This window comes from Sphingobacterium sp. UBA6320 (genome assembly GCF_002440335.1).
Taxonomy (GTDB): Bacteria; Bacteroidota; Bacteroidia; order Sphingobacteriales; family Sphingobacteriaceae; genus Sphingobacterium.
Window position 1 is genome coordinate 92,083 of sequence record NZ_DJTA01000014.1, and the last position, 111,006, is coordinate 203,088.

The 111,006-nt window shown below is 35.6% G+C and carries 117 protein-coding genes, 2 tRNA genes and 1 other RNA gene; 88 read left to right on the forward strand and 32 right to left on the reverse strand.

Annotation, left to right across the window (positions count from 1 at the left end; genetic code table 11):
- Positions 1-32 precede the first annotated feature (32 nt).
- Entirely contained in the window at positions 33-656 is a 624-nt protein-coding gene (locus tag B3P23_RS08660; protein WP_045754401.1) for a 7-carboxy-7-deazaguanine synthase QueE, read from the reverse strand.
- 434 nt (positions 657-1,090) lie between these two features.
- Between B3P23_RS08660 and thrS the strand changes: the two genes are divergently transcribed.
- From thrS to B3P23_RS08705, 9 genes are all read left to right on the forward strand, one after another.
- Positions 1,091-3,016, forward strand: a complete 1,926-nt coding sequence (gene thrS, locus B3P23_RS08665; RefSeq protein ID WP_293925382.1) for a threonine--tRNA ligase — start codon at positions 1,091-1,093, stop codon at positions 3,014-3,016.
- A 12-nt stretch (positions 3,017-3,028) separates the two neighbouring features.
- Entirely contained in the window at positions 3,029-3,592 is a 564-nt protein-coding gene (gene infC / locus B3P23_RS08670; protein WP_021191520.1) for a translation initiation factor IF-3, read from the forward strand.
- A 40-nt stretch (positions 3,593-3,632) separates the two neighbouring features.
- Positions 3,633-3,833 carry a 50S ribosomal protein L35 gene (rpmI, locus tag B3P23_RS08675; protein WP_021191519.1) on the forward strand — a complete coding sequence of 67 codons (201 nt, stop codon included), beginning with the start codon at positions 3,633-3,635 and terminating at the stop codon, positions 3,831-3,833.
- Positions 3,834-3,930: 97 nt separating this feature from the next.
- On the forward strand, positions 3,931-4,275 hold the full coding sequence (gene rplT, locus B3P23_RS08680) for a 50S ribosomal protein L20 (protein ID WP_021191518.1): 345 nt from the start codon (positions 3,931-3,933) through the stop codon (positions 4,273-4,275).
- A gap of 187 nt (positions 4,276-4,462) precedes the next feature.
- Positions 4,463-6,748 (forward strand): tetratricopeptide repeat protein, encoded by a 2,286-nt coding sequence (locus B3P23_RS08685; RefSeq protein WP_293925383.1) that lies wholly within the window; start codon positions 4,463-4,465, stop codon positions 6,746-6,748.
- 51 nt (positions 6,749-6,799) lie between these two features.
- On the forward strand, positions 6,800-7,246 hold the full coding sequence (locus B3P23_RS08690) for a DUF3060 domain-containing protein (RefSeq protein ID WP_293925384.1): 447 nt from the start codon (positions 6,800-6,802) through the stop codon (positions 7,244-7,246).
- Between the two features lie 478 nt (positions 7,247-7,724).
- Positions 7,725-8,900: a Na+/H+ antiporter NhaA gene (gene nhaA / locus B3P23_RS08695; RefSeq protein ID WP_248754293.1), complete on the forward strand. Its 1,176-nt coding sequence runs from the start codon at positions 7,725-7,727 to the stop codon at positions 8,898-8,900.
- A 530-nt stretch (positions 8,901-9,430) separates the two neighbouring features.
- The gene (locus B3P23_RS08700) at positions 9,431-12,709 is read left to right on the forward strand and encodes a SusC/RagA family TonB-linked outer membrane protein (protein ID WP_293925385.1); all 3,279 of its coding nucleotides are present in this window, start codon (positions 9,431-9,433) and stop codon (positions 12,707-12,709) included.
- 30 nt (positions 12,710-12,739) lie between these two features.
- Positions 12,740-14,467, forward strand: a complete 1,728-nt coding sequence (locus tag B3P23_RS08705; protein WP_293925386.1) for a RagB/SusD family nutrient uptake outer membrane protein — start codon at positions 12,740-12,742, stop codon at positions 14,465-14,467.
- Between the two features lie 91 nt (positions 14,468-14,558).
- Here B3P23_RS08705 and B3P23_RS08710 read toward each other — a convergent pair whose 3' ends face one another.
- Together B3P23_RS08710 and B3P23_RS08715 are read right to left on the reverse strand one after the other, a co-directional pair.
- Positions 14,559-15,584 carry a threonine aldolase family protein gene (locus B3P23_RS08710; protein ID WP_293925387.1) on the reverse strand — a complete coding sequence of 342 codons (1,026 nt, stop codon included), beginning with the start codon at positions 15,582-15,584 and terminating at the stop codon, positions 14,559-14,561.
- 209 nt (positions 15,585-15,793) lie between these two features.
- Positions 15,794-17,032: a DEAD/DEAH box helicase gene (locus B3P23_RS08715; protein WP_052627753.1), complete on the reverse strand. Its 1,239-nt coding sequence runs from the start codon at positions 17,030-17,032 to the stop codon at positions 15,794-15,796.
- Between the two features lie 227 nt (positions 17,033-17,259).
- Between B3P23_RS08715 and B3P23_RS08720 the strand changes: the two genes are divergently transcribed.
- The 3 genes from B3P23_RS08720 (at position 17,260) to B3P23_RS08730 (ending at position 25,115) form a co-directional block, all read left to right on the forward strand.
- Positions 17,260-17,865: a 2'-5' RNA ligase family protein gene (locus B3P23_RS08720; RefSeq protein WP_248754289.1), complete on the forward strand. Its 606-nt coding sequence runs from the start codon at positions 17,260-17,262 to the stop codon at positions 17,863-17,865.
- Between the two features lie 90 nt (positions 17,866-17,955).
- Positions 17,956-19,836, forward strand: a complete 1,881-nt coding sequence (locus B3P23_RS08725) for an Nramp family divalent metal transporter (RefSeq protein ID WP_293925388.1) — start codon at positions 17,956-17,958, stop codon at positions 19,834-19,836.
- 83 nt (positions 19,837-19,919) lie between these two features.
- A complete protein-coding gene (locus B3P23_RS08730) occupies positions 19,920-25,115 on the forward strand; it encodes a DUF4011 domain-containing protein (protein WP_293925389.1) in 5,196 nt (1,731 codons plus the stop codon).
- Between the two features lie 105 nt (positions 25,116-25,220).
- Here B3P23_RS08730 and B3P23_RS08735 read toward each other — a convergent pair whose 3' ends face one another.
- The gene (locus tag B3P23_RS08735; protein WP_045754293.1) at positions 25,221-25,784 is read right to left on the reverse strand and encodes a porin family protein; all 564 of its coding nucleotides are present in this window, start codon (positions 25,782-25,784) and stop codon (positions 25,221-25,223) included.
- A gap of 217 nt (positions 25,785-26,001) precedes the next feature.
- Between B3P23_RS08735 and B3P23_RS08740 the strand changes: the two genes are divergently transcribed.
- The 3 genes from B3P23_RS08740 to B3P23_RS08750 are packed head-to-tail and all read left to right on the forward strand — an operon-like array spanning position 26,002 to position 29,227.
- Entirely contained in the window at positions 26,002-26,535 is a 534-nt protein-coding gene (locus B3P23_RS08740) for an RNA polymerase sigma-70 factor (protein WP_045754294.1), read from the forward strand.
- Positions 26,532-27,500, forward strand: a complete 969-nt coding sequence (locus B3P23_RS08745; RefSeq protein WP_293925390.1) for a FecR domain-containing protein — start codon at positions 26,532-26,534, stop codon at positions 27,498-27,500. Before B3P23_RS08740 ends, B3P23_RS08745 begins: the two co-directional genes overlap by 4 nt.
- 2 nt (positions 27,501-27,502) lie before the next feature.
- Positions 27,503-29,227 (forward strand): hypothetical protein, encoded by a 1,725-nt coding sequence (locus tag B3P23_RS08750; RefSeq protein ID WP_293925391.1) that lies wholly within the window; start codon positions 27,503-27,505, stop codon positions 29,225-29,227.
- Positions 29,228-29,641: 414 nt separating this feature from the next.
- Here B3P23_RS08750 and rplI read toward each other — a convergent pair whose 3' ends face one another.
- From rplI to B3P23_RS08785, 7 genes are all read right to left on the reverse strand, one after another.
- Positions 29,642-30,085, reverse strand: a complete 444-nt coding sequence (gene rplI, locus B3P23_RS08755; protein ID WP_045754297.1) for a 50S ribosomal protein L9 — start codon at positions 30,083-30,085, stop codon at positions 29,642-29,644.
- Positions 30,086-30,100: 15 nt separating this feature from the next.
- Positions 30,101-30,364: a 30S ribosomal protein S18 gene (gene rpsR / locus B3P23_RS08760; protein WP_021191490.1), complete on the reverse strand. Its 264-nt coding sequence runs from the start codon at positions 30,362-30,364 to the stop codon at positions 30,101-30,103.
- Positions 30,364-30,732 (reverse strand): 30S ribosomal protein S6, encoded by a 369-nt coding sequence (gene rpsF / locus B3P23_RS08765; protein WP_045754298.1) that lies wholly within the window; start codon positions 30,730-30,732, stop codon positions 30,364-30,366. Before rpsF ends, rpsR begins: the two co-directional genes overlap by 1 nt.
- Positions 30,733-30,830: 98 nt before the next feature.
- A complete protein-coding gene (gene dapA, locus B3P23_RS08770) occupies positions 30,831-31,709 on the reverse strand; it encodes a 4-hydroxy-tetrahydrodipicolinate synthase (protein ID WP_293925392.1) in 879 nt (292 codons plus the stop codon).
- Positions 31,710-31,738: 29 nt separating this feature from the next.
- Positions 31,739-33,772 carry an NAD-dependent DNA ligase LigA gene (gene ligA, locus B3P23_RS08775; protein ID WP_293925393.1) on the reverse strand — a complete coding sequence of 678 codons (2,034 nt, stop codon included), beginning with the start codon at positions 33,770-33,772 and terminating at the stop codon, positions 31,739-31,741.
- Between the two features lie 120 nt (positions 33,773-33,892).
- A complete protein-coding gene (locus tag B3P23_RS08780) occupies positions 33,893-34,924 on the reverse strand; it encodes a glycosyltransferase family 2 protein (RefSeq protein WP_045756173.1) in 1,032 nt (343 codons plus the stop codon).
- Complete coding sequence (locus tag B3P23_RS08785; protein ID WP_094773550.1) at positions 34,921-35,787, reverse strand: lysophospholipid acyltransferase family protein; 867 nt, start codon at positions 35,785-35,787, stop codon at positions 34,921-34,923. The genes B3P23_RS08780 and B3P23_RS08785 overlap by 4 nt, the downstream gene beginning before the upstream one ends.
- Before the next feature lie 90 nt (positions 35,788-35,877).
- On the opposite strand from B3P23_RS08785, the gene B3P23_RS08790 reads away from it, so the two are divergent.
- Together B3P23_RS08790 and B3P23_RS08795 are read left to right on the forward strand one after the other, a co-directional pair.
- Positions 35,878-36,489: a WbqC family protein gene (locus B3P23_RS08790; protein ID WP_293925394.1), complete on the forward strand. Its 612-nt coding sequence runs from the start codon at positions 35,878-35,880 to the stop codon at positions 36,487-36,489.
- A 65-nt stretch (positions 36,490-36,554) separates the two neighbouring features.
- Positions 36,555-37,235: an outer membrane beta-barrel protein gene (locus B3P23_RS08795; protein ID WP_045756176.1), complete on the forward strand. Its 681-nt coding sequence runs from the start codon at positions 36,555-36,557 to the stop codon at positions 37,233-37,235.
- Positions 37,236-37,259: 24 nt separating this feature from the next.
- Here the strand turns inward: B3P23_RS08795 and ppk2 are convergent, their stop codons facing one another.
- Positions 37,260-38,069 (reverse strand): polyphosphate kinase 2, encoded by an 810-nt coding sequence (gene ppk2, locus B3P23_RS08800; RefSeq protein WP_293925395.1) that lies wholly within the window; start codon positions 38,067-38,069, stop codon positions 37,260-37,262.
- 421 nt (positions 38,070-38,490) lie between these two features.
- On the opposite strand from ppk2, the gene B3P23_RS08805 reads away from it, so the two are divergent.
- From B3P23_RS08805 to B3P23_RS08825, 5 genes are all read left to right on the forward strand, one after another.
- A complete protein-coding gene (locus B3P23_RS08805) occupies positions 38,491-39,255 on the forward strand; it encodes a DUF3050 domain-containing protein (protein WP_293925396.1) in 765 nt (254 codons plus the stop codon).
- A 127-nt stretch (positions 39,256-39,382) separates the two neighbouring features.
- Positions 39,383-40,255 carry an endonuclease/exonuclease/phosphatase family protein gene (locus B3P23_RS08810; protein WP_293925397.1) on the forward strand — a complete coding sequence of 291 codons (873 nt, stop codon included), beginning with the start codon at positions 39,383-39,385 and terminating at the stop codon, positions 40,253-40,255.
- A gap of 196 nt (positions 40,256-40,451) precedes the next feature.
- The gene (locus B3P23_RS08815) at positions 40,452-40,886 is read left to right on the forward strand and encodes an FKBP-type peptidyl-prolyl cis-trans isomerase (RefSeq protein WP_248754281.1); all 435 of its coding nucleotides are present in this window, start codon (positions 40,452-40,454) and stop codon (positions 40,884-40,886) included.
- A gap of 150 nt (positions 40,887-41,036) precedes the next feature.
- Complete coding sequence (gene folB / locus B3P23_RS08820) at positions 41,037-41,408, forward strand: dihydroneopterin aldolase (RefSeq protein ID WP_293925398.1); 372 nt, start codon at positions 41,037-41,039, stop codon at positions 41,406-41,408.
- A gap of 1,662 nt (positions 41,409-43,070) precedes the next feature.
- Positions 43,071-43,709, forward strand: coding sequence for a peptidylprolyl isomerase (locus B3P23_RS08825; protein WP_045752225.1), 639 nt, complete (start codon positions 43,071-43,073; stop codon positions 43,707-43,709).
- Positions 43,710-43,749: 40 nt separating this feature from the next.
- On the opposite strand, the gene B3P23_RS08830 is transcribed toward B3P23_RS08825, so the two are convergent.
- Entirely contained in the window at positions 43,750-44,496 is a 747-nt protein-coding gene (locus tag B3P23_RS08830) for a metallophosphoesterase family protein (RefSeq protein WP_293925399.1), read from the reverse strand.
- Positions 44,497-44,735: 239 nt separating this feature from the next.
- Here B3P23_RS08830 and B3P23_RS08835 point away from each other — a divergent pair, with 239 nt between their 5' ends.
- Positions 44,736-45,596: a DUF808 domain-containing protein gene (locus B3P23_RS08835; RefSeq protein ID WP_293925400.1), complete on the forward strand. Its 861-nt coding sequence runs from the start codon at positions 44,736-44,738 to the stop codon at positions 45,594-45,596.
- Positions 45,597-46,166: 570 nt separating this feature from the next.
- Here the strand turns inward: B3P23_RS08835 and B3P23_RS08840 are convergent.
- Complete coding sequence (locus B3P23_RS08840) at positions 46,167-46,385, reverse strand: hypothetical protein (RefSeq protein ID WP_045756062.1); 219 nt, start codon at positions 46,383-46,385, stop codon at positions 46,167-46,169.
- Positions 46,386-46,560: 175 nt separating this feature from the next.
- Entirely contained in the window at positions 46,561-47,364 is an 804-nt protein-coding gene (locus B3P23_RS08845) for an alpha/beta fold hydrolase (RefSeq protein ID WP_293925401.1), read from the reverse strand.
- Between the two features lie 377 nt (positions 47,365-47,741).
- On the opposite strand from B3P23_RS08845, the gene B3P23_RS08850 reads away from it, so the two are divergent.
- The gene (locus B3P23_RS08850; RefSeq protein WP_094773555.1) at positions 47,742-48,803 is read left to right on the forward strand and encodes a linear amide C-N hydrolase; all 1,062 of its coding nucleotides are present in this window, start codon (positions 47,742-47,744) and stop codon (positions 48,801-48,803) included.
- 456 nt (positions 48,804-49,259) lie between these two features.
- On the opposite strand, the gene B3P23_RS08855 is transcribed toward B3P23_RS08850, so the two are convergent.
- From B3P23_RS08855 to B3P23_RS08865, 3 genes are all read right to left on the reverse strand, one after another.
- Complete coding sequence (locus B3P23_RS08855) at positions 49,260-50,204, reverse strand: nucleotidyl transferase AbiEii/AbiGii toxin family protein (RefSeq protein WP_293925402.1); 945 nt, start codon at positions 50,202-50,204, stop codon at positions 49,260-49,262.
- Positions 50,205-50,208: 4 nt separating this feature from the next.
- Complete coding sequence (locus B3P23_RS08860; protein WP_293925403.1) at positions 50,209-50,778, reverse strand: DUF6088 family protein; 570 nt, start codon at positions 50,776-50,778, stop codon at positions 50,209-50,211.
- A gap of 454 nt (positions 50,779-51,232) precedes the next feature.
- The gene (locus tag B3P23_RS08865; RefSeq protein ID WP_293925404.1) at positions 51,233-51,652 is read right to left on the reverse strand and encodes a helix-turn-helix domain-containing protein; all 420 of its coding nucleotides are present in this window, start codon (positions 51,650-51,652) and stop codon (positions 51,233-51,235) included.
- 223 nt (positions 51,653-51,875) lie between these two features.
- Here B3P23_RS08865 and B3P23_RS08870 point away from each other — a divergent pair, with 223 nt between their 5' ends.
- Positions 51,876-53,099 (forward strand): hypothetical protein, encoded by a 1,224-nt coding sequence (locus B3P23_RS08870; RefSeq protein ID WP_293925405.1) that lies wholly within the window; start codon positions 51,876-51,878, stop codon positions 53,097-53,099.
- 361 nt (positions 53,100-53,460) lie between these two features.
- Here B3P23_RS08870 and B3P23_RS08875 read toward each other — a convergent pair whose 3' ends face one another.
- From B3P23_RS08875 to B3P23_RS08885, 3 genes are all read right to left on the reverse strand, one after another.
- On the reverse strand, positions 53,461-53,823 hold the full coding sequence (locus B3P23_RS08875) for a helix-turn-helix domain-containing protein (RefSeq protein WP_293925406.1): 363 nt from the start codon (positions 53,821-53,823) through the stop codon (positions 53,461-53,463).
- Between the two features lie 151 nt (positions 53,824-53,974).
- Positions 53,975-54,571, reverse strand: a complete 597-nt coding sequence (locus B3P23_RS08880; protein WP_293925407.1) for a hypothetical protein — start codon at positions 54,569-54,571, stop codon at positions 53,975-53,977.
- The gene (locus B3P23_RS08885; protein WP_293925408.1) at positions 54,568-55,356 is read right to left on the reverse strand and encodes an XRE family transcriptional regulator; all 789 of its coding nucleotides are present in this window, start codon (positions 55,354-55,356) and stop codon (positions 54,568-54,570) included. Before B3P23_RS08885 ends, B3P23_RS08880 begins: the two co-directional genes overlap by 4 nt.
- Before the next feature lie 110 nt (positions 55,357-55,466).
- On the opposite strand from B3P23_RS08885, the gene B3P23_RS08890 reads away from it, so the two are divergent.
- The 27 genes from B3P23_RS08890 to B3P23_RS09020 all read left to right on the forward strand — a co-directional run bounded on the left by B3P23_RS08890 (position 55,467) and on the right by B3P23_RS09020 (position 72,291).
- Positions 55,467-55,682: a hypothetical protein gene (locus B3P23_RS08890; RefSeq protein ID WP_293925409.1), complete on the forward strand. Its 216-nt coding sequence runs from the start codon at positions 55,467-55,469 to the stop codon at positions 55,680-55,682.
- Positions 55,683-55,739: 57 nt separating this feature from the next.
- Positions 55,740-56,045 carry a hypothetical protein gene (locus tag B3P23_RS08895; RefSeq protein WP_293925410.1) on the forward strand — a complete coding sequence of 102 codons (306 nt, stop codon included), beginning with the start codon at positions 55,740-55,742 and terminating at the stop codon, positions 56,043-56,045.
- 132 nt (positions 56,046-56,177) lie between these two features.
- A complete protein-coding gene (locus tag B3P23_RS08900) occupies positions 56,178-56,432 on the forward strand; it encodes a hypothetical protein (RefSeq protein WP_293925411.1) in 255 nt (84 codons plus the stop codon).
- Positions 56,433-56,444: 12 nt separating this feature from the next.
- Positions 56,445-57,434, forward strand: coding sequence for a recombinase RecT (locus B3P23_RS08905; RefSeq protein WP_293925412.1), 990 nt, complete (start codon positions 56,445-56,447; stop codon positions 57,432-57,434).
- A gap of 70 nt (positions 57,435-57,504) precedes the next feature.
- Positions 57,505-57,789, forward strand: a complete 285-nt coding sequence (locus tag B3P23_RS08910) for a hypothetical protein (RefSeq protein WP_293925413.1) — start codon at positions 57,505-57,507, stop codon at positions 57,787-57,789.
- Positions 57,789-59,000 carry a hypothetical protein gene (locus B3P23_RS08915; RefSeq protein ID WP_293925414.1) on the forward strand — a complete coding sequence of 404 codons (1,212 nt, stop codon included), beginning with the start codon at positions 57,789-57,791 and terminating at the stop codon, positions 58,998-59,000. The genes B3P23_RS08910 and B3P23_RS08915 overlap by 1 nt, the downstream gene beginning before the upstream one ends.
- Positions 59,001-59,045: 45 nt before the next feature.
- Entirely contained in the window at positions 59,046-59,273 is a 228-nt protein-coding gene (locus B3P23_RS08920; protein WP_293925415.1) for a hypothetical protein, read from the forward strand.
- 1 nt (position 59,274) lies between these two features.
- Positions 59,275-59,553 (forward strand): hypothetical protein, encoded by a 279-nt coding sequence (locus B3P23_RS08925; protein ID WP_293925416.1) that lies wholly within the window; start codon positions 59,275-59,277, stop codon positions 59,551-59,553.
- Between the two features lie 7 nt (positions 59,554-59,560).
- Positions 59,561-59,878, forward strand: coding sequence for a hypothetical protein (locus B3P23_RS08930; RefSeq protein WP_293925417.1), 318 nt, complete (start codon positions 59,561-59,563; stop codon positions 59,876-59,878).
- A gap of 2 nt (positions 59,879-59,880) precedes the next feature.
- Positions 59,881-60,540 (forward strand): hypothetical protein, encoded by a 660-nt coding sequence (locus tag B3P23_RS08935; RefSeq protein WP_293925418.1) that lies wholly within the window; start codon positions 59,881-59,883, stop codon positions 60,538-60,540.
- A 10-nt stretch (positions 60,541-60,550) separates the two neighbouring features.
- Positions 60,551-60,724, forward strand: a complete 174-nt coding sequence (locus B3P23_RS08940; RefSeq protein ID WP_293925419.1) for a hypothetical protein — start codon at positions 60,551-60,553, stop codon at positions 60,722-60,724.
- Positions 60,721-61,302 (forward strand): hypothetical protein, encoded by a 582-nt coding sequence (locus B3P23_RS08945; RefSeq protein ID WP_293925420.1) that lies wholly within the window; start codon positions 60,721-60,723, stop codon positions 61,300-61,302. Before B3P23_RS08940 ends, B3P23_RS08945 begins: the two co-directional genes overlap by 4 nt.
- Positions 61,303-61,414: 112 nt before the next feature.
- Positions 61,415-61,488: transfer RNA gene (locus tag B3P23_RS08950), tRNA-Ser, on the forward strand.
- Between the two features lie 46 nt (positions 61,489-61,534).
- The gene (locus B3P23_RS08955; protein WP_293925421.1) at positions 61,535-61,879 is read left to right on the forward strand and encodes a hypothetical protein; all 345 of its coding nucleotides are present in this window, start codon (positions 61,535-61,537) and stop codon (positions 61,877-61,879) included.
- The gene (locus tag B3P23_RS08960) at positions 61,879-62,190 is read left to right on the forward strand and encodes a KTSC domain-containing protein (RefSeq protein ID WP_293925422.1); all 312 of its coding nucleotides are present in this window, start codon (positions 61,879-61,881) and stop codon (positions 62,188-62,190) included. The genes B3P23_RS08955 and B3P23_RS08960 overlap by 1 nt, the downstream gene beginning before the upstream one ends.
- The gene (locus B3P23_RS08965) at positions 62,190-62,417 is read left to right on the forward strand and encodes a hypothetical protein (protein ID WP_293925423.1); all 228 of its coding nucleotides are present in this window, start codon (positions 62,190-62,192) and stop codon (positions 62,415-62,417) included. Before B3P23_RS08960 ends, B3P23_RS08965 begins: the two co-directional genes overlap by 1 nt.
- Positions 62,418-62,515: 98 nt before the next feature.
- The gene (locus B3P23_RS08970) at positions 62,516-64,153 is read left to right on the forward strand and encodes a DEAD/DEAH box helicase (RefSeq protein ID WP_293925424.1); all 1,638 of its coding nucleotides are present in this window, start codon (positions 62,516-62,518) and stop codon (positions 64,151-64,153) included.
- A gap of 39 nt (positions 64,154-64,192) precedes the next feature.
- A complete protein-coding gene (locus B3P23_RS08975) occupies positions 64,193-64,804 on the forward strand; it encodes a hypothetical protein (RefSeq protein ID WP_293925425.1) in 612 nt (203 codons plus the stop codon).
- 5 nt (positions 64,805-64,809) lie between these two features.
- A complete protein-coding gene (locus B3P23_RS08980) occupies positions 64,810-65,856 on the forward strand; it encodes a hypothetical protein (RefSeq protein WP_293925426.1) in 1,047 nt (348 codons plus the stop codon).
- A 34-nt stretch (positions 65,857-65,890) separates the two neighbouring features.
- A complete protein-coding gene (locus tag B3P23_RS08985; RefSeq protein WP_293925427.1) occupies positions 65,891-66,304 on the forward strand; it encodes a hypothetical protein in 414 nt (137 codons plus the stop codon).
- Positions 66,304-66,873, forward strand: a complete 570-nt coding sequence (locus B3P23_RS08990; RefSeq protein ID WP_293925428.1) for a hypothetical protein — start codon at positions 66,304-66,306, stop codon at positions 66,871-66,873. The genes B3P23_RS08985 and B3P23_RS08990 overlap by 1 nt, the downstream gene beginning before the upstream one ends.
- Entirely contained in the window at positions 66,866-67,285 is a 420-nt protein-coding gene (locus tag B3P23_RS08995) for a hypothetical protein (RefSeq protein WP_293925429.1), read from the forward strand. The genes B3P23_RS08990 and B3P23_RS08995 overlap by 8 nt, the downstream gene beginning before the upstream one ends.
- Positions 67,278-69,866 (forward strand): DNA methyltransferase, encoded by a 2,589-nt coding sequence (locus tag B3P23_RS09000; protein WP_293925430.1) that lies wholly within the window; start codon positions 67,278-67,280, stop codon positions 69,864-69,866. Before B3P23_RS08995 ends, B3P23_RS09000 begins: the two co-directional genes overlap by 8 nt.
- Before the next feature lie 43 nt (positions 69,867-69,909).
- Complete coding sequence (locus B3P23_RS09005; RefSeq protein WP_293925431.1) at positions 69,910-70,128, forward strand: hypothetical protein; 219 nt, start codon at positions 69,910-69,912, stop codon at positions 70,126-70,128.
- Positions 70,129-70,143: 15 nt separating this feature from the next.
- Complete coding sequence (locus tag B3P23_RS09010) at positions 70,144-70,977, forward strand: Lin1244/Lin1753 domain-containing protein (RefSeq protein WP_293925432.1); 834 nt, start codon at positions 70,144-70,146, stop codon at positions 70,975-70,977.
- Positions 70,904-71,725: a hypothetical protein gene (locus tag B3P23_RS09015; RefSeq protein WP_293925433.1), complete on the forward strand. Its 822-nt coding sequence runs from the start codon at positions 70,904-70,906 to the stop codon at positions 71,723-71,725. The genes B3P23_RS09010 and B3P23_RS09015 overlap by 74 nt, the downstream gene beginning before the upstream one ends.
- 44 nt (positions 71,726-71,769) lie before the next feature.
- Positions 71,770-72,291, forward strand: coding sequence for a hypothetical protein (locus B3P23_RS09020; protein ID WP_293925434.1), 522 nt, complete (start codon positions 71,770-71,772; stop codon positions 72,289-72,291).
- On the opposite strand, the gene B3P23_RS09025 is transcribed toward B3P23_RS09020, so the two are convergent.
- Positions 72,275-72,964 carry a hypothetical protein gene (locus tag B3P23_RS09025; protein WP_293925435.1) on the reverse strand — a complete coding sequence of 230 codons (690 nt, stop codon included), beginning with the start codon at positions 72,962-72,964 and terminating at the stop codon, positions 72,275-72,277. The two genes, B3P23_RS09020 and B3P23_RS09025, sit on opposite strands and share 17 nt — an antisense overlap.
- Positions 72,965-72,991: 27 nt before the next feature.
- Here B3P23_RS09025 and B3P23_RS09030 point away from each other — a divergent pair, with 27 nt between their 5' ends.
- Positions 72,992-73,528, forward strand: a complete 537-nt coding sequence (locus B3P23_RS09030; RefSeq protein ID WP_293925436.1) for a hypothetical protein — start codon at positions 72,992-72,994, stop codon at positions 73,526-73,528.
- Here B3P23_RS09030 and B3P23_RS09035 read toward each other — a convergent pair.
- Positions 73,494-74,270 carry a hypothetical protein gene (locus B3P23_RS09035; protein ID WP_293925437.1) on the reverse strand — a complete coding sequence of 259 codons (777 nt, stop codon included), beginning with the start codon at positions 74,268-74,270 and terminating at the stop codon, positions 73,494-73,496. The two genes, B3P23_RS09030 and B3P23_RS09035, sit on opposite strands and share 35 nt — an antisense overlap.
- Before the next feature lie 113 nt (positions 74,271-74,383).
- On the opposite strand from B3P23_RS09035, the gene B3P23_RS09040 reads away from it, so the two are divergent.
- The gene (locus B3P23_RS09040; protein WP_293925438.1) at positions 74,384-74,866 is read left to right on the forward strand and encodes a hypothetical protein; all 483 of its coding nucleotides are present in this window, start codon (positions 74,384-74,386) and stop codon (positions 74,864-74,866) included.
- The gene (locus B3P23_RS09045) at positions 74,826-75,017 is read left to right on the forward strand and encodes a hypothetical protein (RefSeq protein ID WP_293925439.1); all 192 of its coding nucleotides are present in this window, start codon (positions 74,826-74,828) and stop codon (positions 75,015-75,017) included. Before B3P23_RS09040 ends, B3P23_RS09045 begins: the two co-directional genes overlap by 41 nt.
- Here B3P23_RS09045 and B3P23_RS09050 read toward each other — a convergent pair.
- A complete protein-coding gene (locus B3P23_RS09050) occupies positions 75,014-75,244 on the reverse strand; it encodes a hypothetical protein (RefSeq protein WP_293925440.1) in 231 nt (76 codons plus the stop codon). The two genes, B3P23_RS09045 and B3P23_RS09050, sit on opposite strands and share 4 nt — an antisense overlap.
- A gap of 53 nt (positions 75,245-75,297) precedes the next feature.
- Between B3P23_RS09050 and B3P23_RS09055 the strand changes: the two genes are divergently transcribed.
- The 11 genes from B3P23_RS09055 (at position 75,298) to B3P23_RS09105 (ending at position 83,469) form a co-directional block, all read left to right on the forward strand.
- The gene (locus tag B3P23_RS09055) at positions 75,298-75,855 is read left to right on the forward strand and encodes a ParB/RepB/Spo0J family partition protein (protein WP_293925441.1); all 558 of its coding nucleotides are present in this window, start codon (positions 75,298-75,300) and stop codon (positions 75,853-75,855) included.
- Position 75,856: 1 nt separating this feature from the next.
- Positions 75,857-76,339: a helix-turn-helix domain-containing protein gene (locus B3P23_RS09060; protein WP_293925442.1), complete on the forward strand. Its 483-nt coding sequence runs from the start codon at positions 75,857-75,859 to the stop codon at positions 76,337-76,339.
- 1 nt (position 76,340) lies between these two features.
- On the forward strand, positions 76,341-77,960 hold the full coding sequence (locus B3P23_RS09065; protein ID WP_293925443.1) for a hypothetical protein: 1,620 nt from the start codon (positions 76,341-76,343) through the stop codon (positions 77,958-77,960).
- Between the two features lie 2 nt (positions 77,961-77,962).
- Positions 77,963-79,315: a phage portal protein gene (locus B3P23_RS09070; RefSeq protein ID WP_293925444.1), complete on the forward strand. Its 1,353-nt coding sequence runs from the start codon at positions 77,963-77,965 to the stop codon at positions 79,313-79,315.
- A 148-nt stretch (positions 79,316-79,463) separates the two neighbouring features.
- Positions 79,464-79,536, forward strand: a tRNA-Phe gene (locus B3P23_RS09075).
- A gap of 867 nt (positions 79,537-80,403) precedes the next feature.
- Positions 80,404-80,757 carry a hypothetical protein gene (locus B3P23_RS09080; RefSeq protein WP_293925445.1) on the forward strand — a complete coding sequence of 118 codons (354 nt, stop codon included), beginning with the start codon at positions 80,404-80,406 and terminating at the stop codon, positions 80,755-80,757.
- A gap of 155 nt (positions 80,758-80,912) precedes the next feature.
- On the forward strand, positions 80,913-81,200 hold the full coding sequence (locus tag B3P23_RS09085; protein WP_293925446.1) for a hypothetical protein: 288 nt from the start codon (positions 80,913-80,915) through the stop codon (positions 81,198-81,200).
- A 2-nt stretch (positions 81,201-81,202) separates the two neighbouring features.
- A complete protein-coding gene (locus tag B3P23_RS09090) occupies positions 81,203-81,415 on the forward strand; it encodes a hypothetical protein (RefSeq protein ID WP_293925447.1) in 213 nt (70 codons plus the stop codon).
- Positions 81,412-81,672 carry a hypothetical protein gene (locus B3P23_RS09095; protein WP_293925448.1) on the forward strand — a complete coding sequence of 87 codons (261 nt, stop codon included), beginning with the start codon at positions 81,412-81,414 and terminating at the stop codon, positions 81,670-81,672. The genes B3P23_RS09090 and B3P23_RS09095 overlap by 4 nt, the downstream gene beginning before the upstream one ends.
- A gap of 70 nt (positions 81,673-81,742) precedes the next feature.
- Positions 81,743-82,387, forward strand: a complete 645-nt coding sequence (locus tag B3P23_RS09100; protein WP_293925449.1) for a hypothetical protein — start codon at positions 81,743-81,745, stop codon at positions 82,385-82,387.
- Positions 82,388-82,425: 38 nt separating this feature from the next.
- Positions 82,426-83,469: a hypothetical protein gene (locus tag B3P23_RS09105; RefSeq protein ID WP_293925450.1), complete on the forward strand. Its 1,044-nt coding sequence runs from the start codon at positions 82,426-82,428 to the stop codon at positions 83,467-83,469.
- On the opposite strand, the gene B3P23_RS09110 is transcribed toward B3P23_RS09105, so the two are convergent.
- The 3 genes from B3P23_RS09110 to B3P23_RS09120 are packed head-to-tail and all read right to left on the reverse strand — an operon-like array spanning position 83,459 to position 84,588.
- Complete coding sequence (locus tag B3P23_RS09110) at positions 83,459-84,088, reverse strand: DCL family protein (RefSeq protein WP_293925451.1); 630 nt, start codon at positions 84,086-84,088, stop codon at positions 83,459-83,461. The genes B3P23_RS09105 and B3P23_RS09110 overlap by 11 nt on opposite strands.
- A 13-nt stretch (positions 84,089-84,101) precedes the next feature.
- Positions 84,102-84,344 (reverse strand): hypothetical protein, encoded by a 243-nt coding sequence (locus B3P23_RS09115; protein WP_293925452.1) that lies wholly within the window; start codon positions 84,342-84,344, stop codon positions 84,102-84,104.
- 1 nt (position 84,345) lies between these two features.
- Positions 84,346-84,588 carry a hypothetical protein gene (locus tag B3P23_RS09120; RefSeq protein WP_293925453.1) on the reverse strand — a complete coding sequence of 81 codons (243 nt, stop codon included), beginning with the start codon at positions 84,586-84,588 and terminating at the stop codon, positions 84,346-84,348.
- Positions 84,589-84,846: 258 nt separating this feature from the next.
- On the opposite strand from B3P23_RS09120, the gene B3P23_RS09125 reads away from it, so the two are divergent.
- From B3P23_RS09125 to B3P23_RS09205, 17 genes are all read left to right on the forward strand, one after another.
- On the forward strand, positions 84,847-85,491 hold the full coding sequence (locus tag B3P23_RS09125; RefSeq protein WP_293925454.1) for a hypothetical protein: 645 nt from the start codon (positions 84,847-84,849) through the stop codon (positions 85,489-85,491).
- A gap of 2 nt (positions 85,492-85,493) precedes the next feature.
- Positions 85,494-86,102, forward strand: coding sequence for a hypothetical protein (locus tag B3P23_RS09130; protein WP_293925455.1), 609 nt, complete (start codon positions 85,494-85,496; stop codon positions 86,100-86,102).
- Between the two features lie 19 nt (positions 86,103-86,121).
- On the forward strand, positions 86,122-87,204 hold the full coding sequence (locus B3P23_RS09135) for a major capsid protein (protein ID WP_293925456.1): 1,083 nt from the start codon (positions 86,122-86,124) through the stop codon (positions 87,202-87,204).
- Between the two features lie 2 nt (positions 87,205-87,206).
- Positions 87,207-87,530, forward strand: coding sequence for a DUF6706 family protein (locus B3P23_RS09140; RefSeq protein WP_293925457.1), 324 nt, complete (start codon positions 87,207-87,209; stop codon positions 87,528-87,530).
- Positions 87,527-87,856: a hypothetical protein gene (locus tag B3P23_RS09145; protein WP_293925458.1), complete on the forward strand. Its 330-nt coding sequence runs from the start codon at positions 87,527-87,529 to the stop codon at positions 87,854-87,856. The genes B3P23_RS09140 and B3P23_RS09145 overlap by 4 nt, the downstream gene beginning before the upstream one ends.
- Entirely contained in the window at positions 87,847-88,314 is a 468-nt protein-coding gene (locus tag B3P23_RS09150; RefSeq protein ID WP_293925459.1) for a hypothetical protein, read from the forward strand. The genes B3P23_RS09145 and B3P23_RS09150 overlap by 10 nt, the downstream gene beginning before the upstream one ends.
- Entirely contained in the window at positions 88,311-88,754 is a 444-nt protein-coding gene (locus B3P23_RS09155) for a hypothetical protein (protein ID WP_293925460.1), read from the forward strand. The genes B3P23_RS09150 and B3P23_RS09155 overlap by 4 nt, the downstream gene beginning before the upstream one ends.
- A 6-nt stretch (positions 88,755-88,760) precedes the next feature.
- Positions 88,761-89,282, forward strand: a complete 522-nt coding sequence (locus B3P23_RS09160) for a hypothetical protein (protein WP_293925461.1) — start codon at positions 88,761-88,763, stop codon at positions 89,280-89,282.
- Between the two features lie 60 nt (positions 89,283-89,342).
- Positions 89,343-89,819, forward strand: a complete 477-nt coding sequence (locus tag B3P23_RS09165) for a hypothetical protein (protein ID WP_293925462.1) — start codon at positions 89,343-89,345, stop codon at positions 89,817-89,819.
- A gap of 220 nt (positions 89,820-90,039) precedes the next feature.
- Positions 90,040-94,401, forward strand: a complete 4,362-nt coding sequence (locus B3P23_RS09170; protein WP_293925463.1) for a tape measure protein — start codon at positions 90,040-90,042, stop codon at positions 94,399-94,401.
- Position 94,402: 1 nt separating this feature from the next.
- Positions 94,403-94,822 (forward strand): hypothetical protein, encoded by a 420-nt coding sequence (locus B3P23_RS09175; RefSeq protein WP_293925464.1) that lies wholly within the window; start codon positions 94,403-94,405, stop codon positions 94,820-94,822.
- Between the two features lie 2 nt (positions 94,823-94,824).
- Positions 94,825-103,014, forward strand: coding sequence for a hypothetical protein (locus tag B3P23_RS09180; RefSeq protein WP_293925465.1), 8,190 nt, complete (start codon positions 94,825-94,827; stop codon positions 103,012-103,014).
- A gap of 13 nt (positions 103,015-103,027) precedes the next feature.
- Positions 103,028-103,300 carry a hypothetical protein gene (locus B3P23_RS09185; RefSeq protein WP_293925466.1) on the forward strand — a complete coding sequence of 91 codons (273 nt, stop codon included), beginning with the start codon at positions 103,028-103,030 and terminating at the stop codon, positions 103,298-103,300.
- A gap of 4 nt (positions 103,301-103,304) precedes the next feature.
- On the forward strand, positions 103,305-103,595 hold the full coding sequence (locus B3P23_RS09190) for a hypothetical protein (RefSeq protein ID WP_281047461.1): 291 nt from the start codon (positions 103,305-103,307) through the stop codon (positions 103,593-103,595).
- Positions 103,596-103,633: 38 nt separating this feature from the next.
- A complete protein-coding gene (locus B3P23_RS09195; RefSeq protein WP_293925467.1) occupies positions 103,634-104,086 on the forward strand; it encodes a lysozyme in 453 nt (150 codons plus the stop codon).
- An 11-nt stretch (positions 104,087-104,097) separates the two neighbouring features.
- Positions 104,098-104,418 (forward strand): hypothetical protein, encoded by a 321-nt coding sequence (locus tag B3P23_RS09200; RefSeq protein ID WP_281047459.1) that lies wholly within the window; start codon positions 104,098-104,100, stop codon positions 104,416-104,418.
- Between the two features lie 144 nt (positions 104,419-104,562).
- Entirely contained in the window at positions 104,563-105,183 is a 621-nt protein-coding gene (locus B3P23_RS09205) for a hypothetical protein (protein ID WP_293925468.1), read from the forward strand.
- 76 nt (positions 105,184-105,259) lie between these two features.
- Here B3P23_RS09205 and B3P23_RS09210 read toward each other — a convergent pair whose 3' ends face one another.
- Positions 105,260-105,481, reverse strand: coding sequence for a hypothetical protein (locus B3P23_RS09210; protein WP_293925469.1), 222 nt, complete (start codon positions 105,479-105,481; stop codon positions 105,260-105,262).
- Positions 105,482-105,518: 37 nt separating this feature from the next.
- On the opposite strand from B3P23_RS09210, the gene B3P23_RS09215 reads away from it, so the two are divergent.
- Complete coding sequence (locus B3P23_RS09215) at positions 105,519-105,716, forward strand: hypothetical protein (protein WP_293925470.1); 198 nt, start codon at positions 105,519-105,521, stop codon at positions 105,714-105,716.
- Here B3P23_RS09215 and B3P23_RS09220 read toward each other — a convergent pair.
- Complete coding sequence (locus B3P23_RS09220) at positions 105,709-106,398, reverse strand: SOS response-associated peptidase (protein ID WP_293925471.1); 690 nt, start codon at positions 106,396-106,398, stop codon at positions 105,709-105,711. The genes B3P23_RS09215 and B3P23_RS09220 overlap by 8 nt on opposite strands.
- A 72-nt stretch (positions 106,399-106,470) precedes the next feature.
- Here B3P23_RS09220 and B3P23_RS09225 point away from each other — a divergent pair, with 72 nt between their 5' ends.
- From B3P23_RS09225 to B3P23_RS09235, 3 genes are all read left to right on the forward strand, one after another.
- Entirely contained in the window at positions 106,471-106,926 is a 456-nt protein-coding gene (locus B3P23_RS09225) for a hypothetical protein (RefSeq protein WP_293925472.1), read from the forward strand.
- 3 nt (positions 106,927-106,929) lie between these two features.
- Positions 106,930-107,160 carry a hypothetical protein gene (locus B3P23_RS09230; protein WP_293925473.1) on the forward strand — a complete coding sequence of 77 codons (231 nt, stop codon included), beginning with the start codon at positions 106,930-106,932 and terminating at the stop codon, positions 107,158-107,160.
- Between the two features lie 65 nt (positions 107,161-107,225).
- Positions 107,226-107,447 carry a hypothetical protein gene (locus B3P23_RS09235; RefSeq protein WP_293925474.1) on the forward strand — a complete coding sequence of 74 codons (222 nt, stop codon included), beginning with the start codon at positions 107,226-107,228 and terminating at the stop codon, positions 107,445-107,447.
- Positions 107,448-107,463: 16 nt separating this feature from the next.
- On the opposite strand, the gene B3P23_RS09240 is transcribed toward B3P23_RS09235, so the two are convergent.
- The 3 genes from B3P23_RS09240 to ssrA all read right to left on the reverse strand — a co-directional run bounded on the left by B3P23_RS09240 (position 107,464) and on the right by ssrA (position 109,324).
- Complete coding sequence (locus B3P23_RS09240) at positions 107,464-107,664, reverse strand: hypothetical protein (RefSeq protein WP_293925475.1); 201 nt, start codon at positions 107,662-107,664, stop codon at positions 107,464-107,466.
- Between the two features lie 61 nt (positions 107,665-107,725).
- Positions 107,726-108,901, reverse strand: a complete 1,176-nt coding sequence (locus B3P23_RS09245; RefSeq protein ID WP_293925476.1) for a tyrosine-type recombinase/integrase — start codon at positions 108,899-108,901, stop codon at positions 107,726-107,728.
- 55 nt (positions 108,902-108,956) lie between these two features.
- Positions 108,957-109,324: a transfer-messenger RNA gene (ssrA, locus tag B3P23_RS09250) on the reverse strand.
- A gap of 163 nt (positions 109,325-109,487) precedes the next feature.
- Between ssrA and B3P23_RS09255 the strand changes: the two genes are divergently transcribed.
- Positions 109,488-110,966 carry a hypothetical protein gene (locus tag B3P23_RS09255; RefSeq protein WP_293925477.1) on the forward strand — a complete coding sequence of 493 codons (1,479 nt, stop codon included), beginning with the start codon at positions 109,488-109,490 and terminating at the stop codon, positions 110,964-110,966.
- Positions 110,967-111,006: the final 40 nt, after the last annotated feature.

Sequence of the window (111,006 nt, forward strand, 5' to 3'; positions counted from 1 at the left end):
TCGCCTTTTTTAGGATAAGAATATCGTGTTGATTAAGGGATGTTCAAATATTTATGTGTCTGTAGTGAGATATTCCATTTCGGATTATCTTTAACATGATCAATGATAAGCGGAGTCATTTCTGCATACTTAGACCATTCAGGTTGTAGGTATAGTTTACAATCGCTGTTGACTAGTTTTGAATGCTCCTCTGCCCATTCAAAATCACTTTTATTGAAAACGATGACTTTTAATTCGCCTGCAGCTTCTAAAACATCTTTTCTAGGGGCTTTGAATTTTTTTGGAGATAGACAGATCCAATCCCATTCACCACTGAGTGGGTAGGCTCCTGATGTTTCAATAAACGTTTGAATACCAGCTTTGTGCAATCCTTTTGTCAGATAGTCTAAATTATAGATTAAAGGTTCCCCTCCGGTAATGACAACGGTTTTCGCTGGATATTTTTTAGCATTTTCAATAATCTGGTCTGCAGTAGTCAATGGGTGTAAATTAGCATCCCAGCTTTCTTTGACATCACACCAATGACAACCGACATCACATCCTCCCAATCGAATAAAATATGCAGCTTTTCCTGTGTGAAATCCCTCTCCCTGAATTGTATAGAATTCTTCCATTAACGGAAGCAAAGTACCGTCTTCTGGAACTTGATGTGACATAGTAATGAATTTAAGATTGCAAAAATAATAAAAAAGATTGTGATATCGGGATTGTTTTCAATTCATTACTTTTAGATTAGATAGGTTTAGCACTTTGCCGATATTATTTTTAATGAGATTTTAGGTACCGGCTGCGATACAAAAAATCATTACATGTATCGTGTAGTTTTTCAATAGCTGAAGTGCATGTGCTAGGTTTGCGAAATAGTCAAAAGTATGACATTTGTACAGGAAAGTAGCTCATATCAAATCTTAATGGAGTATGGGTAAGACTTAAAAGTGTAATTATCGATTATTTTCAGTATATTTGATGGATAAGGAATCTATGAATAGATTTTAAGAGTTAAGCTTTGCAGATAGCGAACAACTTAGTATGTTGTTTATCTGTAAAGTATTGTTTTATAAATAATTACTAAAAATAATCATATTTGTTGATGATTAAAATTACATTACCTGATGGTTCCGTTCGTGAATATGAAAAAGGGACTTCAGCTGCTCAAGTAGCACTGTCAATTTCGGAAGGTCTAGCTAGAAATGTATTAGCGGCCGAAGTAAATGGAGAAATTTGGGATTCATCTCGCCCGATTGAAGAAGATGCTACCGTAAAATTGTTAACTTGGAATGATACGAATGGTAAATCTACCTTTTGGCATTCTTCAGCGCATTTATTAGCCGAAGCATTAGAAGATCTTTATCCAGGCATCAAGTTTGGTATTGGTCCTGCTATCGAAACCGGTTTTTATTATGATGTAGATTTTGGCGATCGTGAATTTTCATCGGATGATTTTAAACACATCGAAGATAAGATGTTGGAATTGGCAAAGCGTAAAGAAACTTTCGAACGCAAAGCCGTTTCAAAAGCTGATGCTGTTGCTTATTTTACTGAAAAAGGGGACGAGTACAAATTAGATCTGATCAAAGATCTTGAAGACGGAAAGATCACATTTTATACACAGGGCGAATTTACAGATTTGTGTCGTGGTCCGCATATTCCTAATACAGGATTTATCAAAGCAATCAAACTGACGAATGTAGCTGGTGCATACTGGAGAGGTGATGAGTCTCGTAAACAATTGACTCGTATTTATGGGGTTACATTTCCAAAAGCTTCTGAATTAACTGAATATTTAAAGTTTATCGAAGAGGCTAAGAAACGTGATCACCGTAAACTAGGTAAAGAATTGGAATTGTTTGCTTTTTCAGAAAAAGTTGGAGCTGGACTGCCATTGTGGTTACCAAAGGGAGCTGCTTTACGTCAGAAATTGCAAGATTTTTTGCAAAGAGCGCAATTGAAATCAGGATATGAGCCTGTTATGACTCCTCATATCGGTAACAAGCAATTGTATGTGACTTCTGGTCATTATGATAAGTATGGTGAGGATTCATTCCAACCTATTAGAACTCCAGTTGAAAATGAAGAGTTTTTCTTGAAACCGATGAACTGCCCACATCACTGTGAGATCTATAAGACAAAACCGCGTTCTTACAAGGATCTTCCTGTACGTTTTGCGGAATTTGGGACTGTATATCGATACGAACAATCTGGAGAGCTACACGGCTTGACACGTGTGCGAGGGTTTACTCAAGATGATGCGCATTTGTTTTGTCGTCCTGATCAAGTAAAAGAAGAGTTTAAAAAAGTAATCGACTTGGTCCTGTATGTTTTCAGAGCCCTAGGTTTTGAAGAGTATACGGCACAAATTTCGTTGAGAGATCCTGAAAATCGTACTAAATATATTGGTACAGATGAAAACTGGGCTTTAGCTGAAAGCGCGATTATTGAAGCTGCTGCAGAAAAGGAATTGTCTACGGTTATTGAGTATGGAGAGGCAGCTTTCTATGGTCCTAAGCTAGATTTCATGTTGAAAGATGCTTTGGGTCGTAAATGGCAGTTGGGTACCATTCAAGTGGATTATAATTTGCCTGAGCGTTTTGAATTGGAATATACAGGTTCTGATAATGCAAAACATAGACCTGTGATGATTCACCGAGCACCATTTGGTTCTATGGAGCGTTTTATCGCCGTATTGATCGAACATTGCGCGGGAGAATTTCCATTATGGCTTGCCCCAGAACAATTTATCATCTTGCCTGTATCAGAAAAATATGAAGAATATGCGAAAAATCTTTTAGAATCGCTAAATAATTCCGATATTCGCGGACTGATAGACTTGCGTGATGAAAAAGTAGGTCGCAAAATCAGAGATGCAGAAGTGAAAAAACTGCCTTACATGTTGATTGTGGGCGAGAAAGAGGCTGAGAATGGCACGATTTCTGTTCGTAAACATGGTTCAGTAGACTTGGGTTCCATGACTGCTGACGAATTTAGAGAAGTATTAATTAAAGAAATAACCGTTTAAATATTTAAACATTTGGCATTAAAAAGACCAGGTGGTCCTAGACCACCAATGAGAAAGAAAGAACCAGATCACCGCATTAATGAGCTAATCCGTGTGCCTGAGGTACGTTTGGTAGGTGACAATGTGGAAACAGGAGTATATCCTACACGTAAAGCTTTAGAGCTTGCAGATGAATTGGAACTTGATTTAGTTGAGATTTCGCCAAATGCTGTTCCGCCGGTTTGTAAAATTATCGACTACAGTAAATTTGTTTACGAGCAAAAGAAGAAACAAAAAGAAATCAAAGCTAATGCAAAGCAAACTGTTATTAAGGAAATCCGTTTTGGACCTAATACCAGCGAACATGATTTTGATTTCAAATTGAAACATGCAATTAAGTTTCTTGAAAGTGGTGAGAAAGTTCGTGCTTACGTACACTTTAAGGGTCGTGCAATTGTACACAAAGAACAAGGAGAGATCTTGTTATTGCGTTTTGCACAAGCTTTAGAAGAAGTGGGTAAAGTAGAATTGCTACCTAAATTGGAAGGAAAACGTATGTTTTTAACTTTAGCACCTAAATTGGTGGCTAAAAAATAATAAAGAAATTCTAACAGATTGATATAAAATTTAAAGTATTATGCCAAAAGTAAAAACCAATTCCAGCGCTAAAAAACGTTTTAAGCTTACTGGAACAGGTAAAATCGCAAGAAAAAACGCTTTCAAAAGCCACATCTTGACAAAAAAGAGCACAAAACGTAAACGTAACTTAACAACAACAAGTTATGTATCTGATGGCGATATGGGCAACGTTAAACGTATGCTTGCTATCGGTAAATAAGTTTTATTCGATTTAATTAATAATAATTTTTTAACCGGGTACAGGGTAGTAAGTTCATTGCAAAACATGGCGCCTTTTACCAAATAATTTTAAAAATATGCCACGTTCGGTTAACGCAGTTGCTTCGAGAAGAAGACGTAAAAAAATCCTTAAATTAGCGAAAGGCTATTATGGATCACGTAGCAAAGTATATACTATTGCTAAAAATACAGTAGAAAAAGGTTTACAGTACGCTTACCGCGACCGTAAAACCAAAAAACGCGAGTTTAGAGCTTTATGGATTCAACGTATTAACGCTGGAGCTCGTCAACAAGGTTTATCTTATTCCGTGTTGATCGGTAAATTAAACGCTAAAAATATTGGTTTAAACCGTAAGGTTTTAGCTGATTTAGCTTTAAACAACCCAGATGCTTTCAAAGCAGTTATTGACGCAGTAAAATAGAGTTTTAACCCCGAGTCAATTTGTTAGATATTGGAAAGGAACCCATCTGGGTTCCTTTTTTTTATTTTAATGTTGCAAGCTATTCATTATTTTATCATTTAATAATGAGCTGTTTTACAGTTTATTTTTTTGAACTGTTTTGAAGTTTGTAATATATTTTTATTTTTATATAAAAGAGCCGTAATTTATGAAGTTTCAAGATCTAGTAAATTTGTATGAAGAAGGGAGATATGAGGATTGTTTATCTGAATTGGAAGTGTTTCTTGTATTAAACCCTCAAGATATCCCAGCATTACTACTAAAAGCAAACGTACTTAAAGAACTTGATTATCAAATTTCAGAAGAAGACAATAATGAACTTTCATTAAATGATTTTCAAGAAGTCATCACCATTTATAAAACTATTTTAGAAATTGAACCAAACCATGAAGCTGCATTATTTGGTTTATTGGAAACGACACGATTTTTCTATAAAGATTTAGACTATGACGAGTACTCGTCGTATATCGAAAGATTGAGCGTACATGAGGACGAATTGGAAAATGTATGTCGATTCAGCGCTGATCTAAATTATCTACATGAAAAATATGCTGAATCAATTCGTAATATAAATGAATTGCTCGCCATTTATGAAGTGTTATATGCCCATGATCGTATTAGTAAATGTGCTTTGCTAACGGAAAGTGTACTTTTTAAAGCCATGATACTGCGGGAGAACCTCAATCAACATCAACAGGCATTAGCCGAATTTAAAAAATATAAACACGATATTCTATCCAATAATGTTTTGCTATACTTGGATATCGGTCAACTTGCACTGGAATATCATGATTATGAAATGATTGGTTGGGCAGGGGTGAAGGCAGTTTTATATGGAAATGAAGATCCAGAAGTAGATGCTGAAATATTTAAGTATTATGAACGGGTAATGGATTTGTTAAATGGTGGATTGGAAAATAAACAATGCATCTATTTTGCGATCATGGTACAACGCAATTTTCGTGAGGAGTTGGGACTTGATCTGTCCGACCCTCTCATCGAAGCTAAGCGTTATATCGATCTTTACCCGGACTGGTTCATTCCTTATCATTTTGCTGGAACGTATATTCTTGAAGGCGGAAACTATGATGAGGCGTTGCCTTACTTAGCGAAAGCCGTAGAATTGGAAGGCTTTTCAATTACGATCCACCGGTATATCTTGACTTACTATCACGTTCATAAAGAATTACCTGAAATTTTGAACTGGCCAGAAGATGGACCTATTGATTATTTTAATTCAGGATGTGAATTTTCAGAATTTGAAAATTCAATTGGTTCTCCAGTTCTAGATATGCCTTTATTAAATTATCGCCTACAGTTTTTTAAAAGATCGTACTTAGGATTTAAGGCGTATTTTCATGAGAATAAATTTGAAGCTAATTACTTCATCAATAGCCAACTTATGTCTATGTGTTGCAATAACTATGCGTTGGCACTCAGTAGTAAACGCAAATATGATGAGGTGATCGATATCTGTAAAGAAGGTCTTACTTATAGTCGGTTTTGGGAGCTGTACAATACTTTGGCTGATGCGTATTTTGAAAAAGGTGATTACGAAGATGCCTTGATCAATTATCATGAGTTATTGGATGAAAGTTTTAAAGAGTTTGACTTACCTAATTACCTTCGTATTTCTGCGTATGTCACCAAATGTGAATTTAAATTAGGCTATATAAAAGAAGCAGAGGAAAGGTTGAAAACCATCTCTCAGGAATATGACGAACTCATTCATTCGGCAGATTATGCCGCTTATGATGAAGAGGATCTGTTTGTGACCCGTCAGGCATATATGGAAATTCAGAATGCACGCTTTGACTTAATCAATCATAGGGGAGATTCTGAAACGTTAAAGGATTGGCAAAAAGAATTAGAAAATAAACCTGACGATGCCTCAAATTGGTATATGCTCATGCAAAATTATTTTCAGTTAGAACAGTACGATCAATGTATTGCGTGTGCTAATAATTACCAAGCAACAAAACCTATACAGGAAATGGCGCTTATCGATTATCGTAAATTGCATTATCTGAGAGGTAAATCGTACTATTTGTTGGGAAACTATGCTGCAGCTTTACAGGATCTTTTAGTCGCCTATGATTCTACTAAGTCCACTTTAGTAGAAGAAGAGTCGTATGGTGATTTTCATTTGATATTGATTCATGTTGTCCGCGCATATTTTCATTTGCGAGATTGGGAAAATGTTATTCGGATCAGTCAAGAGTCGCAAGAAATGTATGCTAATGAAAACTGGGAAGAGGATGATGACTGGATTGAAATGATGTTGATGTCTGCTGAAGCATCATTTGAGAGCAGTGATCAAGAGACTGCAAAGCAAAAGATTCAAGCCATCCTAAAGCTTTTTCCAAAACATGAAAAAGCTTTAGAAAAGAAAAAAGCTTGGGGATCTGGATGGTTGGGCTGGTTGAAAAAATAAAAACTTTATAGCCTTATTGATTGTTCTAGACACAAATATATTGTTATGATTATGATAAGAAAAAACATGATACTTGGTTTTGCTGCTATTCTATTAGCGGCCACAAGTGTAACCTACGCAGCGATCGATTCTAAACCTGTTAAGCAGGTGGATCAGGTAAAAGGAAAAGAAATTGTTATAGAAGGTAAAGGTAATAAGCGTACTATTAAAGTGACTGCGAATGATGTTGTCAAAATAGAGGGGCTGGAAAATGCAGTGACCATCGAAGGTTCTTTTGCGAAATTAGAGATAGAAGGTGCAAGTAATTCTGTAAACTTAGATCAAGTTAAAAAAGTCAGCATAGAAGGTATGGGAAATAAGGTCAATGCCAACAATGTTGATATTGTACATGTAGAGGGGACTCAAAATCATGTACATTATAAATCATCAAAAAATAAGACTGGTAAAGCGGATACAAAAATAGAAGGTGTAGATAATATGGTCATGAAGATTAAGTAATCACTTTGTACCGTACAATACTATAAAGGGACTGATTAATTTAATTGGTCCTTTTTATTTGATCCGTAAGAAAAAAAAACACGCTTTAAGCGTGCGACAAATTGTTCAATACAGGTAAGTTAATCCTCTCCTGATAATAAATCATCTCCATCAAATGTAAATTCGATTGCATCTGTGTAGCTTTCTAAAGCTGTTACTTCAAAGTCTTTAATCATTTTGTTTCATTTTTAATTACCATAAAGATAAGCTTGTATTCTTACCATACGGTAAATATGATGTGAAGTTTATGTTAAGTATTTCGAAATCGTTTTTTTGTTAATATACATGTGGTATTGAGCATGAAGTATTCAGATATATTGGTCTGTAAAGCCTCGTTTTTTAAAAGAAAAACTTATCTTAGTGCAATTACATTATGTAGGTCGTATAGTCATTTTGATACCTACTTTTTTCTTATTGATCACTAAATGAAAAAGTCTTCATGTCAAATTTAATTAATTTAAAAATTTTCAAGCAGTTTTTACAATCTAGTAATATAGGTGGTATTCTGTTATTTATCTGCGTTATTGTTTCCTTGATTGTTGCGAACACTCCACTGGCAACTTCGTTTAGTAATCTTTTAAATACAACGATCGGATTTGAGACAGAAAATATTCATTTGAACTACTCCATTCTGCTGTGGATAAACGATGGTTTGATGGCAATATTTTTTCTCTTGGTGGGTTTAGAGATCAAACGTGAATTGGTGGAAGGGGAATTATCATCTCCGAAAAAAGCTTTATTACCAATTTTAGCAGCGGTTGGTGGTGCTATTCTTCCAGCCCTCATTTATTTGTTTATTAATAAAGGTCTACCTACAGAACATGGCTGGGGAATTCCGATGGCTACCGATATTGCTTTCGCATTGGCTGTTATTACGCTATTGGGCAATCGGGTGCCAGCTAGTTTAAAGATTTTTTTGGCCGCCTTAGCTATTGTGGATGATTTATTGGCCATTTTAGTGATTGCTTTATTTTATAGTGGCGATTTACATTATAACTACTTATTTATTGCTTTAGGTATTTTCGCATTTTTATTAGGATTGAATTATTTTGGTGTCAAAAAGATTTGGGCTTACTTGATTCCTGGAGTATTTATTTGGTATTTTATTCACCATTCGGGTATACATGCAACAATTGCTGGGGTATTAGTGGCATTGACATTGCCGACAAATGCTACGGATGATGAATCGCCATTAGAAAAACTGGAACACATCCTTACTTCTCCTGTCAATTTTATTATTATCCCACTTTTTGCAATTGCAAATACCAATATCACGATTCATAGTGAAATGGTTGGAGGCTTAACTACTGCTTTGGGTATTGGTATAATAGGGGGGCTACTGGTTGGAAAATCTATTGGTATTTTAGGGATTTCTTTTATTGCTACAAAACTTAAATTATGCACCTTACCTGAAGGGGCCAACTGGAAACATATCTTTGGAGTAGGTCTACTTGGGGGAATTGGATTTACGATGTCCATCTTTGTCTCTATATTGGCGTTTACAGACCCGATGTTAATCGAAGAAGCAAAGTTTGCTGTATTGATCGGTTCTTTGTTTTCAGGAGCGATAGGCTATCTGTTTCTTGCTAGCATTGGAAACAAAAAAATGGGTTAATACTGATCATGTAGTATCCTTTTAAAAAAAAACTAAAGGAGTAATGATATATAGGGCTTATACAATACAATTGTATAGGCCCTTTTCTTTACAGAAATATTGCCTATCTAAAATAAGATTAGCTTACGAAGCTATTTTGTTTGATCTGCAAATTATAAAGAAAGTCATTTTAAGTTTATAATTTTTTGATAAAAGATAAGAGTACTTTTTAAGTGTTGAATAAGTTTATGATCTACTTTGATTTTAACAGTTTTTTAACATTAATGTGTCAACTTTTTTGAGTTATAGGGAGTTTAAATTTTTTACTGTCTTTTTCTTGTTACAAAATGTATTTGTTACAATAAGTGTATGTAGTTTTATCGCTTATGTATCAATCTGTTATGTATTTGTTTAAAAGATATTTAACAAATAATTATGAAATTTCAATCGTTTGCGTAAATTTAATTAACAACTAAACATGTAGTGCTAGGGGAGATTCTTCAAGAGGATGTAGCACTGATTAAATTACCAAATTAAACCTTTTTCACATTATGAGAAAACTACTACAGTTTCTTAACGAGGATTTTATTGAGCATAAAAAAACGATAAAATACTCTCTTTGGGCATCTACCGCACTTGTGTTGATTAGCCATCAAACCTTAGGTAACCCAATGTCCAAATTTGCTGATGCGACCTATTATGCGGTCAGTGCAAAGCCAGTACAAAAACCTATTCGAGGAAAAATTCAAGATGCAGCTACTAAAGAAGCGATCGCTGGAGCAACCATTAAAGTTGTCGGGAAAACGGCAGCCACATCATCTGATGCGGACGGTAATTTTCAGATTGATGCAGCTGTAAATGATGTATTAGAAATTACTTATGTTGGATTTTCGAAGCAGACTGTTAATGTTACTTCCACTTCATTGCCCCTTATTGTAGGCATGTTAAGTCAAAGTGATGATTTAGAGGAGGTCGTTGTAACGGGGTATAGCACGCAACGAAAAAAAGATCTAACAGGAGCTGTTTCTGTGGTCAACGTTGATCAATTGAAGAGTACGCCTGCTGCTAGTGCGGTCGAATCTTTACAAGGTCGGGCTACTGGTGTTCAGGTTGTTACAGACGGTGCGCCCGGTTCTACGCCACAGATTAAAATTCGTGGATATAGTACCATCAACAATAACGAACCGTTGTATATTATTGACGGAGTGCCTTACGAAGGTAAGCTGAGCTGGTTAAATCAAAACGATATAGAGTCTATGCAGGTGCTGAAAGATGCATCAGCGGCTTCTATCTATGGTTCTCGAGCAAATAATGGTGTTGTGATCGTAACCACAAAAATGGGGAAATCGGGTAAGCCACAAATTAATTTGGATGCCTATTATGGAGTACAAGTGCCTAATAGTAGCCGATTTCCGAAAATGTTGAGTCCGCAACAAGTTTTAGATATTGAAAATAGATTGGATGGAAAAAACAATACTTTACCAGATTATATAATTGCAGGTGCAGCACTCGGCAATGCCATTAAACCTGCTGACCTTGACATGTCAAAATATAAATACAATGCTACGAGTCGTTCTGATTTTTATCAGATCACGAAAGCAAATAAAGCAGGAACAAATTGGTTTGATGCTTTATCGCAAAATGCACCTACACAATCTTATCAATTGAGTGCTACAGGAGGTGGTGAAAGTGCTAATTATGCATTTTCAGGAGGTTATTTAAAACAAAAGGGTACCATTGTTCATACGGGTTTTGAAAAATATAATATCCGTTCTAACATGTCATTTTCTGCTTTTGATAAAAAGTTGAGATTTGGGGAAAATATACAATATTCGTTCACTGAAGGCTTTGGTATGGGGGTAAATACCAATACTGCCGGAGATTATATTGGAGAAGGTAGTGCCCTTGGTTTTGCTTATCGTATTCACAATTTGATACCGGTATATGATGAAGGTGGAAATTTTGCTGGATCGGTCGGTGGACAATATGGGAATGGGGAAAATCCTGTAGCAATAGCTTATCGTGCTAAAGATAATAAAAATAAGAGTAATCTATTTTTTGGAAATGTGTATGGTGAGTATGATCTGCTTAAGGGGTTGACCTTACGTACAAGTATGGGTATGAAGTATGAAAATTATAATACAGTTTCATATACCTACCCCAATCCAGAATTTACAGAGGGAAGCTTTAATAATGGAATGAATGAATCTTCTGGAATCAATAAAGAGTGGACTTGGACAAATACATTAAATTATAAAGCTAAATTTAATGATGACCATAACCTCAATATCTTATTGGGTACAGAGGCAATAGAGAATCGATATAGACAAATATCTGCTAGAGGAAATGGTTACTTTACAACAGCAAGTTTAGATTATTTTTACATCAATTCTGCTTCGAAGGACATTTTTGGAAACGGAGAGGGAAGTGTTGGAGCTCTATTCTCTATGTTCGGAAAAGTGGACTACTCGTATAAAGATCGTTACATTTTCAGTGGAACTGTGAGAAGAGATGGATCTTCCACTTTTGGACCTGATAATAAATATGGTGTATTTCCGGGTGTAAGTGCCGCTTGGCGCTTGTCTGAAGAAGAGTTTTTAAAAGGCTCTTCGTGGTTGAATGATCTAAAGATAAGAGCAGGATATGGCGTGACCGGAAATCAGCGCATTCCACAAAATCAATATGTGAATCGTTACAGAGTAGCAGTGAATCAATCTTCTTATCCGATCAATGGACCGCTTAGTTCGGGAGTATGGCAAAATGCATACAGTAACCCTGCTATCAAGTGGGAGCAAGTTTCTGCACTAAACCTTGGATTGGATTTTTCAATTCTGAATGGCGATCTTGATGGATCATTTGATTGGTATAATAAGAAGACTACCGATATGCTCTATCCACTTCCTTTGCCAGCAGTTGTCGCAGGTAGAGCATCTTCACCGTATGTCAATATCGGTGATATGCAAAATAAAGGAGTTGAGTTTTCACTGAATTATCACTACGGTAAGAAACAAGACAAACCTTTCACATTAGATCTGTCGGCAAATATTTCTAGAAATGTCAATAAGATCGTGTCATTGGCACCATCAATAAGCCAGCAGGTTTATGGATCATTCAGAAGTATGGAAACATCAATTTTGAAAGCTGGAGAACCATTGGGTGCGTTTTACGGATACAAAGTGGTCGGTATATATCAAGATGCTGCTGATATCGCAAGCGCTCCTTATGCTGATGGAAAGTCAAGGATAGGAGGACTTAAATATGCAGATATTAATGGAGATAAGGTCATCGATGCTAATGATAGAACGATCATCGGAAGCCCACACCCTGATTTCGTATATTCATTGAATATTAATGCTACATACAAAAACTTTGATTTAATGGCCTATTTCTATGGTTCTAAGGGAAATCAAAATTATGAAGCAACTCGTTACTTTACAGATTTTGGAGTTTTCAAAGGACAGAAAAGTGTGCGTGTTTTAGATGAGTGGAGTCCAACAAATACAGGAAGTATGATCCCTTCGCAAGTTAATGACGCCTCTCCTTATGAATATGCCTCTTCAAGTTACTATGTACAAGATGCAAGTTTTTTAAAGCTTAAGAATTTACAGATCGGTTATAATTTACCTGTTCAAAATCTATTTGGAGGAAATAGTTCGGTACGCAAATTTAGAATGTATTTTGCTGTTACGAATTTATTTACGATCACCAAATATGAAGGTTTAGATCCAGAGGTAACTGCTACTCCTTCAGATTACCCAGCATTGGGTGTTGATTTTGGAGTATATCCGCAGTCAAGACAATATATGTTAGGACTTAGTTTAGGATTCTAGGGCTTTATTAATTATTAAAATTTAAATATCATGAAGAAAAAGAATATATATATGATACTGGGGGCCACTACACTTTTATTTGCTTCGTGCGGTAAAGGCTTTTTGGAGAAACTACCTCAGGGAGATTTGGCAGAATCACAAGTTGAAAATGCAAAGGGAATTGAAGGGGTATTGATTGGTGCTTATGGCATATTGAATGGTAATGTAAGTGGAACTTGGGGAAATTATTCATCTGCTCCTAGTCAGTGGTTATTTGGTGAAGTTGCGTCAGACAATGCGCATAAAGGTTCGACATCTACCGATCAACCTAATATGAATATGATTGAATTTCACACACCAAACAGTTCAAATGATAACTTGGGACAAATGTGGGAAGTGTATTATGAGGGGGTATTGCGAGCTAACAATACGTTGCGCCTATTAAAAGTAGATCAGGCTGGAGCGAAAACCATCACTGCAGCGCGAGCTAGGGAGATTGAAGGTGAGGCTCGTGTATTAAGGGCACACTACTACTTTTATCTTTGGAGAGTTTTTAAAAACTTAGTATATGTAGACGAAAATACGACTGCTGATGAGGCTAAAGTAAAGCCTAATAAAGATGATGTATTGCCTAAAATAATTGATGATCTAAAGATCGGTATTGAAAACTTACCTTTAACCAAAATCAATCAAGAGTCGGGTCGAATGGATAGAAATATTGCAAAGGCATATTTAGGTAAAGTGTATCTGTACCAGAAGAAATATCCTGAAGCGCTTGTGTTGTTCAAAGAAGTTATTGCAGGTAAAGATATTCAGGGAATGCCTTTTCAAAATAACTTTGATGTGCTGAATGAGGATGGACCTGAAGCATTGTTAGTGTCGAAACATGCAATCAATCCTGATGGAACTGGAGACAATGCAAATGTCGGAGATATGTTGGCTGGCTTAAATGGAAATAATCCTGTTGGATGTTGTGGTTTTTATCAGCCTACGATCGACTTGGTAAATGCTTATAAAGTAGATGCCAATGGTCTACCGATGTTGGATGGATCTTACCGTACAAATCCTTACAAATCAGATTTTGGTTTGGTTGATACGGAAGCGGATTCAGCTAAGACTAAATATCAATTAGATGTGACGCTAAGATTAGATCCACGTTTGGATTATACTGTTGGTCGTAGAGGGGTTAGATACCTTGATTATGGAGTGATGCCAGGTGATGCTTGGATAAGAGAAGTGTCAAGCGGTGGTCCTTTTGTCGGTATCAAAACGATGATCCCACAGAGTCAATTTGGTAGCCATACCGCTTCTGGGGCAGCATATATCACGGATTTGGACGTTAATATTATCCGTCTAGCCGATGTCATATTGATGGCTGCTGAATGTGAAGTAGAAGTTGGAAATTTGACTGGAGCGATGAATTATGTAAATGCAATACGTGCCCGTGCAGCAAATTTACCAGCGAAAAAGACCGCCAATAATATCAATGCTGCGGTTTATGTAGTAAAACCTTACTTATCTTTTCCTGATCCAGCATATGCTCGTAAAGCTGTTCGTTTTGAACGCCGCTTAGAGTTGGCTATGGAAGGACATCGTTTTTATGATTTAGTAAGATGGGGAGAAGCAAAATCTACATTAGAAAGCTATTCAACTTTTGAAGGGGGCATTTTGCCGACTTATAAAGGACTGAACTTTAAACCTCAAAATGAATATTTCCCAATTCCTCAAACGCAAATTGATAGAAGTGGCGGAGCTTTAACACAAAATACCGGTTACTAAAAATTTGTTTCTTAAGCAATAAAGCGTGGCTTGTCTGGTTTCAGATAAGCCACGCTTATTTTAATGATTATTCACGAGTAAGAGAAACTGCTTAAAGTGATTTTAGATCTGCTATAAACGCATCAACATTTTTTTCATCTGTTGCCCAAGATGTGATCAGTCTAATTGCAGCATGATCATCATCTATTTCCTTCCAAATATAGAATTGATAGTTTTCACTGAGTTTTTGGATAATATCTTTTGGTAAAATAGGAAAGATTTGATTGGTCATTGAATTTGTTAAAAAAGAAAATCCTTTTGACTGTACGGCATCTACTATTTTCAAGGCCATCATGTTTGCGTGATGTGCCAAATCGAAATATAGATCGTGCTTAAATAATTCTAAAAACTGTATGGCTAGCACTCTTCCTTTGGCAAGTAGCGCTCCTTTCTGTTTCAATACATATTCAAAATCGAAGGCTAGTTCTGGGGTCCTAAAAATAACCGCTTCTCCCAATAATGCGCCATTTTTTGTTCCACCGATATAGAAGATATCTGTTAATCTTGCGATATCAGCGAGTGTCATATCATTATTTTGCGCCATGAGTGCATGTCCCAATCGAGCACCATCGAGATAGAGTAACAAATTATTGGTCTTGCAGCATGAAGATAAATCTTCTAATTCACTTTTCGTATATATGGTACCGATCTCAGTCGAATTGGAAATATAAACCATTCTTGGTTTTACGACATGTGGCTTTAGTGCATATTCTTTTAATGCGTTTTGGATATCTGAAGGTCTTAATTTACCATCCTCCGTTTCTACTGCAATAACTTTATGTCCCGTTGCTTCGATAGAACCGGTCTCGTTGGCAGAAATATGTCCTGTTTTAGCACTTATAACCGCTTCATGGACACGAAGGAGAAAAGAAATTACGATGAGATTGGTTTGTGTACCGCAAGAAAGAAAATGTATCGTAGCATGAGGGTTTTTTATTTTTTCCTTTAATACCTCTTTAGCTTCAATACCATATTCATCTTCACCATAGCCCAGTTGCTGTACGAGATTTGTTTCAATGAGTTTAGTTAAAATATTGGGGTGTGCACCCTCAGAATAGTCATTTTTGAAATTATACATTTTTTAATATTTTCCTACGTTCTTTATCTGTTCAAGGCGCTTTTATATAGCCTATGTAAAGATAAAATATAATTGATAAATTCATAACACCATAATTTTCTAAAGAAGGTTCGCTGAAGGTCAAAGGTGCTGGTTTGAATATGGTATAAATAAAAAATCACGGAATTTTATTTCCGTGATTTTTAACATCTTTTAGGAATTTGACTCCTTTAACCTTTTTTCTTTTTCATGGTCATTTTAGCTTTTTTGCCAGCGCCATAATTATAGGTCTTACTATTGCTTTCTTTCTTTTGATGGAAGGCTCCGCCACGATTGTCATTGGTTCCTTCATCGATCAGTGTAGGATTTTCTTTTTTTGCACTATAAATTGATAATTTTTCAGGCAAATCAAGTACTTCCATTTTTTGACCTACAATTTGTTCAATTTTCTTGATTTCAGGCAATTCCAAATCAGTCGCGAGGGTAAACGCCAATTGTTCTTCATCACCAGATTTGATAATACGTTGGATCAGGGTATCGTTATGCTCAGGTATTTCAAAATGAAAGATATAAGGTATACCTGATAAGTCTAATTCTTCAGTTCCTTCATTTGCAACGATTAAGATCCGATGTGCGTTATCTTGTTTGAATAGATCGATATCATGAATGTTTTTATCTTCAAAAAATAGGGGGTTGAAGATCAGAATTTCTTCATTGTACTTGCGGTGCAAGCTTTTTCCTAGCTTTTGGGCAGTAAGTTTACTGTTGACAAAAATGATGACTTTATCAAATACTTCATTATCTAACATCAAGCTATTGAGAAGATTGATTTTAGTTGTGAAATTGGGTACCTGATAAAGAAACAAGTCATGAACGTTAAGTTTTTCTGCTGCCAGTTCCTCTACTTCAATTAGGGCAGGAGTAACCATAAAACTATCGATCATTTGATGTAATTTTTCGTGCTCTACAGTACTGAAAATTAGATGTTGACATTTTTTACAGCTTTGTACAAGTTCTTTGACAGGGGTGATCATTCCATTCTTTATAACCTCTTCGGCATCATCGATAATCAGGGTATGGATTAAATTGAGATTTAAGCCTAGTTTGAGGTAAACAGCTCTTGCTCTATTGGGTGTTGAAACAACGATTTCAACACCTGCTACCAGCTTTTCAATCTCCTGTTCCATACTTCCACCCGCGCGCAAGCCTATAATACTGAGGTCTTTATTTTTACTGATCAAATAGAATTGATCTAGAATAGCCTGAACGCGTTCTTGATCTGGTGCCAAAATTAAAACTTTGGGCGCATCAGGAACATTAAATTTAAGTCCAGAAAGTACACTGAGTACGTAAGTTGTCGTTTTTCCTGAACCTTCAGGACCGATAGCAATGATATCTTGACCTCCTAATATCCGTGACATCGATTTTACCTGTATTTCCTTTGCCGTTAAATAACCCAGATCTTCCATGGATTTTTGTAACCGCTTGCCTAATTTTAATTTATCGAGAGACACTTTATCGTCGTATTTAATGAATAATGGTCAAAGTTACTTAAAAAAAACTTTGCAAATACCCGAATATAGACCTTTATGGTATATTACTTGATCAACGGCGCGCCAAGAGGATGAAGAGGGCCTCATTTGTTTTATCAACTTCTTTTATTGTTTTATTATGATTATCTTTAAAAAAAGCATATTTGACGTTATTGAAAGGAGGGCAGATGTCCGCACATGTAGAAAAGTATTCATTTGTATTTCAGCCTTGTGAAAAAGGTATTCAACTTGTACAATCGATTAAAGAAAGTTTAAAAAATAAGATTGGATGGTTTTCCAGCTGTCATTCAATGGCTCATATTACGATATGTGAATATCATGCTGATCAGGAGATGCTATCGCATATAAAGAAACAAGTTGTAGATGTGTTAAAATTTGAACAATCTCAATATGTATATTTTGACGAATATCAGGTTTTTCCACAGAAGGGAACTTTTTATATCGCACCCGCATTAAAATCCAAGCAATTTTTGAAAAAGAAAATAGAGGCAATCACTAAAATAGATTTTGCAACGGAGCTTTATAAAAGCGAAGAACCTCACTTGACCGTAGCGCGTAAATTAGATCAAGAAGCGCTGGCGATTGCTTCTGAGAATCTTAGAACAGTTGATTTAGACTTTTTTTGTTCAAGTATCTTTCTGCGTAAATTTAATCCGGTTCGAAAGCAATATGATATCATAGAAGAGCTTAAGTTTGGGAATTTTCAAAAACCGCCGGTCGAAGTCGGACAATTATCCTTTGATTTTTAATAAAAGGTGTAAAAATGTAGTTTTTAGTTTAAGGATTTATATCTTTATTTCCACAAGATAGATCGGGTATAAATTACAATAAATTGCTACATGAGTAAAGATCCTTACCAACATGAAAAATCTCTTTCTGACGTACACGAAAGTGTTGAAATTATTAAGGGTAAGTCAAAGATTAAGAAAGTACTCAGTTTTTTTGGACCTGCTTATCTGATTAGCGTAGGATATATGGATCCCGGTAATTGGGCTACTGATCTGGCTGGTGGAAGTCAATTTGGTTATGCCTTACTGTGGGTGTTATTGATGAGTAATATCATGGCTTTGCTATTGCAGAGTTTGTGTACACGATTAGGTATTGTACGACGTAAGGATCTTGCACAGTGCAACCGGGAGACCTATCCAAAACGCATGAATTTTGTGCTCTATATCTTAGCCGAAATTGCGATCGCTGCATGTGATCTTGCTGAAGTGCTGGGTATGGCAATAGGTCTTAATCTTCTTTTCGGAATTGATATTCTTTGGGGGGTGTTGATCAGCTTTGCTGATACATTTCTCATCATGTATTTGCAGAAGCTGGGTATGCGTAAAATGGAACTTTTTATTATAGGGCTCATTACGATGATCGGTATGTGCTTTATGGTAGAAATGTTTTTGGTGCAGCCTGATTTTAGTGAAGTGGTGACAGGTTTTATACCCAGTTTGCCCAATAGCGCAGCATTGTATATCGCAATAGGGATTATAGGTGCAACTGTCATGCCTCACAATTTGTACTTACATTCTGCCCTAGTTCAAACGCGAAAAATAGAACGAGATGACCATTCTATCAAGAAAGCCATTAAATATAACCTTTTCGATAGCGCCATCGCTTTAAATTTAGCATTCTTGGTAAATGCCGCAATCCTCATTCTCGCATCAGCGGCTTTCCATAAAAACGGAATGCACCATGTTGCAGACTTAGAGGACGCTTATCATTTATTGGGAAAAACATTGGGAACGGATCTGGCACCGAAGTTATTTGCTATTGCCCTGATACTTGCAGGGCAGAGCTCAACTGTTACAGGTACCTTAGCGGGGCAAATTGTAATGGAAGGATATCTGAGATTGCGCATTAGCCCCACATTAAGAAGAATTATTACACGCTTGTTGGCCATTATTCCTGCAGTATTGGTTATTTTAATCGCAGGAGAATCTCAGGTTGGATCCTTACTTATTTTTAGTCAGGTCATATTGAGCATGCAGTTAGCATTTGCTGTTATCCCCTTAATTCACTTCGTGAGCGATAAGGAAAAAATGGGCAGTTTTGCGATTAAACCTTATGTACAGGTATTAGCTTGGCTGATTGCCGCTATTATTGCGATACTTAATATAAAATTGGTATATGAAGAGATTACGGGATGGATTGTCAAGTATGACTCGCTGTGGTTGACGAGTGTATTGATCCTTGGTGCGGTGGGCATGGTGGTCTTACTCTTTATGACACTGCTATATCCTATTCTCCACAAAAATAAACCCATTGAATTGGATGTGCATCCTCCTTTTGAGGATTTGAAATTTGAAGAACCGGACGTATTTAATAAAATTGTTCTAGCTTTGGATTATTCTACCTCAGATACTAAAACCGTGAAATATGCACTTTCAGTCGCAAATCCGGATTCTCATTTTATTTTAGTGCACATTGTTGAAAGCGCAGGGGTAAAATATACGGGAGAAAGTACCGATGATTTTGAATCTAGACAAGATTTGGACCGGCTAAAAAAATATGCTCACTTTTTTTTAGACCGAAATTATCAAGTGGATTGGGAACTGGGGTATAATAATCGGGTTGCTTCAATTGCGAAGATCTGCGAAAAATATCATGCTGACTTGTTAATCGTTGGCAGTCATGGACATACAGGTGTGAAAGATTTTGTTTTTGGTGAAACTGTAAATAAATTGAGACATACCGTAAAAATACCTGTGTTTATCGCACAATAATCTGATATGATAATTATTTAAGATAGAAGATATTTGAACTATTGTTTATCTTTTTTATCTTAGTTAATAAGTTAAAATTGCGAATGGAAAATATTAAACAGATTCATATAGAAAAAGAGACAGCAAATTTCCTGAATCTTTCCATGTATCAAAATCAGATTACTTTTTTAAGCAACCTGATGATTTCTTCTGAAAGCGATCAAATTTTAGAGAAAATTCGTATTGATATTGATACAGATGAACCCTGGATGGAGCGTTATTCCTACCAACTCGCATATTTACCTGTGGGTTTATCGGTTAAAATACCGACAGATAAGATCATGATTAAACCTGCTTATTTTATTCAATTAAGTGAGATTGAACGCAGTTTATATTATATTCGGATTTATCAAGATGAAAATTTATTGACGGAGGAAAGGGTCGAAATAGAATTGCATCCTATGTCGTTCTTTGGAGGTTTTAATGCACTTCCTGAACTATTAGCTTCTTATGTAACACCCAACCATTCTTATATTTATAATATAAAGAATAAAGCAATAACCTATCTAGAAGAGCAAAATCTGCCCGTTAAATTTGAAGGATACCAATATGAAGATCCTGTGCGCATACTGGAAATGATGCGTGCGATATATAAAGCAATACAGTCTGAACAGATCGTGTACAGTGCTCTGCCTCCAAGTTATGAGGAACGGGGGCAACGTTTGCGTTTACTTGATGTGATTGCCAGTAAGCGTTTCGGTAATTGTATTGATATCAGTTTATTGTACGCTGCTTGTCTGGAGGCTATAGATCTAAATCCCATTATAATTGTAACGAAAGGACATGCTTTTGTGGGTTGTTGGCTTCATAATGATAAATTTTCCGAAATTATCAATGAAGATAAAACGGCTATAACCAAACGTTTTGCTAAAGGAATAAGTGAAATAGTCGTTATCGAGTCGACCAGTGTTTGTAAAGGTACCGATATCAGTTTCAATGAAGCGATTGATCTCGCTGAAGCAAACCTTGTCGAAAAGGATGATTTTGTTTTATCTATTGATATCAAAAGAGCCCGAGCTAGTGGTATTAAACCTCTCCCTCTCAAGTTGGACGCTAGCATGAGCGAACTTTCTGATCTAATCGTAAGAAATGCTGCTTTAAAAGATGAAAAGATTGAGATTGGTAAGATCTACGCTGAAAAAGAATTAAACGGGAATAAATCCATCAGTAAACAAAAAATCTGGGAAAGGAAACTATTGGATCTGTCGTTGCGCAACAATTTACTGAATCTGCGCATGACAAAAAATATGTTACAGATCATGGATGTTAATATTCATGATCTGGAAGATCTGTTAGTGGAAGGGAAGAGCTTTTCGATTAGCGCAAGTGCAAATGCTCCGCTGTTAAAACAGTATAGTATCTTGAATGAAACACTGCATGCTTCATCTCCTGCATATCAGCTAGCTCAGGAGGAATTGGCCCATAATCGTTTGATCTCTTACTACCACAGTGAGGATTTGGATACTATCCTCACCCATATCTATCGAAACGCCAAATTATCTATTGAGGAAAATGGATCGAGTACACTTTATTTGGCTATTGGGCTCTTGAAGTGGAGGGATAAGAAGACTCCTAGTCAAGTCAGGTCTGCACCAATTATCTTGATTCCTGTAGAGTTGACCCGTCGCTCTATCAATAGCAAATTTATACTTCGTAGCCGGGAAGAAGAGGCGATGATTAATATCACATTGTTGGAATTTCTCAGGCAAGAATATGAACTTGATTTAAGTGATCTGGAAGAACTTCCGAGAGACAACAAAGGTATTGATGTCACGCAGGTAATCGCACACATACGCAGAGCGATTATGGGATTAAGAGGTTGGGATATTGCTGATCAAGTGGTTTTAGGTAATTTCTCGTTTAATAAATTGATTCTTTGGAATGATATTGCACATCAATCTGAGCAGATTGCACAAAGTACGATTGTGCAGAGTTTGATCGATGGTCAATTGCGGATTAATGTCAATAATGAAGAAAATACATTAGATTTTGATAATATTCATCCCGCGGCTTTAGCATTACCTATTGCAACAGATGTTTCGCAGTTAGCAGCGATATATGCTTCAAGTGAAAATAAAAGTTTTGTGCTACATGGACCTCCAGGTACAGGAAAGTCGCAGACCATTACCAACATCATTGCTAATGCCCTATTTCAAGGAAAAAAGGTACTTTTTGTAGCGGCAAAAAAAGCTGCTTTGGATGTTGTATATAAACGACTGGCGACTATCGGGTTATCAAATTTCTGTTTGGAGCTTCACTCTAACAAAGCCAAGAAATCAGATGTCCTTGCGCAGCTTGCTGAAACCCTAGATCTGCCGAAGATATTGGGTAATTTTGATTTTAATGAAGAGGCTAATCATTTGATAAATGCGAAAAGAGAACTTCAAGTATATATCGAACAACTGCATGCACAACAGACCATCGGTTGGACTTTGTATGATAGTATTATTGCAATTACAACATTAGAATCCTATAATTTTGGTAAAATTGATTTGCCAAAAACAATTTTTGATACCCTAACTAATGAAAAGTGGCGATCATGGAAAGATTTGGTTATCGACTTATATTCTGTGTCACAGATCATAACCAAGCCTAGTCATAATCCATTTAAGGGAATTGCGCTTACTAATTATTCGCCGGCAATTCAACAACAGGTAGCATCTTCATCTCTTCAATTGAAACAAAGCTGTGAAGAATATGAGCTCGTAATGCGGCGTGTCATTGAAACTCTTGGTATCCCGATCCAAGTATTTTCGTGGTCAGACTTGAATCAGTTTAATCAATTTGTAAATTCATTAGCACAGTTGCCAGAAACGGGTTTGTCGCTTTGGCGGCTGATCCTTAATCAGCCACAGCAAGAAAAGCTACAGAAATGGATGCTTGATTTTGAAAATTTTCAAATTAAACGGCGTATTTTATTAAGTAATGCCCATAAAAGTGTGTTGGATGCGAATCTAACGGCTTTAGAATCAATCTGGAATGTAGCAAAACAAACTTGGTTTTTTCCAAAGTGGTTAAAAAAGAGACAAGTGAAAAAAGGATTATCTACTTACAGCAGTAAGCTTTTAAATGAAGATGCTGCATTAGATCAATTTTTTAACGAAGTCAATGCTTACCAACAAATTAATGAAGTTGTCAAATCAAGAGAATATGATTTCGTCCGTCAAGCATTATCCAATTCTTATTTAGAAGAGGAAACAGATTTGAGTGATATCCGAAAAAAAGTCGAAGGCTTACAAGCATTAAACGAATTGTTGGGGCCCTTATTAACTTCTCCTTTGGAAGAAGTTCTCTCGCAATGGATAGCGCATTCGAAAACCGATATCAAGCAATTGGTACCCAACCAAGATCTACGCCATGTTTTAGCAGCATGGCAGACCTTACTTGGTCATATCCACCAATTTCAAAATGAAACCCAATTGGATGTCCGATCTTATCCTATTGAAATCGATTGGTTGACTGAAATAAGGAAAAAAATGACCGGCATAGTCACACATATTGATACCATTAAAAATTGGACTAACTATTCTAAAACCAAGGAAAGGGCGATAGGACTAGACTTAGGATGGTTGGTAGCTTGTTATGAAAATGATGATATCCAGCAAGAACATTTGGTTGAGCATTTTGATTATATCATTCACTATAATCTGGCGGATCAAGTAATCGCTTCTCATGAAGCATTAAATATGTTCAATGTTCGATTATTTGAGGATAAAATTTCGAAGTATAAACAAATTGCTGAAAGCTTCACTGAATTGACAAAAAAGGAATTGTTGTTACGGCTAAACAAGGACTTGCCAAATGCGGTACAGGAGGCTGCTCAAGGTTCTGAAATAGCCGTGCTACAGCGTGCTATCAAAAATAGGGGAAGGGGATTAAGTATCAGAAGATTATTTGATCAGATGCCTACTCTTTTACCTCGATTGGCTCCTTGTATGTTGATGAGTCCAATATCCGTTGCGCAGTATTTTGAAGTAAATCCGGAGCAATTTGATTTATTAATTTTTGATGAGGCCTCGCAATTGCCGACTTGTGAAGCTGTAAGTTCTCTTGCACGTGCCAAACATGCCGTGATCGTGGGAGATCCAAAACAGATGCCGCCGACATCATTTTTTATGAGCAATAAAGTCGATGAGGAAAATATAGAAATTGAGGATTTGGAAAGTATTTTGGATGATTGCCTTTCTTTATCTTTTCCATCGAAGTATCTGTTGCGTCATTATCGGAGTAAGCATGAGAGTTTAATTGCTTTTAGCAACGCACATTATTATGACAATAAACTATTAACATTCCCATCGGCAGATGATTTAAATAGCCGAGTTACTTATCAGTATGTAGAAGGGTATTATGATAAGGGTAAAAGTCGTCAAAATAAATTTGAAGCACAGGCTATCGTGGATGATATCGCAAAACGACTTCGAAATGAAAGGACACGTAAACAAAGTATCGGTATCGTCACTTTTAGTCAGGTGCAACAGAGTTTAATTGAAGATAAACTCAATGAGTTATATCGAAAGGATGCGCAGCTGGAATCATGGGCAGTAGAAAGAGATGAACCGATCTTCATCAAGAATTTGGAAAATGTGCAGGGAGATGAGCGTGATGTGATCTTGTTTTCTATTGGTTATGGACCGGATGATAAAGATCAGCTCAGTATGAATTTTGGACCTTTAAATCGTGAGGGTGGATGGAGGAGACTTAATGTCGCTGTAACAAGAGCTCGTGAGGAAATGAAAGTGTTTGCAACGCTTCGATCAGACCAGATTAATTTAAACCGTACAGCTTCGGAAGGGGTCGCCGGTCTGAAAAACTTCTTAGCCTTTGCAGAAAAGGGACATTTGCCACTTGATGCAAGTCTGATAAAAGCTGAGGATAACCACATAAATTTAAGTCATAACGTGGCAAGTAGATTACGAGCTGAAGGATTGGTGGTTAATGAGAATATAGGAACATCAGATTTTAAAGTTGACCTAGGTATTGTTCATCCAGAATTTCCAAACCGTTATATTTTATCGATTCTTTTAGATGGAACCAATTATTTTGATGCTGAAACTACGAATGATCGAGAACTGGTATTGCCCAAGATGCTGGAGAGCTTAGGATGGAATATTTTCCGTATTTGGACTTTAGATTGGATCGAAAATGCGGATGTAATCGTAGAGTCTATTTTGATAAAAGTAAATGAGCTCGCCAGAAAAGTTGAGGTACCGTCCGAAGAGGAAATTAATCCAATAGTTTAGTTGTCTTATTGCTTTTGATTTTAAACGATCTTAAGATGTCCATATTTAGAGATACCACGAGCACTACTTTTTTGAATGAAGCCCGTGGTATATCTATGCAAAAGATTAGAATTTGTAGCCGACCATAATTCCTACTGTCCTGTTTTTGGCATCTAGTGTTTTATCAACACTGCTCAATCCGTGGGTGTAATAAGCGTCCACTGTCAATCGACTAATGTCGATACCTAATCCTACTCTTCCATCGAAAGAAAATTTCTTGTAATCTGTGGTGCCTGTAGATTTAACCGTTTTGAGATCATAATTTAATTGAGGACCTAACATCGCCCGAAGGTTGAAATCTTCCTGATCGATTAATTTATATCCCACCTGAAGTGGTAAATTTATTTGATAAAATTTTAATGTCTTCTCACTCTTATCTAATGTATAGTTTTTACGTAATAAGCTGGCTCCAACACCTGGTTGAAAGAATAATTGATTTCCAATGCGTGCAAATCCAGCTACTGAAAAACCAACTTTTCCATTATTATCTTTAATGGAATGATTACCAAATGATGTCATATGATAATTACTTCCAACTTGAATTCCATAGGTCACTTCCTGCGCATTTGCTATTGTACCTAATCCTAATAATGTCAATCCCAAAAGGGCAGTTTTTAATGTTGTTTTCATTTTTCTAAATTGTTTGTATTTGTGTCGATTAATTATTCGTCTTTCTTTTATGACAACCAAGTATGGACATACCCTTGATAAATTTTAAAATATTATGGTGTAATATGTTTTAAATTTGATCGGGTAGAAAAAAATGAAATTCAGGTAAGGGTATAGGTCGTTTTGATTGTCATATATAATACAGTAGATCGTTTAATGAGTGCGGAAAATAAAATCCATGTCAGAAAATAAAGAAAAAAAATTTGAGCAACTGTTTCGTACGTATTATCAGGAATTGCACCGTTCGGCATTTCGATACGTGAGGGATAGTGAAAGTGCTGAAGAAATTGTCCAGCAAGTTTTTTTGCGTTTATGGGAAAAAGAGTGGGAACAGGAGGTGCATACTTCAATAAAAGCCTATTTATATCGTGCGGTTTATAATGAAAGTATGAATTTGCTAAAAAAGGAACAAAGAAAGTTGACTTACCAATCTTATCAACTGAGCCGACAGGATGTCGTGCCAGCTGTAGATCAAAGTGCAAAAGATCTTGATCAAAAGCTGCAGTTAGCATTAGCTGGACTTCCAGAAAAGAGCCGTATTGTATTTGAGCTGAGTCGTTTTCAGGAAATGAAATATAAAGATATTGCCGATACACTGGATCTTTCCATAAAAACAGTTGAAGGCCATATGAGCAAAGCTCTTCGACATTTACGTATTGAATTGATAGATTATTTAACTGTGATTGTTTTCTATATCATCTATATTATATGAATAAGGAATTGTTAGAAAAATACATCATTGGAGAAACCAATGAAGAAGAAAATAAGATTATTCAACAGTGGTTGGGACAAGATAGCCGCAATCATGCTGAATATTTAAAAATGAAACAAATGTGGGATAGCCTACCTCAAGCGCTTGAAGCTCCAGAAGTAGATGTTGATCAAGCTTGGGCAAAGTTTAGAGCTGCTAGAGCCAATAGATCTGCTGATCGGAATGATACTCGGGACAGGAAAACGGTCGACATTGGATGGAATTGGTGGGCGGCAGCGGCAGTCCTGTTGATGTGTTCTTTGGGATTTTATTACTTTGATAAAAGTAATAGACAAGAGCAAAATCTCTATAGTACCACATCAGTACTTAAAAATACATTGCCCGATGGATCGACAGTCACACTTAATAAAAACTCGAAACTCGCATATTCTAGTACGTGGATGAATGAAGCACGTAGTGTCAAATTAGAGCAAGGTGAGGTGTTTTTTCAAGTATTGAAAGATCGGGCACATCCTTTTGTGATCGCTTCTGGTAAAAGTAAGATTACGGTATTGGGGACTAGTTTTAATGTGCGTCGTCATGTAGATGCGACTGAGGTTATTGTAGCGACGGGCTTGGTGAAAGTTTCTTACAACAATCATGAAATATATCTACATCCTAAAGAAATGATTACTGTGAAAGACAGCGACACAACTACAGTTTCTGTTAAACAGGTGCCAGATCAATTTTATAAATATTATGTAGATCGCGAGTTTATATTTGAAAATACAAGCTTGGAACGTGTGGTGGAGTTATTAAGTAAAGCTTATGAGCAAAAAATAGTCATTGATGTTGCAGCGGATAAAAAACTTTTATTGACGGCGACTTTTAAACAAAATAGTTTAAATGATATTTTGAAGGTTATTGCAGATACTTTTAAAAGTAAAGTCATTATTAAAGATTCCATTATTCATATAACTAGATAATCATGTTTTTGATAAAACTTATCCATCATATTTATACCCTACTTTCTTTTACAAGATTTAAACACCTTTCATTACTCTTGGTTTTATTTAGTTTTTTTAAAGGATACGGGCAGCAGCAACTTGCTGCTGATATCCAAATGCCTGCTTTTCCAAGCACCACAGTTGGTCAGGTTTTTCAGGTCTTACAAGAAAAACAAGGAACCTTATTCTCGTTTAATAGCAATATCCTCCAGATGGATAGTACACTTCATCTTGCGTCATATCAGGGTAATTTATTTGGTTATCTCGATTATATTTTAGGGAAGGAATATAGTTTTAAAGAATTGGGGAAACATATTATCGTACAATATACCCCACAGCGCATGTCTGTAGATTTTGAAGTACAGACTCACGACAAAAATAAAGTAGTGATCATGGGTTATATCAAAAATATCAGAACAAATAGGCCTATCTCTGATGCAAGTATTTTTGACCGAGATGCTCTACTTTCTACTTTAACAGATCACAATGGTTATTTTGAACTTGATATTAAGAAAAAAAGTAGTTTGATCGCTGTCAACGTGAGTAAAGAAATGTTTCGTGATACAAGTGTGATGGTTATTTTTCCGATCGATGCAAAGGTCGATCATAAAAAGCGTCGATATGGTTACTTTTCAGGATATGAAGAGCACAAGGGGCTTTATCAATCTTTTTTTGGAAGAGTATTTTTATCTCCTGCGCAAAGTATTCAAAATATGAATCTCGGGGGGCTCTTCCTATATAGTCCTTATCAGATTTCGATGACACCCGGATTAAGTTCACATGGTTTTATTCGTTCGCAGATTGTCAATAAATTTTCGATGAATATCCTTGGAGGATCAACTGCTGGCGTAAAGGGAATGGAAATAGGTGGGGTTTTCAATCTCAATCAATACGGCATGGAGGGATTGCAGGTGGCGGGAGGTTTTAATGTGGTCGGAGGCCGAGTAAAAGGGGTGCAGATCGCTGGATTATCTAATCAAGTGTTTGGTGACGTTCAAGGAGTCCAACTAGCAGGAGGGGTGAATAAAGCGGATACAGTGAAAGGAGTACAGATCGGTGGAATTGGTAATCTGATCAAAGAAGGTGCTGGCGCAACACAGTTGACTGCCGGATTTAATTACAGCAAAGGTGTGGTCACGAATCAAGTTGCAGGGATTGCCAATCGTGCAAAAAAAGTCAAAGGAATCCAATTGGCTGCTGTGGTCAATATGGCAGATAGTAGTGATTATCCAATTGGCTTATTAAACTTCATCAAAAATGGAGAGAAGAGTCTTTCCTTATCTATCGATCAAGATGAATATCTGGCAGTACAGTTTAGATCAGGAGGGCGTATAGTATATAGTGTTTTGGGAGTAAATGTAGCTTTAGCTGACGATCATATTGCGAAATATGGTTTTGAAGCGGGTATTGGTGCAGTCCTTTTACATGGCAATAAATTTATGTTGCGTGCTGAAATTTCAAATCGTAATCAGCTTACTCATAATTTTAAGCTTTTGTCCAATAGTCATTCTAGTTTTAGAATGATTCCAGAGCTACGTTTAAGTAAAAACTTATCTTTATTTGTAGCACCTAGTTTTAATTACGTTAGCAAAGAAGACAGTCCGGTAACGCAGGCAGGTAAATCATTATGGAAGATTTGGGGTGGGGATAAAAACAACTCTAAATTGTTTGGTGGCGGTGCAGCAGGAATTATGTTAAAATTGTAATCACATGATCTCATCGCTGTTTTAGGGATAACATCTAGGATTTTAACACGATATTATCATGCTGTTTGAATTTCTGCAAGAAATCGGTTATGGTAGATATTGGAAATAAGTGATAGCATGTCAATACATGGTCGTGGTTGGATAGGTTATATGAAAATAATGGGATATCGATGCACACTGCGTATAGGTCAATCGATCTGAGACTGAAATAGGTGAAATTGTATGTATTGAATGGTATCGATATATAAAATAGGGACATGCAGTTGTAGATAATTAAGAAAGAGGGTAAATCAACTAGTCTTGATTTACCCTCTTTCATATCATATCCTTCTATATGCCCGTGTGCATATGATGTCATAAAAAAAGGAGATAATCGAAATTATCTCCTTTTGTATATGTTATACCGAATATCTATTATTCAGCAACTACTTCGAAAGGAACTTGAACTTTCACTTCTTTGTGTAAGTTTAAGTTTGCCAAGTATTCACCAATTTCTTTAGGTTCTACTTCGAAAGTAATACGACGACGGTCAACATCAAAACCTTTAGCTTTTAAAGCATCAGCAATTTGAATGCTGTTTACTTTACCAAAGATTTTACCAGTTTCACCAGCTTTAGCACCGATTGATAACTTGATAGTTTCCAATTTAGCAGCTAATTCAGTAGCGTCTTTTTTAATTTTATCTTGTTTGAACTGAGCTTGTTTAATGTTTTCAGCTAAAACTTTCTTTGCTGATACAGTCGCTTGAATAGCAAATCCTTGTGGGATTAAATAATTACGACCGTAACCTGGCTTTACATTTACGACATCATTTTGCTCACCTAAGCCTTTGATATCTTGTTTTAAAATAACTTCCATGTTCTCTAGTCCTCCTTATTTTAATGAATCAGCTAAGTAAGGCAACAAACCGATGTGACGAGCACGTTTTACAGCTTGAGCTACTTTACGTTGGAATTTCAACGATGTACCAGTTAAACGACGAGGTAAGATTTTACCTTGATCATTTACGAATTTCATCAAGAAATTAGCATCTTTATAATCGATGTATTTGATACCATTCTTTTTGAAACGGCAATATTTTTTACGATTGTCCTCTACTTTAGGGGCAGTTACGTATTGGATATTTTCGTTAGCCATTAGTTTGATCCCTCCTCAGTTTTAGTTTCCGCTTTTTTGTTGAATGCACCGCTACGTTTTTTCTCGCTATACGCTTTAGCATGTTTGTCTAAAGCAATAGTTAAGAAACGCATAATACGCTCATCACGTTTGTATTCAACCTCTAATTTATTGATTAATTCTCCTGGAGCCTTGAATTCAGTTAAGTGATAAAACCCAGTTGTTTTTTTCTGGATTGGATACGCTAATTTTTTCAAACCCCAATTGTCTTCAGCGACAATTTCGGCTCCGCCTTCTGCTAAGATGTTTTTGAATTTTGCGATTACTTCTTTCGCAGCATCTTCAGAAAGCAACGGGGTAAGAACGATTACAGATTCGTACTGTTGCATTTTGTTAAATAATTATGTTTATTAATTTTTTTCTCCGTACTTACGGAAGTGCAAAGATAATTAATAGATTTTAAATATACAATGATTACTTTTCTATTTTATTTCAATTTTAGCATTTCTACCTGTATAGCAGCTTGCGTATTGGCAGATACTGGTATTAAAGGTAAACGTACGTGATCTTGACCGATGCCTATTTCTTGTAAAATATATTTAACTCCACAAGGATTTCCTTCTACAAAACATAAATCTGTTATTTCCAAAAGGGAATTGTGAATCGCTCTTGCTTCTGCATAGTTGCCAGCTGTACATAAAGCTGCTAACTTTGATACTTGCGCAGGATAAGCATTTCCAACAACGGAAATAATACCTACCGCTCCTAAAGCCATCATTGGCAAGGTGGCAGGATCGTCACCAGATATTAATAAGAAGTCTTCAGGCTTGTTTCTCAAGATCTCGTTAAATTGAGCAAAATTGCCAGAAGCTTCTTTTGTTGCTACTATATTTTTAAAATCTTTTGCCAGACGTATTGTTGTCGCTGGAGTCATATTGCTTCCTGTACGTCCTGGTACATTATATAAGATGATGGGTAGAGGAGATGCCTCAGCTATCGCTTTGTAGTGCTGATAGATCCCTTCTTGTACGGGTTTGTTATAATAAGGAGAAACTGATAAAATAGCACAAAATCCAGCTGGATCAAAGTTTTTGATCTGTTCTACTATTTCAGCTGTATTATTTCCACCAATACCCGCAACCAATGGCACGCGCGCATTCACCTGTTTGACAGTGAAATCCCAGATACGCTTTCGTTCTTCTTTGGTAAGAGTGGCTACTTCGCCAGTAGTACCTAAAGAGACTAAATAATTCATACCTGAGTCGATCTGATAATCAATTAGCTGTGCTAAAGAATCAAAATCAACTGTTCCATCTGCGTTGAAAGGTGTAACTAATGCTACACCAGCTCCATGAAGCTCGTTCATTGTGTTGTTTGTAAAGATTAATATTTAATTTATATACTTGTTGTATTGTTGATCAAAGCTAATAATTCATCTTCATTGATCATCTTAATATTTAGTTTTTCTGCTTTTGCTAATTTTGAGGGACCCATTTTGTCGCCTGCTACGAGATAACTTAATTTTGCTGAAATGCTCGATACCATTTTGCCACCATTGCTTTCAATAAGCTCGGTGAGTTGTTCTCTCGTGTGATTTATAAATACGCCAGATATGAGAAATGTTTGGCCGACCAAAGTTTCACTATCCAAAATTACTTCTTTCTCTTCAATTTCAAACTGTAAATCATAAGATTTTAGTTTTGCGATTAACTCTTCATGCGCTGGGATGTGTAAGTATTCATGTATACTTGCTGCAATTCGGATCCCTATATCTTGCACCATCGCGATTTCTTCAACTGAGGCTGCTTTAATGGCATCGATGGTCTTGAAATGTTGTGCTAATTTTTTAGCTATTGTTTCTCCGACGTGTCGAATCCCTAATGCAAAAAGTAATTTTTCAAATGGTTTCTCTTTGGATTTCTCGATCCCTTTCAGCATATTGTCAATGGACTTCTGTCCGAAACGATCTAATTGCTGTAATTGATCTACATGGTCTTTTAGCCCATAGATATCAACAACATTTTTGAGAATTCCTTTTTTATAAAACGTTTCTATTGTTTCATCACCAAGTCCTTCTATATCCATCATTTTGCGACCGATAAAATGTTGCATTTTTCCAATAATCTGAGGGGGGCATCCATCTTCATTGGGGCAATAATGAACAGCTTCGCCTTCTTGGCGGATGAGTTCTGTGTGACATTCTGGACAATGTGTTGGATAAACATACGCTGGAGCATTTGGAAGTCTTTTGTCTTCATTTGCCGCAATGATCTTGGGGATAATTTCACCTCCTTTTTCGACAAAAACAGTATCGCCCTCATGGAGATCAAGTCTTGCGATTTCATTGGCATTATGCAAAGAAGCTCTTTTAACTGTGGTACCAGCTAAACTTACAGGTTTTAAATTGGCAACGGGAGTAACTGCTCCAGTACGTCCGACTTGGTAACTGATGGATGTCAACTGTGTTTCTACACGCTCTGCTTTGAATTTATATGAAATCGCCCAACGTGGATTTTTAGCGGTAAAACCTAATTCTTCTTGTGCGCCATAGTCATTTACCTTAATTACAATACCATCGATTTCATAACTTAGATCGTGTCTTTTTTCATCCCAATAATCAATAAAACCAAAAACATCATCTAACGATTGACATTTTAGTGTATGTTCACAAACGTGAAATCCCCATTCTTTTACAGCTTGAAGGCTTTCCCAATGGTTGTGAAATAGCTTGTTTCTATTGTCACAGTACAAAAAGTATAAGAAACAGTCTAAAGGTCTTCTAGCTACTTCTGCGGAGTCTTGTAATTTAATTGTTCCTGCAGCAAAATTACGCGGATTGGCATAGGTTTGTTCTTCGTTTTCTTCTCTTTCGGCATTTAATCTTAAAAAGGCATTTTTATGCATAAAGATTTCACCCCTTATTTCGAACTCTTCGGGATAGTGACCTTTTTTTAAGTGGATAGGGATACTTCTAATTGTTTTGATGTTGTTGGTCACTAAGTCTCCTTGTGTACCATCTCCACGAGTTACAGCTTTAACAAGTTTACCTTGTTGATAAGTAAGGCTTATAGATAGGCCATCAAATTTTAACTCACAGATGTATTCAAAGTTGTCACCTATTATCTTGCGTACCCTTTGATCAAAATCACGAAGATCATCTTGATTATAGGTATTACCTAGTGACAGCATCGGCCAACGATGTCTGACTGTTTCAAATTTAGAAGTTACATCTCCACCTACTCGTTGCGTAGGTGAGTTGGGATCAGCAAATTCAGGGTATTGTAATTCTAATGTTTGAAGCTCCTTTAATTTTTGATCGAAATCATAATCTGAAATCAGGCTTTGCGCCAACACATAATACTGATAGTTATAGTGGTTGAGCTCCTGCGTTAGTGCAGTTATTTTTTGTTCAATATCCATGGATGACATGTTGCGAATTTACAAATAAAAAGTACGTTTAATCAATTTGCGAATAGAAATTAATAAAAAATGCAGCTATGAATAAGAGCTGCATTTTTATGCGTTTTTATTTGCTGTAAATAAAGACGTTTAAAAAAAGCAATCTTGATCTAAGTCTGAAAATTTTTGCTTCTTATCTAAATAATAATCAGTGATTATTGATTTTTTATATTGACCGGTCTTATTTTCTATTCCGGTATGGTTGTTTCTTTTTTTAGCGTTTTTGAAAAAATTAAGGAAGAAAGATTGATGAGCCCGGCTCACTGCCCAAGCATCTTTAAACTTTCTGTCAAAAAGAAATTTTAATAATGCAATAAAATCAAACCAGATTCTTATAAATATGGTTGTAAATACCTGACCAATCGGTAGGTTTTTTTGGAGCATATATAGATTATTTCTGAAATTTAAATACGTTTTTTGAGGGTTGCTCGCATTTAAGGTTCCGCCACCGACGTGGTAAACTGTTGATTCTGGGCAATATCCGATACGATACCCCATTTTTTTCAAGCGCCAGCACAGATCTATTTCTTCCATATGCGCAAAAAAATCTTCATCTAGTCCCTTTGCTTCTTTCCAGGCATGGCTCTTTATGAATAAAGCCGCTCCTGATGCCCAGAATATTTCTTTGGCTTCATCATATTGACCCAAATCATATTCTACCTTATCCATGATACGACCGCAGCAAAAAGGGAATCCAAAACGATCGAGATATCCTCCTGCAGCTCCTGCATGTTCAAATTTTGCTTTATTATGGAAGGCAAGTATTTTAGGTTGTGCCGCAACCAACTTGTCATCTCGTTCCAACATGTCAATAACAGGTTCGATCCAATTTGTGGTCACCTCTACATCAGAATTGAGCAGAACAAAATAATCTGCGTCAACACGTGATAGAATGTGGTTATATCCACCTGCAAAACCATAGTTTTCGGTGTTTTCTAGTATGGTAATTTTTGGGTATGAAGCACGAACAAATGATAATGAGTCATCTGTAGATGCATTGTCTCCGATTATAAATTCAATATTTGGATAACTGCTGTTATATACGGAAGGTAAAAATTTTTCTAAGAAAAATCTCCCGTTCCAATTTAAAATAACTACAGCTACTTTAGGGTAATTTTTCATTTTCTACGTTTTCTTTTCCATCTTCTGTGGGTCCAAAGCCAATACTCGGGTTCTTTGCGGATGATTTTTTCCGTAAAAGCATTGTGAATATGAGTAATTTCCTTATCTGAATATGAAGATGGATCTTCAATTAATGTTGTGAATTTACAAAAATAATATCCTCTTTTTTCTTTTCTTCCAATATGGCAAAATACAACAGGTCCATTAGTCATTTTAGAAATGCGCTCGACACCCGTGTAGACAAGAGTTTCTTGATTTAGGAATTGCAAAAAATAATCAGCGTCCGAATATAATGGGGCTTGATCTGCAACAAAAACACTCACACTTGGCTGACCTCTTAGTTTAACCAAATGTCTCACGATTTGTTTCATGGGTACCATAATAGCTCCAAATCGAGCACGAACTTCATTGTAGACCTGATCAATGATTTTATTATTGAGTGGTTTGTATACGATGAGGGTGGGTGCTTCTGTGATAGCACCTAAGCGATGGATTCCATATTCCCAATTGCAATAATGGGCGGTAACGGCGATGACTGTTTTATTTTGTTCGAGATGTCTTTTTAATTCGTGTTCATCTTCAAGTGTAATTCTCCGGTTAACTTCTGCACGGCTGATGGTCTTAAATTTTAGACATTCTAAAAGCAGATCTGGAAAAAAACGGTAAAATTTCTTGGCTATCGTGACGATTTCACTTTTACTTTTTTCTGGAAAAGAGTTTTTAAGGTTTTCAAATACGACATCTTTACGATATTGAATAATATAATATAAGATATAGTATAAAATATCAGATAAAAGATAGATGAACCAAAACGGCAGCAAAGCGAAGAGATATAAAAGTGCTGATAGTGCTTTTTGTTTCATGTATACTTTGTAACTATTGTAAATCTTAACTGCAAATATCCCTAATTTAAGTTATTTTTGCCCTAGATAAAGTAAAATTCAACGATTTTTATGTCAACTCATTTATTATTAACGACTTGCTACTTACCCCCAGTTTCTTATTTTCATTGTATTCAACAAAATACGTTGCCTATTTTGATTGAGAAGTTCGATAATTTCCAAAAACAAACCTATCGATCAAGAGCACGTATTGCGACTGCGAATGGTATACAGGAATTGATTGTACCTATTCAGCATAGTAAAAGAGAACGTTCTCCAATGTCTGAAAAACGAATTTCTTATGAATTTGATTGGCAAAGGTTGCATTGGTTAAGCCTGCAGGCGGCCTATCGAAATTCTGCCTATTTTGAATATTACGAGGATGATTTTGCTCAATTTTACACGAAAAAGTTTGACTTTTTATTTGATTTCAATATTGCTCAATTAGAACTTTTATTAAAGTCATTAAAATTGAAACGTGAATTGTCTTTTACAGATGAGTATTTTAAAGCAGTGCCCGATGCGTTGGATTTTAGAGATCGTATTCATCCTAAGAAAGAAAGCCTTCTATTAAATCCTAAACCTTATTATCAGGTTTTTGAAGAGAAGAATGGCTTTTATCCAGACTTAAGTATTGTGGATTTATTGTTTAGCCAGGGTCCGCAATCAAAAAATTATTTTTAATATATTTAAGCTTGTACAAAACTTTTCGATCCTATTATTGTTTTGCAATAATAGATTCATTTTTTATGAAGAGAATTTTAACGACTATTTTTTGTCTGTTTTTGTGTTGCTCTGTTTTTGCTCAATCTGGTGTCGATACTTTACATTATCGTAAGGTTTACTATTTTGGAGGGACAGGTATGGGCTTTCCGTTGGGTAAGACTAAAGAGGTTTTATCACCAAAATTCTCTGGTAGTTTAGGATTGGACATTTCTTTAAAAAATCCTAAATATTATCTTTATCCTGCTTTATATACATTGTCTTTTGATTATGATCAAAAAATTCAGGATAATCAATATCCTTTTAAGATCGAGGATGCAAATGCTAATTTTTACACTTTTTCATTGGCAGGAGGCATTCGTAAGCAACTGAAAAAATTGAATGCTTATGCTTATGCAGGTCCCGGCGTGGGTTTGCTGACCGAACCTAGGGTAAAGGTGGATGCGATGAATAATATTGCTAAAATTGAAAACCAGAAGAAATTTTCTTTTTCTGGTAAATTAGGTGTTGGTGCTGACTATCGTTTCAATGGTTTTTTCCTCGGTTTGGAAATCGGCTATCTGCATTCTTTTAATAAAATTCAAGAAACACCCATCAATATTATGACTGTCATGGTTGGACTAAAGTCTGATATAACAGGATTAGGTGATAAGGTGATTAAAGTAATCGGTGTGGAAGGGTCAATTAGTGGAAAAGAGCAGCAATAAAATGCTCTTTTCCATGAACGGATCTTAGTTGTGGATTTTAACAAAATCTTCTAATTTTTCTCCTTTTTGATCTGAGATTTGGTTGATAATAATCTTAAAGGCTTCTAGACGGGCTTTTTTCTTATTATCCGTTTCAATTTCAATCCATGGTGACAGCTTTGTTCCAGTAGATTTAAATAATGTTTTGATATAGCTGGTGTAATCATTCCATTTTTCCTGAGCTTGTTGGTCTAGCGGTCCAATTTTCCATTGTTTAAGGACATCAGTTTTTCTTTCCTCCAATCTTTTAGCTTGCTCTTCTTTAGAGATGGTTAAGAAAAATTTGATTAAGATAATACCGTCTTGTATCAACAGCTCTTCGACTTCATTGACTTGTTTTAAAAACAGGTTGTGCTGTTCTTGGGTGCAAAATTCAAAAACGGGCTCGACTACTGCTCGATTGTACCAGCTTCTGTCGAAGAATACGATCTCGCCGGCATTGGGCAGCTGCTTGAAGTAACGTTGAAAATACCATTGGGTGGATTCTTCTGCTGAAGGCTTGGGTAGACTCACTACACGTAGTTTTTTAGGATTTAAATATTCAACTAACCTTTCTATAGTACCACCTTTGCCTGCCGCATCCCTTCCTTCGAAAATAATCAGGACACGTTTGTTTTCTTTAATGACTTTATTTTGAATTGACGTGAGCTCAATTTGTAACTCATGTAATTCTTTTTCATATTCATATGTTTCTAAAAACTTTTTTTCCTTAATTACCTTTTGATCGATTAAGTATTGAAAAACCTCTTTGTTGTTTAAAATGTTTACGAAATCTTCTAAATTGAAATCTGCCATATTGATGGTGCTTTAATGTATGTGACAATGCTATAACAATAAATATACGGGAGAAGTTTAAAGTAACTTGCATATTGCATTATTTATTTTAAACAAATAATAAACGGTCACATATCACGTTATATAATAAAAGCATGTGCTCGCAAAGGGATCTGTAAGAGCATAAATTATTTTTAAAATGAGATTTAAAAAATAATTTTTTTAAAAAAAATATAACGAAGCACAATAATTCAAAAATGCGGTCGTTTTAATTACAAATACTTTTCATAAAATAGGTTAATATATGGCTAACGATAAGCTTGAGGTTCCCCACTTCAAGCTTTTCTATTTTTAAGTAACGTATGTAAATAGGAAGTCAATTTTTTTTTAAACTGAGGAGTTCTCATTTTGAGAACCTATTTTTGCGTTCAAATCATTAGAAATGGAACACATTAAAAACGTTAATGCCTATATTGCGGTCGAAAGAAATCAACTCCTTGTCCATCCTCTTTATTCTAAAATAAAAACTATTGAAGATCTGCAGGTTTTTATGCAGGGACATATCTATGCAGTTTGGGATTTTATGTCGCTATTAAAGGCATTGCAACAAAAACTAACCTGTACAACTACTCCATGGTATCCTTCAAAATTTCCCAACACGAGATATTTAATTAATGAAATTGTTGTTGCTGAGGAATCGGATGAGTATATCGACGGTAGAAGATTAAGTCACTTTGAGATGTATCTGGATGCGTTGCATGCGCTGGGAGGGGATAGCCATGAAATTAATCAATTTTTGGAACAGGTATATGCAGGTTCCGCTGTATTGCAGGTGATCGAAGATAGTGCTTTGCACCCCAATATAAAACAGTTTTTGGCATTTACTTTTGATGTTATCGAAAATGGTAGCGCACATGAGATCGCTGCAGCATTCACATTTGGTCGCGAAGATTTGATTCCCGATATGTTTTCATCGATACTGAAAGAGATCCAGCTCAATTTTCCAGACTCTAATTTAGAAAAACTATTGTACTACTTTGAGAGACATATCGAGTTGGATGGTGATGAACATGGGCCGCTGGCGATGAAGATGATTATGGAACTCTGTGGTGATGATGCTTCGAAGTGGAAGCAAGTTGAAGAAGTTTCTAAATTAGCCTTAGAAAAGAGAATTAAATTGTGGGATGCGATTGATTCGGCGTTATAAATGATTGATGGAAGTTTAATTATAGGATTATTGTAATTTAATATAAGCATTCTATATTTGTCATAGATCAATAGACTAGTTATAAGCACTTATGTTTTTTCAATACATACTAGAAGTATGGAAATCTTTGACAAGAAGAAGAGTCCGTGTTTTTATCGAAGAAAAAGAATATGAATTGCTCGATGCTAAATCGGGCAATTTTTCTGTTATTACCTATAATATCGCGGGACTTCCTCAAGTAATCTCATCTGCTAAAACAGATCGGTCTTCTAGTATTGCACATATTGGGTCGCTCGTGAATGATTTTGATGTCGCCCATATTCAAGAGGACTTTAATTATAACTATTATTTGTACCAAAGCGGTAATTTGCATCCTTATCGTACGATCAGTATGGGATTAGCTATATTTGGTGATGGACTGGATAGTTTGTCTAAATATCCGATCACCAATTTTAAGCGGGTCGAATGGCAGAATAGGACCGGTTCTGATCGATTGACTCCAAAGGGCTTTAGTCATTGTACGATGCATCTTGCTTTGGGCGTTGCGGTTGATTTTTATAATATTCATGCCAATTCACAGGATCACCCTAGGGCTGCAAAAGCTAGAAGAGCAAATTATCTTCAGTTGGCAAATTATATCAATAAACATTCCGTTGGAAAAGCTATCATAGTCGCCGGAGATTTCAATTCCCATTTTGCTTTTTCAGAAGACAATCTAGAAGAATTTATGGTTAAGACGCATTTGCAAGATAGCTGGATAATGCTCGAGCGTGATGATGTGATGCCTACGATAGATCCTTTATTTTTATGTATGGATATTATGGATATCGATAATGAATCCGAATCGATTGATAAAATCATGTTTAGAAGCAATGAACAGATCACTTTGATGCCAAAAAAATATGAAGTGGAACGCGAAAAGTTTGTAGATAAATTGGGAGAACCGTTATCGGATCATTGGCCGGTTTCTGTTGTTTTCGATTGGATGATAAATGAGTAGCGGATACTTGCTATTTTTTTGAGTTTAGATATAAATGCTCAAGAACGGAGAAGGTATAGGAACGGAGAAGGTATAGGAATGGGGGAGGAGATCATCTGAACTAGTGTAAAATTATGATAAAGAATGAATCTGTGTTATATAGCTTTAAAATATTATTGTGTATAAAACAAATTCTATAATTTTGAAAGAAAAATATATGGCTAACGCAACAGGATATTTGAAAAAGTTACGCTTAGAGGCTAAAAAAAATTTAATTGAGGGCGAAGTGTTTCTTAAGGAAAATGCGCTGCGGGATACAGTTATTAGTTTACCGTCGGGTTTGCAGTATGAAATCATTGTGGAAGGAACAGGTAAAAGCCCAAAATTGACCAATAGTGTCAAATGCTTTTACGAAGGCCGGCTCATCAACGGTACTATCTTTGATTCTACAGAGAAACGTAAAAAGCCTGCTTCGTTTCCTGTTAACGAGGTCATCGCTGGTTGGACCGAAGCCTTGCAATTGATGAAGGAAGGTAGTAAATGGCGGTTGTTTATTCCAGCTTCGCTAGGGTATGGTGAATTGAGTGTTTCAAAAGAAATTGGTGGAAATGCAGTATTAATATTTGAAGTAGAATTGGTTTCTGTTCATTAGAATAAGTGATGACACACGGTGCTCTGGTTTTGCTATAAAATCTTTCAATGAGCATGCTCAACAAGGTTACTTGCCATCATAATTAATCTTTAAGCTTTTTTAATGCGTTCATATCTCGCATTATTCAGAATAAAAATATAGGTTTGTAGTATGAAAATATTGCAAACCGTTTCTTTGGAAGATGTTCGTGTATTTGCTCCCATAGGATTTTACGAGGAAGAGCAGATCTTAGGAAATGAATTTTTGGTACATGCTGTAGTAAGTTTTGATGCAGGAATCGATGATCATGAAAATTTAGATAAGACTGTTAATTACGAGATCTTATATCAAATTATCCATCAGGTGATGAAACGTAAACGTAAACTTTTGGAGTCGGCGGCTCATGAAATTTTGAAAGCTATCCATGCAAAATTTTCTTTTGCGAAAACAATCGATGTATCTATTAAAAAATTGAATCCCCCTTTTGGTGGTGATTCTGCTCATTCAAAAGTTGCCGTTCGTTACTGTAGCTCATCTTGCTGATAAAGCGGACAAAGATCATCAATGAAAGTGATATCTCTTTAAACAAACAGTCTCGTCTGTTTTTAAGAAGATGACGGATATTGGTATAGTAGGCATGGTTCAACACATCATCAAAGACAAGGTCTAGATTAGTTCTTGTCTTTTTTTGTGTCCTATCTTTTATGTTTGATGTCAGCAAGGAAGGGGTGGGGGGAGGGATCTAGGTAGTGAGAACAATTTAAAATTCTTATTTATCACATATTTTTTGAAGAGGTAGCTGTTGCCTCAATATATCACAGGTTAGCAGTAGGCAGATAGGATTTATTTTTCAATGTTATTGATTAATGGTTGTCTTATATCATCTTTTAGTTTATATATTGATTGTATGTGTTTGTAATTGAGTATTTTATTTGTATTTACGATGTTTTGGATAGTTTGAGCTCAGTGATCATGAACATTTTTTTGAAGGATATTTCAGTTTAATTTTACAATTTTTTATCATTCGAAATGTCCATCAATGTAGGTTAAATGAAATCAAAATCTAAAATAGAAGTTATTCGTAATGTGAGCTTAATAACATCTTAAGCCAACTTCTCTATTTGTCTTTTTTGAATTAAGGTGTAAATAAGGCGATATATCGTATTATTTACCTAAAGGCTTACTCTGGTGTTCGAAGTGAAAAGATAAGCTTACATAGGGCCTTAAAATTGTTGAGTTGAATTGCTAAGATCACGTGACATGTAGCTTGGACTTTTGTAGGTGATAGGCCGCATACTTAGGTCATTAAATTATATCGTTTCTTTAATGAGCCATGCAAGACTAGAAAGGATGATTATTTACAGTTTTTGAAAAAAATAAGTTAAATGATAAATTTTATGATAAAACTAAAGGTTTATATATTTTATGCTTTACATCTGGTTTGTAGTGTTTTATAATGTAAATTTTATTCCATCTGTTGCAACAATATACTACTGGAATATCGGAATCAAATTTGATTCTAATATCTAGTTGAAGATGTTTTTTTTGAAAGATGAATCAGCTATATGCCTGATTTGTGTCCTTAATAGTCCTGTCACAAACTTAAAAGCTCTACTTTAATTTATATCATAACTAAGGCTAATGAGTATTGATGTGGGTGTTAATGTTTTTATGTATTCATTGTCAGTTATTTAAAGTTGTTTTTGCATATATCTGTATCTATAATTGCAACGTTATTTTTATTGCTATTATTTTTAGTATTTCTCATATTGGAGAGCAAAAGATTTATAAAAAATACATGGGTCATATAAGTTAGCGTAATTTAATTAAAAATAGCATTGCGAATTTCATAATTATAAATACAATAAATTTGTTTTTCAAATTTTTATATTATCTTATGTGAAGTTATTGTTTATATTTTTTTCATAAAAAAATGGATAACTTATTTCGGTTTATCAACTATTAAGTTAACGCATAATTATGCTTTTTTCAATCATAATTATCTTAAAATTTTGATGTCATAAATGGTAATATCTCATGCGGGTATAAAAAGTGAATGAAGGTGGGCAGTTCTTGGCTTTTGTAATGATACGATGATTTCAAATAAGGTATCTAAATAGTAGGATTGATGAAGTTGCCTTTAATATTTGGAGTGTTGTTTTATATTTATTAAAAAATGAATTACCTTCATTCAAATTTTATTTTATGAAAAAATTCATACTCTTACTTTTATGTTTGTTCGTTGTATTAGTTGGAAAAAGTCAAACACATCGTTTATTATTTCAAACGGATTACGGAAACTTTAAAGTTCTTTTATATGATTATACCCCCGAACATCGTGATCTTATCTTAAAATCTATTGAGGCAAAAGTTTATAAAGATGCTTTGTTCAATCGCATTATTTCGGATTTTGTGGTGCAGGGGGGAGAGCATGATATTGATATTGAAAAGCGTGAGGCTGCAGATCCAACAAAGCAAAAACCACGTCTTGCTCCAGAATTTAACGAAAGCGCATTTCACAAAGTTGGAGCTTTGGGGGCAGGAAGAGATGGTAATTCAGAAAAGGCATCTTTCCTGAATCAAATCTATTTTGTAGTTGGTAAAAAGATAACAGCAAGTGAACTTGATGCTTTGGAATTGAAAAAGAATATTAAGTATACAGCTGATCAGCGTTCAACTTATTTAAAAATTGGGGGGCAGCCTCGATTAGATCATGATTTCACCGTGTTTGGAGAAATTTACGAAGGTTTGGATGTGATTTTAAAAATCAGTAAAGTGAAAACAGACTCTCAAGATTATCCGTTGCAGCAAGTTCGCTTTGAACTATCAGAAATTAAAGATTAAGATTTTGATACCTCGCCCATTCTTCTATAAATGGATGGCGCTATATCGTTGTATTGATCTGTGGTGATCGTAAAAAGTCAGCATAAAAATCAGGTATTCCACTGCCTTTTATTGCATTCGTTACCGCTGAAATATCATAAGGGATACGGATGATTTTAGCTTGTATCTTATCTTCTAATAGTTGCAACAAGAGATAAGTGGCATCTCTAATTTCTTCCTTTGAACGGCCGACCGAACCGGTGTTCATGGCCCATTTGTTAGCAATAGGTTTGATATAAGAAATATGCGTGTGGCCCATAATCAATATGTCAGCATTTGTTTCGTCGAATATCTGTTTAAAAGTGATGTCTGGCTCTGATTCGTAGAGGTATTGTTCATTGCTTTTTAAGCTACCATGCACCAACTGGATACGCCAATTTTTGGTTTTTACTTTAAAATCGAATTGCATTGAATATGGAAGCTGACTTAAATATAGCTTGTTTTCTTCATTTATGATCTTTTTAGAGTGATTAATGGCTTGTATGCGGCAAGCTGTTTCTTTTTCATCATGCTTTTCCAAAGGTATTACCGGATAGTCAAATGCAATACGTTCATCGTGATTTCCCATGATACACGGGATCTTTTCTGATCGGATACATTCGATTACTTCATTACTCCAGGGAGCAAAATCCACTAGATCGCCGAGACAATAGGTGTACCCAATTTTTCTTGCGTCAATATCTTCTAATACGGCTTTCAATGCTGGTAGATTGCCGTGTATATCGCTAAAAATCGCTATCTGTATCATCTTATCATTTAGAGGTAATAAAAGTAACGTAATAGATCAAGTATTTATGGTGTTTTTTACAGATTTAATAGCTGTTTGTAGTTGTTTTTAACTTTTAATATAGCACTTTTTTGAACGCTCATAGGGCTAACAATAGCCATTAAAGCCATCGTTTTTTTTCCACTTCAAATAAAAATTAGAAAATATAAATGAAATTCGAAATCATTTTATATTTTGCCCTCTTAAATATTTAAATACATATGGCTTCAGGTATATTTGCAATATTGGACGATATTGCTGCTTTAATGGATGATGTTGCGGTTACAAGTAAAATTGCTGCGAGTAAGACCGCAGGAATTCTAGGTGATGATTTGGCCGTAAATGCGGAGAAAGCAACTGGATTCCTCTCTTCTCGTGAAATTCCAGTATTATGGGCCATTACAAAAGGTTCATTAATTAATAAAGTTATAATTGTACCGATAGCCTTGTTGCTTAATGTTTTTTTTCCTATTGCAATTAAATTTATTCTGATTATAGGCGGTATCTATTTAGCCTATGAAGGTGTTGAAAAAATCATAGAATACCTGTTTCATAGGCAAAAAACTGGACATGAAGTGGTTGTTGAAAATGAAGAAAATAATACGGAGCTAGAAAAAGTAAAAGTTAAATCTGCGATTACAACTGATTTTATATTATCGGTTGAGATCGTTATTATAGCTCTAGGGACAGTATTGAATGAAAGTTTAACCATTCAGATTTTAACGGTATCTGTGGTCGCTATATTTGCGACAATCGGTGTTTACGGTATCGTAGCTTTGATAGTCCGTATGGATGATGCCGGATATAGATTAATTAAACGATCAGACAATCAGGGGGTTGTTTCAAAATTTGGATATCTGTTAGTAAATTCTTTACCCATTGTCATTAAATTATTGGCAGTGGTTGGAACTATCGCATTGATATTAGTATCCGGTGGTATTTTTGATCATAATATTGATTATTTACATCATTTTCTTCCTAATGTCCCATCTATGGTAAAACAGGTCGGTTATGGGGTAGTAGCGGGTTTATTGGCGGTTTTGCTGATGACTGTTGGTAAAAGGGTTTTCGCTAAAAAATGAATTAATTGATGCTATTATTATGATTGACGGATTATATCTATGTTACAGGTCGTCAACCGTGAATAGGTTAGAGAGAATTAAGTAGCTCTCTTTAAAAAGAATGATGCTGCTTCAATTATTGTTTTATATCGATAAAAAAATACGCAATGGACAATTGATGGAGCAGGGTTAATGGTGATTGTAAATAGTAAGTTTTTAGTATCAACATAATATACTAAATGGGGATGTTTAAAATTTATCCTCAGATACATAAAACATAAATGAAATATGTGCGTTACTTTTTTAGATAATCACATCATGCATTTAACTATTTTAATCATGTTCAACCTTCTGTACCTGCTAGCCTTCATTATTCTTATATTAATAATTGTTTTTTTATACAAAGTATACTTCAAATGTTACCATAAGTGGGAAGCACGCGAAGTAGATAATAAATACCCGGTTTGGTTTTGTGTAAAATGTGGTATAATGAAAAAAGAATCATAAAACAGCAGTATCTCAAATTTCTTTATCTTAATTTTTTGATGTGAAGAAAGGAGCTTATATTCATAAAAAAGAGTAGGATCATACCTACTCTTTTTTATGAATATATCTTTTTAGGGTGATTATAGCTCCTAATTGAAATAAAGTCGTTGCTTGATGTTTACGTTTAAGATCATTCATCGTTTTTTCAATGGAAGATAGGCTGTAAGGAACTACCCCTTTGTTTTTTAACTCAATTGAAATTTCTTGTTGTGTCTTTCCTTTAAGGAGTGAGTCTATAATTAGCTTTTCAAATTCAGTGTGCATTTTATAAAGTTAAACATTTTCTAATAACTGCTTTTATGTTTCAGCAGGAAACCTCTTTAAACAATTAAATTATCGAGACTACTACTTTCTATTGGATTTATTGCATATGCATATTTTGAGCGTTTTTTTATGTTTGGATGGGCATTAAAGGCATCAATATTGATGTGATTTGTTTTTATTTGACCAGTTGATAAAGTTTTATAATTTCTTGAGTCACTAATTCCGGATCGTCATAGAAAACATAATGTTCCGCATTTTCGGCTAAAATATAGGTGCGATTTTTATTATCCAATGCAAATCTTTTTAATCCATTTTTAAATTGTTGTCTATCTTCTCCCTCAAATGGAGTGATTCCAGAGGCGATGATGGTAAGCGGTGTTTTGACTGCAGGTGCAACTTTGCGCATTACTTCACTAGTATTTTCATAGTTTAGAACAAGATGATAAAATCCTATACTTTCCTTTTTAATTGCTGCAATGCTATCTATGAATAGATTTTTCGTATAGGTGGCTCGTTGCGAAGTCATAAAATAAGGACTTACGATGTCAATAAACACTGCGCCTTTAACTTTATTCGGGTTATTAGAGATAAATTTCATAACATAATTTCCTCCTAATGAGTGGGCTACAAAGAAATAATTTCCCGTAAACTTCAATTTATTGAGCGCTAAATCTAGATCTTTGACCTCAGTTGTGATATTGATGTTGTTTGTGTCAATTTCGCTTTTTCCAAATCCGGCACGATCGTAGGTTATGAGCGGTGCCTCGATTCGTTGACTTAGCCTTTTACATATTTCTGTCCAGACAGAGCCATCATTACCAGCTCCAGATTCAAATATAATAGGTATTCCTGCGCCGGTTTTGATATTAAAATGTAGTTTGTGACTACCTACATCTACCAGTGTATCTATCGTCTGACCAATAGCGGCTGCTTGAAATAGCATCATCATTGCTGTGATAAGCGAATACATTATTTTCATATTATGTTTTATATGTCACCATTGTTCAAACTTAGATAAATTTGTTCATTTGTATGATATCCAAGTGGGGTTATATCAAATTAACCGATTAAATAAAGTGGAGTGATGTTATAGTTGGTTTACACATAGTTAGTGGATGATTGAATTAATGGCGATTTTCAATAATCTTGTGAAACCCTATTAATCTTATTGTCAATGGAATTGCTTAAAAATAACTTTTCTTCAATTGTTTTTTCAATATCTATGTTTAGTTTCTTTTTAATAGAAAAAATTATTCTTAAATTGCTTTGGTACTTCGTTTTGAATAGGATCTGTTGTATTTATTTTTCATTTATCGTCTAAAAACTAAAAAACTTCATCAAATAATATAAGTAAGAATGAAAAGATGTATCAAACAAATTGGAAGGACTTTACTGCTAGTTGCGGTAGGATTGTCTTCATTTAATCAAGCAGACGCTTGTACGAGAGTTGTTTATAAAGGCCCAAATAACACAATCCTCACAGCTCGCAGTATGGATTTTTCAATTCCAATTCCCTCTAATTTGTGGCTATTTCCGAGAAATATGGAACGTGATGGGAGTACTGGAAAAAATACAGTAAAATGGACTTCTAAATATGGTAGTATGACGACAAGTTCGTGGGATATTGCCGTATCTGACGGTATGAATGAAAAGGGGTTGGTTGCGAATTTACTTTGGCTAGTAAGTTCAAAGTATCCTGAATTTTCGAAAGAGGGTACAGGTAAAAAAGGATTGTCAGTTTCATTGTGGGCTCAATATGCATTAGATAATTTTGCTACCGTAGCAGAGGCTGTAGCTCATTTTAGTAAAGAAGAATTTGTTGTCGTTACAGATTTTATTCCAGGGACTGATAAGTTTACGACTGTACATCTTTCCATGTCAGATGCGACTGGGGACAATGCTATTTTGGAATATATAAATGGAAAATTAGTTATCCATCATGATCCTTCTTATACCGTAATGACCAATGATCCTATATTTGAAGAACAATTGGCAATCAATGAATATTGGAAAGGAATTCCGGGCAATATATTTCTTCCTGGTACAAATAGGGCTGCTGATCGCTATGTAAGGGCATCTTATTATATCAAAGCCATTCCACAAACGGACGACATTCGAATAGCTTTAGCTGGTGCATTTAGTGTCATCAGACAATGTTCTGTACCTTATGGTATATCTACCGAAGGTTTTCCCAATCTATCTACAACAAGATGGAGAACAGTTTCAGACCAAAAAAATCTTGTGTACTATTTTGAAGATGCGCTCAGTCCAAATGCGATCTGGGTAGACTTGAAAAAAATGGATTTCAGTAATAATGCAAAAGTAAAGAAATTGGCACTGGATCAGAACCAAATCTATGCGGGTGAAACATCGGGCAAGTTTTTAGATGCTAAACCTTTTGTATTTCAGGGAATATAAATTGAATTCAAAATAAGATATTCAGCTAAATCCAATTGTTAGCTCTAATCGTATAGAAATACAAAATTCTCTATTCGAGTGCTCTAATCCACTAAAAAAGAAAAGCCCAACCTAAGTTGAGCTTTTCTTTTTGTGGAGCCGGAGAGATTCGAACCTTTCCTGTAACTCGCTGATTTAATATCTTTTATAAGTCGTGCTTTTGCAAGGTCTCGATTTGGTCTCGCTAAGGCATTTTCCTAAATTCCCTATGTCTTATTACTAAACAAATATACGAAATAAACATGTTAATATGGCATTGGATGTAGTAAATATGGTTGGCTAAGTTTATGTTTTTGAGTAGGTTATTGTTTTATTTTTAGTCAGGTCATGTTATCCAATGCCTTTTTGATTTTACAACTTATATTTGTCAAATTTATAAAGTCTGGTGTAGTTCTTTTGTTTTCCTTTGTTTAGTTATTATAAATCTTTGAGGTATATCTTAAATAAATCAAGTATGGATTGTAAATCCACTTGGCCATTATAATAAAGTGCACTGCTGTTAATATATAATTGACCAAGTTGTTGTTTTACTTTGGTGTCTTCTAATAAAAAAGCTTGATTTTGAGAAAGAGGAATTCCGAAATCTACACTAGGGAATCTACGTTGTTTATGGGCTAAATATTCGGGTGTGCCGATAAAATCTATTACTTCTTGTTGATTAAGTAGTTGATATACATCATAATATTGGCGCATGAAGTTCACTTGATTATCCCCGGAACTTTGCATATTCCGAAATTTGGTTGCTATAGTTTGTAGTTTTTCTACAAAGGTATAACGCATATCATAACATGGAATTTGCAGGGCTCTATTATCTATTAAATCAATCGATGCTCCTAGCGCCTTGTCAAATGCCCATGATGATATATTCATTGGGCTGTTTGGGGCTACATTATCAAATCCTACTTCTAATAAAATTCCTTCTTTTAATCCTGGCAATGCGTTAAAAAAGGAGTTGTAAATTAATCTTATTCCTCCGCTTCGATAATAATCAGTGTCGTCAAAGACAGTATCCCTTTCAACAGCTACAATTCCATCTATCTTGATTTCATCTGCCAAGCTGTTGTAGAAGTTTAGTCTCTTGGCAACATTGTTTGTATTGGTATTTTTAGGATTTTCATTTATTCCCAATGTTGCATCAGGATGAATATGGATATCAATGTCCTCTGAAAATCTATCAATTATTTTATATGCTTTTGATAGGGAAGTACCCCCTTTTAATTCAAACCGAAAGCCTAATGTTTTTAGGCCGTATAGGCAGTGCATAATCCAATAATCTTTTTCGATCAGTATCGGATCTATTGCTCTAGCTTCAGATTCTGCAAGTAGTAGATCTTTGAAGTTTTTGTGATGATGCAGATACATAGTTCTATACTAATTCATTTATTATTTTTTTAGCTTTTATAGATCCATATCTATCAGCATTCTTTTTAAGAAGCTCTTTATTAAGTTGCTGTACCTTTGACTTTAGATTATGGATTAGGATCTGCTCGTCTTCACCCAAGCTTTTTATATTGTTTAATAGATCGATAACTAAGTATTCGGATGACAGCTGTTTGGGGAATTTGGGCTTACGTCTAAATTGATAAACCTTATTGCCAAGTTTGACATCTTCATGTTTTTTATGATTGTATATACTTTTACTATTATAGAGCTGTGTTGTTCCTAATCCTAATGAATTGTAATAATTAGGGGATGTTATCAAAAAATCGTCTCCTTTTAGGTATTTCTTTATAACATCTCTCTCTTCAGGAGCGGAATCTCCGAAAGCAGTTTTTTTAGGTGCATAGTATAGGCCTTGAGCTAGTTTTTTAAGACTGCCTTCTTGTACTAAGTTAGCTAAATCACGATCTATTGATTTTGATGATTTTGCTAAATCTTCTCTACGATATACTTGTCCTTTTCGTATTGATTTCCGTAAGTTATCCAGCTTATACATGATTCAAATGTATGAAATAAAATTCAAATTTCATGCAAAATGAATTTAAAATTTTTAAGTATTTGGTTTTTAAAACGCTGTATTTAAGCATTCTGTTCAATTTTGTAGATTGTCTATGGCTTTGTGGTTTATAGATTAGATCAATTTATGTATATGCTCAACTTCTAATCCCCATAACAAACAAAATTCACCTAAAGTAACAGCCTGATGAGCATTTGCTTGAAAATTTTAAATTGAATTGCTTATTAATCGCATCAAATGATACAGGTGATTATTTTTTAGGTTGGGTAGAGACTATTTCTCATGCATATAGTATAAGATGATGGGGCAAAAGATGCGATAGTGGGGCAAAAGTCGGGCAATATAGCATGAAGTGATTATATTTATTGCTGACAAAGAGATGTGTTTTTAATTGTGCAACTCCCCGTTGCACAATTGATATATAAAGACTAGCTTATTTGCTGTTCAATAATTTTTCTAAAAGTTCTACTTTAGATTTTTCGGATTCGAGAAGGCGTTCGTAGAGCTTTTTGTTTTCTTCATGAGATTCGATGAGTTTTTCAATGGGATTGAATGTCATCTCACATTTGTAGTTGACACCAGAAGCGTTGTCGTGGAATGTGCTGGAAATAATATTTATTGCAGACTCCTCGTTAAAATGCTGGATTGCTTCTGAGCTAACATTTAAGATTTTGGCAACTTGCTCTAATATGTCCTTCTCGATACTTTCTTTAGCCTCAAGTTGTGAAACCTTTTTTTGAGTCCAACCATCACCTAGTTCATAAGCTAGTGTTTCTTGTTTGATACCTAACATTTCGCGGAAACGTTTAATGTTTCTTCCTTCGTGAACTTGATTTGTCTTTTCCATTTCCATTCTTATGATAACAAAGATATGTAACTGTTTCTATCTGATGAAACTAATTTAAAAATTAAACACGGATATTTTATACGCTTAATGGAATAATATATGCCACTTTGGGGATTGGTTATGCTTAATACTCTTCTGAACTTTGATATGAACTAAAATTAAACAATTATGCATATGCAAAATAATTATGATTCTAGTCAAATAACAAATAAAGCTAATTATATAACTTATGGAAACAAAATATCATATCAAACATTATGCAGAAAAGGAGCATATAATTGAAAGCCAGCAATCCGAGTTGAATAGATTTTTCGAAAAAACCAAACTTAGTAAACTTAAAAGAGACTTAAATCAGTTAACTATCGAAGTACTTAGTGAACAGCCTGCCAAGCAGGATTATAGCAAACTTATTAAAAAGCTAAAATTTCTTGTGAATTTTGGTTGGGAGTTGGTATTTCAAAATCATCGATACGAACTACGTTTTGATGTTGAGTCCATAAATTTTATAAAAAACCCGCTGTATCTAAAAGAATCATTGCAGACTCCACAATTTAGGCAACGAAATTTTGGTTTAAGTGGATTTTATGGAGATATTACAAATTTATCCATCGTTGATGCTGCCGATATTTATAAAGTATTAAACGATTTTTATAATGAAATATCTGTGGTTAGTTGGTTAAAGCTATTAGATGATTGGCTTTATGTTACCGAGGATGATAGTAATATTTGGGGCTATTTTGGTGCTGATCATAATCCTTTAAAAACACAGATATTTTTAAATCGTCTTATAGAATCCCTTTATCTATTTAGCACGTCCGGTTTTCTAGATCAGGCCGTAAATATACCTACGGTACATTTATTATACAGTCGGACAGCATACCAAGATATGGATGTGGATGGTCTAGAGCATTTTAATCCATACTTCTGGCTGGCACATATATTTGACGAAAAATCGGTTGAAGATTATATCTCCGATTTAAATACATTATATAAACCAATTTTAGAAGATGAAGTAAAATCACTCTCGAACAATGAATATTATAATCTGGGTAGAGATTTTAGAATAATGATACGTACGGTATGGATGAATATTCAATGTGAGATCCTTCCAAAAGAATGGACTGAAGTCTTTGATGTTGTTCGGGATCTGAATGAAACTAATGATCTCCACACTCAAATTAAAGCTTTAATTAGCGACATAGAATTGGATTCACCTACTAACCTTGAAAATCTAATCGTTCAACTTTTTGGTAGAGAATGGAAAGTGTTTGCTTATGAAAAAGCAATAGATTTAATGGTTAAACAAAAGGTTTGTGATATATCTAGTTCGGTTTATTTCTCCATGTGCAGCATTAAAGATTTAGAGTTAATCATTAAAACATGTTATCTCATGTTTTTAGAGATGAAAATTAAAAAGGCCTCTGGGCAATTTAATCACTTCCTATTACATTAACAGATGTTTATAAAAACACTAATAATATTGGAAAAGAGAAATATTTAATATTTTTTCAACAGGTTATAACTGCTTGGTCGATATCCGATTTCTTGTAGTTTTTGTGCTATTTTTTTCCTGTTTTGACTTGAACAAGGGGATCAATTGAGATTTTTTTAATTTATTATTTTTCTCCTAAAATAATAAAACCGCATTCAGATCTTCTGAATGCGGTTTTATTTGTGGAGCCGGAGAGATTCGAACTCTCGTCCAGGATTCTCGCACTTATTTAACCGTTTGATAATAAATTCTTTGTCTAATATGGGGTTGAGTTTTTTAGCTGAATTTTGACTCATTTTGTCTGTTTTTTGACAGGATTAAACTAATCTGTTTTGTTGTAAAAGTCCCTGTAAATCTTTTTAATAGCTCTGTCTTGTGAGTCAAGTTTTTGACTCATAAGCTCAATCTGATTACGTAAATCTGTTGTAACCTTGATTAAGTTTTCATCTTTGGCAGTGTGAATTCTATTTCCTTTCCCATGGTAAAACCATTCATATGACATGGATTTTTTCTGGTGTAATAACTTCACGTGATCAACAGAAATTCTACGAATTCCGATTTCAATTTTTCCAATGGCAGATTTTGTCAAATTCAAAATTTCCCCAATTTCCTCTTGAGTCATCCCTTCAGCAAGTCGGAAAGCTTTAAATCTTCTAGCTTCCTCAGTTATTAAATTCTCGTCCATTATTATTATCAGTTATACTTATTTTATTACCTATCTCTTTTACTAAATCTTTGGTTAGATCTTCTTTAGTTATTTCTCTCTTTACTTGATGAAGATGTACGGATATTCCAAATTTTTCTAAATCTGATTTGACCTTCTTTTTTGACATCATTTAGAATTTTTCGGAATCCTTTAATCTTTGGGCCTCATCAGAAGCTAGATTTTCCTTTTTTATTTTATCAAATGTTGGTTCGTCGTAAATCCAAAGGAGAGTTCTATAAGTTCCACCAGTTGAATTTTCTGAAATGCCAATTTTCAAGGTTTTAGTATGAATCTTCCAATAGTGTTGCCATTGAATAGTTCCTGGCTTGAAATCAAAAAAATCTAATTTTGCTCTGCTTTCAGTTGCTGGGCCATATTTATTGGTGAGTACCTTAAGAAGATTTTCTGCTAAAGGCTCTAAGGAACTTTCAATTTCTGTAGCGGGTTTAGATACTGAAGCTATTTCTAGCAAATAAAGCTTATCATCTTTAAATGTTGGATAAAATGCATACTCATAACTGCCGACCGTATTGAAGGTATTTGGAAGAAGCTTTTTAAATTCTTTTTCAGAAATTCCAAAATTTATTGAACCATATGCAATATTTGCTGCTGCGGTATCAATTATTGAAGTTTTTACACTATCGGCACTATCTGTGCTTTTTGTTGACGTGTTGCTACAGCTTAGACATATTGATGCTAAAGCAATAACTATAATTGTTTTCTTCATCTTTTTCGTTTTTGGTGAACTTCTACAATTGAAAATATTTGGTATACATCATCTAATGAAACATTGAAGTCAGGGTACATATCCTTGTTTTCATTAAGAGAATGTAGTGTTAAAATTCCATTTTCGGTATCATGTTTAATTACTCTTTTGATTAGAATCCCATCTTTATGAACAATGACATAATCAAGGAAAGCATGCGTGTGTAAATGTGATCTCCAGTGATCTTTTATGATTTCACGCCCGGTTACAATGTTTCCGTGGTAAATATTGTCTTGAATGGTATCTTCATCTGTACTTGTCATGCTATCTCCAATAGCTGTAAATGATTGGTAGTTTCCTTTGTGGAATTTATTCACGTAAATAGGGTGTGTCGGGAGTTCTTCTATAAATTCAGGATCTTTATATCCTGTTAAATAACCAGCATAAGCATATTCATTTACCAAAGGAGTTAACATAAGCATAGTGCCATCGCCAATATCGATGTATTTATTGTAGGACAAATCTGCATCAACTTGAAAAATATCACTAATAGGCTTGGCGTTATTTTCAGCTTCTGGTCTGAATATAGGCTTTTCTCCAGTCGTTAACCATTCTAGTCTACTGTTGAATTTATCACAAAGTGATATTAAAAATCGCTCTGTTGGATTTTTTACACCTTTCTCTATTTCAGATATTGTAGATTGTGCGTACCCTAATTGAGAAGCTAAGTCTTTCTGATTGAGCTTTAAAAGCTTCCGAAGTTCCTTAATTCTTTCTTTAATTTTATTATCCTGATTAACAGTCATTTATCTATGTTTTATCAATTTTGCGATAAAATAAATCGCAAAATATTTTGAAATATCGCAAAGTGATATTACTTTTGTTATCATATTTGAGAGCAAAAATAACAAATAATATGCCACAACAAGATATAAGATTGCGTGAAAGCGTAGTGGAAGCGATAAAAAGTGATAATGTTTTGAAAAATAAAATCGCTATCGCTTTAAAAAAAAGTTATCCAACTGTACAGCGATATCTTAACGATAATAGTGAATATCTTACTCTTGAGAGCGTATTGATCGTTTTGAGAGAGGAATTACTAAAAACAAATGAGGAATTGTTGAATAATTAATAACAAAAAAGCTCAATGCTGTGAACACTGAGCTAAAAATTTAAAATTTTTATGGTTATGAACACAAAGTTAGAAAAACCAATCAGATTAAGAAATCTGACTTATGGTAACATTGTAGAAAATTTGAGCCATGTATCATTTGGTAATTACCATTTACCGAATCCGAATGATGGCGGAACGTCAGTTAACAATGAGACTTCATTTGAAAGCTGGAAAAAAAGGATGATACTTCGATATCCGAATGCTGAGGTTGAATTAATCCCGAATGAAAGTTGGTCAAGTAGAGTTCAGGTTATTGACAAGTCTTTCCAATATGATCAATCAATTTTTGTGAAAAGTAAATCAAATTTTCTTAGTGCATGAAAGTAGTTTATGTAAAAGGAGAGGATAGCGATAAAATGTCAGTATCACTTTCTGAAAAAAGGAAAATGCAGATCGATGCATTTAAAGTGGATTTTATTACTAAGCATAATCAAAAATTTAAATCAAAATCACATGTCGCTAGTTAGCTTGTTTTTAATTGCAATGGTGGTGTTTAAAGTCTTTTTAATAGTAAATATTATAAGACTTATGATTAAGTCAGCAGAGCCTCCAAAAAGAGCAAAATCAATTGTAAGAAACAAATTTAAATCAGTTCAAGATGTAAAGGAGTTTCAAGATTGGAGAGATCATATTAAGGCGTCTCTCATTGAAATAGAGATTCAGAAAATAATTGATGATGAAGATCACAAAACTTATTACACATTATAAAATTTAATAAAAATGTCAAATCAAATCGAATTAACCTCCAAATATATCAAAGAGCTTTCACCAATGGCGATCGCTACTGATAAAGTGATTGGTGATCATTTTGTCAGAAAGTTCAAATCTATGTACCGAGTTTCAGACGATCAAGCTGTTGCATTTTACGAACGCGAGAAAGACAATTTTGCAAAAAGAATATCTGAAAGCGATGAACTTAAACAATGTACACCCATGTCGTTATTTACTGCTTTAATGCAAGTGGGAGGTTGGAAATTATCCTTAGATGGTGGTTCGCAATCTGATGTTTACCTTATTCCTGGAAATAGACAAGTTACTGTTGAAGGTAGAGATGTTTGGATAAAAGAAGTTCTTGCCCAGCCTTCTCCTTATGGAGAAAAGAAAATACGTATGGAAACTGGTCAAATTTCTCATGTCGGCAATCCTACTGTTGTATATGACTGTGATCAATACGATGAGAGTGTAAATGAATATGGCCGTACTTGGGTGAAATGGAAAAGAGGGGATCGTACCGAAGATTCTAAAATAACTAATGGATTTATTTTGTTAGAGTATCCAAATGGTTCTGCAGAGTTTAAAACATACGATTTAACCGATATTGCTAAATGGGAAGCATCTTCAAAAAAGAAGAATAAAGGCCATGCTAACCCTATGTATGGCTATGAGGTTACTTATGAAAATAAGGTGAAAGTATCCACCAAAGTGGGGCAGATTGATAAAAAGTTTTTCGAGGGAAAAATATTGAAACATGCTTTTAAATTACTTCCGAGAGTAATTGCAGAGGTTAAGCAGCCTGATAGCTTTATTCCTTCACACGAAGAAGCAGTACGACAAGGTTTTGATGTTTCTGAATTCACAGAGGATGTTGATCACGTAGAAGTTCAAGAAGAAGCTTTCGATTCTTTCGAACAAGCAATAGAAGAGGCCAAGGTAGTCGATGCGGTTGAAACTTCTCAAGTCGAAAATGAAGATGACGAGCCTATATTTTAGAATTAATGTAGCCAATACGGATACTTTGTCAACTATTTAATTGAATTAATCACCATTTATTATAAACAAAATGAAAAATTTAGAAGTAACCGCTGTAAATCCTCAAGAGGATAATATTGTAAAAGTGTTAGGTGTATCAGATGAAAAGTTTGATCAGATTGCGAAATTACTTTCAAAAGGTATTGCAAGTGAAGCGCCAATATCAACAATGATGAATGAAGTGTCGCAAATATGTGATAATCCAAATGAACTTGCTTTAGCATGTTTTAAAATGGCTGATACTATTGGTAAACTGAATCAGGTAATGAGCAATCCATTCGCGATGTTAGCAGAAATGATGGGAGGTGGTCGATAATGGAAGCTACAACAGAAATGATCAAGTTTGAAGAAGTTTCTTCTACTTTGATGCTTGCAGAGCCTGTTTTAATTAAGAACAGAAATTTATTTACTCAAGCTAATTCTAAAGCAAGATCGCTCTTAGATACGATCGAAGCGGAGGGAATGAGTGATGAAATTGATGAAGAGGTGAATAAATGGCAGGTTAATGCTAAGAAAGCTTTGCAAATCAATTACGATAGACGTACACCAATTACTCAAATTTTAACAAAGATTTCGAGCGAATTCACTAGTCTGGAAAATCCTTTAAATCCTCAAAAAGCAGATAGTATTTTTAATAAGCTTCAAGCTCATAGAAATACATGGGCAACAGCTAAAGAAAAGGAACGTAAAGCTAAAGAAGCTGAGATTCTGCGCAAACAAAATGTTGAAAAAGAACGCATTTCTTTAAGAGTTGAGGCTGAAAAAACAATTCGCGAAGCATATAATAAAAAGCTTTATGCTTTCAAAGCATACATTTCCAAGCTTGTAAATGAAGCTACATTGGATACCTTTAAAGAGGTTACAACTAAGCTTAATGATGTCAAAATTGATTATCCTCGTGATGCATTTGAAAAACTTGAATGTCCACTTTTTTCAACTTATTTAAGCTCTGAGGAGGTTCGGGCCATAGCAGAAGATGTAAATCGTAAACTATATCTTGAGTTGTCTGCGAATTTTCGAGAAAACATGGAGGTCGATAAACAGCAGGCCATTGATCAGTTACCAAGCAAGAAAAATGAGCTTGAAAGAATTGCAAAAGCAAGTGCCAAGGAAGCTGAACAGCTTAGAATGGAAGCTGAAAAACGCAAACAACTTGAGGCTGATAAACTAAAGATCGAACAAGAGGATCAAGCAAAAAAAGATACTGCAAAACTTGAGTCTGAAAAATCAATGGGTGAAGCTCAAAACTTATTCAATGCTCATTTTGAAATGGCTGAAGTTGCGACAGCAGCTAAAAAAGTTAAGAAAAGCTATGTAATTGAAGTTTCCGACGTTGCTGGACTGGGCGCAATATTCATGTTTTATTTTGAGAAGGTTGGAATAACCTTAGATGTGGAAACTTTTAGCAAAAAGTCTTTAAACCAAATGAAAAAAGAGGTTGAAAAGATTGCTAATACCACCTCAGAAATGATCGAGCATCCTAGTGTCAAGTATGTTGAAGACATAAAGGCTGTAATTGCAAAATAATTTAGGGGGTGAAAATCCCCCTTTTAAAACTTATAACTTTCTATCATGTACCAAACCGCTCTAAAAATATATTATCAAACCACAATTGAAGTTATCAAGGGAAAGCTTCAGTGTCGCAACTATTTTGTGACCATCGAAAAAGAGATCCCTGGAGGACATCAAATCAGACTAAGCACCGGTAGCATTGTCAATGTAATGAAAACCGGAAAAATTATTCTTCAAGGAAAGAATGATATCAATATTAAAGAGATTTTGGGATTCTTGAGAGACTAACATGGCCTATAAATATGGTGATCGCAGAACTGCCTTTAACGGAGTTTTTAAACATGTTTTTAATGTTTATCCAAAAGCAAAAGAAATTTTAGGATTCTATGAAGGAATTCCTAAAGATCAACAACATTGTCGATGGAATTCCAATGGTTTTAAAGAGTTTTTAAAAAGCTACAGATTAAGCAAATCAAGCAATCCTTCTAATGATATAAGAAAGAATTGTGAGTACATCCAAAAAGATTTTCAATCATTCATTACGTACTGTAATACACATTTAAAATAAACATACAATGGGAAATTCGCATTTTTTCAATAAAGAAGACGCACAGCGTCATGCATCAAATTTCGGTGGTAAAGTAATAGATAACACACATAACAATAATCCATGGGTTGGTAATAATTATACAGTTGCAGGGGACTCTTTGTCTAATGTACCTAATTTTATTGGTGATGAACTTGAATTCTTTGGATACGTTGAAATGACCAAAGAGCAGCATGAAGCATGGATGCTTAAAAAGGGTTGGTCTCAAGAGATTAGAGAACGACATGCTAAAGAGTTTAGAGGTTCTATGGAATTTGATGATAATGGTTCTTTTGAATACTTGTGATAATGGATCCATATTATTTACGCAAAGAAGTGAGCAATTCTGATTTATCATCTTTAAAAGAATTGCTTTATCCAAAGCCTGTTTTTGGGGATAAATACAGAGCTTATGCTTTTGGTTCTTTGCTTGATTACATGATCACTGAACCTCATAAAGTAGATTACTATGCTCTTACTTGTGAAGGTCAATCATGGAACTATATGCAAGAGGATTTCGATTTGGCAAAGGAGATGAAGAAGTCATACTACAAAGATCCGTTTTGTAAAATGATTTCAGAGAACGCAGATTTTCAAAGCATATCCATATCACATGATTTTCCAATCATTCACAATGCATTTGAATTTCAACTATCTGCAGGAGTTCGTTGCAAATGGGACCTACTGGTTAGAAAATGGAAAATGGGAGGTGATATCAAAAGTACCATGGCTAAAACCCAAAAGGAATTTGAGCAAGCTTGTGATTTCTTTGATTATTTCAGATCGAGAGCTTGGTACATGGATATTGAAGGGACTAATGATGATATGCTAATTGGCATATCCAAAGTAAACCAGCAGGTTTTTAAAATACCTATTAAAAGAGGTGACAAATTATATAATTACGGCAAATCACAGTATCAAGATTTATCATTTAAGTACTGGATGTTAGTCGATGGTTTTGCAGCATAAATCAAAAAGAATGAACGCAATCATAAAAGCATTAAAAAAATATCCCGAATCGGATATCTTCAAAATCGCAAGGATTTTAAAAATAGAACCATTATTGGTTTCTCGTGCACAGCATGAATACTATAAAGAGTTTAGGGAGAAGTTTCAAAAGGATTTAAATAGGGAAATTACAGTACAACCATGAGACAAACAATAACTACTAACGCTAATATTAGCGTTTCAAAAAAGATTACTAAAGCCAAAATCACGAAGCATGATATGCTTGATTTATCCTTCGAAGAAGTTGTAACAATAACCGAAATAGTCGATGGTGTAGAGAAAGTCAAAACTTTAACTGGAAACTATACACGGGAAGGAAAAAACATTGTTCACGATGATGTCAAAAAAGCTTTTAATTTTTTACGTTCTCATTTAGCAATTCTTTGCGACCAGGTAGAAGCTCAAAATAAAACTTTCTACGAATTGGATGACAACGAAGATTCTTTGGAGCGCTACAAGGTAAACAGCTATTCAATTGGTGGAAGCGGTGAGCATGAAGGCGTAACATTATCCGGTTCAAGAACCGGTAAAACAGGGATCTTAAATCTTAATACGCTATTCACCAAATATGAAGGTGGTGATAATGAGGAAACTTATGATCATTCTATTGAGTTGAGAGGAATCATAAATCATTGCAATGAAGAAGCACTTCTTTATATGATGGTAAAATCGCTCCTGATGCACAGATGTCACTTGATTTTGAAGCAGCTGACAATGATTTAGGTGGCGAAGAATTTGAATAAATAATACAATAAATAACAGATTTTTTAACGGTCTGGAAGCGTTCTTACAAGCTGATTATCAGGGTTGAAATAAAAGCTAAAGTTAAAAGGTTAGGGATGTGGCTGAGACGGTTAAAGCACCTGAAGGAATTTCAGGATGGAACGGGTTCGAGTCCCGTCATCCCTACAAATACGGCGAATTTGCCACAATTAAATTTTAATACTTAAATATTATGGGGTTAGACACCACACACAATGCATTTCATGGAGCTTACAGTGCTTTTATGAGATTTAGAAAAGGATTAGTTGATCATTCCTTAAAAACGGATGTAATGAATTTCAATGGTTTCGGAGGCACCGTTCCTGAAGAAACCATTGAAAACCCAGGATTGCAGCGTCTCATTCATCAATCTGATTGTGACGGAGAGATCTCTCCAGATGATTGCAAATTAATTGCAGATTATCTCGAAACGATAATCCCGGAGTTGAGTGAAGGCGAACTGAAAGATCGTTCTATTCAGTTTAGAGATGGTTGTTTATTGGCTCACTCAAAAAGTGAATTTATTGAATTTGGATAATGAAAAAACTAACATTTTACGATGTGAGCTACGAGGTAGACGCACGTTACGAAGATTATGCAGTTTTTAAACTGCCCTCCAGCAATGTCGATTTTTGCGGACACAAACAAGATGAAGGAAAAGAAACTTGTGAGTTCTTTGTACAGTTCATGAATGGTGGAACTTACATCTATAAAGATGTGGATCCTGAGGTTGTGAAAAAAGCTTCTCAAGCTGAAAGTATTGGTAAATATATCAGAGCTGAGATTTCAGGTAAGTACACCTCTACAAAATTGATTCACCAAATTATGACCAAATCTGAGAAGCAATAATGGCAAAGAAAACAATAAAACCAAATAAGGATTTTGAAAATTTTAAAAAGATCTTCCTTCATCCTGAGCCTCGTGTTCTTGTCTCTCAACAAAAATATGAATTTCGAGTAGGCGACTTGGATTCATCTGTTGAAATCGCGAAACGCATAATCGAATCAAACGGCCTTAAGTTAAAAATTGGGGGTAAAAACCCTCAATTAAGGTCTTTTGATCTTGAAATTTTGTAAAAAGGGTAATTACCCGTAAAATTTAATGAAATATGAATGGTAGCGCAGTGCCGGTCGGAAACTATTTTAAAATAGAATTTCCATATAAACCAAAAATAGTGGAAGCTGTAAAACAACTTCCTGAAAGAAAATTCGATCATAACGATAAATCATGGATGGTTCCATCTCAATATCGTGATGAAGTTGAAAGATTTTGTAAAGTTCATAAACTGCAATTTGGGCATAAAGTCGTCCAGGAAGAAAAAACAGATTTTATTATTCCTGCGCTTCCTGAATTGACAATTCAAATTCCATTGAAGCGTGAGCCACGGCCTTATCAGAATACTGGAATAGCATATGCGATCGATAAGCAAAGAACTTTCTTTGGTGATGACATGGGGCTTGGTAAGACTTTTCAAGCAATTGCATCGATAGAAGCACTGCATCAATTAGGTAAGGCTTCATACCCTTGTCTTATTGTATGTCCTAGTGCTGTAAAGGAGAACTGGAAGCGAGAAATTGAGAATACTGTACACCGTAAGGCAGTTGTTTTATCTGATGGTATGAAGCACACTTATCAGGAGTTTTACAGAACTGGTCTTGCTCAATTCTATATTGTTAATTATGAGAGTCTGAAAAAATTCTTTGTTGATCACATTACAGATCCTGGATTCGATAAAGATGGAAAGAAGAAAAAGCCTACTTTGAAGAATTACCACTTCAAGAAAAAAGCAGTTGATTTTTACAAATCAATTATTTTTGATGAAAGTCACCGCCTTAAAGCTGTATCAACGATGGCATCAAAGATTGCTAAAGGTGTATCTGCTGGAAAAGAAACTGTCTTTTTGTTGACAGGTACTCCACTTATTAACAAGCCCAATGATTTGATTGCTCAACTTGGTATCATGAATCGTCTTGTAGAAATTGGAGGATATAAACACTTTGTTGAATATTATTGTGGGGGTCCTAATGGTGCTTCTAATCTAAAGGAGCTAAATTACAAATTAAATAAAGTATGCTTTTTTAGAAGAAACAAAACTGATGAAGAGGTAAAGAAATACCTTCCTGACAAAGCTAGACAAGTTATTTTGTGTGATTTGAATAAAGAGTCACGAAAAGAATATGATCACGCTATGAATGACTTAGAAGCTTATATGAAGAATTATAAAAATGCTTCTGAAGATAAAATTCAGCAATCAATGAAAGGTGAGGTCATGGTACGTATTGGCATCCTTAAAAACATTTCTGCACGTGGTAAACTTAAAGATGCTTTTGAGTTTATTAAAGATGTAATTGATGCAGGTCAAAAGATAGTTGTATTTGCTTCTTTGAAAGAAGTTATTGCTGCAGTACAAGAAAAGTTTCCGAGATCAGTAAGATTAACCGGTGCGGAGAATGCTACGCAAAAACAAGCTTCTGTTGATGCTTTTAAAACAAATCCAAATGTTGATGTAATTGTATTGAATTTAAAGGCTGGTGGTGTTGGTGTTGATGGTCTTCAAACTGTTGCAACACAGATTTGCTTTATCGAATTTGGCTGGCATGCAGCAATTATGGACCAGGCGGAAGATAGACTTTATCGAATGGGACAAAACAACAATGTCATGTGTACATATTTCCTTGGTCGTGATACGATCGATGAATGGAACTATGATTTGATTCAGAAAAAGAGATCAATTGCGAATGCAGTAACTGGAAACGAAGATTTAACGGAGGTTAGCATCATAGACAGTTTTGCAAATTTATTTAACCAATAAGTAGCCTAATTGGCTGCTTTGTCAACTGAAATGTAATTTATGAAATCAAAAAGAACAAGAACATCAACCGAAAATCAAATGATTATTGATGTTCAGAAAAGAATGATTGATGCATTACGCATTGTAATTGCATCTGCAGGATCATTGCGGTATTCTGCTTATGAGCATCTGCAAGTTATTTCAAACGAGCTGAAAGCGATCGATCCCACTCTTAAAACTCCTCAAATATTAGATTTGAAAAAAGATCTTGATAGGATCATTGCAATAGCTGAAAAGCTTAATACAGCATGCAAAATCAGATTTGTTTCAAATAATTCTCAAGAAAATTTTGAAAATATTGCTTTTGGTATTTTTCAATGTAATGCAGCACTTGCAATTAAACCCGAAAACGAAATCTATCAAGAAGCTTTGAGATTGAATGGCCATGAAACCAATTACAGTTTGTTGGGTGAGCAGGTAAAATTCTTTGATGCAGTACTTGATAAGGCTAGAAAATCAAATCATGAAGCCGTCGCAATGATATCTGAACGTAGAAATGTTCTTGAGTCGATTAACGTTCAACCTATTTTGGTTGATGAAGATGGTAATATCAAAGTTTATGATATTGCTTTTGAAAGGCAAGAAGTAGAAGACACGTTTTGTACTGATTAAATATTATGATCACAGTAAACTCATTATCCGGAGGTAAGACAAGTTCTTTCATGGCAATACATTTTCCTGCTGATCATGAAATATTTGCCTGTGTTGAGCAAGAAGCTTATAAATACACAAGGGAAACAGCTTTAGCTAGGAATAAGATTGTTGGATTAAATGAGGCTCAAGATTGGCTAAGAATGTTTCACCCTGGCTTTTGGATGAGTGCAGAGGATGATTTGACGCTTGTTGCTATGCATAAGTTAACTCAAGAATTAGGGCTAAAGTCGGGTGCTGGGAGGTGTGGGAAAATAAATGTTGTATTTGCTCATAATTGGGGTACTAAGAGATACAAGACTTACGATGATATCGCGAATGATTTCTTACCTAATTCAAAAAAGAGATTATGCACCGATTATTTAAAGGTTCTTCCAATTTATAATTACACAAGATCAAGAATATCAAAAGTTGATCCCGTTAAAATGAGGTTGGGATTTCGTTTAGATGAATTAGACAGAACCGTAAATATCTTTTTTAAAATTGTTGAGATTAAAGATAGAGTTCCGAATCCTAGTTTCGATATGCAAGAAGTCATTAATTTATGTCAAATACCTGATTATTTGGTTCGATGGTGGGATGTTATGGACATTGAAGGTTCTGTAAAAAGAGGTGAAAGGATATTTAAAAAGGTTCCATTCAATTATTACGACAGCGATTATTATCGAGTTCCAGACTTTCCCTTGATAGAACACGGAATTACCAATAAAGATGTTGTAAAATATTGGGGAGGTAGACCAGAATATGTTTTTCCCGAAATATCTAATTGTGTAATGTGTTTTCATCATAAAATACAAGAATTACAAAAGCAATGGTCAAATCCTTCAAATTGGAATAGAATGCAATGGGCTGCCGATGCTGAAAAAAATAAGCCAGGACGCACTTTTAAAAGAGGTAAAGTCCGAAATAAAACAATCCCGATGTCAATGGAATACATTTTAAAACTTCCTATTCAAATGCAAATGGACTTTATCGATTACGCAAGTTGTGATTCGGGGACATGTACAGATTAATTAATCAAATAACCATCAAATAAAATTTAAAATCATGTTTGACAAATTATTCAAAAAACAAGAAGAGGTTCAAAGTGAAGCTCCTAAACAATTCTATATAAATGACTATTACGGTCGTTTCACATTAGAAGAAATAGATAATGAAGTTGAAGTTATAAAACTTCAAAAAAGACTCGAAGAGGTTCGTTTAGATTATCGTAATAATCAAGCTAACCATGAAGTAAATCAGGACTTGCGGACTAAAAAGCAAGTGAATTTTTGCCGATTTATGATCGCTAGAATTAATCAGCGTATTGAAGAAGTTCGGGTGATAGAATCTGCAAACAATAGAATATTGCATCTAGTAGCCAAAACACCTGAAAAAAGATGGAAAGCAATCGTTGAACACGTTGCAAAGCTTTATCCAGGAATCAATTTGGAAGAAATCATCTTAAAAACTCAACAATAATGGAAAATAAAAAAATTACCCGTAAAGACCTTGAGATTAAAAAAGGAAAAATCGAAGTTGATTGTATTGTTGTTGATGGCAAAACGATAAATCTTACTCCAGTTGGTCATCGAAGTATTGAAAATTTTATTACACATGAAAATTGTTCTGATTGCGGTGTTGAATTCAAAAAGGATTATTCTTATAGAACAAAGTGTTCTCACTGTATGCTATTGGACGAGATTGAACGTTACAATCAGTTGCAACTAGTTGAATGGGATCGTGTAACGCCACTTTGTATATTTAATGATGACACTTACTTTTTCACGACAGATGATATTATAGAGTATTTAGATGGTGATCCTGATTTAGAAATCGAAGATCTCATGCTTTGTGTTTGCAAAGAATCGTCATTTAAAGAAATTGATTACGATCACTTTGCTGATGAAATTCATGAAGACTGGGAACCAAGTGAAGAAATGGTTTTAAAATTAAAAGAGTTTAACGAGTTTTTACGATCAGAAGCAACTAATACATGGTTTCAAGGTAAACAGCGCGTCACAATCATTAAGGAGGCACTTAATGGATAATAAACTATACAGAAAGGTTATCGCTACAGAGCGATTTCCCCAAAACGAAGGATACTATGCTACTAATAACGGTTCAAGACCTTTCTCAAATCACCTAAATGTTTGGTTGAAAAATGATAATGATAAACCTGTTCAATGGTGGTTGGAGGAAATTAATCTTGATCATATCCAGGATAAACGAGAGTTAACAACGACATTTCTAGTTAACTCAATCAGATTACTAGACGAGCAAGGTGCAAGACATCTTGTAAATGAATTGATTGAAAGATTTCATTTATTACCCACTAAGGAACAAATAAACAAAGTGCGCGATTCTTATTCATGGTGTCACATAAATCCAATTTTTAAGGATGGTTGGCGTTTTGCGGTAAAGTACATTTTAGAAAGCTTGAAAGGAGTATCAAATGATTGATTCTATTCAGTATGAAGACTTTCTGAAATCTAAAATTAGACTTGCTCAACCTGACGGTTTTGACTGTGATCTAAATGAAATTAATCCAGTATTGAAACCTCATAACAAACTAATGGTTAAATGGCTTGTAGAGGGCGGTAGACGTGCATGCTTTGCTTCTTTTGGATTGCACAAGACAGTTACACAATTAGAAACTGTCCGAATTATGCTCACGAAAGTAGGTGGTCGAGGTTTGATCATTGCACCGCTTGGTGTTCGTGCTGAATTCTCCAAAGATGCGGTTAATATACTTGGATGGGAGTGTGGTCCGAAATTCATACGTCGGATTGAGGAAGCGGACGAAACTGGAATCTACATTACCAATTATGAGACTGTTCGCGATGGTAAGTTAGATCCTCGATTGTTCAGCGTTGCCAGTCTTGATGAAGCTTCTGTTCTGCGTGGCCTTGGAGGTTCAAAGACTTTCCGTGAATTTATGAGGTTATTTACAGGTGATGCCGGTGTACATGGTAGCCGCCGAGGTACAGACGTTGTCGCATATCGTTTTGTTGCAACCGCAACACCTTCTCCAAACGATTATATTGAACTATTGGCATATGCTGACTTTTTGGGGATAATGGATATATCTCAAGCGAAAACACGATTTTTCAAACGGGATAGTACAAAAGCTGATAAGCTTACCATCTATTCTCATAAAGTAGAAGAGTTTTGGTTGTGGGTCGCATCCTGGGCATTGTTTGTTTCAAAACCTTCTGATTTAACAGGAAATGAATCTGATGATCAAGGTTACATTTTACCGCCTTTAGATGTTCGTTGGCATGAAATACCAACCGATCACAGTGCTGCAGGTACCGAAAAGAATGGTCAATTTAAAGCATTTGCCGAAACAGCGATCGGACTTGAAGGTTCCGCGAAAGAAAAACGTAAAAGTCTAAAGCAAAGAGTGCATAAAATGTACGAATTGAGTCAAGAAGAAGATGCTCATCTTATTTTATGGCATGATCTGGAAGATGAGCGTAAAATGATTGAAAAGCTTTTTCCTAATAGTAAGTCAGTATTTGGAAGTCAAAAGCTTGAATTAAGAGAGGAGATTGTAATGCAATTTTCTTGCGGTGAATTGGCTCAGATTGCAGCTAAACCTTCAATGCTTGGTTCTGGTACCAATCTTCAAAAACATTGCAGTTGGGCAATTTATTCAGGAATAGGATTTAAATTTAATGACTTCATTCAGTCCATTCACCGCCTTTTAAGATTTGGGCAAACTGGCACTGTGCGAATAGATCTAATCTATACAGAAGCAGAACGTCAAATCAGAAAACAATTAGAAGCTAAATGGAGAAATCACAATATTATGGTAGATAAAATGATTGATATAGTAAAAAAATATGGACTCTCTCAAGCTGCAATGGCCCAGCTGTTGACACGTAAAATGGGAGTTGAAAGAGTAGAAGTAAAGGGAAAGAATTATTCATTTGTCAATAACGATAATATAAAAGAGCTTCCTCGTATTAAAAGTGATAGTATTGGTTTAATATTAACATCAATACCTTTTGCAACACAATACGAGTACTCGCCAAATTATGCTGATTATGGTCATTCTGAGAGTACGGCAGAATTCTTTCAACAAATGGATTATTCCACACCAGAAGCATTAAGGGTTTTAATGCCCGGGAGAATCTGCGCAATACATGTGAAAGACCGCATCATACCTGGAGGGATCAATGGTTTAGGATTCCAAACAACATATCCTTTTCACTTAGATGTGATTCAGCATTATCAAAAACATGGTTTTGCCTTTATCGGTATGAAGACGATTGTCACTGATGTGGTACGTGAAAATAATCAAACCTATCGTCTAGGATGGACAGAACAATGCAAGGACGGTTCAAAGATGGGTGTCGGTATGCCTGAGTATTTATTACTCTTTCGTAAAGCTCCTAGTGATACAACTAATTCTTATGCTGATGTTCCGGTAGTAAAAGAAAAGCGATCTTTTGAGCGTGATAAAGCAAAATGGAATGGTAAAGGATATTCTCGTGCTCGTTGGCAAATGGATGCGCACGGTTTTACGCGATCATCCGGAGATAGATTATTAAATCCTGATGAAGTGTCAAAACTTGAAGCTGATGCAATTTTCAAATTGTTTAAAACACATTCTTTGACTGAGGTTTGGGATTTTGAGCAAGTAGTTGCTATTGCAGAAGGGTTAGAAGCACAAGGAAAATTACCAAGTGGTTTTATGTTGCTGCAACCGCAAAGTTGGTCCGATGATGTTTGGACAGATATAACACGAATGCGAACGCTTAACGGTTCACAATGGAGTTTGGGACGTGAAATGCATGTCTGCCCATTTCAAATCGATATCGTTGAACGTGTGATTGAACAGATGTCAAATCCTGGTGATATCGTGCTAGATTATTTTGCTGGGCTAGGTACCGTACCTTTAGTTGCTATACAGAAAGATCGCAAAGGATTAGGTATAGAGCTTAATCCAATCTATTGGAGCGACGGTGCAAACTACTTAAAGGCTGAGGAATTAAAACAAAGTATTCCTACACTTTTTGATTTAATTCAAAAGTAGCCAAAATAGATACTTTGTCAACTTAATATTAACTTTGATTATTATGGAGCAATACGAACACTTTTGCGCTATTTCTAAGTACTTATTTGGAGAAATAGAGATAGCAGCAACAATGATCCATACACTTAATGATGCAGAAGTAGATTGTGAATATTGGGAGCATTATAAACTTGAATTGCTCCATAAAATTGAAGTTCATTTCGAAAACTTTGAACAAGTTTTATTTGAAAAAGAGAATGTAAAAAATGATGAAGCTATATAAAAATTTCCAAATAAAATGACTAAAGAAACGTACTATTTCAGTCATGATTATGGCTCAAGAAATGACCCTAAACTTGTAAAGGTTTTAATGCGATTAGGTCAAGAAGGAAAAGGTGTGTATTGGGATTTAGTAGAAATGCTATACGAGCAAGGTGGCTACTTAATGATTTCGGATTGCGATAGCTATGCGTTCGCATTACGAACTTCAGAACAGTGCATAGCAAGCCTAATAGATGACTTCGGCCTATTTGAAAATGATGGTGAAAAGTTCTGGTCGAACAGTGTATTGAACAGACTTGACAAGCGTGAGGCTAAATCTTTAAAGGCGAAACAGAGTGCTCTTAAAAGATGGAATAAGACAGATTCTAATGCGAACGCATCCAAAAATCATGCGAACGCATTACCATCGCAATCCGACCCCAATGCTTTAAAGGAAAGGAAAGGAAAAGAAAGTAAAGTAAAGGATAGTATATATATTCCGACAGAGTCGGGAGATTTTGAAAAAGAAGTAGTGAAGTATTTACCAAAAGTACCGTGGGAACAATATTCAGTCTTCGATTTCGACTCTCCAAAAAAAGATTTACTAAATGATGATGAATTTATTTCAAAAACATCAAGTAGTCACAACCTCACAAAAAATCAAACAGAAGAATGGGTGAATAAATTTTTCATCCATATCGAGAAATCAAATGAAGGGCACGCAAACCTTCAAGCACACAGAAAACATTGTACAAACTGGATTAATCTTAAAATTCAAAACGAAAAAAATAATAAAGATGGAAAAACAACATTCAAAGCCGGTCAAAGAACTAATGGTCAAGTACCAACAGGAGGATATTCAAAATTATGATCATATCAATCTCTCTAAAAGTGAAATTGAATCGATCACAAATGAAGCTTTACGTCAAGCTAGAAAATCAAAACATTTTCAAATTGAACGCAAAAAATATTGGGACAAAGTAAACACGCCAGTAACATATCCAGTATTGAATTTAGAGCAAACAAAAGAATTTTTCATGAAGCGAGTTTTAGAATTAAATCCAGATTTCAAAATAACAGAATTCAATATACAAATAATTGATTTGCTTGCTGCATATTTTTCAAAAGATGAAAGTTTTGAAGATGAGGGATTTTCTTTCAAAAAAGGAATTATGTTAGTTGGACCAGTAGGATGCGGTAAAACAACAATCTTAAAAGCATTCGCAGTAAATTCAACCAATCCTTTTTCTTTCACAACAGCCCGTAAAATATCAGACAGCTACCTGTCCAAAGAAAACGGTGGTGAACATACAATTGATAAATTTTCAAATATGATCACCTCTAATCCAAGTTATAATTTTGGATTTAAAAGTATTGGACTCTGTATTGATGACCTTGGTGTCGAAAGTGTGAAAAAGAACTTTGGAAATGAAATTGACGTTGTTGGGGACATCATTTTGAATCGATATGAGCAAGAATTATTCACAACGACACACTTTACTGCCAATATTGGAGGTAATGAGATAGAGCAAGCCTACGGACTTCGTGTCAAATCAAGATTAAGACAGATGTGCAATTTCATTGCATTCGATGAAAATACACCTGATTACAGAAATTAACTATTTAACAAACTTTACATTACACAACTATGACATTGGGATTTATGCAAAAATGGCCAAAGGAAATGGGCATGCAAGATGATAAAACATACTTCATCGAAAAGATAAATTTAGGATTGTTGAAATCAAATCAAAGTAAAGCGATTGATTATGTTGAGAGCCTAGAAGATTATCGATCGAAGTTTGGCAGCAACTGGGATGTGCGATCTTATTTAAAACCAAAGATCCATACGATCAGAAAAGATGAGTCTGAAAGATGGAAACCAGGAATGAAGATTCATTTTGTGGTAAACAACCGATCACCGAATAGATTTCAATTTGCGCCTGTAGTTCAATGTGTGAGTGTTCAAGAATTCAAAATAGAATGGATCAGCGGTGTAGCTTGGGTGACTATTGGTCATAGGTCATTTACCACGTTTAGAAAAACTGACCATGGATACGAATATGGTGAGAACTCAAAAGAATTGGCGTTGAATGACGGTTTTGCCACAGTGGAAGACTTCTTCAAATACTTCAATAAAGATTTCAAAGGAAGCTTAATCCATTGGACTAACCTTTCTTATTAAATTTTTCTAGACTATCAATTTTCAATTTCATCATGTCTATACTATCTTTTAATTTAGTGTTTGAGCTTCTTAAGGTGGCTTTTTCGGTGTCATCTAATTTTGTCGCATTATCTTTTCCTATTTCATACAGCCCAAATGATATCGCGATAAACGATCCAACAATAAATGTCCAAAAACCTCCTGACTTGATTTTCCAAATTGATATTTTTTTGTGGATTATAGTTTCGTTTTCAGCAATAATAGCATTTTGGTTTACTATCTTGGAATTTAAAGTCGCAATTTTTGTTTCTGATTGTTTTATTGCCTCAGCAGCACTAACTACAGCTTTCTTTAAAGTTTCATGCTCTCCTTTGGTAACACTATCATGTTGTTCTATTGCCTTTTTTGCTTTATGGGCTGCAAGTTCAAGGCGATGGTCGTAAACAGCAATTTTAGATTCAAGATGGGAAATCAATGAAGTTATAGAATCATGATAAGGATCCGGAGATGAGGATATAAATGGCTTGAAAAAGGCATTGGCTGGTTTCACAGAAGTGCTATCATATAGATTAAGTTCTCTAAGAGCGTCCATAATCTTTGTCTGAAGATCTCGGGCTTTATCAGGATTTTTTTGCCAGTGGTTCTTAAGAACATTTAATTCATACAAATAATTGTTAAGGGTATTAATATCCATTTCATAAAATTTTAAACAATATACAAAATGAAACCAAACTGGGGAACAGCTTTCGTTAAAAATTTAAAGCAAAATGGTTGGGTACGTCTGGGAGACACGATTAAGCGTACAGATAAGCTTACAGAAGAAGAAAAAGCTCAAATATGCATAAGTACTTCAAAAAAGAAATACAATTCAACAAAGGGCTTAAAAACAGGATGGATTGATGACTATAGAAATTTGAGAAATAAAGAACATCAGAAAGATCCTTTTATTCTTTTTGTCAAGCAAGAATTAGGATTAGATGTGTGGCCTGAGTTCTTTTTCTCAACGGAAAGACTTTACCGCATCGATTATGCAATACCGATTGCAAAAGATGGAAAGATTTTAAAAATTGCTATTGAGCAAGAAGGGGGTATTTGGGCAAAAGGTAATAGTGGCCACAGCTCTGGTGTAGGGATTAAGCGTGATATGGAAAAGAATAATTTATTGCAATCACTAGGTTGGCGACTGATTAGACGGCAACCTAGTGAGATGTTAACACTAGAGACTATCCATTATCTTGAACATTTACTCCATTATTAGTTTCCATATTAATAAAGTCAATCTCCTCAGGATTAACAGTTAATAATCTAACTTTATGAAAGTATTCTAATTCAATATTTCTAAGAGTTTCTTTGTTTATCTCTTTAACATTTGAATTTAGTATTGAAATATTCATTCTTATTCCTTCATCTCTAGATTTAACAAAATGAGTATCAATTTCACATTCTTTAATTAACTTAAGACACAGTTCATATATAAATTTTTCGTTTTTTGCATCTTTTAATTTGGGATATTTTGAATATAAAACTAATATTCTTATGCAAAAATCATAAGCGAAAGATTTAAGTCCAGAAGTATTATCCATGTATGCAAGTATGACATTTTTCATTGAAGTAGAATTTGCTTCAAATGTTTCTTGCACTATAGTATCCTGTTTATCATGGATTTCTTTTAATGACTCAGGTATAAATTCATTTTTAATGTTAGTGATATCGTTATTTAAATTGTCAATTTTCGAATTTATAGGATCTAAAATGTATTTCCATGAGAAGTAACCTATACAAACCAAAACCACAGAGAAACAAAATAGTTGAAAAGCTAATTGATCAGTGAAAAAGTTTGTTTTTATATCAGCTCTGATTATTGTTTGATTCAGTGATTGAATAGAATCTTGTAAAACTGAATGTTTTTTCTCTAGAGCTGTAAACTGACTTTGAAGACCATTTAATTTTTCTGTTAAAGACTCAATAGAAATGCTATCGGGGTTAATAATTTTAGGCATATAAAAAATGAAAAGTTTATAAACAAAAGTATTTAATGTTTTCGAGAAGATCGCAAAGAAAAGTAAAGTAGACTATTTCGCTACTTTGTCAACTTTTCATTATCTTTGACTTGATGAATTATCCTGCGCAAATTATAGTTAATGTATTGCATAGAGAGTTTCCTGATCTGGCGACAAAAGTTATCAATAGAATCAGGGAGCAACTTCCTGATTCTACCTTTCATAACACAGAAATTATTGAAGGCATTGTTGATACTTTTTGTCAAGTTATGGAAGTTACAAAAGCACAACTATACAATGCTGAAATGATAAAGAGCAATACACATATGCGACGTATACTTATCGGTGTAATCATGAAGCTGTATCAGCCTGAATTGATTGTCGGCATGATCGATGGATATCTGGATTCAAGTATAACAAAGCGTCTAATTTTGATATTGAAGATATCAAGGGTTACAATATCCTTTGATGTAAAGCGATCGATTAAATTCTACCAGCTTTACAGCGATTTCAAAGTAGAAGTAGACAATATTTACAATATAATAATTGAGCAATATGGCACAGAAAAAGACGAATGTACAGCCAAAGCAATATGAAAGTAACTTGGGCAAAGAGGGAATGATCAAGACTGATATTTATATCACTAGTCCTAAAACCGTTGTTAGTATTGTTGCGAAACTTGATGACGCCACAAATACCGAATTGAGATTCTTAGTAGATACTTTCTTACAGGAAAAGGGATACTAGGTTTTAACGAAGTCTTTATTCTCAATAACTTGGAAAGAAAAAGCCCTTCCATTTTTTGAAGATCTTTCAAATGTATGATTTTCTCGAAATGAGTTATAAAGCATAATGTAGGAAATGTCAGGGGCAATAGAAAATAAGTTTTTATGCAAATCCTTTAGATTTGTATCAGCATAAAGAACACGTCCATTTTCAACCACAACATAAATCTGCGCTATTCTTTTATTCATAAGTACAAAGGTAATAATTTAACACAGATAAAGGCACATATATTTATCTACATATGGTTGAAGTTAAAACAATTGAAACGAAGTATATATGGCCTAATACTGGCCAGATTAAAGGTTTACCTACGAACCCTAGGTTTATCAAAGACGATAAGTTCGAAAAGCTGAAACAATCTATTTCGGATGATCCTGAATTTATGAAAGTTCGCGAAATAATAGTTTTTCCTTATGCCGGTGCTTACGTTATCATTGGCGGAAATATGAGATTCCGGGCTTGTGTTGATCTCGGTATAAAATCAATTGTTTGCAAAGTTCTTCCTGAAACTACTTCCATTGAGAAACTTAAGGCTTTTTTAATGAAAGATAATATTGCTTTTGGTAGTACTGACTGGAATATGATAGCCAATGAATGGGATGAGGGCCAACTGATAGAATGGGGGATGGATATTCCCGTTTCATTTGGTGATGAAGATCTAAACGATGAAGAAGAAACTAAACTACCAACATCAATAAGTAGGATCACGATTGAATTATCACAAGATGATAATAAAGAGCTTATTAAAGCTCATATAAATGAAATTTTAAGGGAGTTTCCCGAAGCAACTATGAAATAATATGGCAAAGTATAACAAGACATTAGTAAGTGAATTATGCGATCTGTTATCAACGGGCAAGTATACTATTGCTGATTCTTGTAAGATTGTTGGTCTTTCAGAAACACAGTTCTATAAATGGAAAAAAGATAAAGCGGATTTTGCGGAGGCTATTAAAAAGGCTGAATCAAGTAGGCTTGTTTCATTCAAAGAAATGGCTACTTCAGGTTTGGCGAAGCTTTTGGATGTTCATGAATACGAGGAAGTTAGCACTGAGTACGAAAACGACAAAGAGGGTAAACCAGTTATAAAACGACAGAAGCGAGTCAAGAAGAAGATTATGCCAAACCCCACAGCGGTCATCTTCACATTAACGAACTTAGATTCAGAAAACTGGAAAAACCGTCAACAAACCGACCTCACTAATAAGGGCGATAAGTTTGATGGAGGTAGTCCTTTTATGTCAGTCATCATGAACGCTTCAAAGAAGAAAAAGGAAGGTTAAGATGGATGAAGAACTTCAAAAGCAGATCGAAGAAAGATTTATTTTCTATCGGGAAGATCCTGAAGGATGGTCCTACTTTGCCGAAGAAGTTCTAGGGTCAATTCTCGACGATGAACAAAAGAAAATTCTTAATAGCGTTAAGTTAAATAAAATGACATCTGTTGCAAGTGGCACCGCTCGAGGCAAAGATTATATTTCAGCAGTTGCATGCATGTGCTTTATGTATTTAACACCTGTTTGGAATGAAAAAGGGGAATTGGTAGAAAATACAAAAATTGCAATGACTGCGCCTACCGGTAGGCAGGTTCAAAACATTATGGTTCCCGAAATCAGAAGGCTTTACCGTAAAGCAGCTGAACGCGGTTTTCGTTTGCCTGGTCGATTGACGGGTAATGATATTCGTACAGAATGGGAAGAATGGTTTTTGACGGGTTTCAAAGCAGATGACCATAATCACGAGGCTTGGACAGGGTTTCACGCAGCAAACACGATGTTTGTTGTTACAGAGGCATCTGGTATTCCCGAAGGAACATTCTCCGCGATTGAGGGTAATTTGCAAGGTAATTCAAGGATATTGATCGTATTCAACCCGAATACCAATACAGGTTATGCTGCGCAGTCGCAAAAGTCACCTAGATGGGCTAAGTTTCGTTTAAATAGCTTGAATGCACCTAATGTCGTATTGAAAAAAGATATCATCCCTGGGCAAGTGGATTATGCTTGGGTAAAAGATAAGGTTACAGCATGGTGTACGTCTATTCCGAAAGAAGATTTTAAAAAGTCTGAAAATGACTTTGAATGGGAAGACGGTTTTTATCGGCCTAATGACCTATTTAGGATGAAGGTGCTAGGCTGTTTCCCGAAAGTTACGTCAGATACTTTGATCCCACTTCATTGGATTGAGCTTGCAAACGAACGTTGGGTTGAATTCCATAAAACACCATCAGGACAAAGAATTTATAGTTCTGAAGCTAGAATAGGTGTTGATGTTGCTGGTATGGGGCGTGATGATTCTGTTATATGCGATCGTAGAGAAAATATCGTTAAAGAGTTCAAAAACTTTAATAGTGCAGGTGTGGCCGATCATATGAAAGTGGCAGGTATGACAGTTAACATGATGAAAAACGCACAATACCCGATTGCCTTAATAGATACTATTGGCGAAGGTGCTGGAGTTTATAGCCGGTTAGCAGAACTTAATTACGCAGGGTCTGAGGCTCAACGGAAGTTTGGATATGATCAGGTTATCAGCGCGAAGAATAGTAGCGGAGCAAAAGATGAACGTGACAAACCATTAGAAGACTTTACTGGTGAATATACCTTTGCGAATATGCGAGCCTATATGCATTGGGCTGTAAGAGATTGGCTTAACCCTGACAACAATCAGAATGCTATGCTTCCTCCGGATGATGTATTTGCCCAAGAAGCGACAGAAATAAAGTATTCCTTTCGGTCGAATGGTGATATCATCATAGAACCAAAAGAAGATATTATCGAAAGGCTCAAGCGATCGCCTGATAAATGGGATTCTTTAGCATTGACTTTTTATCCAGCAAGAATAACGAAAAACCATATAGAAAATACGGCACCAAAGACCAAATCAAGTTTAGGATTTTATTAATTATGGAAGAAAAAGATTTTTCTCAACTCCTGCAGGGCGCGGATGTTGACAAAGTAAAAGCTCAAATGACTAATAACGCTGAAAGAGTTATTAAAGCATTATCATTTTACAACGCTAATGAGCATACGATAAGCAAAGAGCCAAAAACCAAAAAAGTAGGGACAGAGGATGTTAATAATTGGCCACTATCATTACCAATTCAAAAAAAGATTGTTCAAAGTACTGTTGCTTTTTTAGTGGGTAAACCTATTCGATTGGTTCAAGAAAGTGAAAATACAGAAAAAGCTTTCCAATTTGTTTCAGATGCTTGGAAGGAAATGCGAATGAATTCCAAGCTACTAAACCTTATGACGAAATATTACAGTGAAACAGAAGCTGTAATTATGTTTGTTCCATACAGAGATTCAGGCGCTACCAATGATGATTTGACTATACCAAATACTATTAGGTGCAAAGTTGTTTCAAAGAGCGATAATGAAGATATCTTTTATCGATTTGATGAATATGGAACTTTAAACGCCTGGGCTCGCGGATATCTTGTAAAGACTGGTGGTAATAAAAATGTTGAACATTTTGATGTTGAAACTAAAACGGTTATTTATAAATTTAAAAAGATAGATGGTAAATGGGAAGTAGAAACGAAGCCTAATATTGCAGGAAAGCTTAGTATGGTATTATTTACTCAAGATTATTGGGATTCTTATGATGTTGATCCTTTAATTGAGAGACGAGAGGTTTTGACTAGTGGTAAAGCAAAGAATAATGATGCTACTGGAAATCCTATATTGAAATTAACTGGAAAAGTTGAGAATTTACCAGAGGTTGCTAAATCCGTAAAAGTGGTTCAAATGGAAGTTGGTGGAGAAGCTGAATATTTATATCCGCAAATGTCTGTCGATCTGATCAAAGAAGAGCGTGAGGATTTAAAAGAGCTGATCAATTATTTCACGGATACGCCTGACTTTAGTATGGACAGTATGAAAACGATAGGCACAACGTCAGGTAAGGCTATCGAATTGATGTTTTTCCCTGCTATTCTAAAATCAATTCGTAACCGCATCACTATAGAAGAATTGTTCGATCGAATGATGGAGGTTATTAAAAATCTGTTAGTAAAGGTAAATCCTAATGATACTGTTTTAAAAACTGAAATGGCATCTTTAAAAATTAAGTTCGAGTTTACGAGTCCTTTGCCAGAAAATGAAGCAGATCTTATTGATATGCTTAATGCAGCGACTGGAGGTAAGGCAACATTAAGTCAGGAAGAAGCTGCAGGGATGAATCCATTGACAAAAGATGGTAAGTCAAATTGGGAAAAATTAAAGGCTGAAAACATCAGTACTTTTGATGAATAAGTAGCCAAAATAGAGTTTTTGTCTATTTTTTTTCAAAATCTCTTGTTTTGTTAATATATGTGCGTATATTTACAATATCATATTTTAAATAGGGGTTTATAATAGGTTTTAGTTGATTATGTGCGCTGTCGTGAGATACCGCACACTTGGACTCTTAGCTCAGTTGGTAGAGCGCTGCATTGAAGATGCAGAGGTCATTGGTTCGATTCCAATAGATTCCACGAGTCTCTTGGGTATTGGCAATGAAATAACATTGACAGAGACTTTCAAATTAAACATTACCCTTCGATTTGTTCATAATTTAGGTTTATAATTGGTTTAGCCGTGGGGTCTCTCCCCGTTTTCCCACGGCTTCTTTATTAACCTGGATTATAAAAGAAACTTAAAAACCATTTAAATGTACGATTCAACTATATCAGTTCTTCTCAATGGCTCTATTTACTCTTTTAAAAGAAAAATAGAGGCTTATAAGTTATTAGCAATCGTCAAAAGAATGTTTAAAATATACCTAAGAACAACAGAATTCAAAGTAATTACGATGATTGAATTTGTAGCTAAGAAGCCTATAAAAAGTAAATTTTATGCTTAAAAAATTAAAGAGAAACGCTCGAAAAGGAATGTATAAGCATTTATATGCTGATCCGTACTACCTGATGGTGTCACAGCCAAATTATTATAAACAGCAAACCAGCAACGATTAGAAGAAATGGCCAAAAGAAATTTAATAATTGCAATCTTAGTGTGTGTAATCACATCTATACTCGCAAGCCTTGAATACGAGGTTAAGCTTACATGGTGCTTTGTTAGCTCCTGTGTTGTTGTATTATTCGTTTACGGTTTCTCTTTTATGACTGAAGATATCAATAAACCCTATAAAAAATGAAAAGGTATTTTATAGTTTTTTACAACTGGTCCAATAAGGGGAGCAAACATGGATTTGGCTCTGCGTCAATAACTAGTGTCGGATATATTAATTGTCTAAAAACATTAGAAGACATTAAGCACGGAATTAATGAAAGTGGCGATTTGTCTGTGGTAATTACCAACATCATCGAGCTAAATGAAAACGATTTTAAAGAATTTATTAGATGAAACCACAAGAATTAAGAATAGGAAATTTAGTTATACTTAACGTAGCGAATGTTAATCATTATGGTCAGATCCATTCACTTACACCAAGTCACCTTTTAATAGGTGACGGCATAAAATGTGATTATTGTGATTTGGATCCTATAATTACAAGCGAGGAACTATTAATAAAGTTAGGAGCTACAAAATTCCCAGATGGTCAATCTCTTTTATTGAATAATAGACTAATTGGATATAGACAATGCAGTAATGTATTTTATGATAAATCCACGGGTATCAATATTCAATTCGTACACAAACTTCAAAACCTTTTTTACGAACTAACTGGAGAAGAATTGGAGGTTAAGCTATGAGAATGAAAGAAAGCGTTAAAATCATGTCAGGCATTATAGTATCAGTTTGTATTGCAATATTATTCTATTCGTTTATTCCGATTTTTGGATTTGTATATCTAGTATTGTTTACATTGTTTTTGGGCTTAGTAATGTTGCAAGAATTGAAATAAACTATGAGAAAGATTGTAATAATAGGTAGTGGATTGACAGGATGTCAATTGTTAACAAAAACTTTAATTCATAATGATCTCAGCCGATTATCAAAATTAACACAGATAGAATTAATCGATTTATGCGATGCAGTAGAAAAATATCAATCATTGTCACTAAATAGGAAATTGGATAAAATAGTCTTAACATCGATTAGATCTTGTATTCCAGATTTAGGACCATATAGAGAAAAGAAGCCTAAATACCGCCAACAACACAAACTTGCACAAAGGAATTATAGGAGGAAATAACAATGAAACACATTATAACACTTCTACAGGTGATCTTTTGGGTTGTAATCGATACTGGTCTTTTTATTTATTTCCTTGAATGGAACATGTATTTGAAGTATCCAGGACATTCTTTCAAAAAGAAAAACGGTATAGTTTCTTTTATAAATAATTATGAACGCAATAGTGGAGTAAGACATCTCGATAATAAGTATAAAGCAGCATTTCTATTATGAGACCAATCGATTTTAAACAAGCGAACGTAACGTTCAACAAACCTACTACGATGGATGACAGCGAATGTCTTCCTATACAAGCTTATGTAGGGCAGGATGTAAATGGCAATCCACATGTCAATACTGTATGGCAACCAAGTAAAGAGGATATCGAAGCTATTAATGCAGGTAGACCGATTGTTGTCTGCGTTTTAGGTACTGGATTACCACCAATGTCATTATTTACTTATGATCAAGAGGGAAATAGTAATGAGTAGATAATAAAAATGAAATTTCCATTATCTTGACATCAAATATTTCATATTTTTGTGAAAATTATTACGAATTATGGAAAAAATTAAAGTTATTGGTAAGCAGGCTGTTATTTTGCTGCTGAGTGGAATTTTTGTAAGTGCTTTTTGGGACTTTTTAATTAAAGATACTTTCGTTCGAATTGGAAAGTGGTTAGTTGAGTTTTCTTCGAATTTCTCCAACACATTTACAGATTTTATATATACCAGTTTCAGCTCATCTGATATGATATTTACTATTTTTCCATCACTAGTTATATTTATTGGAATAATAGTAATCATTACTTTTAGGTTGCTAAGTGTTTTATATCGGATGAGAAAATCTAACTTAATACTTGTGACTGCCGATACAGATGAACAGTCATTAGAAAGCGAATCAAAATTAATTAAAGCAGATAGAGTGTTTTTTAAATATTTACCTCGTGTTAATTTAGTTCTTTATTTCATTTCTCTAATTTCGTATACTTTATTTTTTTCTATGTTGATCTTTCAAAATAGTCTAAAAACGGTATCAGAGAGGAATTTAGGTATTTTGAAGCCATATTTTACAACTAATAAATATGATCTTTTGTATTCAGAATATCTACAAATTAGAACTAAAAATGACTTTAAAGAATTCCAGATTCAATTAGAGAAAATAGCGAAAACTCAAAATATAAAAATCAAAGACCCTAGCAATTAGAATTAATGATGGCTTAATGGCAAAATTCGTTTTTAACAATGAAAAATACAGACCGCATCAATAAAGCTTACGAGCAAAAGCATTTGGCTAATATTAAGCGCAATCAAAATAAGGTTAGAAAATCTTATCAAAAGGCGATCAATAAAATATATTCGGGTTTAATACTGCCTAAAAAAAAAGATAGCTTCAATATTGAAAGATTACCGCAGCTTAATAATATGCTGAATGAAGTACTTGCAGAATGGCAGGACAATTTTTTGACGATTATGGTTAATGGTGTTCATGAAGCTTGGAATCTATCTGAAATTAAAATAGATGAGATATTGAGTCAATTTACAGTTGGCCGCTCTATTTCACCTTTGATACAACAAGCTTTATCTTCAAGGAATACAGGTGCTTTGCAAGCTTTCTTAAAGAGGACCAGCAGTAAAGATGGTCTTAATTTGTCACAAAGAGTGTGGAATTACTCAAATCAATTTAGATACGAGATTGAGAATAACATGGCCATGGGTATAAGTGAAGGAAAGTCAGCTGCAGAAATAGCACGAGATCAAAAAAAATACCTTCAAGAGCCCGATCGATTATTTAGAAGAATTCGTGATTTTAATGGGAATTTAGTTTTGAGCAAAGCAGCTAAAGCTTATTCACCTGGTCAAGGAGTTTATCGATCATCTTACAAAAATGCGTTGCGGTTAACACGTACTGAAACAAATATTGCATATAGATCAGCTGATAATGATCGATATTCTCAATCTGAGATTATTCTTGGTTATGAGGTCCAATTATCAGCTAGACATCCAACTTTTGACATTTGTGATCATCTAAAAGGTAAGTATCCGAAAGATTTTAAATTTATTGGTTGGCATCCCCAATGTATCTGCTATACTGTTCCGGTTCTGCCTTCAGCCGCTGAATATGACAAATTTGAAGACGCTTTATTGTCAGGCGGATCTTATAAAATGCAAGGTCAAATAAACAACGTACCCAGTGAGTTAACCAAGTACGTTCAGGATAATAGTAAAATGCTGAAAGGTCTCAAAAGTGTTCCATATTGGATAAAAGATAATAAGATTAAGATTTAAGTTTTAAAGCTGATAAATTGGCAAATTTAGATACTATTCGCAAATTTGTATTTGCGTTATGAAATTCAATAAAACTATTTTTAATATCCAAGTTTGTAAAATAAACATCAGTTTCATTGTCTTTCGATCGATTTGAAATACTTTGTAGCAGTAGATCCTTATCATTGTTTTCTAGCCAATTTAAGTAAAGTTCATTAAATGTCAGGTCGTAATGATCTACATGAACGTTGTCATAAGTCAACAGGACATCACTAATCGGGCAAACTGTTTCAGAGGAAATAAAGTTTTTTCTACGAAAATCGATTACAATGTCACGAATAGATGTTCTGCATGCGACTTTAATGTCGAAATATTTATCAACTGGGCTAATTGACTGAATATATGAAATATCAGTTGTAGAACCGTCTATTCTATTTAAAACGAAGCATCTAGTTCCATGAGTCTGTGTTTTAATAGTTGATATAAATTCGATACCACAACCTTTTTTAATCAACCAATCTGGGTGGTTTTGAAAAATGCTAAGGAGAAAATCAACTTCTTCCAAATTTGAGACAATCGTTCCGACAGGATATTTATTTAAAATATCCTTTGCTTTAACCTTTAAGTTTGATTTATTCATTCTTTTGAAGTTACTAATTTGTTTCTGAAACTGAAATAATGAATTTATCGATGGAAATGCACAATAAATTTGACCATTGAACAACAGTTTTTACCGCAACTGATTCAACCATAATTCCCATGAACCGAAATCTCAAAGTATAATAACCTTGATAATTTTTATCAGGAAGCAACCAGTATTCAGGCTTTTCGATGATCTCCAAGTTCTGAATATTTAATTGATCATTGAAGTAGCTGATTTCTTTCTCCGTCAACATACTAATTCAAACAAATAGATGATAAGAAATTGATTTTAGATGCAATATCTTTCTGCATGTACATTAAATTCAGAAACGAGTTTGAAATTATCTTTTCTTCACTTTCCGTTAATCCTGGTAATGAGTATACCCTTGCATGCTCTTCAATCTGAGCGTCTACTCTTTTTTTACGCTCGATTAGTCCTTGAGTAATGAAGTCACTTCCTAAGTGATCTTTCAATTGGTAAGTTAAAGTATTTTTCATGATTTTTTAAAATATAAAATATGTATAAAGTAAATAAAGTAGCCAAAAAAGATATATTGTCTACCTTTTGTGTAATGCAAATATATGTGCTTTTATTTATAAACAAAAGAAAAATATAAATAAAAGTGCTTATAGTTATATTTTGTAGCTTTATCATTTACAAAATCTTGTTGTAAACGTTCCTGTCGCTCGTTTTCGGTGTATTGCCTAATCTCCTTGGTAATTTTATAGCACTTAAGAATTCTAAAAAACATAATTATGTTGTATGCACTAATATTAGCACAACTGACTGCCAAACATTCAGGGGTGTCGAAGGCGGTACTGGGACTTTTAGCTAAGAAATTAGCAGAAAAGGTAACAGAAGAAAGCCAAATCGAGGGAGCTATTTCAGACTTTGAAGCTAACTCACCAATGACCATCAAGGAATATGCAGATTTTGTACAAGCAGAGGGGGATAAGCGAGTTACTGATGCGCTAAAAAAGAAAGATGAGCCAACTCCTCCAACTCCGCCAAAAACAAAGGATGATGACGCCACAGATGTAAGTTCCCTTGTTGCAAAGGCTGTTGCAGATGCTTTAAAACCATTTCAGGAAATGGCGAGCACTCTACAGAACAGCAATCGTTTAAATGCTTTAAAAGCGCAATTAAAAGAAAAAGGTGTTGATGAGAGCTGGGCTGAGGATGTTGTATTTGGATCTGATTATGATCTAGATCAAACAGTTGCAAAAATGGAAACAAAATGGAATAATACAATCCAAGCAGGTATTAACAAACAGGTTGCGGATGGTAAAATTCAAATGGGAAATACAGCTACTGAAGAACAAGGTATTCAAGCGATCAAAGAATATGGCGCTAGTAAAGGCTTTACTAAGGAGGCTGGGTATAACATTCAAGAAGTTTAAAAATGGGATTAAAAATCACAGAACGTAGAGATACACCTCAAATCCTTATCGAAGTCTCATATTTTGAAGATTTCCCTGGGGGCGGTACTTTGAATACTACAGGTCTAAAACAAGGCGATGTTATTCAAAGAGGTGTATTAGGGAACATTAATGAGGCAACTAGGTTGTTTTCAGTTCTCAAAACTTTTGTAGTTGCAGAAAATGCAGCAAACAACGCGGTTAATATTAAGGTTAAAAAAGTAATTAACGAGCAACCAAACTTAGCTGTGATCGGTGATATCGTATCTTTTTCAGTTGGTGGAACTGCGTATGCTATTACAGCTATTGATACAAGTAATTCTGACTATGATACTATCACTATTGGCACTACTCTGGGTGTAGCTTTGCCAGCTGGATCTGTATTGTTTGAATCATCTGCTTCTGGAGCCACGGCAGGTGCATTAAAAGTGGATGTAAATGGATGGCTTCGTGAAGATGCTGATGTAGACCAGAACGAATTTGTTTCTGTCGGTCGCAGAGGAACACTTTACGAAAGACGCTTACCATTTGCAGTTCCACAGGCTGTAAAGGACAAGCTGCAAGGTTTGATCGTGTTTTCACAACAACGCTAAGAAAGGGGAAAATTAAAAAATGGCACAAACAATTATAAAAGAGTTGTCGAGCGAAAAAAAGCTCCAGACTTATATTGACGAAACAAAGGCGCGGTTTGCCCCTATTTTCTGGCCGACATTGAGTAGAACTGAGAAGACGGATAATCTCCGTTGGGATGTGCTCATTGGTGAAAGAAAATCAGGCGTAGCAGGTAATGTAACGGCCTTTGATGTATCGGCTCCATTGCACGCACGTGATGCATTTCGTGAAAAGGGAGGTAAAATACCATCTATTCGCGGTAAAAGAGTGATGAAAGAATCAGATTTCCGTAGATACATCAGTTTGAGAAAGCAAGGTAAGGCATCATCTGAGCTTTTGGATTTGGTGTATGACGACATTGCATTTTGCTCTATCGCTCCGCACAAGCGTATCGACTGGATGGAGGCTAAATTACTTTCTAATGCTGGTAAGGTAAGTTTTACAAATGCCGATAATGTAGGCGCTGTAACACAATTCGATGTTGACTTTAACGTTCCTAGTGCCAACAAACATGGTGTAAGTGTAGTATGGTCAGACACTGAAAATAGTGATCCTTTAAAGGATTTAAAAGATACCATCATTAAGCCTTTGGCAGATAAAGGTATAACTGGAGGAATTATTCGATTGCATCCCTCAAAGATCTATCAATTGCTTGAGTCTAAAAAGGTGTTATCAAAATTTGGTCTATTGACAAAAGGTCAAACTGACGGTATTGATTTTGATATCTCGAAATTGAATGCTTACATGGCAGCAAACAATTTCCCTACCATTCGTGCATTTAATGCATCTATCGGTATCGAGATTGACGGCAAAGCAGTCTATTCAAACCCTTGGAACATAGATAATATCACATGGACACCGGAAGGGCAATTGTTTACAGTTTACGATGCCGGAAGTGTTGAAGATGAGGTTAAAGTTGATGGGCTGATTTACACAAACTACATGGGTAATTTGGTTAAAAAATGGTCCGAACCTGATCCAGCACGTGAGTTTACAGCTTACGAATTCAATGCGTTTCCTGCTTTAGAGGTAGCTGATGAAGTGATCACAGTAAATACAAATAAAGTAGGTTCATTCGAGTAATCATGACAAAAAAAGAAGCCTTTCTACAAGTCGTTCAGGTTGGTTCGGTAGACGACCAAGCAGCAGAAATGTTTTTACTTTCTGCAGGTCTGACCGATGATGATCAATTCGTCGGAGATTTAAACGAATTAGAGCTCGCAGCAATTCCATTGTTACAAAGCTTATTGTCTGTTAGTTCTCAAAGCGAAGGTGCTGCATCATGGAGTACTAACCGTGACGGCATTAAAGATAGGCTTCTTTTTTTAGCTCGTAAGCATGGTTTGGATGATGTTGTTTCTGCATTATTAAAACAGCCACAAATTAAGAAATTCGATTGGGGGCTATGATTAGGAAAAGAGTACATACGCTAAAGTATACAGAGATAGTTGAAACTAATCCTTACCAAGATGAAAATGGTGATTGGATTGAGGGAGAAACTATTGAAAAAGTCATTGAATTAAATTGTCGTGCTGATGTTAATAGTGGAGGACGGACAATCAAAAACAATGACAATAAAGACTATGTTTTCAGCTTTGCTTTATTCCTGGACAGAATTCCCGATAGCTTAAAAAGGGGTACCAAAATTGAAGTTTTTAATAAAAATAAACGTGTTGTAGTGGGAGAAGTTATTCTTCCTTTTGATTATCAAGCTCACCATCAATTATGGGTTTAACACCTCGATTTACTAGGGCAGACGTACGAAATGCAGTTGAAAAAAGGAGAATCTTATTTCGCAAAGCTGTTTTAAAGAGATTGGAATTAGTGGGATGGGAATTTGTTAAAATGGCTCGTGAAAAAACCGCATCATCTGGTGGTTTCAATGATGTGACGGGAAATCTTAGAAGTTCGATTGGTTTTGCTGTAGTTGATCATGGTACCGTTAAAAAAGAAAATTACGAAGTATCAACAGGAGGGCAGAAAAAAGCAGAAGGAATACAAGAAGCTAAGGATTTCATCAGAACACTGAAGGGGAATTTTGATGATGGATTTGCCTTGATTGTTGTAGCTGGAATGGGTTATGCTGCTGCGGTTGAGAGTAAGGGAAAGGATGTTATTACAGGCTCAAGCCTAGAAGCTGAGAGTATTTTAAAATCAGCAATTGACAAACTTAAAGAAAAAATGAATCGATGATTACAACTATTGAAGCGGTAAATATCCTTTACGGTTTTGTTAATACATCTGTCTTAATGCGTGATGTTAAAAAGCCAAATGGCCGTTTATGTAAATTCCAGCGGATAGAAAATTCAAGCAAAGAAGATATTGTAATCAATACCTTAGGCTTAAATCGTGATCCGGTTCAGAAGGGTGTTTTACTGATTAACATATATGTGCCAAACCTTGATCCAACCAAAATACCTGATTTAGGTACTGATAGAAGTCAGCCAGATAATGCCAGGATACTTTATTTATCCAGATTGGTTCAATCTGTTTTCAATGAAGATGGAAGCGAAGAATCTGAGATTTGGGTTAATGGCGATACGAGTTTTGAAATTACTACTGATGATGTATTTGAAGACAACAACAATCAGCATTACATAAGTTTTAGAATTAATTTTTTCACAATAAAATAGAATAAAATGGCTAGAAAAAATAACGTTTTAGGTTTAAAAGCCGTTAAAATGGGGCCTATTGGGGCAGATGGTGCCATGGGTGCTGTCTTAACCGAAATCTTAGGAGCTACCGTTAAGGGATCAGCATCTTTAGTTTTAAATGAAGGAACAAGCGAAGAAGTTGAGATTGAAGAGGAGGATGTAGCGTATGACGAGCTTGAGACTGTAGCACCAAAATGGGCCTTTCAATGTGAATCTTATAATTTATCGGCAAAAGCACTTAGTGAGCTTGGAGTTGGTGAACTTGAAGAGGGTGTTGGAGGTGAGCCTGATAGTATTGGAATTGACGTTCCTATTCCTATGGAGCTATCTGTTCAGCTAGAAACTAAGAATGGTGCTAAATTGGATATTGCTCGAATGAAATTGAAAGTAAGACCTCAATTTGATTTAATGAAAGCCCAATTTGGAAAAGTGATCATTACCGGCACTCCATTGAAGCCGACCAAAGCAGGCGTTAAAACCATTAAAAAAACTGATGCACCAGTTTAAAAAAGTAGACTAAACCGCTACTTTGTCTATCTTGAAGTAGCGGTTTTTTATAATGATATCATGCAGGATAAAGAAATAAAAAAGAAGGCAATTGAAACACTTATCGACACTTCGGAAAGTATTGATATACCTATTATGCCACGAAATTTCATTCATAAGATTTTCCAGAAAGTAGGATTACGCAAGAAAGTTTTAACCTACAACCTTAGAAAAATGAGAGTAGGCAATCGGGATAGGATATCAAAACATTTATTTGATTTTCCTGATGAAATAATGGATGGTACTCCAATGTTAAAAAAAGTATTTCAGCTTACTAATGATCATCATCAAGGTATGATTTATTGCGTTGCTGTAGCATTACAAAACGACCGTCACGAACCTAAAAATGAATTACTGGATGCCTTAAACTGGATTGATGAAGAATTATTTCATTACATATTGGATAAATCTTTGAGCTCCATTGACTTTGAAAATTTTTTAAAATCTATCGTGTTACTGACAGGCGCATCAGCTTTGATGAAAGCGGAGAACCAGTAAACGAGCCTGAAAAAAGTAAGGGAGTTAATAGCCCTTGGGGTAGAATCTTAAACTACCGAAAATACTTTAGAGAAAACCGTGATTATGTTCTTTGGGAGCTATCATGGGATAATTATTATATGGAAATGATCACTATTCCTGATGCTTCAGGGAATGGAGATGAGAATAAGGAAGCTGAAACTAAAGACGAAGAAGAAGATTTCTTAAATAAGATTTTGTAATGGCAGAAGTAAATAGACTTGAGTGGGACGCCTATATTCGTGATTCGGAGCTGATGCAATCCTTAAATAGGATTGAGCGCAGAATTATACAAACTGCTGATACCGCTGCTAGAAGAGGCGGTGATCTTGAAGGGATGTTTAAAAAGGCCGCTCAAGCTGCTACTACTTTTTTATCGTTAAATGCTGCTCAAGGATTCGTTCAGAAACTTATTCAAATACGGTCCGAATTTCAACAATTAGACATCGCTTTTACAACGATGTTAAAAAGTAAGGAAAGAGCTGATCAACTTACTAAAGATCTTGTCGAGTTTGCTGCAACAACACCTTTCGGAATGAAAGAGACAGCGAACGCGGCGAAACAGTTATTAGCTTATGGATCTTCCGCTGAAAGTGTTAAGGATGAATTACGCATGCTTGGTGATGTTGCTGCCGGAACATCTCAACCCATCGGAGATTTGGTATATCTATATGGAACGCTAAGAACTCAAGGTCGTGCATATTTGATGGATATTCGTCAATTTGCTGGACGTGGTATTCCAATTTACAAAGAGCTAGCGAAAGTAATGACTGAGATCGGCGGAGGAGCTAAGGTTTCAGAGTCTCAGATCAACGATTTAGCTAGTGCTGGCAAAATAGGTTTTGCAGAGGTACAGAAAGCTTTTCAGAATATGACCGCAGCAGGATCTATGTTTGGTGGTTTAATGGAGGCGCAGTCTCATACAATTCAAGGCCAATTGGAGCGATTGGGTGACGGGATTGATCAAATGTTTAATAAGCTAGGTGAAAAATCTGAAGGAACAATTGCATTAATTATAGATGGGGCGTCTAGTGTAGTAGAGAACTACGAAACTGTACTAGGGGTAATCTCAGCTTTAATCGTGACATATGGAGCATACAGGGCAGCTTTAGTTCTCACTGTTGCCATGCAGAATATTACCGCAGCAAGTGCGGTAGGAATGACAGCTGCTGAAATGTTGCATTATGGGGCAATCGTGGCAAAAACATCAGCAATGAGGATATTGAATGCTGTTATGTTAGCATCTCCTGTCGTTGCTTTTACCGCACTTATTTCTGCTTCTGCTGCGGTAATTTATAGTTTTACACAAGTTACTGATGCAGCCACATTATCTCAATCAAAATTAAATGAAGCTCACGAAGCAGGTGCAAAAAAGGCTGATACAGAAAAAAGAAGTTTAGAGCAGTTAATCACTGTGATTAAAAGTCACACTGCGTCAGTAGAACAGAAAAAAGCAGCTTACGATAAATTACAATCTCAAACAGGCGGAATATTACTTTCATTCTCTCAAGAAGATATTGCTGTAGGAAAAGCTACAAAAACTATTGATCAATATATTATAAAAATTCAACAAGCAGTTTCAGCACGAAAAGCTTTTGATGAGTTTAATGAAATGGCTGGTCAGCTTGATGAATTAAATAGAAAAGGAGCTGATGGTGTAGGTATTTGGACAAAGCTCGGAAGAAGTATAAAAAATACATTTATACCTACCTCTCAAGGTGTTGGGTTTAAAGAATGGGGGCAAGCTCTTTTTAGTAGCGGAAAGATGGGTGAGCTGATTGTTAATCAGGAAAAAGAAGCTCTTAATAAATCAATGGACGTCCTCAAGAAGGAATACAATGATAAATGGGAAGAGATAATTACCGGTAAATCATCTTCAAATATTGGACAAGAAACTGTTATTGATAGGTTGGCCGAGCCGTTAAAAAATTTTAGCTCTATTCTATCGTCAGCTAAAAGCAAGGCTGATCTAGATGGATTAAAAAAAGCTTTGACTGAAAAGATGGAGGCTTTAGCTCCAGGGGATAAAGAAATTGCAAAATATAAATCTAAGCTTGAGCAATTAGCTGCAATAGAAAAACAGTATTCAATTGGCGGTAAAGGTAATTCAAGTGCAGAAAACAGTGCCTATCAACAAGCGGAGCGATACAATTCTTTAAAATTAGATATCGATAAAGCAAATGAGTCTTATTTGCGATCGCAGTTGTCTAGAGATCAACAGGAGGTTGAATCAGTAAGGGATAAATATAGGGCATTGCGTGAAGAAATTAGGAAATTTAATGCCGATCCTAGAAATAAAACAAAGATTGATGGTTCCTCAATTAATGCTACAGAAGCAAATGAAATAAAAGAGACTAATACCAAAATTGATACTAAATATATAGTTGATAATCTGAATCAGCAAAAGGCTTTATACGATCAATTCGAAGCCTATAAATTACAGGTAGGTGAAGAAAAAGCTAAGGAAAGATTTGCTAATGAATTGGATTTGTCAAAGACTTATTTACAATTGATCGAGGAACAAATGTCAAAGGCACTTGAAATTGATCCTACAGCAATGACCGCTGCTCAAAAAGAGGCATTAGCATCTCTTACAAAACTACAGCAGGATGAAGAATCTAGATTAAAAAGTGTGGAGCAAGCAAAATATGCTGAAGCCTATAACGCCGCCAAAACTCATACCCAAAGGCTTGAAGATATTGAAAAAGAATATCAACAAAATATCAAAGCATTGGGTAATAAAGCAAGTGCGGAGGAATTAGCTAATCTCAAAAAGCTTCGTGATGAAAAGATCAAAGGTGAAAATGAAGAGTTTTTCCTAAAATCTGATCTTTATAAAAAAGCGGCTAAGGAAGCTTTGATCCGTACACGTCAGGAAATAAAAGAACAGATAAAAGCTGTAGAAGAGCTTTTAAAAACTGATCTAGCACCTAATATAAAAGATAGGTTACAAAAGGAACTGGAAGGTTTAAAGATCAATCTAAGTATTGGGTCTGTAAAAACAAATATTGCCAACCTTGAGAAACAGAGACAGGATATATCCAATGCCTTATCTGGATACAATACATTAAATGGTATTACTGAAATCACAGATCAAGCGCTAGATGCACATCCTGAACTTAAAAAACTTTATGATCAGCTTCATGAAATTACTGATCAAATAAATAAGCTTAAGAAGGAAACTAATGATGGATCTGGTGGAGGATTTCTTGGGTTCCTTAAAAAATTAGAAGGAAACAAAGCCCTTCAAGAAGTTAGTGATTGGGGAAATGTAGCGGCTCAATCATTTAGTGAAATGTCCCAAGCCTTAGGAGGATCAGAAACACAGGCTGGATATCTCTTAGGTACAATCGGAGAATTGGCTGGCGCTGCAGCGGATGTCGCAGGTGCAATCGCATCCGGTGATCCCAAAGCGATTGTCAAATCTGTTGTAGGTGCTGTGGGTTCCATAATCTCTATCAGTAGAAGGACCAAAGAAATGAATCGTCAAGCTCGCGAGGAGAACAAAAAGTTCTATGACGAGGCAATGAAAGGTGAGCGAGATTATCAGGCTTTATTACGTCAGCGTGAGCGTGAAAGTGCATCACGTGGTAAAAACTCATACAACGCTATTATAGCACAGTTAGAGGCTATCAAAAAGCAATCTCCTGAGTTGCAAAAAGCATATGACAAAGTTTTTTCTTCACTCCAAGGGCAAGATTTTATAGATGGCAAAGGCTATCAGCACGGCACATGGTTTCGTAAGGCTAAGACCTGGGATGTCATGGCCAGTCTTGGAGGATCTGACTATAATGAACTTGAAAAGCTTTATTCACAAGGAAAATTAAAGGATAAAGCAAAGGAAGATTTCGAGGCTTTAAAAGCTTTAAAAGAAGAATTGGAAGAAGCTGGTCTTAGTGTTGATGATTTACAAAAAAGCCTTAACGAGCTTTTAACCGGAACTTCTGTTTCGGGGCTTGCTTCTGGTTTAGCTGATCTCTTTGCTAATGGAAAGCGTTCTGCTCAGGACTTTGGAGATAGTTTCGAGAGCATCATGCAAAATGCAATCAAATCTAGTTTTCAGGCTAAGTTCATGGAAGATGCTATGCAGCCATTTTATGAAGAGCTGGCTGTAATGATGGAGGGAGGAAATCTTACAGGTGATCAGATCCAAAAGTTAAAGGATAAATATATCAATCTCGGTGAAGAGTACGCCAAGAAGTGGGAAGATATCGAGAAAGTTACCGGTGTTGATTTGTCCAACAAGGACAAAGGTTCTACAGGATCTTTAAAAAATGATATTCAAGCTGTGACCGAATCAACTGCTGGGCGATTAGAAGCCGAGTTCGGAGGATTTAGAATCGCACAGCTTCAAACACTTGCTGAAGTTCGGTCTCATGGTCTTACCCTTAGCAAACAGCTTGAGATTGCAAATAGCAATTTGGTTATACTGAACGCTATTCAGGTGAATACCTACCGAACAGCAGGTAATACGGATAGGTTGGAAAATATTGAAAATGCATTGGTGAGTATAAACAATAAGGTATCAAGTTCTGATGCCGCAAGAAGGGGGGCTGGTCTTTAAAATGAGTACATATAGGTTTAACGGGTTAGATCCTGAATTATTATACTCTTTAACAATAATAAAGGGTATCGACAGCGAATTGATGACTATTCCAGAACTCAAAGACAATGGTCTTTCTATCGACTGGGCAGATGAGAACGGAACTGAAAGGTATCATGGCACACGTAGATTTAAATCCAAAACATACAGTGTTAGCGGGGTCATCATCACAAGTTCACCTTCTGATCTTCAGACAAAATTTAATGCTCTAGCTACTTTCTTTATGACAACTGGGGAATTCAATTTTGATGATATCAACAAGGCTCGTAGATGGAAGGTTTTCTATAATAAAGTGACTTCAGTAGAAAAGATCAATAACCGATCTCTACGTATCACATTTGAATTAATTGACGATTATCCGGTAGACATTTTTACAATATAAGCATGTACCATATCAACAGGGGAAATACAGTAGTTTGGAGCGGTAAGGCTCAAGGAAAGCAGTCGAAGGTGATTATGCAGGAGGATCGCGTGGAAATTACGATCAAAACTCCTATTCCTATTATTTTCAAAAAAGGTGATACAATAAAAGTATATGGGGAAACCTATAAGCTTAACCGTCCAGAAAATATTGGAAAAACAAATAATGAAATTGGCTACACCTTTACCATAGAGTTTGAAGCACTCTATTATGACCTCGGTAAATGGATTCTTAATACGCTTGATAAAAACAACAATTTAACGGAACCCGATGTGCATATCATGGGTGAGGCTAGTGTGATACTTGGGTTGCTGGTACAGAATGCGAATCGAACGAGCAGCGGTTGGACATTAGGACAGGTAGACCGTACAGAGACCATCCAGTGGGCATATAATGGTGCAAAATTGCTCACCGTACTACAGGATGTTGCCGATCAAACTAACCTCGAATTTTGGTGTGTCGGAAAACAGATTAATCTGACCAGAAAGCAGATTCAAACTGGAATAACTTTTCAGTACGGAAAAGGCAAGGGGCTGTATGAGCTACGTCGCGATCGTAAAGATAAGCCGGTTGTAACTCATATGAAAGTTCAGGGCGGTACTCAGAATTTGCCTAATGGATATGGATTTCGTCAGATACAGCCAACGGGGGGTAATCCGATGGTCAACCCTAATTACACAGCAGGCAGTGAAGTTGTAGAAGATGTAATGACCTTTGAAAACGTGTATCCACGTTTAGAGGCTAAGGTTACATCCGTACAGGCTAATAATATGATCCGCTCCACCGATATTGATTTTAATCTGAACGATCATCTACTGGCAGACGGTACAAGTGCCCAGATTGCATTTACTAGCGGTCTACTGAATAGCTTTAAGTTCACGATATCCGAAGATGGTTTTGACAATGCGACCAAGCAGGTGAAGTTCAATCCGATCACGGATGAAAATGCTTATCCGGATGGTGTGCCTAATGCTATGCTAAAACCTGCAGTCGGGGATAGCTTTGTATTCCTCAACATCAATATGCCTCAGAGCTATGTCACAGCAGCTGAAAACCGTGTCAAAGAACTGGGTGATCAATATTTTGCAGAAGAGGGAACAGAGCAATACACATGGTCGGGCAAGATCACGCCAAAGTTTATAATGGAGAACAACATCGAGTTGACCCTTGGCGGAATCGTTAACTTAAATGCGAGTGACATTGGTTTTTCAGGACCAATTCGAATAGCTTCATATACGCGTGATTTAGAGGAGGAATATTTGTATGATTTTACCTTATCAAATGTCGTAACAATAAACTATCTCGTTCGGTTAAGAAACCAGTCTGACAGACTTGCTAATGCGGTGACCAAAGGACTTTCATCAGATGGTTTGAGCAATAAATCCACCTACGCTGAAAGTGCGGGCTTTGCGACATTAGCAGGTCACGCCAATACGGCAACTAATGCGGCAACAGCCAACTTTGCTAGCCAGGCACAGAACGCTGTCAATGCTGACCGTGCTATTTTGGCCAACCGATCTAATTTCTCTGACCAAGCCGACCATGCAGCATTGTCCGACCGCGCTATCAATGCTGATCATGCAGATAAAGCAACCCTAGCAGACCGCGCTACATTGGCAAATTATGCCTTAGATGCTGATCATGCAAAAGAATCGGATCATGCTAAATTAGCTGACCGTGCGAAAGTTGCCGATTATGCGTACGATTCTGATAAATGGGACGGCAAGCAGTTTGCTGACTACATTGATCAACCTGTACGTACCAATGACAATGTACGCCACCAATCTATATCAACCCCTGCCTTTATTTCAGGAGCCACAGGCTCGGGATGGAAGCTTTTTGCAGATGGAAGCGCAGAGGTTGATAGTTTGACTGTGCGAAAATCTTTGAACGTTGTGCAACTCAATATACGGGAAATAACAGGCACAGGTGGAAGCTTCGCGGTAACCAATGTAGCAAAGATTTATGTTGTTCACGAGAGAGAAGACCACTATAGCTGCTATATTAATACCGATGACAATACACTCTTTGTTCCTTTCAATGCAGGCGATATTGTTAGGTGCCAAGTTTGGGATGGTAAAGGAATAAAATATTATGTAGGCCGCATTCGTGCAGTATCTCAAAGTATTTTTGACATAGAAAAACCACTTTTAGCAGGCTCTGGAGTTCCTTCAGCAGGCGACAACGTTTTTCAATTCGGGTCATCTGTTGCTGGTCGTCAGGGATTGATATACATGACCAACTCCGATAGTGGCGCGCCTTACCTGGATGTTTTGGATGGTATAGATTCGCCTAGCTTGGAGGGCAAGACAAAGGTTCGATTAGGAAAACTCAATGGAATAACGGACAGTGTTTTTGGGGCCTTATCGGGTTATGGGCTGTACGCTCAGAATGCTTATTTACGTGGTAATTTTTATGTCACTGGTGGCAACGCGGAAACGAAAGACGGGGCGCAGGAAAAAGCTAATAACGCACAGAGTAACGCTGTTGTTGTAGCTGGTCAGGATGCTACGGCAAAAGCTAATGCGGCCAAAGACTTTGCAGCTGCACAGGACAATCTTGCAAAGGTCGAAACCAAGGCATATGCCGATGGTATCGTTGATGCTGAGGAGGCGCGGGCAATAGCAGATGCGCAGGCAAAACTTTCAGAAGCAAAAAACCATGCCGATGCACAGGCGGCACAGTCACAGGCGAATGCTATAGCCTCCGCAAGTCAGGATGCTAGTAACAAAGCTAATGCGGCAAAAAACGAAGCAATTTCCTCAGCCAATCAATTTGCTCAAAATGCTGTTGATGCCGTCAAGATCGGCGGTCGAAATTTGCTGTTGATTTCCAATGTTTTGACAGGAAGTGTAAGAAGTGGAGCGAATGGTCAGATAATAGATTATAACCATTATGCCACTGTTGCAGATATCATTTCTGTAGATAAAAATTCAGATTATATTTTTTTTATAAAATCAAAAACAAACATAAGTTATGGACTAGGTATCGGGCTGTGGCTAGATGGTGAATATCTGGGATTTGAAAATTACACCAATTATATCGGTGGAACAGGTTTAATAAATACGGGCAATGCAAATGGCATAACTTTAAATTTTTATAAAAACCCAGAAGATAGTTCAATAATTACAGATTTCTTTAAAACAGATGCATTAATAAAAGTTGAAAAAGGCAACAAAGCCACTGATTGGACACCTGCTCCAGAGGATATTACAAATTCGATTGATATCCTCAGGACAGAAACAGCACAGTCTTTTGTCGTAATGGACGGAAAGATCGAGGGCAAGGTCAATAAAACAGATTTCAATGTTTTGGGACAAACGGTCAGCCAGCAGGGGAGTTTAATTTCGCAAAACGCTTCTTCGATAGAATTACGCGCAACAAAACAGGAATTTTCAGATCTCAACAATACTGTTAGCGGTCTTTGGGGGCGAGTCAGCAACGCAGAAACTGCAATTCAGCAGAACAGCAGTGCTATATCTCTTCGTGCGGTTAAAAGTGATGTTGATACACAAGTTAATGTCGTTAATGACCGTATAGATAATACGGTAACGCGTTTAAGCGTTGCTGAATTAAAAATTACTCCTGAGGCGATTCAACAAACCGTAAAATCTCAAACAGAAAGTATTGTTAGCGCTGCTGTTCCAGCTACAAGAAAACAAGTTAGTACTCTTGGCTTAGATGAAAACACATATTATCCACTCATTATCAGCTTATCATCCAATGATCGCTACAAGATAATGATAGATCGGATGTTGGATGTTTCATATGGAAAACCAATTTATTCCTTTCATCCTGCAGGATTTTCGGCACATGTAGAGTGGACCACAATAGGATCTGGATGGGGCGCAAGACAAGATGATAGAGAAATATTAATAGCACAACAAAGATATGCTGAAGCTACATTTGGTTCTATAGGTCAAGTTACCGAACTAAGTCAAGAATTTATTTATCTAAGGGGAGGTTCAATATGGGATATTTCAGTTTTTGGATCAAATTCAGTTGAAATAAACATATATCGAAATGGTTATCATTGGGAAGCAGGATCTTATTCAGGCGATGTGCCGCTTTTAACTTTCGTAAATGAAGTTAAATCTATTACATCGCGAATTTTAAATTCAGAAACATCAATTTCACAAACTAAAGATGAAATTTCTTTACGGGCTACAAAGACAGAAGTTATAACTCAAGTGAGCCAGGTTGCAGCCACTGCAAGTCAGGATGCAACAGCTAAACTTAATGAAGCCAAAATACATGCAGATGCTCAGGCATCGCAGGCACAAGCCAATGCCATTTCTGCATCAAATGTGGCAATCAGTACAGCATTGAATGCATTGAGTATTGGTGGTCGGAATTATTATTCTAATTACTTCACGAGTCTCACACCTTATTTGGTGATTAATTTAGTGAAAAATGCAGTTTCAAATGGATTTATGGTCACTGGTGAACAGACCAGAACAGGTAATGTTCGTCTTGTTGGTGTGATCAATGCTAATGGTCAATGGACAGTATCGGGCTATGTCAGAGGTACCCAGTCTGAAGAAGTCACCTTCAATATTGATATCTGTGATCAAGGGCTTAAAGGATTTTCAGCTCCAGCGAGCAATGAATGGACGTATTTTGAACACACCGTAGAAGTGACTAATTATACGAAAGAAGATTATCACTATGTCGATTTTGGCCAGTTTTCATGGCACTATTTCCAATTCAAGAATATTCAAGTCGAAAAAGGCAACAAAGCCACTGATTGGAAGTTAGCACCTGAGGACTTGCAACAGCAGATTGTTGAGACTGACAACGCTCGCAAAGCTTATGTCGATAGTCAAGATCAGTTAAAAGAGACTCAAACTAAAGCGTACGCAGACGGTAAAGTCGATGCTGCTGAACAACGGTCGATCAATGATGCAACCGCCAAAGCCAATGCCGCCAAAGGTTATGCCGACGCTCAAGATGCGCTATTGAAGGCTCAAACCGATGCTTATGCAGATGGCAAAGTCACGGCGGAGGAATCCGCTCGAATTGCACAATCTCAAGCTAACTTACAGGCGGCAAAGGATTACGCAGCGGCTCAAGATGCTTTGTCGAAAATTGAAGCCAAAGCGTATGCTGATGGCGTAGTAGATGCGGAGGAAGCTAGAGCTATTGCCGATGCAGCCGCAAAAGCAAATATTGCTCAGGCAAATGCCATAAATGCTGCAAGTCAGGATGCAACAATAAAGTCTAATAATGCTATTTCAGCTTCAAACACATATACGGACAATCAGATTATCATATCAAATAATGCTATTTCCCTCAAAGCGGATAAAACAATTGTAGATAATATAAGTAATCGTCTTTCAAGTGCTGAATTAAAAATTACTCCTGAGGCAATTAATTCTATCGTATCTGGGCAAATTGATACTAGCATAAATAATGGTATTACTATAAAGGATACTAGATATAACAATAATCCTCCTAGTTGGTATTATGCAAACTATGGGCATAAAACAGTTCGAGAATTCAAAGATAGAAATATAATTGGGCTGCCATATGCTGGAGAAGATTATGTGCAGTTAGTCACTAATGTTCCATGGGGAGATGCGAGTGGAGGAAGTGTAGTGCAAGAGGCTAGTCAAGCAGGAAATACCTATACTAGATCCGGCAAAACAGATAGTTGGAGTGCATGGATTGAAAAAGAAACTATTGCCGGTGCGCAAAGTAAAGCAAATGGAGCATACAATGACGCTGTCGCTTATGCCAATTCACAGATTACCCAAACAAAAGATGAAATCAATCTTTCTATTACTAGTAAGATTGATAATATAACATTAGGAGGAAGAAATTATTATTCAAATAGCAATAATAGAACAACTCTTTCTCCATATCTAGTAAATGGTGTAGCTAAAAATACAGGAAGTAGTCCAAATGGATTTATCGTAACAGGATCTTCTAACTCAGGAAGCAACTTGCGAATCACAGATATCATCTCTTCAAATGGAGAGTGGACTGTTTCAGGATATATTCGAGGAGATCAAGGTCAAGAGATTAGTTGTGAAATCGATATTTGTGATGTAGGTCTAATAAAAATTTATAGCAATAATATTAATGAATGGAAATTTTTTGAACACACTGTTAATGTTACAAATTACAGCACTATATATAATTTCGTTGATTTTAGTAATTTTTCATGGCATTATTTCTTTTTTAAAGATATTAAGGTTGAAAAAGGAAACAAAGCAACAGATTGGACACCAGCACCCGAAGATGTTCAAGGTGAAATAGATGTTGTTACAACTCGCATTGCTGTTGCTGAATTAAAATTACAAGATGACTCGATAAGGGCAGTCGTAAGACAGCAGACTGAAAATATTGTTAATGATACAGTGCTAGCTAATTTATGGTCTAGTGGTAAACCTCTTAATCCAGACCCTACCTTTAAAGATGGTATGAACGGGTTAGATATTTACAACAACGAAGGTACAGGTGCTGCCAACTGGGGAAGACTTCCTGTGTCAAGTTTTTATGAAACATTTCCTACCACGTCGGGATATGGACTTTACTATGCTCAAAATGGCGACAGACCCACTTCACCGGGATGGGGTGGTTTTCATTGTAATACAGTATCTCGTGCAAAAGCAAAATTTTTAGTGAGAATGATTCTAGCTTTCGAAGAAGGAAGAAATATTAATTTTCATTCTAATTCATTTGGAGATGAGGGTAAACAACGTTGGCTTACACCTACAGCGGGCAAGGGCGTCAATAATTTTATTGAATATATAAGTTATGTTGAATGTGGAAATACAGGCTCATTTGGCAATACCAATCTTTTTGCCTTTGCTGGAGGTAACTCAGTAAGTGTTCGCATAGCTTTTGTGGGTGTTTACGACATTACGGATGCTGTTAATAATTATACAACAAAACAAGAAATAGCATCGTCTTTCGAAATAACGTCCGGAGGAATATCTATTGCAGGAAAATCATTAAGTCTTGCAGGAAAAGTAACTTTTTCATCCTTAGATGCAAATGCCCAACAGTACATATCCGATATCGACACTTTAGCTTATACAGCTAATGGATACGCGTCGAACGCTCAGAGTGTGGCCAATATTGCTAGTGGAGCAGCGAATAATGCTTTAGTAAGCGCTGAAGGGGCAAAAAATACAGCCGATACAGCATTTTTAACAGCAAACAACGCAAAAAATACAGCCGACTCGGCAAATGCAACTGCTTCGTCAGCTAATATAATGTCTGATAACGCCAATATTGCAGCTCAGAATGCAACCATTACTGCTAACAGTGCGCTATCCTCTACATCTGAAACTGCGCTTGTTTTGACAACTCTTCAGGCGGCACTCAAGGGTATGGCATTCCAAGATAAAGTTGACATTTCTAAACTTGATACAACTATTATAGATGGTGGATATGTGAAAACTACTTTATTGAATGTCAGCGAAATCTTTGCACAAAACATTACAGCTACAGGAACTATTACTGCAACAAATTTAAATGTAACAGGAAATAGTAAAGTTGGCGGGTTCGACATTCAAGGAAATAAACTTAGTAGCGCAGCTCCTGACACATCTCTTATTTTTTCAGCCTTATTAGGCGGATCACATGTCGAGATCAATAGCTCAATTAGTTCACCCTTAATATCAATTCGAACAGATCAGGCGCAAAGGAGAGGCATGAGCATTCAAACATATGCATCAGAAGCAATAGGACTTGATATTATTGCCAATGCAGGGGGTAGGTTCGCGATCACTTCTCACGGAGGACACCAATTTCATCAAAGGTCAGGTGAATTTTGGAATGCTCCAGGTGTCTTATTAGCGATTACCATTAATCAATACAATGGAGTCACTGATGTGTGGAATGTTTCTTCTATTACTGCCAACTATAGTTCAGCAGGAAGTACATCTGCTAATAGAAAACACGTCATAACTCACAATTTAGGTCATACTGATTATATCGTTCATTATACAATAGCTTCACCAACCTTAGGTATATACATGAACAACCCCAATATTGCTACGATAAAATTGATAGACAAAAGCGCTAACTCGTTTGAGATTTTAGTTGTAGGCTCCAGAAGCGGAACATCATCGTCAAATGAAGTTTACACTATTCCAGATGTGGTGCAATTTTTAATGATTGGAAGAAATAGGCAACTATAACTGATATAGTTATATGAAAACAAATAATAAAGTATTGAGCCTCAAGGAGGTTTCGTACACAGATTTAGAAGGTAATAATGTAAAAATAAACTTTGACACCAAAGAATTTGCTAACGCACTTTTTGTGAATGCTCAATCAATAGATATGGATGATTTTGCTCGCAAAATTCACAAAGAAGGAAAAGCAGAGATTAATGATATCGTCGAGTCTGAACTTTTACAGATTTTGCCACAGCTTTATAAATATCGAGTGGTACAAGCAATTAAGGAAATAATTAACAAATAGAAAAATGGCATCAAGCACAATCACAAGAGAGGTAGTTTCTACCGTTACCCAGGAAACAAGTAAAGCAGTTTTTAACGGGTGGAATTTGAATTTCAATATTCAAATGAATGGTTTATTAATAAAGTCTGTAAACGTATATGGGAGTAAGGATGCAGTCGGAATAAATGTAACTGCAAGTTTATCTGAAAATGGGGCCATTAACGTTGGTTTCTCAACTCCAGATGCATATGATGCGGGGCTTGCAAATGCTTTGGCAATTGAGCTAAAAACCATAAAAAGCAGCGAGTTGGAGTAACAAGATTGCCCCTTCGGGGGCAACAACAAAAACTGAACATGAAAACAGGACAAAGAGGTTTAGACCTTATAAAAAGCTTCGAGGGGTGGTTTAGTAAACCATACCTCGATCCAATAGGGATCCCTACAATAGGGTATGGGTTCACTTATTATCTTCCCAGTCGAAAGAAAGTGACAATGTTAGATAATCAGATCACTATGCCTCAAGGGGAATTGATGCTAAAGGATATCTTGACTAACTACGAAAATGATGTAAAGCGACTTGTAAAAAAGCCTCTCAATCAAAATCAATTTGATGCACTGGTATCGTTTACCTACAATCTTGGAGCGACTAACGTAGGTAAATCAACCCTATTGAAAAAAGTTAATGTTAATCCCAATGATCCGACTATTAAGGACGAGTTTATGAAGTGGGACAAAGCAGGAGGAAAGGTGTTTTCTGGATTAGTACGCAGGAGAAAGGCAGAGGCAGATTTATATTTTACAAAATAGCACGCGGTTATATGGCAGAGAATACGGACTTTATTGACAGAAAAATAGATGGTATGGGAAAGTTTACGCGATGGATAAAGGAAAATCCATTGGCATTCCTATGCTCAGTGTTGACAGTGCTTTTATTTGTTTTCATATACCTGTATGTGCAAGCAAAGAATGAAAACATCTCTTTAATGAGAGAAACCAGTGTCAAGGTGGAAAATGAACTTCGTAATCAATTGCCAAGTGCAGTTAAGAAGGAAGTAACAAAACAAACTGCGCCCATGAAAGAGCAAGTGGATACTACCACAAGTCAAATCAAACAAATAATCAGGGAGGTTATCAAATGAAAAGATTAGGGTTAATATTGATATTAATGATGACAGTCACATTGGTATCATCTAATAAGATTAAGCAGGAAAGACCAAAGGATCTGATCTATAGCCTGGATAATTTAAAGCAATCTGTAATGGAGCTTGATAGTATTTTAAAGCATGGTAAGCTTCAATAAGATCTTAGCATTGGTGGTCATAGTGATCACCTTTGCCTCATGTTCGATATTCAAAAAGTCAGAGAAACATAAGGTTAAAACTACTTTAGAGGTAGTTAGCCGTAAGGATAGCACATTGATCGAGCATGTAAAAAAAGACAGCTTGGAGCGCTCTATTAAAGTTGACAAAGGAGTTATTATCACCGAAACGGAAACTACCACCACAATAGAAAAAAAAGGTGGTGTTGTTAAAGGATCTGTTGGACTGGATAAACTAAAAACTGGCCTTGAAATCCTTATAACTGATTCTGCAGGTTTTAAAATATCGGTATTATTAGATACGCTCAGCAATCAGTTGACAGCAAAATCGGAATCTCCTGGAGAGACTACAACGACTAAAAGCAAATCCACAACAACCGAACTCAAGGATAGCAAGGAGGAAAAAGAGAAGTCTGGAAGTTCTGAGCAAAACAAGCAGGTTGCTATGTCTCAGGAACATCGACAAAAAGAAAATGTTAGAGTAGAAGATAAAAAGTCTGAACCAAAAGGATCTAGCTTTATTTGGTTTGCATTGGCTGGACTCATTTTTGTAATTGGTATTATTTGGTATTTAAGAAGGAAATAATTATATTAGTAATACTATAGATAGGTTATAATAAATGGCTAAACAGCTTTGGGCGCCCGCTCGAAGCTGTTTTATTTTATTCACGATGAATTTCTTTAATCGCTTCAATTACTGCATTCGATAGATCTTCCTTCATATTACCATATGCAAGATGAAATTCTCCGCCATCGTATTTTCTAAAGTAGTATAAAGCTGCGTTTTTTCCTTTAATGATATAGTTCACTAAGCCGTACTTTCTCTCAACGGTGTAAGGTATTAATACCTCTTTTTCATTTACTATAATTTTTAGCGCTAACATTAGTACGAAATTAGTAAAATATATCTAATTTTGATCTATGAAAACAGAAATTGAAAATCGTCGAGATAGAAAAATGCCCGACAGTACGATTGAGCATATCTATAATTCAGCTTTAACAGCGGCCAATTATCTCGGTATGGAATCAGGTTTACATATTCTAAATCAAGCCTTCGTCAACTTGAGTGACGTTAGGGATGAAAAGATCGAACAGCTTAAAAAAGAATTGGCTAAATAGCTTTTTGAATGTCAGGGTAATTGGTATCGGTCAATGTGGGATCAGTTACGCGGACGACCTGATGACTACCTAGTTCACCGTCGTAAGGCTTCATTAGTTTGATAATATCGTCTTTGCTAGTTGAGTGTAACCAGGCATCTTCGTCTTTCTCTGCAATGATTAGAGGCATACGCTTCTTTTCATTGTGTATTTCAGCGAGTAGGGGATTAGCCTCGGTGGTGATGATCGAGAAAGTTGGATAAGTTTCTCCAGTCTCATAGTCTTTGAAGTCGCTGAATACAATACCTAATGTGAAGATCTCTTTGCTAGGAGTATAGATGTAATAATTTTCGGTTTCTTTTTGTCCAGATACTTTGTGAGGCTCGTAAAAACCATTGACGTATAGTAGGCCCCGATTTTTCATGATGTAGTTCTTATATGAGGCTTTTTCGAAAATGGTACCAGAATCAGCATTTAGAGTGTTCGCATACTTTTTTGCATCTTCCTCGGTTTTCACCCAAAAAGGTATCAACTTCCAACGTGCGGAAACAATCTTATCCTGTTGGTTGTTTAATGTTACAGGAAGGAATGGACGTGCAAAACCTGATACATGGTAAATTTCTGATCCTTCAAAGGTGACTTCCTTACTTGGACGTGCTTTCTTTAAATAAGTTATATCGGGGGTAGAAACATGATAACACATAATTATTCGCCTTTAAATGAATTATGATAACAATTATTAGTGCAAAATGTTATGAATGAAGATAAAATAAATATGGAGACTCGTATCCTGGCATACGATAAGCATTTCGGGTTTGTTGAAAATCCCGATGGTTTCAACTTTGAATATAACCCACATCGATTGATCGTTAAGAATTATTCTCTGCGTACAGGTGATCGTAGTGTTTACGAATCGTATCTAAACTGCTTCTTTCCTCATCTTACTGAACTTGAACTAAAAACATTCGATGATGAAATTAAATACATCAGGCACTTTGATAATGAGGAATTGGCAAGGTGGTTAGCGAGCAATGATGTGAAGGTTGTGGAATCCGACATTAGCTCAACGGATCCTGACACAATATTTCTAATGATATATGTCCATCACTCGGAAGATCCAGATATGTACGTGATCGAGGATGAAGATTTTATATTAAACAGGATCCTGCCTCGAGATTTGATCAAAGGCCCAAATAAAACATGGGTAAATATTAAAATACCAAAGAGATAAATTATGGAATACGTTAAAGTTACACACGCAGTCCTTAAGGAGCTTAAGAAAGACCGCTACAATGTTCTAGTCACCGATTCTACAAATGACGATGAAGATCCAAAATTTGTTCCTGAATTTAAAGCTGATCTATGGGGATATCTGGAATCGCTTGACGGTGACCTTGCTTGTGCCGTTATAGATGATTTGCTTGAGCTTAATGAGGAAGAGTTGAAGGGTAGTGTTTTGTACTAGGGAAGGGGTAAATAAATCTACTAAATGAAGTACTTATATTTGTATTCAATCAAAAATTATAAATTATGATATACAATCACAATGGAAAATCCTATTTACTTGACTTAATACTAAGCCAAGCGCTTGAAGAAAATGGAGAAAAAGTAGTTTTAAACACTTTCTTAAGTTCAAATGGTGAAAGATTTTACATAAAGATTTCCGATCAAAGAGGCGAAGAATTTTATGATGACTTAGGCATTCTACTGGAACGTACTGACGCTTTGGAAAAAATGGAACTGAAAGAGTAGGCTATAAACCTACTCTTTAAATATATTCCTTTACGTACCAAGCTAGCAAAAAGGCATCCTCAGCGCTTTCAGTATAACCATCCTTTGCAGTTAGTGTTAACCTATTCCCCTTAATATCGACATCATAAGCGATGAAGATTCCTTTGACAACCATGCTGTCCTTAGAAGCTTCCATAATAGCCTTGCCTACTTCGGCGGTTGGTAATGTGATTTTCATTGATTTAAATTTAGTTATTTAAAATTTGGATTATTTACGGGTTACCGTACCAATGTACTTTTTAAATACTTCTACTTTTAAACTTAACTTCGTCACCCATTACCACGCCCATATCTTTTAAATAGTCCATCAGCTCAGCAAGTGTTTTGTGTCGTGTAATTTTTATAATATTGTGAAGCTTTTCACCATCCTGTACAAGATGTATACACCTGGTGTGCTTGAATGAATATAAGGTTTCTCCGTTATTTATTCCTAGAGCATTTTTTACTTTTAAATATCTCTTTCTAAAATAGCTTTCATAAACTGGAAGGGGTCCTGGTATCTCATTTAAAGTAAAAACATAATCTGTGCTACTGAACCGATCAAGATTCATATCAAGCAAAATATTCATCAGTTCATCATCAATTGGAATATATTGCGTTTTATTTTTCTTTGAATTATCTGATGGTACTTGAATAACACGTCGAAACAAATCTATATGACCAATTTTTAATAACCGCAGCTCCGCATCTGGGCGCATGCAACTATAGTAGATAAGTCTACAGAATTGATATAAATATGAATCGTTATTTTTTAAATAATCAAGAAGGTCTTTGAAAATAGCATTGTTAAATGGTAAGTTTCCCTTTTTTTGTACTCCTAGTCGTTTAATTTTCGCACATACATTGACATTTAAGTAGTTTTCTTTGTTATCAATGTAGAATTCTAAAAATGAATGTATGGCCTGTAAATACAAATTAAACGTTTTATTTGCCCAACCTCTATTGGCTTTATAAAGGGTAACAAAATCAAAAATGTTATCTTTTGTAATTTGATCAATCCTTTTATAATCGATTTCATTGTCTATTAGGAACGATTTGAAAAGATGAAGCCTATCTTCATATACACTATAGGAATTTTTTTTAAGCGTTGTTTTGGCAAATTCTAAGTATTCATCAATACATCTACACACATTGTATTTATTTGCGTTGGAGTTATTAGAATAGCTGTATTGTTCAAAAGGGTTAAAACCTGATTGAAGCAAATCTTGCATTGCAGACTTTACAACTAACAGTTGTTTTCTGCGTTCGACTTTCGAATGTATAGAATTGATTGTATTGAAAACTCTAAATCTTTTGTAAAGATTTCCATTTGGTTTTCTAAACTTTTCGGGGATTAAGTAGTGATATGAAACGTACCATTCTTTGTCCATGTCTCCCCCTGCGTCGTAAGAATTAATCAGCTTGTAAGTCGGCATAATTGTCCGTAATTTGTCGGGATGCTTTCCAACAAGCTGATTATCAGGGTTTTTTTTGTGGAGCCGGAGAGATTCGAACTCTCGTCCAGTCATGGTACTGTATACGCTTTCTACATGCTTAGCTTCTCTTTAATTGTCGGGCGAGGGAAGGTGAGTTGCTGACCTATACCGTACGCCGTATTTGCTGAGTCTTACAAGTGATTAGCAAAATCACACCTGCCAGTTCTATTGTTCGATGCCCCTGATGTTAAACCAAAGAACAGGATCTAACGGGACAAATAGCTATGTTAAGTCTAACTTAAGCAGCTAAGGCGTAGTTTTCTTCGCCAGTTGTAATTGTGAAAGTTCCGATTAAAGTGCTCTACTAACAACGCACTGCATGCTTACATAACCGTCTCCATCCTGTCAATTCCGGTCGACCCCAATTATGTAGGACACAAAAATACAAATATTATTCCAATAATGAAGTAATATACAAGGGTGGAATGCAATATATTTACTAACTTACATTTATTGATCTACAAACAATTGTTAATCAGAATTGTTATAAAGATGAAATATTCATTGAATCAAAAAATAAATCTACATGGCTAAAGAAATAAAACCCAAAAAATCGAAAAAGATCAGTAAAAATTTGTCAACGCCAGTTGCTAAAAAGAAACCTGCTGATGAAATTACCAAAGCTCATATAGTTGCGGAAAAATCGAAAAAGCCTCGAAAATTAAAGAAAGCGTCTAAAAAAGAGATTTCAAATGAGGATTCTAAGTTAATGAAGGCTTATAAAAAACTGAATAAGAAAGTGAAAGAAACGCTTTCAGATATACAGGAAAAATTGCCCTTTTTTCATGTAGATGAAACGATTCAACGGACTAGTTCAAATAAAGATAAAAAAGTAAAAGACAAGCCTAAAAATAAGAAATCAAAAGATGGTCAGCTTTCGGGAACTGCAGCTGATAATAAAATAGCTTCAAAAAGTGATGATTCTCTGAAAAATAAAAAGAAGAAAAAATCAGGAACAATACCTGCTGCATCTACTGATAAAAGTAATAAAATTAAATCCGTCTCTGAAAAAAAGGTGAATGCTGAAATTAAGCCTGCTGGTAAATTAAAAAAATCAAACAAGAAAAAGCAAGCCTCTGATAGTAAACCTGATTCTGCACAGGCTGCTGCTGAAGCTGCTGATAACCCACAACTTTTGCCAGGATCTACAACTGCGGAAGAGACTTCAGAACCTGTCTCGGTAAGTAAGCCTGCAACAACGGCATCAAAGCCTGCGGCTAAACCTGCTCCTGCGAAGGTAGCACCAAAGGCAGCTGAAGCTCCCAAACCCGTAGTGGCAAGTAAGCCTGCAGCTAAACCTGCTCCTGCGAAGGCAGCATCAAAGGCTGCTGAAGCTCCCAAACCCGTAGTGGCAAGTAAGCCTGCAGCTAAACCTGCTCCTGCGAAGGCAGCATCAAAGGCAGCTGAAGCTCCTAAACCCGTAGTGGCAAGTAAGCCTGCAACAACGGCATCAAAGCCTGCAGCTAAACCTGCTCCTGCTAAGGCAGCGCCAAAGGCAGCTGAAGCTCCTAAACCTGTTGCTGCAAGTAAGCCTGCAACAACGGCATCAAAGCCTGCGGCTAAAACTGCTCCTGCGAAGGCAGCGCCAAAGGCAGCTGAAGCTCCGAAACCTGTCACTGCAAGTAAGCCTGCAACAACGGCATCAAAGCCTGCAGCTAAACCTGCTCCTGCGAAGGCAGCGCCAAAGGCAGCTGAAGCTCCGAAACCTGTCACTGCAAGTAAGCCTATAACAACAGCATCAAAGCCTGCGGCTAAACCTTCTCCTGAGAAAGCAGCACCAAAGACCGCCGAAGCTCCGAAAACTGTTGTTCCATCAAAATTAACGACTGATTTAACAAAATCAGACGACACAAAAGGGGAAACAAAATCGACTACAGAATCGAAAGCAGCTCCAGCTCCTCATCCAAGTTTGGCTCAAGATAGTACTAAGAAAGTGGCAACTCCAGATAAGGATGCTGCTGCTAAAATAACGCAGACGGAAGAAAAAGATATCAATTCAAAATAGCATCTGCTTTTACGAATACAATAAAAAAAAGGAATGTTTT

What these genes read in the sequence shown, in the direction of transcription:
- B3P23_RS08660 (WP_045754401.1), bottom strand. Translation starts at nt 656, where the DNA reads ATGTCACATCAAGTTCCAGAAGACGGTACTTTGCTTCCGTTAATGGAA.
- thrS (WP_293925382.1), top strand. Translation starts at nt 1,091, where the DNA reads ATGATTAAAATTACATTACCTGATGGTTCCGTTCGTGAATATGAAAAA.
- rpmI (WP_021191519.1), top strand. Translation starts at nt 3,633, where the DNA reads ATGCCAAAAGTAAAAACCAATTCCAGCGCTAAAAAACGTTTTAAGCTT.
- rplT (WP_021191518.1), top strand. Translation starts at nt 3,931, where the DNA reads ATGCCACGTTCGGTTAACGCAGTTGCTTCGAGAAGAAGACGTAAAAAA.
- B3P23_RS08685 (WP_293925383.1), top strand. Translation starts at nt 4,463, where the DNA reads ATGAAGTTTCAAGATCTAGTAAATTTGTATGAAGAAGGGAGATATGAG.
- B3P23_RS08690 (WP_293925384.1), top strand. Translation starts at nt 6,800, where the DNA reads ATGATAAGAAAAAACATGATACTTGGTTTTGCTGCTATTCTATTAGCG.
- nhaA (WP_248754293.1), top strand. Translation starts at nt 7,725, where the DNA reads ATGTCAAATTTAATTAATTTAAAAATTTTCAAGCAGTTTTTACAATCT.
- B3P23_RS08700 (WP_293925385.1), top strand. Translation starts at nt 9,431, where the DNA reads ATGAGAAAACTACTACAGTTTCTTAACGAGGATTTTATTGAGCATAAA.
- B3P23_RS08705 (WP_293925386.1), top strand. Translation starts at nt 12,740, where the DNA reads ATGAAGAAAAAGAATATATATATGATACTGGGGGCCACTACACTTTTA.
- B3P23_RS08710 (WP_293925387.1), bottom strand. Translation starts at nt 15,584, where the DNA reads ATGTATAATTTCAAAAATGACTATTCTGAGGGTGCACACCCCAATATT.
- B3P23_RS08715 (WP_052627753.1), bottom strand. Translation starts at nt 17,032, where the DNA reads ATGGAAGATCTGGGTTATTTAACGGCAAAGGAAATACAGGTAAAATCG.
- B3P23_RS08725 (WP_293925388.1), top strand. Translation starts at nt 17,956, where the DNA reads ATGAGTAAAGATCCTTACCAACATGAAAAATCTCTTTCTGACGTACAC.
- B3P23_RS08730 (WP_293925389.1), top strand. Translation starts at nt 19,920, where the DNA reads ATGGAAAATATTAAACAGATTCATATAGAAAAAGAGACAGCAAATTTC.
- B3P23_RS08735 (WP_045754293.1), bottom strand. Translation starts at nt 25,784, where the DNA reads ATGAAAACAACATTAAAAACTGCCCTTTTGGGATTGACATTATTAGGA.
- B3P23_RS08740 (WP_045754294.1), top strand. Translation starts at nt 26,002, where the DNA reads ATGTCAGAAAATAAAGAAAAAAAATTTGAGCAACTGTTTCGTACGTAT.
- B3P23_RS08745 (WP_293925390.1), top strand. Translation starts at nt 26,532, where the DNA reads ATGAATAAGGAATTGTTAGAAAAATACATCATTGGAGAAACCAATGAA.
- B3P23_RS08750 (WP_293925391.1), top strand. Translation starts at nt 27,503, where the DNA reads ATGTTTTTGATAAAACTTATCCATCATATTTATACCCTACTTTCTTTT.
- rplI (WP_045754297.1), bottom strand. Translation starts at nt 30,085, where the DNA reads ATGGAAGTTATTTTAAAACAAGATATCAAAGGCTTAGGTGAGCAAAAT.
- rpsR (WP_021191490.1), bottom strand. Translation starts at nt 30,364, where the DNA reads ATGGCTAACGAAAATATCCAATACGTAACTGCCCCTAAAGTAGAGGAC.
- rpsF (WP_045754298.1), bottom strand. Translation starts at nt 30,732, where the DNA reads ATGCAACAGTACGAATCTGTAATCGTTCTTACCCCGTTGCTTTCTGAA.
- dapA (WP_293925392.1), bottom strand. Translation starts at nt 31,709, where the DNA reads ATGAACGAGCTTCATGGAGCTGGTGTAGCATTAGTTACACCTTTCAAC.
- ligA (WP_293925393.1), bottom strand. Translation starts at nt 33,772, where the DNA reads ATGTCATCCATGGATATTGAACAAAAAATAACTGCACTAACGCAGGAG.
- B3P23_RS08780 (WP_045756173.1), bottom strand. Translation starts at nt 34,924, where the DNA reads ATGAAAAATTACCCTAAAGTAGCTGTAGTTATTTTAAATTGGAACGGG.
- B3P23_RS08785 (WP_094773550.1), bottom strand. Translation starts at nt 35,787, where the DNA reads ATGAAACAAAAAGCACTATCAGCACTTTTATATCTCTTCGCTTTGCTG.
- B3P23_RS08790 (WP_293925394.1), top strand. Translation starts at nt 35,878, where the DNA reads ATGTCAACTCATTTATTATTAACGACTTGCTACTTACCCCCAGTTTCT.
- B3P23_RS08795 (WP_045756176.1), top strand. Translation starts at nt 36,555, where the DNA reads ATGAAGAGAATTTTAACGACTATTTTTTGTCTGTTTTTGTGTTGCTCT.
- ppk2 (WP_293925395.1), bottom strand. Translation starts at nt 38,069, where the DNA reads ATGGCAGATTTCAATTTAGAAGATTTCGTAAACATTTTAAACAACAAA.
- B3P23_RS08805 (WP_293925396.1), top strand. Translation starts at nt 38,491, where the DNA reads ATGGAACACATTAAAAACGTTAATGCCTATATTGCGGTCGAAAGAAAT.
- B3P23_RS08815 (WP_248754281.1), top strand. Translation starts at nt 40,452, where the DNA reads ATGGCTAACGCAACAGGATATTTGAAAAAGTTACGCTTAGAGGCTAAA.
- folB (WP_293925398.1), top strand. Translation starts at nt 41,037, where the DNA reads ATGAAAATATTGCAAACCGTTTCTTTGGAAGATGTTCGTGTATTTGCT.
- B3P23_RS08825 (WP_045752225.1), top strand. Translation starts at nt 43,071, where the DNA reads ATGAAAAAATTCATACTCTTACTTTTATGTTTGTTCGTTGTATTAGTT.
- B3P23_RS08830 (WP_293925399.1), bottom strand. Translation starts at nt 44,496, where the DNA reads ATGATACAGATAGCGATTTTTAGCGATATACACGGCAATCTACCAGCA.
- B3P23_RS08835 (WP_293925400.1), top strand. Translation starts at nt 44,736, where the DNA reads ATGGCTTCAGGTATATTTGCAATATTGGACGATATTGCTGCTTTAATG.
- B3P23_RS08840 (WP_045756062.1), bottom strand. Translation starts at nt 46,385, where the DNA reads ATGCACACTGAATTTGAAAAGCTAATTATAGACTCACTCCTTAAAGGA.
- B3P23_RS08845 (WP_293925401.1), bottom strand. Translation starts at nt 47,364, where the DNA reads ATGAAAATAATGTATTCGCTTATCACAGCAATGATGATGCTATTTCAA.
- B3P23_RS08850 (WP_094773555.1), top strand. Translation starts at nt 47,742, where the DNA reads ATGAAAAGATGTATCAAACAAATTGGAAGGACTTTACTGCTAGTTGCG.
- B3P23_RS08855 (WP_293925402.1), bottom strand. Translation starts at nt 50,204, where the DNA reads ATGTATCTGCATCATCACAAAAACTTCAAAGATCTACTACTTGCAGAA.
- B3P23_RS08860 (WP_293925403.1), bottom strand. Translation starts at nt 50,778, where the DNA reads ATGTATAAGCTGGATAACTTACGGAAATCAATACGAAAAGGACAAGTA.
- B3P23_RS08865 (WP_293925404.1), bottom strand. Translation starts at nt 51,652, where the DNA reads ATGGAAATGGAAAAGACAAATCAAGTTCACGAAGGAAGAAACATTAAA.
- B3P23_RS08870 (WP_293925405.1), top strand. Translation starts at nt 51,876, where the DNA reads ATGGAAACAAAATATCATATCAAACATTATGCAGAAAAGGAGCATATA.
- B3P23_RS08875 (WP_293925406.1), bottom strand. Translation starts at nt 53,823, where the DNA reads ATGGACGAGAATTTAATAACTGAGGAAGCTAGAAGATTTAAAGCTTTC.
- B3P23_RS08880 (WP_293925407.1), bottom strand. Translation starts at nt 54,571, where the DNA reads ATGAAGAAAACAATTATAGTTATTGCTTTAGCATCAATATGTCTAAGC.
- B3P23_RS08885 (WP_293925408.1), bottom strand. Translation starts at nt 55,356, where the DNA reads ATGACTGTTAATCAGGATAATAAAATTAAAGAAAGAATTAAGGAACTT.
- B3P23_RS08890 (WP_293925409.1), top strand. Translation starts at nt 55,467, where the DNA reads ATGCCACAACAAGATATAAGATTGCGTGAAAGCGTAGTGGAAGCGATA.
- B3P23_RS08895 (WP_293925410.1), top strand. Translation starts at nt 55,740, where the DNA reads ATGAACACAAAGTTAGAAAAACCAATCAGATTAAGAAATCTGACTTAT.
- B3P23_RS08900 (WP_293925411.1), top strand. Translation starts at nt 56,178, where the DNA reads ATGTCGCTAGTTAGCTTGTTTTTAATTGCAATGGTGGTGTTTAAAGTC.
- B3P23_RS08905 (WP_293925412.1), top strand. Translation starts at nt 56,445, where the DNA reads ATGTCAAATCAAATCGAATTAACCTCCAAATATATCAAAGAGCTTTCA.
- B3P23_RS08910 (WP_293925413.1), top strand. Translation starts at nt 57,505, where the DNA reads ATGAAAAATTTAGAAGTAACCGCTGTAAATCCTCAAGAGGATAATATT.
- B3P23_RS08915 (WP_293925414.1), top strand. Translation starts at nt 57,789, where the DNA reads ATGGAAGCTACAACAGAAATGATCAAGTTTGAAGAAGTTTCTTCTACT.
- B3P23_RS08920 (WP_293925415.1), top strand. Translation starts at nt 59,046, where the DNA reads ATGTACCAAACCGCTCTAAAAATATATTATCAAACCACAATTGAAGTT.
- B3P23_RS08925 (WP_293925416.1), top strand. Translation starts at nt 59,275, where the DNA reads ATGGCCTATAAATATGGTGATCGCAGAACTGCCTTTAACGGAGTTTTT.
- B3P23_RS08930 (WP_293925417.1), top strand. Translation starts at nt 59,561, where the DNA reads ATGGGAAATTCGCATTTTTTCAATAAAGAAGACGCACAGCGTCATGCA.
- B3P23_RS08935 (WP_293925418.1), top strand. Translation starts at nt 59,881, where the DNA reads ATGGATCCATATTATTTACGCAAAGAAGTGAGCAATTCTGATTTATCA.
- B3P23_RS08940 (WP_293925419.1), top strand. Translation starts at nt 60,551, where the DNA reads ATGAACGCAATCATAAAAGCATTAAAAAAATATCCCGAATCGGATATC.
- B3P23_RS08945 (WP_293925420.1), top strand. Translation starts at nt 60,721, where the DNA reads ATGAGACAAACAATAACTACTAACGCTAATATTAGCGTTTCAAAAAAG.
- B3P23_RS08955 (WP_293925421.1), top strand. Translation starts at nt 61,535, where the DNA reads ATGGGGTTAGACACCACACACAATGCATTTCATGGAGCTTACAGTGCT.
- B3P23_RS08960 (WP_293925422.1), top strand. Translation starts at nt 61,879, where the DNA reads ATGAAAAAACTAACATTTTACGATGTGAGCTACGAGGTAGACGCACGT.
- B3P23_RS08965 (WP_293925423.1), top strand. Translation starts at nt 62,190, where the DNA reads ATGGCAAAGAAAACAATAAAACCAAATAAGGATTTTGAAAATTTTAAA.
- B3P23_RS08975 (WP_293925425.1), top strand. Translation starts at nt 64,193, where the DNA reads ATGAAATCAAAAAGAACAAGAACATCAACCGAAAATCAAATGATTATT.
- B3P23_RS08980 (WP_293925426.1), top strand. Translation starts at nt 64,810, where the DNA reads ATGATCACAGTAAACTCATTATCCGGAGGTAAGACAAGTTCTTTCATG.
- B3P23_RS08985 (WP_293925427.1), top strand. Translation starts at nt 65,891, where the DNA reads ATGTTTGACAAATTATTCAAAAAACAAGAAGAGGTTCAAAGTGAAGCT.
- B3P23_RS08990 (WP_293925428.1), top strand. Translation starts at nt 66,304, where the DNA reads ATGGAAAATAAAAAAATTACCCGTAAAGACCTTGAGATTAAAAAAGGA.
- B3P23_RS08995 (WP_293925429.1), top strand. Translation starts at nt 66,866, where the DNA reads ATGGATAATAAACTATACAGAAAGGTTATCGCTACAGAGCGATTTCCC.
- B3P23_RS09000 (WP_293925430.1), top strand. Translation starts at nt 67,278, where the DNA reads ATGATTGATTCTATTCAGTATGAAGACTTTCTGAAATCTAAAATTAGA.
- B3P23_RS09005 (WP_293925431.1), top strand. Translation starts at nt 69,910, where the DNA reads ATGGAGCAATACGAACACTTTTGCGCTATTTCTAAGTACTTATTTGGA.
- B3P23_RS09010 (WP_293925432.1), top strand. Translation starts at nt 70,144, where the DNA reads ATGACTAAAGAAACGTACTATTTCAGTCATGATTATGGCTCAAGAAAT.
- B3P23_RS09015 (WP_293925433.1), top strand. Translation starts at nt 70,904, where the DNA reads ATGGAAAAACAACATTCAAAGCCGGTCAAAGAACTAATGGTCAAGTAC.
- B3P23_RS09020 (WP_293925434.1), top strand. Translation starts at nt 71,770, where the DNA reads ATGCAAAAATGGCCAAAGGAAATGGGCATGCAAGATGATAAAACATAC.
- B3P23_RS09025 (WP_293925435.1), bottom strand. Translation starts at nt 72,964, where the DNA reads ATGGATATTAATACCCTTAACAATTATTTGTATGAATTAAATGTTCTT.
- B3P23_RS09030 (WP_293925436.1), top strand. Translation starts at nt 72,992, where the DNA reads ATGAAACCAAACTGGGGAACAGCTTTCGTTAAAAATTTAAAGCAAAAT.
- B3P23_RS09035 (WP_293925437.1), bottom strand. Translation starts at nt 74,270, where the DNA reads ATGCCTAAAATTATTAACCCCGATAGCATTTCTATTGAGTCTTTAACA.
- B3P23_RS09040 (WP_293925438.1), top strand. Translation starts at nt 74,384, where the DNA reads ATGAATTATCCTGCGCAAATTATAGTTAATGTATTGCATAGAGAGTTT.
- B3P23_RS09045 (WP_293925439.1), top strand. Translation starts at nt 74,826, where the DNA reads ATGGCACAGAAAAAGACGAATGTACAGCCAAAGCAATATGAAAGTAAC.
- B3P23_RS09050 (WP_293925440.1), bottom strand. Translation starts at nt 75,244, where the DNA reads ATGAATAAAAGAATAGCGCAGATTTATGTTGTGGTTGAAAATGGACGT.
- B3P23_RS09055 (WP_293925441.1), top strand. Translation starts at nt 75,298, where the DNA reads ATGGTTGAAGTTAAAACAATTGAAACGAAGTATATATGGCCTAATACT.
- B3P23_RS09060 (WP_293925442.1), top strand. Translation starts at nt 75,857, where the DNA reads ATGGCAAAGTATAACAAGACATTAGTAAGTGAATTATGCGATCTGTTA.
- B3P23_RS09065 (WP_293925443.1), top strand. Translation starts at nt 76,341, where the DNA reads ATGGATGAAGAACTTCAAAAGCAGATCGAAGAAAGATTTATTTTCTAT.
- B3P23_RS09070 (WP_293925444.1), top strand. Translation starts at nt 77,963, where the DNA reads ATGGAAGAAAAAGATTTTTCTCAACTCCTGCAGGGCGCGGATGTTGAC.
- B3P23_RS09080 (WP_293925445.1), top strand. Translation starts at nt 80,404, where the DNA reads ATGAAACCACAAGAATTAAGAATAGGAAATTTAGTTATACTTAACGTA.
- B3P23_RS09085 (WP_293925446.1), top strand. Translation starts at nt 80,913, where the DNA reads ATGAGAAAGATTGTAATAATAGGTAGTGGATTGACAGGATGTCAATTG.
- B3P23_RS09090 (WP_293925447.1), top strand. Translation starts at nt 81,203, where the DNA reads ATGAAACACATTATAACACTTCTACAGGTGATCTTTTGGGTTGTAATC.
- B3P23_RS09095 (WP_293925448.1), top strand. Translation starts at nt 81,412, where the DNA reads ATGAGACCAATCGATTTTAAACAAGCGAACGTAACGTTCAACAAACCT.
- B3P23_RS09100 (WP_293925449.1), top strand. Translation starts at nt 81,743, where the DNA reads ATGGAAAAAATTAAAGTTATTGGTAAGCAGGCTGTTATTTTGCTGCTG.
- B3P23_RS09105 (WP_293925450.1), top strand. Translation starts at nt 82,426, where the DNA reads ATGAAAAATACAGACCGCATCAATAAAGCTTACGAGCAAAAGCATTTG.
- B3P23_RS09110 (WP_293925451.1), bottom strand. Translation starts at nt 84,088, where the DNA reads ATGAATAAATCAAACTTAAAGGTTAAAGCAAAGGATATTTTAAATAAA.
- B3P23_RS09115 (WP_293925452.1), bottom strand. Translation starts at nt 84,344, where the DNA reads ATGTTGACGGAGAAAGAAATCAGCTACTTCAATGATCAATTAAATATT.
- B3P23_RS09120 (WP_293925453.1), bottom strand. Translation starts at nt 84,588, where the DNA reads ATGAAAAATACTTTAACTTACCAATTGAAAGATCACTTAGGAAGTGAC.
- B3P23_RS09125 (WP_293925454.1), top strand. Translation starts at nt 84,847, where the DNA reads ATGTTGTATGCACTAATATTAGCACAACTGACTGCCAAACATTCAGGG.
- B3P23_RS09130 (WP_293925455.1), top strand. Translation starts at nt 85,494, where the DNA reads ATGGGATTAAAAATCACAGAACGTAGAGATACACCTCAAATCCTTATC.
- B3P23_RS09135 (WP_293925456.1), top strand. Translation starts at nt 86,122, where the DNA reads ATGGCACAAACAATTATAAAAGAGTTGTCGAGCGAAAAAAAGCTCCAG.
- B3P23_RS09140 (WP_293925457.1), top strand. Translation starts at nt 87,207, where the DNA reads ATGACAAAAAAAGAAGCCTTTCTACAAGTCGTTCAGGTTGGTTCGGTA.
- B3P23_RS09145 (WP_293925458.1), top strand. Translation starts at nt 87,527, where the DNA reads ATGATTAGGAAAAGAGTACATACGCTAAAGTATACAGAGATAGTTGAA.
- B3P23_RS09150 (WP_293925459.1), top strand. Translation starts at nt 87,847, where the DNA reads ATGGGTTTAACACCTCGATTTACTAGGGCAGACGTACGAAATGCAGTT.
- B3P23_RS09155 (WP_293925460.1), top strand. Translation starts at nt 88,311, where the DNA reads ATGATTACAACTATTGAAGCGGTAAATATCCTTTACGGTTTTGTTAAT.
- B3P23_RS09160 (WP_293925461.1), top strand. Translation starts at nt 88,761, where the DNA reads ATGGCTAGAAAAAATAACGTTTTAGGTTTAAAAGCCGTTAAAATGGGG.
- B3P23_RS09165 (WP_293925462.1), top strand. Translation starts at nt 89,343, where the DNA reads ATGCAGGATAAAGAAATAAAAAAGAAGGCAATTGAAACACTTATCGAC.
- B3P23_RS09170 (WP_293925463.1), top strand. Translation starts at nt 90,040, where the DNA reads ATGGCAGAAGTAAATAGACTTGAGTGGGACGCCTATATTCGTGATTCG.
- B3P23_RS09175 (WP_293925464.1), top strand. Translation starts at nt 94,403, where the DNA reads ATGAGTACATATAGGTTTAACGGGTTAGATCCTGAATTATTATACTCT.
- B3P23_RS09180 (WP_293925465.1), top strand. Translation starts at nt 94,825, where the DNA reads ATGTACCATATCAACAGGGGAAATACAGTAGTTTGGAGCGGTAAGGCT.
- B3P23_RS09185 (WP_293925466.1), top strand. Translation starts at nt 103,028, where the DNA reads ATGAAAACAAATAATAAAGTATTGAGCCTCAAGGAGGTTTCGTACACA.
- B3P23_RS09190 (WP_281047461.1), top strand. Translation starts at nt 103,305, where the DNA reads ATGGCATCAAGCACAATCACAAGAGAGGTAGTTTCTACCGTTACCCAG.
- B3P23_RS09195 (WP_293925467.1), top strand. Translation starts at nt 103,634, where the DNA reads ATGAAAACAGGACAAAGAGGTTTAGACCTTATAAAAAGCTTCGAGGGG.
- B3P23_RS09200 (WP_281047459.1), top strand. Translation starts at nt 104,098, where the DNA reads ATGGCAGAGAATACGGACTTTATTGACAGAAAAATAGATGGTATGGGA.
- B3P23_RS09205 (WP_293925468.1), top strand. Translation starts at nt 104,563, where the DNA reads ATGGTAAGCTTCAATAAGATCTTAGCATTGGTGGTCATAGTGATCACC.
- B3P23_RS09210 (WP_293925469.1), bottom strand. Translation starts at nt 105,481, where the DNA reads ATGTTAGCGCTAAAAATTATAGTAAATGAAAAAGAGGTATTAATACCT.
- B3P23_RS09215 (WP_293925470.1), top strand. Translation starts at nt 105,519, where the DNA reads ATGAAAACAGAAATTGAAAATCGTCGAGATAGAAAAATGCCCGACAGT.
- B3P23_RS09220 (WP_293925471.1), bottom strand. Translation starts at nt 106,398, where the DNA reads ATGTGTTATCATGTTTCTACCCCCGATATAACTTATTTAAAGAAAGCA.
- B3P23_RS09225 (WP_293925472.1), top strand. Translation starts at nt 106,471, where the DNA reads ATGGAGACTCGTATCCTGGCATACGATAAGCATTTCGGGTTTGTTGAA.
- B3P23_RS09230 (WP_293925473.1), top strand. Translation starts at nt 106,930, where the DNA reads ATGGAATACGTTAAAGTTACACACGCAGTCCTTAAGGAGCTTAAGAAA.
- B3P23_RS09235 (WP_293925474.1), top strand. Translation starts at nt 107,226, where the DNA reads ATGATATACAATCACAATGGAAAATCCTATTTACTTGACTTAATACTA.
- B3P23_RS09240 (WP_293925475.1), bottom strand. Translation starts at nt 107,664, where the DNA reads ATGAAAATCACATTACCAACCGCCGAAGTAGGCAAGGCTATTATGGAA.
- B3P23_RS09245 (WP_293925476.1), bottom strand. Translation starts at nt 108,901, where the DNA reads ATGCCGACTTACAAGCTGATTAATTCTTACGACGCAGGGGGAGACATG.
- B3P23_RS09255 (WP_293925477.1), top strand. Translation starts at nt 109,488, where the DNA reads ATGGCTAAAGAAATAAAACCCAAAAAATCGAAAAAGATCAGTAAAAAT.